General features: G+C 53.9%; 118 protein-coding genes and 1 tRNA gene (1 of these 119 cut by a window edge). 40 read left to right on the forward strand and 79 right to left on the reverse strand.

The genetic code is table 11. The features are described 5' to 3' along the window. A protein-coding gene (gene queG / locus CIK78_RS13110) for a tRNA epoxyqueuosine(34) reductase QueG (RefSeq protein WP_096280885.1) crosses the window boundary here: on the forward strand, positions 1–568 show its 3' portion. The gene continues 554 nt to the left of window position 1, outside the view; 568 of the gene's 1,122 nt are visible here — the last part of the coding sequence; its start codon lies beyond the left edge, outside the window; its stop codon occupies positions 566–568. A 3-nt stretch (positions 569–571) separates the two neighbouring features. Here the strand turns inward: queG and orn are convergent, their stop codons facing one another. Beyond that, positions 572–1,165, reverse strand: coding sequence for an oligoribonuclease (gene orn / locus CIK78_RS13115; protein ID WP_096280888.1), 594 nt, complete (start codon positions 1,163–1,165; stop codon positions 572–574). A 167-nt stretch (positions 1,166–1,332) separates the two neighbouring features. Between orn and rsgA the strand changes: the two genes are divergently transcribed. The 3 genes from rsgA to asd are packed head-to-tail and all read left to right on the forward strand — an operon-like array spanning position 1,333 to position 4,072. Beyond that, positions 1,333–2,352, forward strand: a complete 1,020-nt coding sequence (gene rsgA, locus CIK78_RS13120; protein WP_096280891.1) for a small ribosomal subunit biogenesis GTPase RsgA — start codon at positions 1,333–1,335, stop codon at positions 2,350–2,352. Between the two features lie 18 nt (positions 2,353–2,370). Continuing rightward, positions 2,371–3,213 carry a sulfurtransferase gene (locus tag CIK78_RS13125; RefSeq protein WP_096280894.1) on the forward strand — a complete coding sequence of 281 codons (843 nt, stop codon included), beginning with the start codon at positions 2,371–2,373 and terminating at the stop codon, positions 3,211–3,213. A gap of 10 nt (positions 3,214–3,223) precedes the next feature. After that, the gene (asd, locus tag CIK78_RS13130) at positions 3,224–4,072 is read left to right on the forward strand and encodes an archaetidylserine decarboxylase (RefSeq protein ID WP_096280897.1); all 849 of its coding nucleotides are present in this window, start codon (positions 3,224–3,226) and stop codon (positions 4,070–4,072) included. Positions 4,073–4,081: 9 nt separating this feature from the next. Here asd and CIK78_RS13135 read toward each other — a convergent pair whose 3' ends face one another. Next, positions 4,082–4,750, reverse strand: a complete 669-nt coding sequence (locus CIK78_RS13135) for a TetR/AcrR family transcriptional regulator (RefSeq protein WP_096280900.1) — start codon at positions 4,748–4,750, stop codon at positions 4,082–4,084. 214 nt (positions 4,751–4,964) lie between these two features. Between CIK78_RS13135 and CIK78_RS13140 the strand changes: the two genes are divergently transcribed. Continuing rightward, complete coding sequence (locus CIK78_RS13140; RefSeq protein ID WP_096280903.1) at positions 4,965–6,104, forward strand: HlyD family secretion protein; 1,140 nt, start codon at positions 4,965–4,967, stop codon at positions 6,102–6,104. Between the two features lie 38 nt (positions 6,105–6,142). Then, positions 6,143–7,651, forward strand: coding sequence for a DHA2 family efflux MFS transporter permease subunit (locus tag CIK78_RS13145; protein WP_225734265.1), 1,509 nt, complete (start codon positions 6,143–6,145; stop codon positions 7,649–7,651). A gap of 13 nt (positions 7,652–7,664) precedes the next feature. Here CIK78_RS13145 and epmA read toward each other — a convergent pair whose 3' ends face one another. Both epmA and efp read right to left on the reverse strand, forming a co-directional pair. Then, the gene (epmA, locus tag CIK78_RS13150) at positions 7,665–8,645 is read right to left on the reverse strand and encodes an EF-P lysine aminoacylase EpmA (protein WP_096280908.1); all 981 of its coding nucleotides are present in this window, start codon (positions 8,643–8,645) and stop codon (positions 7,665–7,667) included. Between the two features lie 80 nt (positions 8,646–8,725). Next, on the reverse strand, positions 8,726–9,292 hold the full coding sequence (gene efp, locus CIK78_RS13155; protein WP_096280910.1) for an elongation factor P: 567 nt from the start codon (positions 9,290–9,292) through the stop codon (positions 8,726–8,728). 99 nt (positions 9,293–9,391) lie between these two features. Between efp and epmB the strand changes: the two genes are divergently transcribed. Beyond that, positions 9,392–10,402, forward strand: a complete 1,011-nt coding sequence (gene epmB / locus CIK78_RS13160; RefSeq protein ID WP_225734264.1) for an EF-P beta-lysylation protein EpmB — start codon at positions 9,392–9,394, stop codon at positions 10,400–10,402. Between the two features lie 171 nt (positions 10,403–10,573). Here the strand turns inward: epmB and CIK78_RS18090 are convergent, their stop codons facing one another. Beyond that, positions 10,574–11,053, reverse strand: coding sequence for a hypothetical protein (locus CIK78_RS18090; protein WP_225734263.1), 480 nt, complete (start codon positions 11,051–11,053; stop codon positions 10,574–10,576). Between the two features lie 24 nt (positions 11,054–11,077). Then, on the reverse strand, positions 11,078–11,725 hold the full coding sequence (locus CIK78_RS18095) for a hypothetical protein (protein WP_225734262.1): 648 nt from the start codon (positions 11,723–11,725) through the stop codon (positions 11,078–11,080). A gap of 314 nt (positions 11,726–12,039) precedes the next feature. Here CIK78_RS18095 and CIK78_RS13175 point away from each other — a divergent pair, with 314 nt between their 5' ends. Both CIK78_RS13175 and CIK78_RS13180 read left to right on the forward strand, forming a co-directional pair. Beyond that, positions 12,040–12,405, forward strand: coding sequence for a hypothetical protein (locus CIK78_RS13175; protein ID WP_096280915.1), 366 nt, complete (start codon positions 12,040–12,042; stop codon positions 12,403–12,405). 10 nt (positions 12,406–12,415) lie between these two features. After that, entirely contained in the window at positions 12,416–14,449 is a 2,034-nt protein-coding gene (locus CIK78_RS13180; RefSeq protein ID WP_096280918.1) for a pyrroloquinoline quinone-dependent dehydrogenase, read from the forward strand. A 100-nt stretch (positions 14,450–14,549) separates the two neighbouring features. On the opposite strand, the gene CIK78_RS13185 is transcribed toward CIK78_RS13180, so the two are convergent. Beyond that, positions 14,550–15,422 (reverse strand): ion transporter, encoded by an 873-nt coding sequence (locus CIK78_RS13185; protein WP_096280921.1) that lies wholly within the window; start codon positions 15,420–15,422, stop codon positions 14,550–14,552. Positions 15,423–15,595: 173 nt separating this feature from the next. Here CIK78_RS13185 and CIK78_RS13190 point away from each other — a divergent pair, with 173 nt between their 5' ends. Genes CIK78_RS13190 through CIK78_RS13215 form a run of 6 tightly spaced genes read left to right on the forward strand, consistent with a single transcriptional unit; the run spans position 15,596 to position 21,469 of the window. After that, positions 15,596–18,436, forward strand: a complete 2,841-nt coding sequence (locus CIK78_RS13190; protein WP_096280923.1) for a monovalent cation/H+ antiporter subunit A — start codon at positions 15,596–15,598, stop codon at positions 18,434–18,436. Further along, positions 18,436–18,768, forward strand: a complete 333-nt coding sequence (locus tag CIK78_RS13195; RefSeq protein ID WP_096280926.1) for a Na+/H+ antiporter subunit C — start codon at positions 18,436–18,438, stop codon at positions 18,766–18,768. Before CIK78_RS13190 ends, CIK78_RS13195 begins: the two co-directional genes overlap by 1 nt. Next, positions 18,765–20,288 (forward strand): monovalent cation/H+ antiporter subunit D, encoded by a 1,524-nt coding sequence (locus tag CIK78_RS13200; RefSeq protein WP_096280928.1) that lies wholly within the window; start codon positions 18,765–18,767, stop codon positions 20,286–20,288. The genes CIK78_RS13195 and CIK78_RS13200 overlap by 4 nt, the downstream gene beginning before the upstream one ends. Further along, positions 20,285–20,782, forward strand: a complete 498-nt coding sequence (locus tag CIK78_RS13205) for a Na+/H+ antiporter subunit E (protein ID WP_096280930.1) — start codon at positions 20,285–20,287, stop codon at positions 20,780–20,782. Before CIK78_RS13200 ends, CIK78_RS13205 begins: the two co-directional genes overlap by 4 nt. Then, positions 20,776–21,045, forward strand: a complete 270-nt coding sequence (locus CIK78_RS13210) for a K+/H+ antiporter subunit F (RefSeq protein WP_096280932.1) — start codon at positions 20,776–20,778, stop codon at positions 21,043–21,045. The genes CIK78_RS13205 and CIK78_RS13210 overlap by 7 nt, the downstream gene beginning before the upstream one ends. A gap of 37 nt (positions 21,046–21,082) precedes the next feature. Further along, positions 21,083–21,469: a Na+/H+ antiporter subunit G gene (locus tag CIK78_RS13215; RefSeq protein ID WP_096280935.1), complete on the forward strand. Its 387-nt coding sequence runs from the start codon at positions 21,083–21,085 to the stop codon at positions 21,467–21,469. Between the two features lie 68 nt (positions 21,470–21,537). Here the strand turns inward: CIK78_RS13215 and serB are convergent, their stop codons facing one another. The 4 genes from serB to pgi form a co-directional block, all read right to left on the reverse strand. Beyond that, entirely contained in the window at positions 21,538–22,467 is a 930-nt protein-coding gene (serB, locus tag CIK78_RS13220) for a phosphoserine phosphatase SerB (protein ID WP_096280937.1), read from the reverse strand. Between the two features lie 3 nt (positions 22,468–22,470). After that, on the reverse strand, positions 22,471–24,723 hold the full coding sequence (gene parC, locus CIK78_RS13225) for a DNA topoisomerase IV subunit A (protein ID WP_096280939.1): 2,253 nt from the start codon (positions 24,721–24,723) through the stop codon (positions 22,471–22,473). Between the two features lie 6 nt (positions 24,724–24,729). Continuing rightward, on the reverse strand, positions 24,730–26,625 hold the full coding sequence (gene parE / locus CIK78_RS13230; protein ID WP_096280941.1) for a DNA topoisomerase IV subunit B: 1,896 nt from the start codon (positions 26,623–26,625) through the stop codon (positions 24,730–24,732). 138 nt (positions 26,626–26,763) lie between these two features. Next, positions 26,764–28,446, reverse strand: coding sequence for a glucose-6-phosphate isomerase (gene pgi, locus CIK78_RS13235; protein ID WP_096280943.1), 1,683 nt, complete (start codon positions 28,444–28,446; stop codon positions 26,764–26,766). 98 nt (positions 28,447–28,544) lie between these two features. Between pgi and cmoA the strand changes: the two genes are divergently transcribed. Both cmoA and cmoB read left to right on the forward strand, forming a co-directional pair. Then, positions 28,545–29,288, forward strand: a complete 744-nt coding sequence (gene cmoA / locus CIK78_RS13240; protein WP_096280945.1) for a carboxy-S-adenosyl-L-methionine synthase CmoA — start codon at positions 28,545–28,547, stop codon at positions 29,286–29,288. A gap of 1 nt (position 29,289) precedes the next feature. Beyond that, positions 29,290–30,297, forward strand: coding sequence for a tRNA 5-methoxyuridine(34)/uridine 5-oxyacetic acid(34) synthase CmoB (cmoB, locus tag CIK78_RS13245; RefSeq protein WP_096280947.1), 1,008 nt, complete (start codon positions 29,290–29,292; stop codon positions 30,295–30,297). A gap of 58 nt (positions 30,298–30,355) precedes the next feature. On the opposite strand, the gene CIK78_RS13250 is transcribed toward cmoB, so the two are convergent. Both CIK78_RS13250 and CIK78_RS13255 read right to left on the reverse strand, forming a co-directional pair. Next, complete coding sequence (locus CIK78_RS13250) at positions 30,356–31,030, reverse strand: zinc metallopeptidase (protein WP_096280949.1); 675 nt, start codon at positions 31,028–31,030, stop codon at positions 30,356–30,358. Positions 31,031–31,075: 45 nt separating this feature from the next. Beyond that, positions 31,076–32,200: a phosphatase domain-containing protein gene (locus tag CIK78_RS13255; protein WP_176483440.1), complete on the reverse strand. Its 1,125-nt coding sequence runs from the start codon at positions 32,198–32,200 to the stop codon at positions 31,076–31,078. 258 nt (positions 32,201–32,458) lie between these two features. Between CIK78_RS13255 and CIK78_RS13260 the strand changes: the two genes are divergently transcribed. From CIK78_RS13260 to CIK78_RS13270, 3 genes are all read left to right on the forward strand, one after another. After that, on the forward strand, positions 32,459–33,163 hold the full coding sequence (locus tag CIK78_RS13260) for an ABC transporter permease (RefSeq protein WP_096280951.1): 705 nt from the start codon (positions 32,459–32,461) through the stop codon (positions 33,161–33,163). Then, a complete protein-coding gene (locus CIK78_RS13265) occupies positions 33,160–33,906 on the forward strand; it encodes an ATP-binding cassette domain-containing protein (RefSeq protein WP_096280953.1) in 747 nt (248 codons plus the stop codon). The genes CIK78_RS13260 and CIK78_RS13265 overlap by 4 nt, the downstream gene beginning before the upstream one ends. Positions 33,907–34,007: 101 nt before the next feature. After that, the gene (locus tag CIK78_RS13270) at positions 34,008–34,817 is read left to right on the forward strand and encodes a substrate-binding domain-containing protein (RefSeq protein WP_096280955.1); all 810 of its coding nucleotides are present in this window, start codon (positions 34,008–34,010) and stop codon (positions 34,815–34,817) included. A gap of 107 nt (positions 34,818–34,924) precedes the next feature. Here the strand turns inward: CIK78_RS13270 and cysN are convergent, their stop codons facing one another. The 6 genes from cysN to CIK78_RS13300 all read right to left on the reverse strand — a co-directional run bounded on the left by cysN (position 34,925) and on the right by CIK78_RS13300 (position 40,215). Continuing rightward, positions 34,925–36,367, reverse strand: a complete 1,443-nt coding sequence (gene cysN / locus CIK78_RS13275; RefSeq protein WP_096280957.1) for a sulfate adenylyltransferase subunit CysN — start codon at positions 36,365–36,367, stop codon at positions 34,925–34,927. Between the two features lie 13 nt (positions 36,368–36,380). Further along, positions 36,381–37,343 (reverse strand): sulfate adenylyltransferase subunit CysD, encoded by a 963-nt coding sequence (gene cysD, locus CIK78_RS13280; protein WP_096282383.1) that lies wholly within the window; start codon positions 37,341–37,343, stop codon positions 36,381–36,383. Positions 37,344–37,549: 206 nt separating this feature from the next. Further along, entirely contained in the window at positions 37,550–38,299 is a 750-nt protein-coding gene (locus CIK78_RS13285; protein ID WP_096280959.1) for a metallophosphoesterase, read from the reverse strand. Then, positions 38,299–38,745: a DUF1249 domain-containing protein gene (locus CIK78_RS13290; RefSeq protein WP_096280962.1), complete on the reverse strand. Its 447-nt coding sequence runs from the start codon at positions 38,743–38,745 to the stop codon at positions 38,299–38,301. The genes CIK78_RS13285 and CIK78_RS13290 overlap by 1 nt, the downstream gene beginning before the upstream one ends. 39 nt (positions 38,746–38,784) lie before the next feature. Continuing rightward, positions 38,785–39,483, reverse strand: coding sequence for an NUDIX domain-containing protein (locus CIK78_RS13295; protein WP_096280964.1), 699 nt, complete (start codon positions 39,481–39,483; stop codon positions 38,785–38,787). Positions 39,484–39,555: 72 nt separating this feature from the next. Then, positions 39,556–40,215, reverse strand: a complete 660-nt coding sequence (locus tag CIK78_RS13300) for a TRAP transporter TatT component family protein (RefSeq protein WP_096280966.1) — start codon at positions 40,213–40,215, stop codon at positions 39,556–39,558. 160 nt (positions 40,216–40,375) lie between these two features. Between CIK78_RS13300 and greB the strand changes: the two genes are divergently transcribed. Beyond that, positions 40,376–40,906, forward strand: a complete 531-nt coding sequence (gene greB / locus CIK78_RS13305; RefSeq protein WP_096280968.1) for a transcription elongation factor GreB — start codon at positions 40,376–40,378, stop codon at positions 40,904–40,906. A 17-nt stretch (positions 40,907–40,923) separates the two neighbouring features. Here the strand turns inward: greB and CIK78_RS13310 are convergent, their stop codons facing one another. The 9 genes from CIK78_RS13310 to CIK78_RS13350 all read right to left on the reverse strand — a co-directional run bounded on the left by CIK78_RS13310 (position 40,924) and on the right by CIK78_RS13350 (position 50,370). Beyond that, positions 40,924–41,655 (reverse strand): SIMPL domain-containing protein, encoded by a 732-nt coding sequence (locus CIK78_RS13310; RefSeq protein ID WP_096280970.1) that lies wholly within the window; start codon positions 41,653–41,655, stop codon positions 40,924–40,926. A 169-nt stretch (positions 41,656–41,824) separates the two neighbouring features. Further along, on the reverse strand, positions 41,825–43,108 hold the full coding sequence (locus CIK78_RS13315) for a TRAP transporter large permease (protein WP_096280972.1): 1,284 nt from the start codon (positions 43,106–43,108) through the stop codon (positions 41,825–41,827). A gap of 12 nt (positions 43,109–43,120) precedes the next feature. Next, positions 43,121–43,594 carry a TRAP transporter small permease gene (locus CIK78_RS13320; RefSeq protein ID WP_096280974.1) on the reverse strand — a complete coding sequence of 158 codons (474 nt, stop codon included), beginning with the start codon at positions 43,592–43,594 and terminating at the stop codon, positions 43,121–43,123. Between the two features lie 58 nt (positions 43,595–43,652). Next, positions 43,653–44,639, reverse strand: coding sequence for a C4-dicarboxylate TRAP transporter substrate-binding protein (locus CIK78_RS13325; protein WP_096280977.1), 987 nt, complete (start codon positions 44,637–44,639; stop codon positions 43,653–43,655). Positions 44,640–44,714: 75 nt separating this feature from the next. Continuing rightward, positions 44,715–45,827: a mannitol dehydrogenase gene (locus tag CIK78_RS13330; RefSeq protein WP_096280979.1), complete on the reverse strand. Its 1,113-nt coding sequence runs from the start codon at positions 45,825–45,827 to the stop codon at positions 44,715–44,717. Further along, complete coding sequence (locus CIK78_RS13335) at positions 45,824–47,461, reverse strand: altronate dehydratase family protein (protein WP_096280981.1); 1,638 nt, start codon at positions 47,459–47,461, stop codon at positions 45,824–45,826. The genes CIK78_RS13330 and CIK78_RS13335 overlap by 4 nt, the downstream gene beginning before the upstream one ends. After that, positions 47,458–48,495: a zinc-binding alcohol dehydrogenase family protein gene (locus CIK78_RS13340; protein WP_096280984.1), complete on the reverse strand. Its 1,038-nt coding sequence runs from the start codon at positions 48,493–48,495 to the stop codon at positions 47,458–47,460. The genes CIK78_RS13335 and CIK78_RS13340 overlap by 4 nt, the downstream gene beginning before the upstream one ends. A 269-nt stretch (positions 48,496–48,764) precedes the next feature. Further along, positions 48,765–49,607, reverse strand: coding sequence for a fumarylacetoacetate hydrolase family protein (locus CIK78_RS13345; protein ID WP_096280986.1), 843 nt, complete (start codon positions 49,605–49,607; stop codon positions 48,765–48,767). Positions 49,608–49,629: 22 nt separating this feature from the next. Next, positions 49,630–50,370, reverse strand: a complete 741-nt coding sequence (locus tag CIK78_RS13350) for an SDR family oxidoreductase (protein WP_096280988.1) — start codon at positions 50,368–50,370, stop codon at positions 49,630–49,632. Between the two features lie 260 nt (positions 50,371–50,630). On the opposite strand from CIK78_RS13350, the gene CIK78_RS13355 reads away from it, so the two are divergent. Continuing rightward, the gene (locus CIK78_RS13355) at positions 50,631–51,386 is read left to right on the forward strand and encodes a FadR/GntR family transcriptional regulator (RefSeq protein WP_096280990.1); all 756 of its coding nucleotides are present in this window, start codon (positions 50,631–50,633) and stop codon (positions 51,384–51,386) included. A gap of 23 nt (positions 51,387–51,409) precedes the next feature. Here the strand turns inward: CIK78_RS13355 and CIK78_RS13360 are convergent, their stop codons facing one another. Both CIK78_RS13360 and CIK78_RS13365 read right to left on the reverse strand, forming a co-directional pair. Then, on the reverse strand, positions 51,410–52,429 hold the full coding sequence (locus tag CIK78_RS13360) for a methyltransferase (protein WP_096280992.1): 1,020 nt from the start codon (positions 52,427–52,429) through the stop codon (positions 51,410–51,412). Continuing rightward, positions 52,426–53,265, reverse strand: coding sequence for a methyltransferase domain-containing protein (locus CIK78_RS13365; protein ID WP_096280994.1), 840 nt, complete (start codon positions 53,263–53,265; stop codon positions 52,426–52,428). The genes CIK78_RS13360 and CIK78_RS13365 overlap by 4 nt, the downstream gene beginning before the upstream one ends. Before the next feature lie 135 nt (positions 53,266–53,400). Between CIK78_RS13365 and CIK78_RS13370 the strand changes: the two genes are divergently transcribed. The 5 genes from CIK78_RS13370 (at position 53,401) to kduD (ending at position 57,989) form a co-directional block, all read left to right on the forward strand. Next, the gene (locus CIK78_RS13370; protein WP_096280996.1) at positions 53,401–54,429 is read left to right on the forward strand and encodes a LacI family DNA-binding transcriptional regulator; all 1,029 of its coding nucleotides are present in this window, start codon (positions 53,401–53,403) and stop codon (positions 54,427–54,429) included. 104 nt (positions 54,430–54,533) lie between these two features. After that, positions 54,534–55,517 (forward strand): sugar kinase, encoded by a 984-nt coding sequence (locus CIK78_RS13375; RefSeq protein ID WP_096280998.1) that lies wholly within the window; start codon positions 54,534–54,536, stop codon positions 55,515–55,517. Positions 55,518–55,546: 29 nt separating this feature from the next. Further along, entirely contained in the window at positions 55,547–56,521 is a 975-nt protein-coding gene (locus CIK78_RS13380; RefSeq protein WP_096281001.1) for a D-glycerate dehydrogenase, read from the forward strand. Continuing rightward, on the forward strand, positions 56,518–57,207 hold the full coding sequence (locus CIK78_RS13385; RefSeq protein ID WP_096282384.1) for an HAD-IA family hydrolase: 690 nt from the start codon (positions 56,518–56,520) through the stop codon (positions 57,205–57,207). Before CIK78_RS13380 ends, CIK78_RS13385 begins: the two co-directional genes overlap by 4 nt. A 29-nt stretch (positions 57,208–57,236) precedes the next feature. Further along, the gene (gene kduD / locus CIK78_RS13390; protein WP_096281003.1) at positions 57,237–57,989 is read left to right on the forward strand and encodes a 2-dehydro-3-deoxy-D-gluconate 5-dehydrogenase KduD; all 753 of its coding nucleotides are present in this window, start codon (positions 57,237–57,239) and stop codon (positions 57,987–57,989) included. Here the strand turns inward: kduD and CIK78_RS13395 are convergent. Beyond that, positions 57,986–59,194: an amino acid deaminase gene (locus CIK78_RS13395; RefSeq protein WP_096281005.1), complete on the reverse strand. Its 1,209-nt coding sequence runs from the start codon at positions 59,192–59,194 to the stop codon at positions 57,986–57,988. The two genes, kduD and CIK78_RS13395, sit on opposite strands and share 4 nt — an antisense overlap. 137 nt (positions 59,195–59,331) lie before the next feature. Here CIK78_RS13395 and CIK78_RS13400 point away from each other — a divergent pair, with 137 nt between their 5' ends. From CIK78_RS13400 to CIK78_RS13415, 4 genes are all read left to right on the forward strand, one after another. Beyond that, positions 59,332–60,195: a MurR/RpiR family transcriptional regulator gene (locus CIK78_RS13400; protein ID WP_096282385.1), complete on the forward strand. Its 864-nt coding sequence runs from the start codon at positions 59,332–59,334 to the stop codon at positions 60,193–60,195. A gap of 1 nt (position 60,196) precedes the next feature. Beyond that, complete coding sequence (locus tag CIK78_RS13405) at positions 60,197–61,684, forward strand: D-aminoacylase (protein ID WP_096281007.1); 1,488 nt, start codon at positions 60,197–60,199, stop codon at positions 61,682–61,684. Further along, the gene (locus tag CIK78_RS13410; RefSeq protein ID WP_096281009.1) at positions 61,681–62,073 is read left to right on the forward strand and encodes a RidA family protein; all 393 of its coding nucleotides are present in this window, start codon (positions 61,681–61,683) and stop codon (positions 62,071–62,073) included. Before CIK78_RS13405 ends, CIK78_RS13410 begins: the two co-directional genes overlap by 4 nt. Before the next feature lie 143 nt (positions 62,074–62,216). Beyond that, positions 62,217–63,713: a sodium:solute symporter family protein gene (locus CIK78_RS13415; protein WP_096281011.1), complete on the forward strand. Its 1,497-nt coding sequence runs from the start codon at positions 62,217–62,219 to the stop codon at positions 63,711–63,713. A 71-nt stretch (positions 63,714–63,784) separates the two neighbouring features. Here the strand turns inward: CIK78_RS13415 and uxuA are convergent, their stop codons facing one another. The 12 genes from uxuA to CIK78_RS13475 all read right to left on the reverse strand — a co-directional run bounded on the left by uxuA (position 63,785) and on the right by CIK78_RS13475 (position 76,917). Then, a complete protein-coding gene (uxuA, locus tag CIK78_RS13420) occupies positions 63,785–64,963 on the reverse strand; it encodes a mannonate dehydratase (RefSeq protein WP_096281013.1) in 1,179 nt (392 codons plus the stop codon). 10 nt (positions 64,964–64,973) lie between these two features. Beyond that, on the reverse strand, positions 64,974–66,446 hold the full coding sequence (locus CIK78_RS13425; RefSeq protein ID WP_096281015.1) for a mannitol dehydrogenase family protein: 1,473 nt from the start codon (positions 66,444–66,446) through the stop codon (positions 64,974–64,976). 2 nt (positions 66,447–66,448) lie between these two features. After that, entirely contained in the window at positions 66,449–67,732 is a 1,284-nt protein-coding gene (locus CIK78_RS13430) for a TRAP transporter large permease (RefSeq protein WP_096281017.1), read from the reverse strand. Positions 67,733–67,734: 2 nt separating this feature from the next. Next, positions 67,735–68,451, reverse strand: coding sequence for a TRAP transporter small permease (locus CIK78_RS13435; RefSeq protein ID WP_255249102.1), 717 nt, complete (start codon positions 68,449–68,451; stop codon positions 67,735–67,737). Beyond that, on the reverse strand, positions 68,420–69,388 hold the full coding sequence (locus tag CIK78_RS13440; protein ID WP_096281019.1) for a TRAP transporter substrate-binding protein: 969 nt from the start codon (positions 69,386–69,388) through the stop codon (positions 68,420–68,422). The genes CIK78_RS13435 and CIK78_RS13440 overlap by 32 nt, the downstream gene beginning before the upstream one ends. 70 nt (positions 69,389–69,458) lie before the next feature. Next, complete coding sequence (locus tag CIK78_RS13445) at positions 69,459–70,481, reverse strand: Zn-dependent oxidoreductase (RefSeq protein ID WP_096281021.1); 1,023 nt, start codon at positions 70,479–70,481, stop codon at positions 69,459–69,461. A 46-nt stretch (positions 70,482–70,527) separates the two neighbouring features. Further along, complete coding sequence (gene manD, locus CIK78_RS13450) at positions 70,528–71,739, reverse strand: D-mannonate dehydratase ManD (protein WP_096281023.1); 1,212 nt, start codon at positions 71,737–71,739, stop codon at positions 70,528–70,530. 51 nt (positions 71,740–71,790) lie between these two features. Next, complete coding sequence (gene uxaC / locus CIK78_RS13455; protein ID WP_096281025.1) at positions 71,791–73,209, reverse strand: glucuronate isomerase; 1,419 nt, start codon at positions 73,207–73,209, stop codon at positions 71,791–71,793. Positions 73,210–73,248: 39 nt separating this feature from the next. Further along, positions 73,249–74,538, reverse strand: a complete 1,290-nt coding sequence (locus CIK78_RS13460) for a TRAP transporter large permease (RefSeq protein ID WP_096281027.1) — start codon at positions 74,536–74,538, stop codon at positions 73,249–73,251. Next, positions 74,535–75,029, reverse strand: coding sequence for a TRAP transporter small permease (locus CIK78_RS13465; RefSeq protein WP_096281029.1), 495 nt, complete (start codon positions 75,027–75,029; stop codon positions 74,535–74,537). The genes CIK78_RS13460 and CIK78_RS13465 overlap by 4 nt, the downstream gene beginning before the upstream one ends. Before the next feature lie 92 nt (positions 75,030–75,121). Continuing rightward, on the reverse strand, positions 75,122–76,081 hold the full coding sequence (locus CIK78_RS13470) for a C4-dicarboxylate TRAP transporter substrate-binding protein (protein ID WP_096281031.1): 960 nt from the start codon (positions 76,079–76,081) through the stop codon (positions 75,122–75,124). A gap of 104 nt (positions 76,082–76,185) precedes the next feature. Beyond that, entirely contained in the window at positions 76,186–76,917 is a 732-nt protein-coding gene (locus CIK78_RS13475; RefSeq protein WP_096281034.1) for a GntR family transcriptional regulator, read from the reverse strand. A gap of 249 nt (positions 76,918–77,166) precedes the next feature. Between CIK78_RS13475 and CIK78_RS13480 the strand changes: the two genes are divergently transcribed. Genes CIK78_RS13480 through CIK78_RS13495 form a run of 4 tightly spaced genes read left to right on the forward strand, consistent with a single transcriptional unit; the run spans position 77,167 to position 80,316 of the window. Continuing rightward, positions 77,167–78,060 carry a 3-keto-5-aminohexanoate cleavage protein gene (locus CIK78_RS13480; RefSeq protein WP_096281036.1) on the forward strand — a complete coding sequence of 298 codons (894 nt, stop codon included), beginning with the start codon at positions 77,167–77,169 and terminating at the stop codon, positions 78,058–78,060. After that, positions 78,057–79,010 carry an L-carnitine dehydrogenase gene (locus tag CIK78_RS13485; protein ID WP_096281038.1) on the forward strand — a complete coding sequence of 318 codons (954 nt, stop codon included), beginning with the start codon at positions 78,057–78,059 and terminating at the stop codon, positions 79,008–79,010. Before CIK78_RS13480 ends, CIK78_RS13485 begins: the two co-directional genes overlap by 4 nt. Next, positions 79,010–79,465, forward strand: a complete 456-nt coding sequence (locus CIK78_RS13490; protein ID WP_096281040.1) for a thioesterase family protein — start codon at positions 79,010–79,012, stop codon at positions 79,463–79,465. Before CIK78_RS13485 ends, CIK78_RS13490 begins: the two co-directional genes overlap by 1 nt. A gap of 29 nt (positions 79,466–79,494) precedes the next feature. Then, on the forward strand, positions 79,495–80,316 hold the full coding sequence (locus CIK78_RS13495) for an alpha/beta hydrolase fold domain-containing protein (protein WP_096281042.1): 822 nt from the start codon (positions 79,495–79,497) through the stop codon (positions 80,314–80,316). Positions 80,317–80,343: 27 nt separating this feature from the next. Here the strand turns inward: CIK78_RS13495 and CIK78_RS13500 are convergent, their stop codons facing one another. Together CIK78_RS13500 and CIK78_RS13505 are read right to left on the reverse strand one after the other, a co-directional pair. Then, a complete protein-coding gene (locus CIK78_RS13500) occupies positions 80,344–81,282 on the reverse strand; it encodes an ABC transporter substrate-binding protein (RefSeq protein ID WP_096281044.1) in 939 nt (312 codons plus the stop codon). 151 nt (positions 81,283–81,433) lie between these two features. Next, entirely contained in the window at positions 81,434–82,396 is a 963-nt protein-coding gene (locus CIK78_RS13505) for a GlxA family transcriptional regulator (protein ID WP_096281046.1), read from the reverse strand. Between the two features lie 145 nt (positions 82,397–82,541). Here CIK78_RS13505 and CIK78_RS13510 point away from each other — a divergent pair, with 145 nt between their 5' ends. Beyond that, on the forward strand, positions 82,542–82,859 hold the full coding sequence (locus CIK78_RS13510; RefSeq protein ID WP_096281048.1) for a hypothetical protein: 318 nt from the start codon (positions 82,542–82,544) through the stop codon (positions 82,857–82,859). Positions 82,860–82,936: 77 nt separating this feature from the next. Here the strand turns inward: CIK78_RS13510 and CIK78_RS13515 are convergent, their stop codons facing one another. Next, positions 82,937–83,236, reverse strand: a complete 300-nt coding sequence (locus tag CIK78_RS13515) for a DUF333 domain-containing protein (protein WP_225734260.1) — start codon at positions 83,234–83,236, stop codon at positions 82,937–82,939. Between the two features lie 239 nt (positions 83,237–83,475). On the opposite strand from CIK78_RS13515, the gene CIK78_RS13520 reads away from it, so the two are divergent. Beyond that, positions 83,476–83,964, forward strand: coding sequence for a pyridoxamine 5'-phosphate oxidase family protein (locus CIK78_RS13520; RefSeq protein ID WP_096281050.1), 489 nt, complete (start codon positions 83,476–83,478; stop codon positions 83,962–83,964). 111 nt (positions 83,965–84,075) lie between these two features. Here the strand turns inward: CIK78_RS13520 and CIK78_RS13525 are convergent, their stop codons facing one another. Beyond that, entirely contained in the window at positions 84,076–84,549 is a 474-nt protein-coding gene (locus CIK78_RS13525; RefSeq protein ID WP_096281052.1) for a CreA family protein, read from the reverse strand. A 1,436-nt stretch (positions 84,550–85,985) separates the two neighbouring features. On the opposite strand from CIK78_RS13525, the gene CIK78_RS17800 reads away from it, so the two are divergent. Further along, a complete protein-coding gene (locus CIK78_RS17800; RefSeq protein ID WP_141393038.1) occupies positions 85,986–86,174 on the forward strand; it encodes a helix-turn-helix domain-containing protein in 189 nt (62 codons plus the stop codon). Between the two features lie 544 nt (positions 86,175–86,718). Here CIK78_RS17800 and CIK78_RS13535 read toward each other — a convergent pair. From CIK78_RS13535 to CIK78_RS13545, 3 genes are read right to left on the reverse strand one after another with little or no spacing between them, the layout of a single operon-like run. After that, complete coding sequence (locus CIK78_RS13535; RefSeq protein ID WP_096281056.1) at positions 86,719–89,673, reverse strand: tape measure protein; 2,955 nt, start codon at positions 89,671–89,673, stop codon at positions 86,719–86,721. After that, positions 89,670–89,948 (reverse strand): hypothetical protein, encoded by a 279-nt coding sequence (locus CIK78_RS13540; protein WP_096281058.1) that lies wholly within the window; start codon positions 89,946–89,948, stop codon positions 89,670–89,672. The genes CIK78_RS13535 and CIK78_RS13540 overlap by 4 nt, the downstream gene beginning before the upstream one ends. Beyond that, the gene (locus CIK78_RS13545; RefSeq protein WP_141393039.1) at positions 89,945–90,124 is read right to left on the reverse strand and encodes a hypothetical protein; all 180 of its coding nucleotides are present in this window, start codon (positions 90,122–90,124) and stop codon (positions 89,945–89,947) included. The genes CIK78_RS13540 and CIK78_RS13545 overlap by 4 nt, the downstream gene beginning before the upstream one ends. A gap of 103 nt (positions 90,125–90,227) precedes the next feature. Between CIK78_RS13545 and CIK78_RS13550 the strand changes: the two genes are divergently transcribed. After that, positions 90,228–90,629 carry a hypothetical protein gene (locus CIK78_RS13550; RefSeq protein ID WP_096281062.1) on the forward strand — a complete coding sequence of 134 codons (402 nt, stop codon included), beginning with the start codon at positions 90,228–90,230 and terminating at the stop codon, positions 90,627–90,629. Positions 90,630–90,699: 70 nt separating this feature from the next. Here CIK78_RS13550 and CIK78_RS13555 read toward each other — a convergent pair whose 3' ends face one another. Next, complete coding sequence (locus CIK78_RS13555) at positions 90,700–91,071, reverse strand: hypothetical protein (RefSeq protein WP_096281064.1); 372 nt, start codon at positions 91,069–91,071, stop codon at positions 90,700–90,702. 149 nt (positions 91,072–91,220) lie between these two features. Here CIK78_RS13555 and CIK78_RS13560 point away from each other — a divergent pair, with 149 nt between their 5' ends. After that, positions 91,221–91,430, forward strand: a complete 210-nt coding sequence (locus CIK78_RS13560; RefSeq protein WP_096281066.1) for a helix-turn-helix domain-containing protein — start codon at positions 91,221–91,223, stop codon at positions 91,428–91,430. Positions 91,431–92,699: 1,269 nt separating this feature from the next. Here the strand turns inward: CIK78_RS13560 and CIK78_RS13565 are convergent. The 28 genes from CIK78_RS13565 to CIK78_RS13700 form a co-directional block, all read right to left on the reverse strand. Then, positions 92,700–94,310 carry an IS66 family transposase gene (locus tag CIK78_RS13565; protein ID WP_096276661.1) on the reverse strand — a complete coding sequence of 537 codons (1,611 nt, stop codon included), beginning with the start codon at positions 94,308–94,310 and terminating at the stop codon, positions 92,700–92,702. 45 nt (positions 94,311–94,355) lie between these two features. Beyond that, entirely contained in the window at positions 94,356–94,712 is a 357-nt protein-coding gene (gene tnpB / locus CIK78_RS13570; protein ID WP_096276659.1) for an IS66 family insertion sequence element accessory protein TnpB, read from the reverse strand. Next, positions 94,709–94,921: a hypothetical protein gene (locus CIK78_RS13575; protein ID WP_096276657.1), complete on the reverse strand. Its 213-nt coding sequence runs from the start codon at positions 94,919–94,921 to the stop codon at positions 94,709–94,711. The genes tnpB and CIK78_RS13575 overlap by 4 nt, the downstream gene beginning before the upstream one ends. 439 nt (positions 94,922–95,360) lie before the next feature. After that, positions 95,361–96,017 carry a membrane lipoprotein lipid attachment site-containing protein gene (locus CIK78_RS13580; RefSeq protein WP_096281068.1) on the reverse strand — a complete coding sequence of 219 codons (657 nt, stop codon included), beginning with the start codon at positions 96,015–96,017 and terminating at the stop codon, positions 95,361–95,363. 159 nt (positions 96,018–96,176) lie between these two features. After that, complete coding sequence (locus CIK78_RS13585) at positions 96,177–96,509, reverse strand: hypothetical protein (protein WP_096281071.1); 333 nt, start codon at positions 96,507–96,509, stop codon at positions 96,177–96,179. Between the two features lie 56 nt (positions 96,510–96,565). Next, positions 96,566–96,865: a DUF4236 domain-containing protein gene (locus CIK78_RS13590; protein WP_096281073.1), complete on the reverse strand. Its 300-nt coding sequence runs from the start codon at positions 96,863–96,865 to the stop codon at positions 96,566–96,568. Positions 96,866–97,143: 278 nt separating this feature from the next. Then, the gene (locus CIK78_RS13595) at positions 97,144–97,428 is read right to left on the reverse strand and encodes a type II toxin-antitoxin system HicA family toxin (RefSeq protein WP_096281075.1); all 285 of its coding nucleotides are present in this window, start codon (positions 97,426–97,428) and stop codon (positions 97,144–97,146) included. Positions 97,429–97,437: 9 nt separating this feature from the next. Next, the gene (locus CIK78_RS13600; protein WP_096281077.1) at positions 97,438–97,782 is read right to left on the reverse strand and encodes a hypothetical protein; all 345 of its coding nucleotides are present in this window, start codon (positions 97,780–97,782) and stop codon (positions 97,438–97,440) included. A gap of 799 nt (positions 97,783–98,581) precedes the next feature. Then, positions 98,582–98,758, reverse strand: a complete 177-nt coding sequence (locus CIK78_RS17805; RefSeq protein ID WP_141393042.1) for a ribbon-helix-helix protein, CopG family — start codon at positions 98,756–98,758, stop codon at positions 98,582–98,584. A 12-nt stretch (positions 98,759–98,770) separates the two neighbouring features. Then, positions 98,771–99,100: a hypothetical protein gene (locus CIK78_RS13610; RefSeq protein ID WP_096281082.1), complete on the reverse strand. Its 330-nt coding sequence runs from the start codon at positions 99,098–99,100 to the stop codon at positions 98,771–98,773. 10 nt (positions 99,101–99,110) lie between these two features. Further along, positions 99,111–99,581: a hypothetical protein gene (locus CIK78_RS13615; RefSeq protein ID WP_096281084.1), complete on the reverse strand. Its 471-nt coding sequence runs from the start codon at positions 99,579–99,581 to the stop codon at positions 99,111–99,113. 9 nt (positions 99,582–99,590) lie between these two features. Beyond that, a complete protein-coding gene (locus tag CIK78_RS13620) occupies positions 99,591–99,863 on the reverse strand; it encodes a hypothetical protein (RefSeq protein WP_096281086.1) in 273 nt (90 codons plus the stop codon). Next, a complete protein-coding gene (locus tag CIK78_RS13625; protein WP_141393043.1) occupies positions 99,853–100,575 on the reverse strand; it encodes a hypothetical protein in 723 nt (240 codons plus the stop codon). The genes CIK78_RS13620 and CIK78_RS13625 overlap by 11 nt, the downstream gene beginning before the upstream one ends. Next, entirely contained in the window at positions 100,572–102,590 is a 2,019-nt protein-coding gene (locus CIK78_RS13630; RefSeq protein ID WP_176483400.1) for a DUF927 domain-containing protein, read from the reverse strand. The genes CIK78_RS13625 and CIK78_RS13630 overlap by 4 nt, the downstream gene beginning before the upstream one ends. Beyond that, complete coding sequence (locus CIK78_RS13635) at positions 102,587–103,525, reverse strand: toprim domain-containing protein (RefSeq protein ID WP_096281093.1); 939 nt, start codon at positions 103,523–103,525, stop codon at positions 102,587–102,589. The genes CIK78_RS13630 and CIK78_RS13635 overlap by 4 nt, the downstream gene beginning before the upstream one ends. Further along, the gene (locus CIK78_RS13640) at positions 103,525–103,935 is read right to left on the reverse strand and encodes a hypothetical protein (protein WP_096281095.1); all 411 of its coding nucleotides are present in this window, start codon (positions 103,933–103,935) and stop codon (positions 103,525–103,527) included. The genes CIK78_RS13635 and CIK78_RS13640 overlap by 1 nt, the downstream gene beginning before the upstream one ends. After that, positions 103,932–104,189: a hypothetical protein gene (locus CIK78_RS13645; protein WP_096281097.1), complete on the reverse strand. Its 258-nt coding sequence runs from the start codon at positions 104,187–104,189 to the stop codon at positions 103,932–103,934. The genes CIK78_RS13640 and CIK78_RS13645 overlap by 4 nt, the downstream gene beginning before the upstream one ends. Beyond that, positions 104,186–104,419 (reverse strand): hypothetical protein, encoded by a 234-nt coding sequence (locus tag CIK78_RS13650; RefSeq protein ID WP_096281100.1) that lies wholly within the window; start codon positions 104,417–104,419, stop codon positions 104,186–104,188. The genes CIK78_RS13645 and CIK78_RS13650 overlap by 4 nt, the downstream gene beginning before the upstream one ends. Further along, entirely contained in the window at positions 104,416–104,601 is a 186-nt protein-coding gene (locus CIK78_RS13655) for a hypothetical protein (protein ID WP_096282388.1), read from the reverse strand. The genes CIK78_RS13650 and CIK78_RS13655 overlap by 4 nt, the downstream gene beginning before the upstream one ends. A gap of 272 nt (positions 104,602–104,873) precedes the next feature. After that, a complete protein-coding gene (locus tag CIK78_RS13660) occupies positions 104,874–105,134 on the reverse strand; it encodes a helix-turn-helix domain-containing protein (protein WP_096281102.1) in 261 nt (86 codons plus the stop codon). After that, on the reverse strand, positions 105,131–105,790 hold the full coding sequence (locus CIK78_RS13665) for a KilA-N domain-containing protein (RefSeq protein ID WP_096281104.1): 660 nt from the start codon (positions 105,788–105,790) through the stop codon (positions 105,131–105,133). The genes CIK78_RS13660 and CIK78_RS13665 overlap by 4 nt, the downstream gene beginning before the upstream one ends. Then, entirely contained in the window at positions 105,791–106,060 is a 270-nt protein-coding gene (locus CIK78_RS13670; protein WP_096281106.1) for a hypothetical protein, read from the reverse strand. A 187-nt stretch (positions 106,061–106,247) separates the two neighbouring features. Beyond that, positions 106,248–107,021 (reverse strand): hypothetical protein, encoded by a 774-nt coding sequence (locus CIK78_RS13675; RefSeq protein ID WP_096281108.1) that lies wholly within the window; start codon positions 107,019–107,021, stop codon positions 106,248–106,250. Next, positions 107,002–107,304 carry a hypothetical protein gene (locus CIK78_RS13680; protein ID WP_096281110.1) on the reverse strand — a complete coding sequence of 101 codons (303 nt, stop codon included), beginning with the start codon at positions 107,302–107,304 and terminating at the stop codon, positions 107,002–107,004. The genes CIK78_RS13675 and CIK78_RS13680 overlap by 20 nt, the downstream gene beginning before the upstream one ends. Positions 107,305–107,640: 336 nt before the next feature. Beyond that, the gene (locus CIK78_RS13685; RefSeq protein ID WP_096281112.1) at positions 107,641–108,876 is read right to left on the reverse strand and encodes a tyrosine-type recombinase/integrase; all 1,236 of its coding nucleotides are present in this window, start codon (positions 108,874–108,876) and stop codon (positions 107,641–107,643) included. Positions 108,877–109,049: 173 nt separating this feature from the next. Then, positions 109,050–109,126 (reverse strand) — tRNA-Arg (locus tag CIK78_RS13690). Between the two features lie 65 nt (positions 109,127–109,191). Continuing rightward, positions 109,192–110,139 (reverse strand): AEC family transporter, encoded by a 948-nt coding sequence (locus CIK78_RS13695; protein ID WP_096281114.1) that lies wholly within the window; start codon positions 110,137–110,139, stop codon positions 109,192–109,194. A 159-nt stretch (positions 110,140–110,298) separates the two neighbouring features. Then, positions 110,299–112,194: a diguanylate cyclase gene (locus CIK78_RS13700; protein WP_096282389.1), complete on the reverse strand. Its 1,896-nt coding sequence runs from the start codon at positions 112,192–112,194 to the stop codon at positions 110,299–110,301. Between the last annotated feature and the right edge of the window lie 378 nt (positions 112,195–112,572).

Here is a 112,572-nt window from a genome sequence, read left to right on the forward strand (position 1 = left end):
TCTTGGCGAACTGTATACCGATCTACCGCTGCCTATTGATACCCCCTTTGAGCATGAGCACTGCGGCAGTTGCAGCACCTGCCGTACCGCCTGCCCCACCGGCGCCATCGTTGACGACAAAGTGGTCGACTCGCGCAAGTGCATTTCATATCTCACTATTGAGCTGCATGACGCGATTCCAGTGGAGTTTCGCCGCGCCATGGGCAACCGGATTTATGGCTGTGACGACTGCCAGCTAGTCTGCCCATTTACCCGCTTCACTCGCATTACCCAAGAAGATGACTTTGCACCGCGCCATGATTTAGACCGCGCAACGCTGATCAGCCTGTTCGCCTGGGGCGAAGCGGAGTTCCTGGACAAAACCGCGGGCAGTCCCATCCGGCGCATTGGCTACGAACGCTGGCTGCGTAATGTCGCTATTGGCTTAGGCAACGCGCCCTGGAGTGGCGCCGTTGAGACAGCATTATGGGCGCGGCGTGGCTTTCCCAGTGCGCTCGTGCGCGAGCACGTTGCCTGGGCACTGGAGGAGCAGCGCCTCAAACGTGGCGAGCTTATTGCCACCGCCTGATGGCTACTCTTTTTCGTTGCGGCGCTGATCAACGCGTAAGAAAGTCGTGCGATAGTGGGCCAGCTCAGCAATAGACTCTTTAATATCGTCCATTGCCAGGTGCACGTTGCGCTTACTAAAGCCCGCCAAGGCGCCTGGATTCCAGCGTTTAGCCACTTCTTTCAACGTCGATACATCCAGATTGCGATAGTGAAAAAAGTTGAGCAGTTCAGGCATTTCGCGCTCTAAAAAACGCCGATCCTGATGGATACTATTGCCACACATCGGTGACGACCCCGCCACGGCGTACTGTTTTAAAAATGCCAAAGTTTGCTGCTCAGCGTCTGCGGTTGCCACTTGACTGGCTTTTACCCGAGCGACCAAACCCGATTCACCGTGAGTCCTCTGATTCCAATCATCCATCTGCGCTACCAGGCTGTCGGGCTGCTTTACGGCCATAACAGGGCCTTCTGCCACCACGTTCAAATCCGCATCGGTAATTAGCGTAGCCACTTCAATAATGCGCTCTTTGTTAGGATCTAAACCGGTCATTTCCAGGTCAATCCATATCAATAGGTCATCACGGGGCACGGCGGTCTCAGTCGTATCATTACTCATTGGGTTCATCCCTTTGCCAAAATAGCCGTTATCAGCGTGCAATTATGGCGTAAAGTCAGTTTAAAATCAGAATAGTGCCTTAAATCGCATTGCCAAGCAGCCCATGCAGGACAGCTTGGCTACTTGATAGGTACAATGGCCGCTATTGTACTCAGCATCAGGTGGACATGAGCAAACGCAAATTAAGTCGCCAGCAGCAGTGGCGAGTCGACAAGGTTCAGGCAGAACGCGCCCAACGTGCTGAGAAGCGCGATGTGCAAGACGCTGAAAAGCTCTCTGCTGGCGAATACGGTGCCGAACAACCGGGCCGCGTCGTTGCTCACTTTGGGCGTACCCTAGAGGTGCGCAATAGCGATAATGAACCGGTGCGCTGCCACTTACGCGCCAACCTAGACGGCCTGGTCACCGGTGACCGCGTGATCTGGCGTGCCGGACAAGAAGGCTCAGGCGTCGTGGTGGCGCGAGAAGAACGCGACAGCGTACTCAAGCGCCCCGATGCCCGAGGCCTGCTGAAACCGGTGGCGGCTAATATTGATCAACTGCTGATTGTGTTTGCCGTGGAGCCTGCGCCCCACGCTAATTTAATCGACCGCTATCTCGTCGCTGCCGAAGCTACCGGCATTGCGCCAGTGTTGGTCCTCAACAAAACGGACTTACTGCCCGAGGATGGCGGCGAACTGGGTAAACTTTTGGAGCGCTACAGCGCTTTGGGCTATCCGGTCGTGCGCACCACCACTGCCACAGACTCGGGGCTTAATGAGCTGCGCAGCCAGCTTGAGGGACGCACATCGGTATTTGTTGGTCAGAGTGGTGTGGGCAAATCATCGCTCATCGACCTGCTGCTGCCAGATGAAACCCTGCGCATTGGCGCGCTCTCGGAAGACTCCCGCAAAGGCACACATACCACCACGACAGCGCGCCTTTATACGATGAGCCGTGAAGAAGTGGCCGACGGTGATTTAATCGACTCACCGGGCATTCGCGAGTTTGGCCTGATTCACCTCAACGAGCAGGAAGTTACCGACGGCTTTATTGAGTTTCACGCCTTTATTGGCCACTGCCGCTTTCGTGACTGTCGCCACCGCGCAGAGCCCGGCTGCGCGCTACTCGAAGCCGTTGAGGCCGGCAAGATTCATCCCGCCCGTTTCGCCAGCTATCGACGCATCCTGGATAGCCTGGATGGCTAACGTTTACAGGAGTTACCCATGAGCACTGAAAGCCCATCGTCAGAAGCCAATCTTTTTTCGCTGATCGTAGAGCCCGAACAGCTTCAGGAACACTTAAACGATCCTCAACTGCTGATTATCGACGTGCCTGTTAATGGCGATAGCTATCGTCAGGGCCACGTGCCAGGGGCTGTTTTTCTCGATTTTCGCTATTTAATGCGCGGCGAAGGACCGGTACCCAACGACGTTCCCAGCGTTGAAGCACTGTCCCGCCTGTTTAGTGCCCTAGGCCTAACACGCGATACCCACGTTGTGGCTTGCGATGATGAAGGTGGTGGCTGGGCAGCACGCCTTCTTTGGACGCTAGACCTGATCGGCCATACCCGCTACTCCTATCTAAATGGCGGCATTCATGCCTGGCGCGACGCGGGGCTTGAAGAAAGCACCGAATCGAAATCGCCAACGCCCAGCGACTACCAGGCTGACATTCTTAATCCGCACGCCCTGATTACGTGTGAAGAGATCAAGTCAAAGCTGGGCGATAGGCAGTTCGCCGTATGGGATGCTCGCTCGCAAGGTGAATATGACGGCGAGCGGGGCAACAACAAGCACCTGGGTCATATACCGGGAGCGGTGAACATGGATTGGCTGCAGGCCATGGATCGCCATCGCGCTTTGCGTATTCGTGATTATGCCGAACTCATCACTGAGCTGGGCGCTCTGGGCCTAACGCCGGATATGGAAGTGGCGACCCACTGTCAAAGCCATCATCGCAGTAGCTTTACGTGGCTGGTAGGCAAAGCACTGGGCTTTAATATGCGCGGCTACGCTGGCTCTTGGGGCGAGTGGGGCAACCGCGACGACACACCGATTGAGAAGTGAACCGACGACCGTGACCGTTTCCCAAAAAGCTTTTTCGCTACTTCAATACCCGCTGCCACACCACGCGCTTTCGCGCCTGACGGGGCATTTCGCTCAATGCGACAACCCCTGGGTGAAAAATCACCTGATTAAAGCGTTCATCAAACGCTTTAATGTGGATATGAGCCAAGCCTTAGAGCCCGATCCTAGCGCGTACGCAACCTTTAACGACTTCTTCACCCGCGCCTTAAAGACAGATGCACGCCCGCTGGGCGAAGGCATACTAAGCCCGGCCGATGGCACGCTGTCGCAATACGGGCGCCTGCAGGCGGGTCAGCTAGTCCAGGCCAAGGGCCACACTTACTCGGCTCAGACGCTGCTGGGTGGCGATACCGCCCTGGCTGAAGAGTTTCTCGGCGGCAGCTTTGCCACCGTTTACCTTTCACCACGGGACTACCATCGCGTACATATGCCGGTAACCGGCACGCTGCGGGAAATGATTTATGTCCCTGGAAGGCTGTTCTCCGTGAATCAAGCGACGGCCACTTACGTGCCGGGGTTATTCGCGCGTAATGAACGCTTGGTGTGTATTTTTGACACCGAGTACGGGCCGCTCGCGATGGTTTTAGTCGGCGCGATGATTGTTGCGGCGATTGAAACCGTTTGGTCCGGGCAGGTCACGCCGCTGTCGGGCCAGCCCCAGCGCATGCAATTTGGCCAACCTATTACGTTAGCCAAAGGTGCTGAGATGGGACGCTTCAAACTCGGCTCTACGGTGGTGATGTGCTTTGCCAAGCCCGTAAGCTTTGACGAATCGGTTCAAACCACGGCGGTTCAGATGGGCCAATCCTTGGGCACTACTGAAGGCCTCAAGAAATAGCCATCGACATTAGGCCTGCGGGCGGGCAACACCACCGAGAAATATGTCCACGCAGCGCTGGGCACGGGTATTACACTTTGCCTCGTCAAGCTGCAGGTCGCGGCCTAGTAAGGCGTCGATATGCCACTCGCCAAGCAACATGCCCATGAAAATACCGGCAGCCTCACGGGGCTCTTCAAGCGCTAGGCGGCCACCTTCAACCTGATCACGCAGGTAGCAGGCGAGCGCTTGGCGTGTGTGATCAGGGCCGCGGGCCAGGAACATCTCGCCAAGTTCAGGGGCTCGCTCGGCCTCAAATGCTAGCCCTCGCACCAAACGAATCACGCCTGCATCAAATACCAGCATCAGCATGCGACGCCCCAGCTCGTAAAGCACCTGCTCGGGGGCCTGCTGATCCCGACGCCCCTCTTCTAGCACGGCCCAAGCAGTGGCGATATGCCGCTCCATCGCCGCCGTAAACAGCCCCTCTTTATTACCAAACTGCTTGTAGAGCGTTGCCAATGAGCCACCTGCACGAGCAACCACTTCATTAACACTGGCGCCCGCATAGCCCTGCTCGAGAAACACATCTCGCGCCGCGTCTAGCAAGCGTTCACGACGCGCCACCCCGCGCGACGTCAGCATCACATCGCTTTTGTTAGCATCATCGGCCGAGTCTTTCATAATTGAGAGAGGCATCCACACTCCAATATAGAGGCATGCTAAAAGAGCATTAATTATACAGACGCTGCGCTAAACAGTTATTTTTTACGCTAGTCATGTAATGTAGCATTCATTACACTATATATCCTCACAACCTTTCCCGCCTGCGTTCAGCATGTCACTTCTCGCCATTGAGCAGTCTTTTCGGGGTGATAGCGTTTCTTAGGGATGACATCGTTAAGGAGTGTCCATGTCGGAAAATGGCAAGCAAGAAGCTCATACCGGTAAAAAATCTAAGGGCAAGATACTAGCTGTCATCATCGTCTTAATCGCGCTAGGAGCGCTGATTTGGTGGGGCGTCGGCTGGTGGCAGACCGGGCGTTTCATGGCAGAAACCGACAACGCCTACGTGCGCACCGATAGTGTCGCCGTGCGTGCAGAGCTGTCAGCACGCGTCGCGCAAGTGGCTGTGCATGACAACCAAACGGTGAGCCAAGGCGATCTACTCATACGTCTGGACGATGCCAGCTATCGCGACCAGTTGGCTCAAGCGAGAGCACAACAAGCGGTGGCCGCCGCATCAATCGTTCAGTCACAGCGTCAGATAGCCTTACAGCAGGCATCTATCGACCAGGCTAATGCCCAGGTAGATGCCGCCGAAGCCGATGTCGGCCAAGCTCGCCAGCACCTTGAGCGCTCGTCTTCTCTTGCCGCCAGCAACTATGGCTCTCGCCAGCAAAGCGAGGACGATCAAACCACGCTCAGGGTTGCTGAGGCCAACCTGGCTCAGACCCGCGCCGCGGTTATCTCGGCCAGGCGTCAGCTGGAGGTGGCAGAAAGCGACGTGACCCGCGCCGAAGCCAATCTGGATGCTGCAGGCGCCGATTTTGACTATGCCCAACACCAGCTCGACAAAACGCGTATCGTCGCGCCGCGGGCGGGCATCATCGGCAACCTTCAGGTGAAGGCCGGCGCGCTGGCGCAGCCATCCCTAACGCTGCTGCAACTGGTGCCCATTGAATCAGCCTACGTAGCGGCTAATTTTAAGGAAACCCAGCTTGAGCGGATACGCGTCGGCCAGCCGGTCAATATTCATTTAGATGCCTACCCGAACATCACATATCAGGGCGTGGTCGACAGCCTATCCCCGGCCACGGGCACTGAGTTCAGTCTGTTGCCTCAGGATAATGCTACCGGCAACTTCAATAAAATCGTGCAGCGCGTGCCCGTCAAGATTCGCTTTACCGGCCCACAAGATGCATTAAATCTACTGCGTGCAGGGCTTTCGGCGGTGCCGGAAATCGATACTCGCAACCTTGAGCCAGGCAACGACACAGGGGTTGCCCACGTAAATACCCCGGGTAGCACCCAGGAACGCCGCGACTTATGAGCGAGGCTGCAGGAAGCCCGTCCACAGGCGTTAGCGACATGCCATCCTGGCGCCAGCGAGTCGGTTTTATTGCCGCGGTGTTTGGCATGTTTATGGCGATTTTGGATATTCAGATCGTCGCCAGCTCGCTAAACGAGATCCAGTCAGGTCTTTCGGCTAGTGCAGACCAGATATCCTGGGTGCAAACCTCTTATCTTATTGCAGAGATAGTGATGATTCCGCTATCGGGTATGCTGATGCGGATTCTTTCAACTCGCGTCGTCTTCACCCTTTCCTGCGCGGGCTTCACCTTGGCAAGCCTTGGCTGCGCCATGGCTACTTCAATTGAACAACTTATCGTACTGCGTGCCATTCAGGGCTTCATGGGCGGCGCGATGATTCCCATTACGCAAGCTGTCAGCTTCTCGATCTTTCCTCGCCGGGTGATGGGCAGCGTACAGGCAGTCATTGGCATGGTGGTGACCATGGCGCCTTCAATTGGCCCCACGGTGGGCGGCTACATCACTGAAGCCCAGAGCTGGCACTGGTTATTTCTAGCCAATATCATTCCGGGAATACTGGTGTGCTGGGCATCATGGAAGTTTCTAGATATCGACAAGCCTAATCACGCGTTAGCGCGCAAGCTTGATCTTATCGGCCTGGCCCTGATCGCGGTGTTTCTAGGATCACTTGAGTTCGTCCTTGAAGAGGGCCCGGGCGATGACTGGTTCGCCAGTGATCGTATCGCCATCTTCAGTGTGGTGTGCCTGCTGGCGGGCGTATGGTTTTTTACTCGCACATTGCGAAGCGATCACCCGATTGTCGACTTGCGCGCTTTCGCCAACCGCAACTTCGCGATCGGCGCGGGAATGGGCTTTATTATCGGCATTGCGCTGTATGGGCTGGTTTACATCATGCCGCTGTTCTTTGGCTACGTACGCGGCTACTCAAGCCTACAGATCGGTCAAGTCATGTTTGTCACCGGGGTAACGATGTTCCTGTGTGCACCGATCGTCGGCCAAGCCACGAATCATCTAGACCTTCGCGTGATGCTGTTTTTCGGTTTACTGCTGGTAGGCGTGGGCACCATGATGAATAGCAACCTCACCGTGGAGTCGGGGTTCTGGCAGTTCTGCTTACCGCAGATTGTGCGCGGCATGGGGCTGATCATGTGCATCATTCCGGCCTCGCGAATCGCGCTAGGCACCCTTCCACCCAGCGAAGTGGGCAACGCCAGCGGGCTCTTCAACGTGATGCGCAATTTAGGCGGCGCCATGGGGCTTGCACTGCTTGATACGGTGCGCGATATCCGCGAGGACTTTCACTGGAATCAGCTAATTCCGGCCATCGATACCGGCCGAGAGGTGGTAGTGACTGAAATCGCCAAGTATGAAGCCATGCTCAGCGGGTCGGTACCTGATGCCTACCACGCGGCCGTTGGCTTACTCGTACAGCGGGTCTCACAGCAGGCCCAGGTACTGGCCTTTAACGATATTTTTACGTGGATGGGCCTGATCTATATCACCACAGTGCCGCTGGTGTTTCTACTCAAACGCATCAAGGCATAAGACGTATCCCGCCCTAACAATGGGGTGTTGAAAATGCGAGTACGTCTTCCAAGCGCGCCTTTCCCAGCGCCAACTGAATAAGACGGTCGATGCCCAGCGCCACGCCTGCCCCCTCGGGCATGCCATGCTCAAGCGCGGCCAGCAGGTTCTCGTCAATATCCACTTCCGGCAAGCCTAAACGACGCCGCTCGGCGTTATCAGCATTAAAGCGCAGGCGCTGCTCTTCTGCATCGGTTAGCTCATCGTAGCCATTGGCCAGCTCAATACCATTAACATAAAGCTCAAAGCGAGACGCCACCCACTCGCCATCCGCATCCTGATGGCGGCGTGCCAGCGCCGCTTGGCTGGTAGGGTAATCGGTGACCACGCTAAGCTCCTGCTGGCCAAGCTGAGGCTCAATTACCATGCTCATCAATAAGTCCAAACAGGTATCACGCCCTTCATCGGCCAAGGCATGAGCAGACATTTGCCCCCGCTCTGAGGCCAACGCCCGCAGTTTTTCCAGCGACGATGTAAAGGGGTCGACCGCCAGGTGGGTATGAAACAGCTCGCGGTAACGATAATGCACAATGTCGCCAGGCGCAGCTGGCAGCAGAGCCATAACCAGCGCCGCCGTTTCTGCAATCATCTCATTGAGCGAAAACTGAGGCCGATACCACTCAAGCATGGTGAACTCGATATTATGCCGCGCACCCACTTCACCATCGCGAAAACTTCTGGCTAGTTGAAAAATCGGCCCACTGCCGGCAGCCAGCAGCCGCTTCATATGAAACTCAGGCGAAGTTTGCAGCCAGAGACGGCGCTGCCCTCGGTCAGTCCGTGCCAGAGTATTCAGTGAGACCAGATGCACATCCGTGCTGCCGCCCTGCCCTAACACCGGCGTTTCGACTTCTAGCACAGTACGCGCAGCAAAAAATGCCCGCACGCTGGCCATTAAACGCGCACGCTCGCGCAATGTTTCGATAGACGCTGTGGGGTGCCAATCAATGGCCATTACGACTCCTAGGGCAAGGCACGAAAAAAAGCCACGCTCGTTGCGTGGCCTTTAAATCATATCATCGGCAGCAAAACTGATTAAGCGCGCGAGACGTAATCGCCGCTGCGCGTATCAATTTTTAGCACTTCACCACGGTTGATAAACAGCGGTACGCGTACTACGGCACCCGAGGTAAGCGTTGCAGGCTTAGAGCCGCCCTGGGCCGTATCGCCCTTCAAGCCAGGGTCTGTTTCGACGACTTCCAGCTCAATGAAGTTGGGCGGCGTAACAGAAATAGCCTTGTCGTCCCACAACGTAATGGTATAAGGCACCTGCTCTTTAAGCCATTTTGAGGTATCGCCTAGGGCTTTCTTTTCCACGGCATACTGCTCGAAGGAGCCATCGGTCTTCATGAAGTGCCACATGTCACCGTCGGTGTAGAGATATTCCATCTCTAAATCCATGACATCGGCGCCTTCCAGCGAGTCACCGGATTTGAACGTCTTCTCACCCACACGGCCAGTCATCAGGTTACGCATTTTAACGCGGTTAAACGCCTGCCCTTTACCTGGCTTGACCAGCTCGTTCTCGACAATCGAACAAGGGTCGCCGTCGAGCATTACTTTCAAACCGGCTTTGAATTCATTGGTAGAATAGTTCGCCATATCGCCTCTCAATTACCTATTCTTAGCTACGTGGTCTGCGAAGCCGCGGCTTCACGCTTATGATCAGTGCGTCGCATGATAACCCGAAGGAGGGCTTTTTTGCAGGAGAACATCATTATTGCCGCGTCTAAGACGCCCCTGACTTGGCAACAGCAACTTTCTATGGCCATTCGCGACCCGCAGGTGCTGTGCGACCGGCTAGGATTAAGCAGCCAGTGGCTAGCAGGCGCACAGACGGGGCATGCGCTGTTTGACGTGTGCGTGCCCGATGCTTATCTCAACAGAATAGCGTATGCCGATCTAAACGATCCGCTGCTACGCCAGGTTCTGCCCGTCGATAAAGAGGCGCTTACGCCCCCAGGCTATGTGGCTGACCCGCTGGAAGAGAGCGGCCATCAACCGGCAAAAGGGTTAATCCACAAATACGCTAACCGTGTACTACTAATTGCCAGCCCGACCTGTGCGATCAACTGCCGCTACTGCTTTCGCCGTCACTTTCCCTATAGCGACAACGCCCCTTCGCGGGCGCAGTGGCAAGAAGCGCTCGACTATCTGCGAGCAGATACGTCGATCCATGAGGCGATTCTTTCCGGGGGCGACCCGCTGGCTGCCAATGACCGCCAGCTAGCATGGCTGGTTGATCAACTTGAGGGCATCCCGCACATTAAACGGCTACGCGTTCACACCCGCCTGCCGGTGGTGATACCTGACCGAGTTGATGACGCCTTATTGGCATGGCTAAGCAATACGCGGCTACAGAAAGTGATCGTCTTGCACATCAACCATGCCAACGAAATTGACCAAGCCGTGATAGATGCCTGCACGCGCTTGAAGCAAACAGGCGTGACGCTACTTAACCAGAGCGTGCTGCTGCGCGGCGTGAACGACAATGTGACGACGCTGGCCACTCTCTCCGAGCGCCTGTTTGAAGCAGGCATACTGCCTTACTACCTGCACGTATTGGACCCGGTGCAGGGCGCGGCGCATTTTGATGTGGCGGATAGTGAAGCAAAGGAACTGATCGCCGAGCTTCGTGATCACTTGCCCGGTTTTTTGATGCCACGCCTAGTGCGGGAAATCCCCGGCAAAGGGAGCAAAACGCCGCTTTAATATCGCGGCACTCATCTGCCGGATCGACTTTTAGCGCATTACTACCCACTCACAGCGGGAAGATTTTCTGAAAAACAGATCTCCATTGCCGTCGGGGCGGGCTCTGGGTGATCACCATGTCCATCACGCCTTCGATTAACATGCCTCGGGTATCGGGAGTCAGCCCATGGCCTATGAAGCTGGCGTGATGATCTCTTTGCTTTTTCGCGCACTGATATTGGTCGTGGCCACAAACCTTGAAAAGCAAAATCGCAACAGCGGCATGAGAAGCCATAAAACAGGTACCAGTATCCAGCGCCAAACAAAGCGCACCATCAGAAGAACCGGCAGCAGCACCAACAGCCAGATGACAAACTGCCCCAGCCATACTGGTAAGCTGAGCCATTTCGCCACATTGGCTCCCAGTGCGCTTACCAGCGACGGATGGCGAACCACCACATAAGCAGTGCCAGCAACCGCCGCCACTTTGGCCATACGTGGCAGGCTGGCAAAGCGCCCACCACCTGCCGCTAAACCTGAGCGTAATCCAGAGCGAGCTCCCTGTGCCTCAACACTGCTTAGACGTGCGCCTCGCGCAACACCCCCTGCCCGCAGAACCTTAACGGTGCTCGCCATCAATAAAAGGTCTACGCCCGCCCAACCCACGTCCACGGCACCAATCGCCTCATCACGACGTCATTGATTTTCCAGATTACGTAGACCGCTGGTAAAGAAATCGCTGAGCCCTGCAACGACACGCTCCCCTTGGAGCCAGTGCACATCGCCCGCGCTACCCACCACAAACTGATTGAGCAAGCCATGACCTTCAGCTTCCAGTAAGGCAATGCCCATTTGGCCTCGCCGATATGGGCTCCACACGGATACTTCGGTTACCTCGCCCTGTCGCTGCGCCTGTTCAGCATCCTCATTCCACCAGCGGCTCAACTGCTGGTAGTGCTCACCCACCCAATGCTGAGCACGCAGCGTGGCGATATCATTATCGTGATAATAGATAATTGGCAATACGGCATCGGGACCGAAACGTACCAGCACCTGCTGAAACTCAGGCAGTGCGGCATACTCAAGTAACGCAACACGGGCGATATCGCCATAACGCATGATGGCCAGCTGGGCGTTCATCCAGAGCGCCTGATCGCTTGCGTAGTGAAGAAAAACTGCGTTGAGATCGGCCGACTCTTGAGCCAGCGAAGCTTCAATGGAAGGTAGTGTGCGCTGCGCTTCAAGCCGTGCTAGTCGTGGTTCAAAGGCCTCACTGGAGGCTAGCACCGATAGCCCGCCCGCCAATACGGTCGCTATCGCAAGCATTGTCAAAAAGATACGCATACTTCGCTCTTCTTATTGGGCAGAGATTGCCATTGTAGCGCGCTCGCTCATCCACAAAGTTAACTATTAAGCAGCGTTTTTAGCATTACCTATCATTTCTGGCGACCCAAACCGAGCAATACTTTATTTTCTTTCTATACTCTGTATATACCCACCCCGCCTCGTCGGGGTTTTTAACACTTCAAAAGAAACAACCAGCATCTACGGGCAAATTAGATGCGAACAAACATAGCCCTATGATAAAGTTACCAGGCTAACTTTATTCTCAATATTTAGTTCGTGTTAGGGCATTCCCACCTGGAGACCAGAACGCCATGTCGCAACCACTCAGGGCTAAAATGGGCGCTATCGTGCTATTGATAGCTTCGCTCTTCGGGCTAGCCATCGCCCTCTATGCCTACTTCACACCGCTGACCGGGGTCACCGGCACACTCGGTGTGCTAGTCGCTAGCGCGGCTTGTTTTGCACTTGCGGTGATGGCGCTGCTTCTTATGGTGGCCACCGGGCGAGGCGCCACTATCGTATTGCGACTGCTGATCCTTATTGGACTTGCCGGCACTTTCTTCGCTGGATTTCTCCTGCACCAGTGGTGGGTCGACGCTGCCATGGTGGTCGGTCTGATTGGTCTTATTATTGATATGGCTCGTCCATCATCCCATGCCCGCCCCACCCACGCCTGAGGAGCCGTCCATGCCGATTTTTTTACCTGTTATCAATACCCGCTTCAAAGCAGTTACATCTGGGTTGGGCACAGCTACCGTTATAGCCGCTTGTCTAACGCCGCTCACGCTGCTAGCACAAGATCAGCCAGGCTCGCCAGAGACTCGCTCCCAGCCACAAGGACAGCAGGCTGACGCTGACCCGATTCCACTAGTACCCGGCGAGCCGATCTGGAATAGCTTTCACGGCCAGCTCAATGCGCAAAAGTACAGTCCGCTTGAGCAGATTAATACCGACAACGTGGGTGACCTAGAGAAGGTCTGGGAAGTGCATACCGGCGATGTTTCAGATGGGCACGGCGATCTGCCGCCGACCGTCTGGTCCGCAACGCCGGTATTCGCCAACGATACGCTCTATATCGGCACGCCGTTCTACCGCATTCTGGCGCTTGACCCGGGTACTGGCGAAGAAAAGTGGAGCTTTGACACACAGTCCACTCTCGAAGCCTTGACCCAGCCCGCCTTAAAAAATCGTGGCGTCGCTTACTGGGAAGCCGATGAGCCTGATGCTGGGGAAGCCTGCCAGAAGATCGTCTATCTAGGCACCATGGATGCGCAGCTGTTCGCAGTCGATGCCGATAGCGGCCAGCCGTGTGCCAGCTTTGCCGACAATGGCGTACTGGATGTGAACCAGTGGAATAACACCAACGCTGAGTGGCCGCTTTCGCTGCTGCAGCCGCCGACCGTGGTCGGTGATCATCTAATACTCGGCTGGGCAGGCAAAGACTGGGCGTTTGAGCAGGCGCCTCCAGGCAACGTGTTCTCGATCAACGCGCGTACCGGCGAGCGTGAGTGGACGTTTGAGGTACTGCCCGAAGAAATGCGTGAGCAAAGCGGCACAGCAAACGTCTGGACGCACATGTCAGCGGACGAAGAGCTTGGATTGGTCTATCTGCCCGTCTCCTCGCCGTCACCCAACTACTGGGGCGGCAACCGTACCGAGAGCGCCCCACTAGCGACGTCGACGACGGCACTCGATATCGAAACTGGCGAGGTAGTGTGGTCGCGCCAATGGGTACATCACGACATCTGGGATTACGATATTAACTCGGCCCCCACGCTGATGGATATTACCGTGGACGGCGAAGAGATTCCGGCTCTGATCCAAGCAACCAAAATGGGCTTCCTGTTCGTCGTAAACCGTGAAACCGGCGAAGACGTTTGGCCTATTGAGGAACGCCCGGTGCCAGGCGGCGATGGCTCGGTTGAAGGCGAGGTTTACGCCCCGACTCAACCCTTCCCAACGAAGCCCGCACCACTACTAGACCAATCAGAGAAGCCTAAGGTGTGGGCACTTGCCGACGCGGTGAGCTTTGGCCAATGTTCAGCGCTGTGGGAAGATCTTTGGTATGAAGGCATGTACACCCCGCCAACCACCCAAGGCGAAGGTGCACTCACTTACCCAGACAGCTCCGGTGGCGTTCAGTGGGGAGGCGTTGCCTTTGACCCTGAGAACCAGATTGCGGTGGTCAACACGTCTCACATCGTGCAATACGTGAAACTTTACAGCCGGGAAGATTACGATAAAGCGGATAGCGGTTCAGGCAACGAGAGTGGTTTTTCACCTCAAGCTGGCGCGCCCTATGGCATGCGTCTTGAGGTAGCCCGCAACTGGCTTGGCATGCCTTGCTGGGAACCGCCTTTCGGTGAACTTGTGGCGCTGGATATGACCACCGGCGACGTCAAATGGCGTCGGCCAGTAGGCGTATCGCAACAGTATGGCTTCTTCATGCCAGAGAGCTGGGGCTCACCTACTATTGGCGGCCCTGCGATAACGGCTGGCGGCATTATCTTCATCGGCGCATCGATGGATGCCAAGGTGCGTGCCTACTCTCTGGAAACAGGTGAAGAGCTGTGGTCTGATCAAGCACAGGCGCCGTCTGTGTCCATTCCTGCCGTCTACGAATATGAAGGCCGTCAATACGTTGCCTTTATCGCCGGCGGTAACTCCATTCTCAAGGATCAGGTCGGCGATCAAATCGCGGTCTACGCACTACCTGAGTAACGCCAGTAAAGCCTACGTTAAAGTAGCGTAGCCTGACGGGGTGGCCCTTTGCATTGCAAAGGGCCACCCCGTTTTGCTTTCAAACGGCAAAAAAATATCATCAATGGTCAGTATGGTTACTAACTGAATCCTTCTGTGGCGAGTGCCCGTCGCGCTGAGCCAGCGCTGATTCCATTCGGTCAAGCTGTGCGCGTAAATCCCGCACATCGCTACGCAGCCCCTTCATTTGGGCAGCATCACCGTCATCATTCTCTAAATCGAGTAGCGCACTCTCCTTCTGCATCACGTCCAACACAATGCCAATCATCATGTTGAGAAAAATAAAGGCATTCAGAAAGATAAACGTTAAAAAGAATATCCAGGCATAGGGATAAACTTCCATGGTGGGATAAAGCACGGCCGTCGCCCAGCTTTCAAAGGTCGCCACCTGGAACAGCGTTAGCATCGCCAGCGAAATATTGCCCCACAGCCCCTCATCAACGGTATGAAATAGAAAGCTGCCAATGGCGGCATAAATATAGAAAATGATAAACATCAGCAGAACGACATAGCCCATCCGCGGCACCGACTTCACCAGGGCATTGAGCAGCATCTGCAGTTCAGGAATCATCGACACCAATCGCAGCACTCTGAAAATACGCAGCAGCCGCGCCAACAGGACCATTTCAGAGTCATCCATAGGGATTAAACTGGCGGTCACAATCAGAAAATCAAAAACGTTCCAGCCCTTTTTGAAGAAGCTCAGAAGAGTGCGCTCAGCGGCCATCCTGATTAAAATTTCTATCAAAAAGAAGATAGTGACGGCGATATCTAAATACAGCAGCCACTGCTCAATCCGAGAGGTTTCTTCATAGGTTTTGGCCCCTATCACTAAGGCCGAAATAACGATAATGGCAATCACTACGGCTTCGAAAAGCTTGTTTGATCGCAGCTTTTCAAAACGGGCTTGCCAGGTATTAAAGGGTTCACTCATGGAACAAAAAATCTCTCATCGGTTGACCGGCACACTTTATACTAAAATTACACAGCTACTGCACAAGTGATATCCTCTTGTTCCACTTGATGTATCCTGCACCACCAGAACCCTCTCCAGGCGCTCAGGAGGTGTTCTTTTGACTTTTTTAACTTAGCCGCTGGATGACACCCATGACATTGCTTTGGATAGCCTTGTTGCCTTTGCTAGGCGTACTGGTGCCGCTACTCACCGCACGATTTGGTCGCAGTGTCTGTTCACTGACAACCGCCGTGCTACCAGCGACCGCGCTAGCAATGACGCTACTCAACGTGCCGGCGCTACAAGATGGCGAGCAGCTGCGTTTTTCAGCCACCTGGATGCCGGAACTAGCGCTAAACTTAGCGTTTCGGCTGGACGGGTTATCGCTGCTGTTTAACCTGCTGATACTGGGCATTGGGCTACTGATTATACTTTATGCCCATTACTATCTCGCAAAAGATGAGCCGTTTGGCCGATTTTACGCCTTCTTGATGCTATTTATGGCATCAATGGTGGGCATTTCAATGTCGGACAATTTGATTCTGCTCTGGTTTTTCTGGGAGTTAACCAGCCTCTCGTCATTCTTACTTATTGGTTATTGGTCACATCAATCAGATGCTCGTAAGGGCGCCCGAATGGCGCTAACGATCACTGGTGCCGGTGGGCTTGCCCTGTTGGCGGGCTTGCTACTGCTTGGCAACATGGCGGGCAGTTTCAGCATGGGCGACGTATTAGCAAGCGGCGACGCAATTCTTGCCGACCCGCGCTACCCACTGATGCTGTGCTTAGTATTACTCGGCGCGTTTACCAAATCAGCGCAGTTTCCTTTTCATTTTTGGCTGCCCCACGCAATGGCCGCTCCCACGCCGGTGTCGGCCTACCTACACTCTGCCACCATGGTTAAAGCGGGCATTTTCCTGATGGCGCGACTGCATCCTGCGATTGCCGGCAGCGAGCTATGGAGCGTGGTTGTCTCGCTGGTCGGCATTATAACGATGCTGTATGGCGCGTGGTTTGCACTGATCAAGAGCGACCTGAAAGGCATATTAGCGTTTTCCACGGTTAGCCATCTCGGCTTGATTACCGTGCTACTGGGCATTGGCAGCCCAATGGCAATTTTGGCGGCCCTTTTTCATATTCTCAATCACGCCACTTTCAAAGCCGCGCTGTTTATGAGTGCGGGCATCATTGATCACGAAGCCGGTTCCCGCGAACTTAAGCAGTTGGGTGGCCTGAGAAAAGCGATGCCTGTCACGGCGCTGCTAACCACGTTGGCGGCAGCGTCCATGGCGGGTGTCCCACTGTTAAACGGTTTCTTATCTAAAGAAATGTTCTTTACCGAGACGCTGGCAACCCCCGTGTTCGGCGGAATAAGCTGGCTATTGCCCGCGCTAGCAACGATCGGCGGCGTTCTGTCGGTAGCCTACTCGCTGCGCTTGGTCCACGCAGTCTTCTTCAAGCCCGCTCGCGAAGCACCGCCTAAGACGCCTCACGAGCCGCCTCGCCTGATGCGCCTGCCGATGGAAATACTGGTTGCCTTGTGCGTGGTGGTCGGGTTATTACCCGCAGTGATGGCCACCAACATCTTAGAACTTGCTAGCCTGGCCGTGATTGGTAGCCCTCTGGATATCCACCTGGCGATCTGGCATGGCGTCAACCTGCCGCTGATGATGAGTGTGCTCGCTTTTGTAGCCGGCATTGCGCTTTATTGGCGCTACGGCAACGTTCAACGTTTTACTCAGCAGTTTGTGGGCGTGGATGCTCGCCGCATATTTGAACGTATTCTTATTGCCATTAGCTTTCGCGCCGAACAGCTTATTACTACGCTCGACGGTAATTCCTTACAGCGCTATGTAGGCTGGCTATGGTTAGCGGCGCTATTAATGGGCGGCATAGGCCTCGTTCAAATACCCGATTTAACCGGCGCGGCGGGCAATCAACCCTTAGATGGCGTGCTGATTTTAGGCGCGGGAATGCTGATGTTCGGTGGCATAGCGACCGCTGCCACTCACCGCTATCGGCTTATTTCGCTGCTAATGCTATCGGTGGTGGGCCTGTTTGTTGCTCTCACCTTTGCCCGTTTCTCAGCGCCCGACCTTGCCCTGACACAGCTTTCGGTCGAAGTTGTGACCATGATTCTGCTGATGCTGGCGCTATTTTTCTTACCGCAGAAAACCCCTAGAGAATCCAGCCCGCTGCGTAATATTCGCGATATGTTGCTGGCGGGGTCGCTAGGGTTAGTCGTTGCTAGCCTTAACTATGCGGTCATGACCCATGATACCCAGTCAATTTCTAGCTTCTTTTTAGAAAACAGTAAGCCTGGCGGCGGTGGCTATAACGTAGTCAACGTTATATTGGTCGACTTCCGTGGCTTCGATACCCTGGGTGAAATTACCGTGCTGGCCATCGCGGGCTTAGCGATATTTAAGCTATTGAATCGCCTGCGTCTGTTTATGCCGCACAGCGACGGCGAAGGCCGTGTATGGTCCCCTGACCGTTACCCTGCGGTGCTTACCTCCATTTCAATGACGCTGCTTCCGTTGGCGCTGCTGGTCTCTGCGTTTATTTTCTTGCGCGGCCACAACCAGCCAGGCGGTGGGTTTATTGCCGGCTTAATTACCGCCGTGGCGCTTATTTTGCTGTATATGGCGCGTGGCGTGGCGTGGGCACAGGAACGTTTGGATTTCCCATTCCAACCAGTGGCGGTTATCGGGGTGGCCGTGGCCACGCTCACCGGCCTAGGCAGCTGGCTATTTGGGCATCCGTTCTTAACCTCCGCCTTCGGCTATTTTAGTCTTCCACTGATCGGCACGTTTGAGCTGGCCACCGCACTGCTGTTTGATCTGGGCGTGTACTTGGCCGTCGTCGGGGCCACGCTGATGATTCTTGCCAACCTTGGTAAAGTCACCACCGCGCATCGCCCGGTGACCGAAGCGACGGAAAAAGATATCGACGCCCCCCCAGCCTCTTCAGCTACTCAGGAGCCTCGTTAATGGAATTGCTTTACGCGATGACCACCGGTGTATTGACCGCTTCTGGTCTCTATCTCACGTTAAGAGGCCGTACCTTTCCCGTCGTGGTGGGCCTTACGCTGCTCTCTTACGCGGTAAACCTGTTTCTGTTTTCGATGGGCGGACTGACCACTGACGGCGCCGCGATTGTGTCCGAGGGCGGAAACGTTGCCGATCCTCTTCCTCAAGCGCTGGTGCTTACCGCCATCGTTATCGGCTTTGCAATGACGGCTTTTGTGGTGATCCTGGCAATGCGGGCACGCAGCGAAGTGGGCAACGACCACGTCGACGGCAATAAGGAAGACCGAGAATGATGCAGCACCTGATTGTTTTTCCTGTTGTCCTGCCACTGATTGCGGGCATCTTAATGCTCTATCAGCGCCAAGGATTAGTGCGCTATAAGCGCACGGTTAGCGTGGCGGCTACGCTGCTGTTACTACTGGTGGCAATAGGCTTAGTACGCCAAGCCGCCAGCGGCGACGTGACTTACTACGCGCTGGGCGATTGGCAGGCACCCTTTGGTATCGTGCTGGTGCTGGATCGCCTCTCTGCGTTAATGGTGCTGTTAACCGCCACCCTAGCAGTGGGTGCCGTGGTGTTTGCCTGCGCGGGTGACGACGAAAAAGGCAGTAATTTCCATGGCCTATTTCAATGGCAGCTGCTGGGGATAAATGGCGCCTTTTTAACCGGCGACCTATTCAATCTTTTCGTCTTTTTCGAAGTACTGCTGCTGGCGTCTTACGCGCTGCTGCTGCACGGCGGTGGCAAAGCGCGCATTCAAGCCAGCGTGCACTATGTGGTGCTCAACCTAGCGGGTTCTTCGCTGTTTTTAATCGCAGTGGGCATACTCTATGGCGCAACGGGCACCCTCAATATGGCCGATATGGCGATTCGGGTGGCTGACCTGCCGGTTGAGCGCGAAGGCTTAGTCACCGCTGGCGCACTGATGCTGCTAGTCGTTTTTGCTTTAAAATCCGCTATGCTGCCGCTGTATTTTTGGCTGCCCAAAGCCTATGCGTCAGCGCCGGCACCGGTCGCCGCCCTTTTCGCCATTATGACGAAGGTGGGTGTTTACGCCATCCTACGTGTCTATTCGTTAATTTTTGGTGATAGTGCGGGTGATTTGGAAGCACTGGAGCAGCCCTGGGTTTGGTGGCTGTCGCTGGCCACTATTGCAGCCGCAGGCGCTGGCGTAATGGCCGCACGCGACTTACGCCTATTGGTTGCGTATTTAGTGCTGGTATCAGTGGGTACGCTGCTGGCCGGCATCGGCATAGGCACGCCTCAAGCGATCTCGGCACTCTTGTACTACTTGATACATACGACGCTGATTACCGGCGGACTGTTTCTGTTAGCAGAAATGATCGGCCTGCAGCGTGGCAAAGCCGGTACCCGACTAGTTAAGGGCCGCCCCATGGTGCAAGGTACCGCGCTAGGGATTCTTTTTTTTGCAGGCGCGATCGCCGTAGCGGGCATGCCGCCACTGTCAGGCGCCATTGGCAAAGCTCTGATGCTCAATTCAGCAGAAGGCACTCAGCGGCTATGGCTATGGCCGCTGCTACTGGTCGCGGGGCTGTGTTCCATGGTCGCCCTGGCGCGCGCTGGGTCTACGTTGTTTTGGCGCAGCTACCGCGGCAACATTAGCGGCAGTCCGCTACCGTATCGCCAGTGGTTTGGCGTTATCTGGCTACTTAGCGCGGCTCCCCTGTTAGTGGCATTGGCTGGGCCAGTGAGTAGCTATACACAGGCCACGGCTGAGCAACTCGCTAATCCGCAGGTGCTTATCCGCACGCTACTGCCTGATCAAGCTACTGATGCAGGAGAAGCACAATGATTGCTCCACGCGCCTGGCTGCCCACGCCTGTTTTATCCCTATTACTATTGGTAGTTTGGCTGCTGTTAGTGCGCAGCTACGCCATTGGTCAGTTTGTGTTAGGCGGCTCCTTAGCCATTTTGATTCCCCTGCTGACCCACCGCTTTTGGGATGCACGCCCAAGGATCGCCAAGCCTTTCGCTCTACTGCGCTTTTTCTTTCGAGTGCTCGGCGATATAGTCATCGCCAACTTTGAAGTGGCTTACTTAATTACCAACCCTTGGCGCAAGCTTCGCCCCCATTTTATTGAATACCCGCTGATACTTGAAGAACGATTCACCATCACCCTACTGGCCAGCACTATTAGCCTGACGCCGGGCACCGTCTCGGCTAACTTACGCCTGGACGGTAAATCACTGCTGATTCACGCCTTAGACGTGGATGATGAAGAGGTGCTGATCGAGCAAATACGCGAGCGCTATGAACGCCCCCTTAAGGAGATTTACGAATGTTAAGTATTGCACTCTACATCACCTTAACCCTGGTCGTGATGGCACTACTGCTGAACCTTTATCGGCTCACCATCGGTCCTAGCCTACCTGATCGGGTATTAGCGCTGGATACCATGTACGTAAACTCAATTGCGCTCATTGTGCTCTTGGGGCTATGGCTTAACAGCAAAACGTATTTCGAGTCAGCGCTATTGATCGCCATGCTAGGGTTCATCAGTACTGTGGCAGTGTGTAAATATATTTTGCGCGGAGATATTATCGAATGATGCACATAATGGACGCCGACAACAGGGAGCAGTGGCTATGTCGATAATAGTGGAAGGGATTATTTCACTGCTGTTGATCGCGGGCGGTGTGTTCGTTTTTATCGGTTCGCTGGGCATGGCTCACCTACACGATTTTTATATGCGCCTGCACGGCCCTACCAAAGCCACCACGCTAGGTATCGGCTGCATGCTGATTGCTTCGATGCTGTATTTCTGGAGCGTGGACGGTAAGCCGGATATTCAAGAGATGCTCATTACGCTATTTTTGTTTATCACTGCCCCCGTGAGCGCCCACCTGCTGGCTAAATCCGGCCTGCACATGCGCTTAAAACATACCGATAAAACCCAGGGCAAACCGTTGGAACTGAAGATCGAAGAAGTCGGCGAAAAACCGGTGCCACATCCCGACAAGGGCCATGGTTAAAAGCAATCCCATAGCGTCTCGCACCAACGACATAAGGCGGTGCTGAAAAGCACCGTCTTATATGCATTTTAAGGCGTTAAATCCTGCTGACGATAGCCCATCACGTACAGCAACGCATCAATGCCTAGCGTTGAGATTGCCTGACGTGCCTGGGCACGCACCACGGGTTTGGCATGAAACGCGACGCCCAAGCCAGCACTAGCGAGCATTTTTAGATCGTTCGCACCATCGCCCACCGCAATGGTTTGATTCAAGGTAAAGCCTTCACGCTCCGCAATGGCGGCTAATAGCTCCGCTTTGCGCTCGGCATCGACAATAGGCTCGCGAACGTCACCGGTCACCTTACCCTTCTCAATCACCAGTTCGTTAGCATGGATTTCGTCGAAGCCTAACGTCTCCTGCAAGTAGCGAGCAAAGTAGGTAAAGCCGCCGGAGAGAATCGCCGTGCGGTAACCCAAGCGCTTTAGGTTGGCCATCAAACGTACAACGCCATCCATCAGCGGCAGTTCTTTAGCGATATCCGCCAGCACCGACTCATCCAAACCGGCTAGCTTACTCATGCGCTCGCGAAAGCTCTGCTGAAAATCTAGCTCACCACGCATGGCGCGCTCGGTAATCGCAGCGACTTCGTCTCCTACCCCGTGACGACGCGCAAGCTCGTCAATCACTTCAGCTTTGATAAGCGTGGAGTCCATGTCAAAGCAGATCAAGCGTGGTTGAACCTGGCCACGCAGATCATCCTGGATGACGACATCCACGCCTAGAGTCTCACCCAGTGCTAATGCTGCTTTACGTACCGCCTCAATATCAACGCTGTCACCGACCAGGCGGTACTCGATGCAATCAATTATGTCGCTCTGTAGCAGTGAGGCATCGGCAAGCCGCTGGGTACTTTTCTGCTCAAGGCCAAATTGTGCCACTAAGGCGTCTACCTGCGCTTGAATATCCACAGTCAAACGCGACCCTAAGGCGGTTAGAATAAAATTACCGCGTGCCATTACTTATTCCCCTGCCTCTAAACGATCTACTTTTTGGAAACCGCGCGGTAGTTTACTGCCACGCCGTCCGCGCTCACCGCGGTAATAGGCCAAGTCATCGGCTTTAAGCGTCAGTTTGCGCTTACCGGCATGCAGCATCAGTGCATCGCTGGCAGCTAATACCACAATCCCGCATACAAACTCTTCCCGGCGTGCCGCTCTAGGGCCAGGTATATCGAGCATTTTATTGCCTTTGCCTTTGGACATCTCGGGCAATTGAGCCAAGGGGAAGAGCAGTAAACGTCCTTCATTTGATACCGAAGCAACCCACAGCTCCTCACCTTCCGGCACCTCAATCGGCGCCATCACGTTACAGCCCTTGGGCAGGCTCAGTACCGCTTTACCGGCTTTGTTTTTACCGGTGAGCGTATCGAGCCTAGCGACAAAACCATAGCCGCCGTCAGTGGCCAGCACGAAACGCCGCTCGGGCGGTGCAAACATCAACCCCGCCATTTTCGCCCCAGCCGCCACATTGGCGCGCCCAGTCACCGGCTCACCCTGGCCCCGAGCACTGGGAAGATTATGCGCTGACAGCGTATAGGCACGGCCGGTATCATCCAGCAAGACCAGCGGTTGATTGGTTTTGCCCCGCGCCGCAAGCTGGAAACTATCACCCGCTTTATAGGAAAGCCCCTCGGGATCGATATCATGCCCTTTGGCTGCTCGAATCCAGCCTTTGTCTGATAACACCACGGTAATGGGATCAGCGCCCAGCAGCTCTACTTCCGAAAGCGCCCTGGATTCTTCACGCTCAACGAGCGGTGAGCGGCGCGCATCGCCGTGCTCTTTACCGGCGGCGCGAATTTCTTTTTCAATTAGCGTGGTGAGCTTAGCTTCGCTGCCCAGCAAACCCTGCAAGTACTTACGCTCTTTTTCCAGCTCATCCTGCTCGCCACGAATTTTCATCTCTTCGAGCTTGGCCAGATGACGCAGGCGCAGCTCTAAAATGGCTTCTGCTTGTCGATCAGAAAGACTAAACGTGGAAATTAGCGAAGCCTTGGGATCATCCTCCTCACGAATGATGCGGATTACTTCATCGAGATCCAGATAGGCAGTCAGCAGGCCTTCCAAGATGTGCAGGCGGTCTTCGACTTTACCTAATCGATGCTCTAAACGCCGACGTACGGTGCTGCGACGAAACTGCAGCCATTCGCCGAGCATTTCAGGCAGCGGCATCACCCGTGGCCGACCGTCCAGGCCGATCACGTTCATATTCACGCGTACGTTCTTTTCTAGATCGGTCGTGGCGAACAGGTGCGCCATCAGCGACTCAACGTCAATGCGGCTGGAGCGCGGTTCAATCACCAAGCGCGTTGGCTCTTCATGGGTCGATTCATCGCGCAGGTCGGCCACCATGGGCAGCTTTTTAGCCTGCATTTGAGCAGCAATCTGCTCAAGCACCTTGGCGCCGCTAACCTGATAAGGCACCGAGGTGATAACGATATTGGCTTCTTCACGAATATAGCGCGCACGTAGCTTCACCGAGCCACGGCCTGATTCATAGAGCTTACGCAGGTCCGCAGGCGGGGTGATAATTTCCGCGTCAGTAGGAAAATCCGGCGCGGGCACGAATTCCATTAAATCAGCGGTGGTCGCCTTTGGATTACGCAGCAGATGACAGGTCGCCTCGACAATTTCAGCTACGTTATGCGGCGGAATATCGGTGGCCATACCCACCGCGATGCCCGTACCGCCGTTTAGCAATACGTGCGGCAATTTGGCGGGCAGGACCAACGGCTCCTGCATGGTGCCATCAAAGTTGGGCGCCCAATCAACGGTGCCTTGGCCTAGCTCGCCTAACAGCACTTCGGCAAACTTGGAAAGCTTCGCTTCGGTGTAACGCATGGCGGCAAACGACTTAGGGTCATCGGGGCTGCCCCAGTTGCCCTGACCATCTACCAGCGGATAGCGATAGCTAAACGACTGTGCCATGAGCACCATGGCTTCATAGCAAGCGCTGTCGCCATGAGGGTGAAACTTACCCAGCACGTCGCCGACGGTACGCGCCGACTTTTTATACTTAGCACTAGCGTGCAGCGCCAGCTCGCGCATGGCGTAAATAATTCGCCGCTGCACGGGTTTCATGCCGTCGCCCACATTGGGCAACGCACGGTCGAGAATCACGTACATCGAATAGTCGAGGTAGGCTTTTTCGGTATAGTCGCGCAGGGACAAACGTTCGACGTCGCCCTCTGCTACTTGAATATCCATGGTCATCGGGGGTTATACCTCAATGTCTGCGAGGTTGCCGTAATCTTCCAGCCACTTTTTGCGGTCACCGGCACGCTTTTTGGCCAGCAGCATATCCATAATTTCCATGGTGCCGTCACCTTCGGTCAACGTGAGCTGAACCAGTCGACGGGTTTGCACCGCCATCGTCGTTTCACGTAGCTGTAACGGGTTCATTTCACCCAGGCCTTTAAAACGCTGCACGTTAGGCGTACCGCGCTTACTGGCCAGCTGTTTAAGAATCGCGGCTTTTTCGCTTTCATCTAGCGCGTAATGCACTTCTTTACCTAGATCGATGCGGTAAAGCGGCGGCATCGCGACATAAACGTGCCCGGCGTCTACCAGGCTTGGGAAATGACGAACAAAAAGCGCACACAGCAGCGTGGCAATGTGCAGGCCGTCGGAGTCGGCATCGGCGAGAATACAAATTTTGTGGTAGCGAAGTTTATCCAGGCCGTCGCTGCCGGGGTCAGCACCAATGGCGACCGCAATATCGTGGACTTCCTGAGAGCTGTAGATGTCATGAGTCTCGACTTCCCAGGTATTCAGAATTTTACCGCGCAGCGGCAGGATTGCCTGAGTTTCACGGTTGCGCGCCTGTTTGGCACTACCGCCGGCAGAGTCGCCTTCCACTAAAAACAGCTCGCTTTGCGCGGGGTCTTGCCCGGAACAGTCGGCCAGCTTACCGGGCAGTGCGGGGCCGGACGTGACCTTTTTACGCAGCACTTTTTTGGCTTTTTTCTGGCGATTTTGCGCTGCGCTAATCACCATTTCGGCAATCGCTTCGGCTTGATCGACGTGGTGGTTTAGCCACAGTGAGAAAGCGTCTTTGACAACGCCCGACACAAAGCCTGCAATGGTTCGCGAAGACAGCCGCTCTTTGGTTTGTCCGGCAAACTGCGGGTCGAGCATTTTCACCGAGAGCACAAACGAGGTGCGTTCCCACAAATCATCAGCGGTAAGTTTGATGCCACGAGGCAGCAGGCTGCGGTATTCGCAAAACTCGCGCAGCGCGTCCAGCAGGCCGGAACGAAACCCGTTTACGTGGGTGCCGCCTTGGGGCGTGGGTATCAAGTTCACGTAGCTTTCCAACAGCGCCTCCCCGCCTTCGGGTAGCCACTGAATTGCCCAGTCAACGCCGTGCTCATCATCATTGAAGTGGCCAACAAAAGGCTCGCGGGGCAGCACTTCATAACCGTCCGTTGCTTCTACCAAATAATCACGCAGGCCGTCAGCAAACTCCCACTCGGAGGACGTGCCATCCGGCTCTACTAGCGTAACTTTTAGCCCTGGGCAAAGCACCGCTTTGGCACGCAGCAAATGTTTCAGCCGCGTTAGGGCTAATTTGGGGCTATCGAAATAGCTTTCATCTGGCCAGAAACGCACCAGAGTGCCGCTCGCCCTCTTTGGCGCTTTGCCAATTTCATGCAGCTCTTCGACCTTCTCACCAAACTCAAAGGCCATGGCGTGGCGCGCGCCATTACGGGTCACTTCTACGTCTAATCGACGAGAGAGCGCGTTAACCACCGACACCCCAACGCCGTGCAGGCCACCCGAGAAGCGATAGCTTGTGGAGGAAAACTTACCCCCTGAGTGAAGCTTGGTAAATATCAGTTCAACGCCCGATACGCCGTGTTCTGGATGCAGGTCGATAGGCATACCTCGGCCGTTATCCTGCACTTCAATCCCGCCATCGCTTTGCAGCACAACGTTGATGATTGAGGCGTGACCTGCCAGCGCTTCGTCGACGCTATTATCAATGACTTCCTGAACAAGATGGTTGGGGCGTGAGGTGTCGGTATACATACCGGGACGCTTACGTACCGGTTCGAGCCCGGACAGGACTTCGATGGAACTCGCACCGTACTGAGAGGCATCAAACTGGGTCATGTAACGTCGATTCCTGAAAAAAGTGCTGGCAGCTGGCAAAGAAACACAGGATAGCTGAAAAGCAAAAAGCTGTATATCTAGCCATGCTTATTGGCAAAGCGTCAGAGTAGCCCTGCCGCACGGTGGCAGGGCCATTACTTATTCTTGCTCAGCGGCCCAAAACGCCTCAATCAGGCCGCGGCTAGAAGCATCCATGAGTGAAATATCACCTTGATGATCAATAATTTTTTGCGTATCCGTGGCAATTTTCTTACCTAATTCTACGCCCCACTGGTCAAAGGGGTTGATATCCCAAATCACCGCTTGAACAAATACTTTGTGCTCGTAGAGCGCGATGAGCGCCCCCAGCGTGAATGGTGTTAGCTGGTCAAGCAGCACCGTAGTCGAAGGCTGGTTGCCACGATAGCGTTTGTGCTCCGGACGTGGCCCGTCGTCTTCTAAAGCGTCATCACCCAGCATCAGCACACGCGACTGAGCAAAGCAGTTAGCCAGCGATAAACGGTGCTGGGTTTTAAGGTCACGACGGGTATCCGGGTCTTCTACTTCATCATAGCGCTTAAGCGGCGCAATGAAGTCGCATACGACGGGCTGAGTGCCCTGATGTAGCAATTGATAAAACGCATGCTGAGCATTAGGACCTAGCTGACCCCAGAGCACTGGGCAGGTGGAGTAGTTAACTGGCTGGCCTTGGCGGGTCACCGACTTACCGTTGGATTCCATTTCTAACTGTTCGAGATAGGCCGCGAAATATTCCAGCCGCCCGTCGTAGGGCAAAATAGAGTGCGCGCGAATGTCCAGAAAATTGACATTCCAGATGCCGGCCAGCCCAAGCAGTATGGGCAAGTTATCTTCCATAGGCGCTTCGGCAAAATGCCGATCCATGGCATGGGCACCGGCTAGGAGTTCGCGAAAATTATCCATCCCCACTACGAGTGCAATCGGCAGTCCAATGGTGCCCCACAGCGAATAGCGGCCGCCGACCCACTCCCAGAAGGTTAGCTGATGGTCTGGCGTAATGCCCCATTCGGTCATTTTATCCGGGCTCGCCGAAACGCCAATAAAGTGTTGGCGCACAACCATCTCAGCACTAATAGGCGTCGAACCATGCTGCGTTAACCGACCCAAGAGCCACTCACGGGCAGTATTGGCGTTAGACAGTGTGTCGATCGTCGTAAACGACTTAGAGGACAAAACAAAAATGGTCGTTTCAGGATTTAAGCGGCTTAAGCAGTCGGCAAGCTGCGAGCCATCCATCGTGGAAGCAAAGTGCACTTCTACGGGATGAATACCTTTGGGGCGAAAGTCAGCCAGAGCGTGGGTTACCATCAATGGGCCTAAGTCAGAGCCGCCCACACCTAGATTGACGACATCGCGAATCGGCTTGCCGGTCGCGCCACGCCACTGCCCGGCGTGCAAACGGCTGACCAGGCTTTCCATTTGGGCAAGGCTTTCCTGCACCGCGGCAACGATATCATCCCCTTCTACGTCCAGCGTTGCATCGGCGGGCAAGCGCAACGCCGTATGCAAAGCGGGCCGATTTTCACTGACGTTCACACGCTTGCCGCTAAGCAATGCCTCTATCGCCGAAGGCACGCCCGCTTCAGTGGCCAGCGTAAAGAGATGCTCTAGGGTATCGTCATCCCAACGCTGCTTGGAAAGATCCAGCGTTAAGCCCGCCACTTGGCGAGTGAAGCTTTCCCACCGCGAAGGCTCGGTGCCAAACAGCGTTTTCAAGTGAACGTTCTGCAGCGCTTGCGCATGATGCTTCAACGTCTGCCAAGCGGGTAACATATCGGGAGTAGCGCTTGATGCTGAGGCCATGTGATATCTCCAGTGGCGTCGATCCATGCAGCAGGGTCTGTTATAGACATATCAGGGCGGGTAAACTATGACGCCCTATCCATGATCCCGGCTTGCCCATGAGTGATGCATCTTACCGTGACGCTATCTTTTCGACACCCCTTGACCGAGTAGCGCGGTTTTCATTCGATGAAAAGGTGGTCGCGTGCTTTCCTGACATGATTCGTCGATCGGTGCCTGGCTACGGGCAAATTCTTGGCATGCTGAGTCTGATTGCCCAGCGCCATTTGCGCCATGGCGCCCACGTTTATGACTTAGGCTGCTCGCTTGGCGCTTCAGGGCTTGCCCTGGCAGGCACACTGGAACCAGACGCTTTTCGCTATACCGGGATCGACCTTTCACCCGCCATGGTAAGCCAGGCACGCCAAACCTTCCTTGTAGAGTGCTCTGATCACGCCATGCAGGTGGAAGAGGCCGATATTCGCACGCTTGAGTATGCGCCATCTGGGTTGATCATTCTCAACTTTACGCTGCAGTTTCTTCCCGCGGCTGATCGCGATGCCCTGTTAGCGAAACTTTACGCAGCGCTAGAGCCCGGCGGCGTGCTAATTCTTTCAGAAAAAACCGTGGACGCAGACGAACGCGACAACGCCTGGCGCGTTGAACGCTACCACGACTTTAAACGTGCCAATGGTTACAGCGACTTAGAAATCAGCCAGAAGCGCACCGCGCTTGAGAACGTGCTGGTGCCGGATACTCTGGATGCGCTTCACGGGCGTTTAGCAAAAGCAGGGTTTCCCCGTTCGGTAACGTGGTTTCAGTACCTGAACTTTGCTTCGCTGATCGCGTTTAAGGAGGGCTGAGGTGGATTTACCCGAGCATCATCGCGCCCTTTACCAAGCTTTTTTGGATCAAGCGGTCATAGACCCGTCGCTCACCGCCTGGCTCGCCAAACTGCCTGATCAGCTTACCCAGGGGCTTGACCGCAACCGCCACGGCGATCTTCCCGCCTGGGAAAAGGCCGTTGCCAAACTGCCCGCGCTGCCTCGCGAGCGTAACGTTGATCTCAACAGCGATACCGTCAGCGTTGAGCTCGCACTCAATGATAGCCAACAGCGCCAATGCTTTAATCTACTTAAAAAGCTCGCGCCATGGCGCAAAGGCCCTTTTCAGCTGGGCGGGATTCATATTGATACAGAGTGGCGTTCAGACTGGAAGTGGCAAAGAGTCTTACCGCATTTGGCGCCGCTAAAGTATCGCAAGGTGCTGGATGTCGGAGGGGGTAGCGGTTATCACGCGTGGCGGATGGCCGGGGCCGGCGCAGCGTTCGTACTCGTTATCGATCCATCGCCACGTTTTTATTGGCAGTTTCAGGCGGTTCGCCACTTTGTAGGCGATGCCGACGGCGGGAGAACGCAGTTTTTACCCGTCGGCATAGAAGATGTGCCCGAGAATCTAGGCTTTTTCGACACGGTATTCTCTATGGGCGTGCTCTATCATCGCCCCGCCCCGCTTGAACATCTTCAGCAGCTTAAAGCAGCCTTGACGCCTGGCGGCGAACTGGTGCTGGAAACACTGGTCGTGGAAGGCGATGAGCAAACGGTGTTTGTTCCCGGCGAGCGTTACGCCGCGATGCCAAATGTCTACTTTCTGCCTTCATCAAAAGCGCTGTGCCACTGGCTGGAGCGCTGTGGCTTTACCAACGTGCGCGTTGTTGATGAGGCAGTCACTACGCTTGACGAGCAGCGCTCAACCGAGTGGATGACTTACCAGTCGCTAGCGGATTTTCTTGACCCCAACGACCGCACTCGTACCATAGAAGGCTACCCTGCACCACGCAGGGCGGTGATTTTGGCTAATAAGCCTTTCTAGGCATGTCATTTTCAACAAGCCCTTTTTAATAAACTATTATCAAGAAAACCGGCTAATCTCAGCGTCTTAAAATCACCAGCCAGCGACCCAGATTCATCACGCTGGCAAGTGATGCCGCGACATAGGTAAAGGCGCAGGCGGTAAGCACGTGCCGCGCACCGGCCATGTCATTAGGCGGCACGTATTCCTTCAGCAGCGGCAGCGCGCGGTTAAAGCTTGCGTCAAACTCCACTGGAAGCGTCACTAGATGCACCAGCGCGGCGGTGCCGAAACTGATCACCGCCAATACAACCACGATTGCCAGCCCGCCAGGCAGCCGCGTTAATAGGAATAGAAAAGGCGCGGCCATCATTAAAATAGCGCCAAGCTTCTCAGCCTTTTGGGCGACCCCCACTAAACGGCTGCGTGCCAGCAGCGGTGAATAGCCTTGATGATGCTGAATAGCATGACCAACCTCATGGGCAGCCACTGTCACCGCCGTTAGCGATCGGCCATCATAATGATCAGGCGAAAGACGCACACAGCGCGCTTCTGGGTCGTAATGATCCCCATATTCAGTGCGTTCTACGTTAACGCCCTGAACGCCTAGTCGACGCAGCAAGTGTTCAGCAAGTTCAGCCCCCGTTCCAGGGTAGTCATCCCGGCCACGCGTATGTCGTTTGAGCACCCATTTAGCCCATACATTCGGGAGCACAAAAATAGCCAGCGCCAGCACGATTAACACAACGACCATGGCAATCACCGCAGATGCAGAGGAAGACTCAGTGCCCCAAGCTGTTTAGGTAGGATCAGGATCGTTGCGATGTTCTTCAACATCGCGCTTCACCGCCGCTAAGCCATGGGCGGAAATATCGCCCTGAGCGTAGGCATGCTCAGCGATCAGCACGCTGTCGGCAGCTAGTACCAAATCACACTCGGTACCGGCCAGCTCATCACGCAGCCGCTGAATAGCTTCTTCACGCGCAGGGTCTTTATCAACTCGCCGGATGTAGATAGCCTTAATACGATGCGGGTAGGCTTTCACGATCTCGATATAAACCTCTGGATCGTGCTGCCCACTGTCGCCGATTAAAATACACGGCATATCATTGTAAAGGGTAAGCATTCGGTCGATCAGATCACGCTTATGGTCTTCTGCACGACGCGGCCAGGGGCGGCGCCAAGAGATCCCCCACTCGCGAAGAAACAGAATAGGACCGACGGGGATACGGTTAATCTGAAAAAAGATTTCAAGCATTTCGTAAATTGCCCAAGGTCCGCGGGAGACATACAAAATGGGCCTTTCGATGCGTTCACTAGCGCCACGATGTAGCGCTTGATAAAGCGCCGCTACGCCGGGAAATGCAGTACGGCGGTGAGGTTTTTTTACAAACAGGCGATAAAGCATTTTAAGCTTTTCCGCCACGCCGGTGAACATGACGGTGTCGTCGATATCACTGATCACCAGTAAGTCCGCTTCAGGCGGTGGTACGTAGACTTCAACGTGAGTACGTACCGGCATCTCGCCCTGGCAATGGACCAGAATATCGGCACGATGCCACGATACATCAATAGGCAGGGTATGACTGATCGGCAGATGCATGTCGAAGTAGCCATCCCGATCGGTGCCAACACAGAGTTGATTTTCGCCAAGATGAATTTCAACCTGGGCATTGGCCAGACCGCGACGAAAAATCCGGCGTGCAACGTCGGCAGTATCACGCAGCATTCCATGCCGAGGGATAGCGCGGCCTAAGGCAGCCTGACGAAAGACTCGCCCCATGACAAACACTTCATTCTGCGAGCCATAACCTCGATAGGGGTGAACCACCATGCCACCACGGCCACTGTCGCCCTTAATAGGCTTGGCAATAATGTGCACTACCCTTTTTACAAAGCTTGCCCACCGGCGCATTAAGCCCATCAAGCGTGTTGACCAGCGTAAACGGGGCCATTCAATGATTGATTCATCATGCATTCCTTTTCGTGATGATAGACGGCAGCCGTCCAATATCAGTTTGGCGTATATAGTAACAGCGTCAAGCACTCCTGCTAATCGCATAACGCTGATGAATAACGATGCACAATTAATGCCCGTCGGGTGTGCAATTATGGGCTGTTCAGTACATCATGCTTAATTACACATAAGAATGATGCCTACGTTCCATGCCAACCAGCCACTATGCTAACCAGTGACAATGCCTTTAGCACTGCCCTCGCTCTCATTCTGAGCATGGACAGCGCGCTCATTTCCATCGTGATGCTGTCACTGCAGGTATCACTCATGGCGGTAGTGATCGCCAGCCTATTAGCGTTGCCCTTAGGTGCAGCTCTCGCCCTTTGGCGGTTCCCAGGGCGTAATGCCGTTATCATCGTCCTCAATGCATTAATGGGACTGCCACCCGTCGTAGCAGGGCTGTGCGTGTATCTACTGCTTTCACGCGCCGGCCCATTAGGCAGCTGGGGGCTGCTATTTACGCCCACCGCCATGGTTATCGCTCAGGTCATTTTAGTACTGCCCATCATCGCCGCACTGACCCGCCAGCAGATTGAAACGCTGCATGGCGAGTATGCCGAGCAGCTGCAATCATTAGGACTGACACGCCCACGCATGATTCCAACGCTGCTGTGGGATGCGCGCTTTGGGCTTCTAACAGTCATTCTGGCGGGCTTTGGCCGCGCCAGCGCAGAGGTAGGCGCGGTCATGATTGTAGGTGGCAATATCGATGGCGTCACTCGCGTGATGACTACCAGCATTGTCTTAGAAACCAGCAAGGGCAATCTGCCCATGGCGCTCGGCTTAGGGATTATTTTACTCATCCTGGTGACGATGATTAACGCTATCGCGCACATGATCGGCGAAACGGCCAAAAAGAGGTTGGGATGAATGCAAGCCAACCACCTCCGGTGGCGACGCTTGCATTTGACGGCGCTGCGTTCACGCATCGTGGCCATACGTTACTAAAGCCCACCACGCTTCGCCTATCGGGCTGCCAGCGTACGCTGATCATGGGCCCGAACGGTGCAGGAAAAAGCCTGCTAATGCGCCTAGCTCATGGCTTACTGCCCCCCACCAGCGGTGCTGTGGGTTGGCAAGGCACAGCCCCTACTCAGGCCATGGTATTTCAGCGCCCAGTGCTGCTACGTCGCTCAGCGCTTGATAATCTCACCTATGTCCTCGCCATTAACAAAACGTTGCGGCCAGCGCTCAACCGCACAGCAGGTCACAGTATTTCTCGCAAAGCCCAGGCCATGCAGGCACTGGATAAGTTTGGTTTAGCGCATTTAGCGCAGCGCCCTGCGCGGGTACTATCTGGCGGGGAGCAGCAACGACTAGCGCTAGCGCGGGCCTGGCTGCTGAATCCGCAGGTACTGTTTCTCGATGAGCCTACCTCCGCACTAGACCCCGCGGCCATCAAGGCCGTTGAAGATGCAGTGCTCGAGTTTCATCGCCGAGGCACACGCATTGTGATGTCCACCCATGACCTGCACCAAGCACGCCGCTTAGCCGATGACGTCGTGTTTCTGCATAACGGGCACTTGCTTGAACACACCCTCGCCAAGCAGTTTTTTTCCGCACCCGCCTCCCGCGAAGCAAGTGCGTTTATTCGCGGCGAGCTGGTCTGGTAACGCTGGCTTTGCTTCACATTAGCACTGATGAACCATAGCATTGATGAAATACAGCATGGATAAATCCTGGCAATGATGAGCAGCGCTCAAGGAGCACTACAATGAATAAGACTACCGCACTGATAACCGCTGGCGCTCTAAGCCTAACGTGGAGCGGCACGCTGCTAGCAGATGATGGCTACATTACGCTTGCCTCGACGACCTCTACTGAGAACTCGGGCCTGTTTGGCGCCATTATTCCCGCGTTTACTGAAAAAACCGGAATAGACGTACGCGTCGTGGCCGTAGGCACCGGTCAAGCATTCGAAATAGGTCGTCGTGGCGATGCCGATAGCCTGTTGGTTCACGACACGGCAGGTGAAGAGCAGTTTGTGGCCGACGGTTACGCTACGGAACGCCTGAATGTGATGTACAACGATTTCGTGATTGTGGGCCCCAGTGATGACCCCGCCGGCATTAGTGACAGCGAAACGGTTGTCGATGCCATGCAGCAAATCGCTGAAAGCGAATCTCCTTTCGCCTCGCGCGGTGACGATAGCGGAACCAACCGCGCAGAGCTACGGTTGTGGGAAGACGCTGGAATAACACCGCAAGGTGAGTGGTATCGTGAGCTGGGCAGCGGCATGGGGCCCACGCTAAACACCGCCGCGGGAATGGATGCTTACACCTTCACCGATCGCGCTACCTGGGTTGCGTTTGAAAACCCGCAGGACTTAACGCTGCTGTTTGAAGGTGACGAGGCGCTGTTCAACCAATACGGTAGCCTGCTGCTTTCAGCAGAACGTCACCCGCACTTGAAGCATGATCTCGCCGCGCAGTGGCACGAATGGCTAGTCTCTAAAGAAGGTCAGCAAGCGATTGCCGATTTCGAAGTCGATGGGCAGCAACTGTTTTTCCCTAACGCTGAGTAACCCTTTCCCGCCTAAACAAAACGGCACGCCCTCAGGGCGTGCCGTTTTGCTGTATACCACTTTTAACAGCTGCGCTTTAGGGCTACTTATTAATAGCCGCTGGCAGTTTATCGCGTTAACAGCTTACTAATATCGTTAGCTTCCCAATGGGGAAAATGCTTTCGAACCAGCGCATTGAGGTCGTGTTCAAAGGCGGCCCAATCGGTTGCATTGGCCGCAACGCTAGGTTCACCGGCGGCTCCCCTAATCATTCCAGCACCGACAGTCACGTTGGTCAGCCGATCAATGATGATAAAGCTGCCAGTACCAGGGCTGGTGCGATAATCATCAACTGGAATAGCGGCGGTCAATTCAACGTCACAACGAGCGATAGCATTGAGCCCGAGCGAGTCCGTGGCATGCTTCTCTAACGTATTCACATCGATTTGATAATCAATAGTACTGACTTGGCCGGAAAGATCGCGCGTTGCTAGCTTGAAATCGTAAAGCTTGCCGGGGGTTAATGCCTCTTCCTGCATCCAGACAATATCGGCTTTAAAGGTATTTGAGAGCGGCAGCTCGCTTTCCGCAGCCACGATCCAGTCGCCGCGTGAAATATCGATCTCATCTTCCAAGGTAACGGTAATTGCCTGGCCTGGATAAGCCGTCGCGAGATCGCCATCAAAGGTCACGATTCTTGCCACCGTGGACACTTTACCCGAAGGCAGCACTTTAATAGCTTGCCCAGAGTGCAATACGCCCGCTGCTAAGGTGCCGCAGTAGCCGCGAAAATCAAGATTTGGACGGTTCACGTACTGGACTGGCAAGCGTAGATCACTGAGGTTCTGATCACGGCTGATTTCAACGCTTTCAAGTAGCTCAATCAGCGTTTTTCCTTGGTAGTCGGCGGTGAAATACCAGGGCGTTTGCTCGCTGCGATTAACCACGTTATCGCCATTAAGCGCGGACATAGGCACAAAGCGAATGTCCGGCGCCTGAAGGTTCGTGGCAAACGCGCGGTATTCAGCCACTATTTCGTTAAAACGCTGCTCGGAAAAACCCACCAAATCCATTTTATTGACCGCAATCACCAAATGCTGGATACCCAGCAGGTCGGCAATAAAGCTATGGCGACGAGTTTGCGTCTGCACGCCGTAGCGGGCATCGATTAAAATAATCGCCAGGCTTGCCGTTGAGGCACCGGTGGCCATGTTGCGCGTGTACTGCTCGTGCCCCGGCGTATCGGCGATAATAAACTTGCGTTTATCGGTGGAGAAAAAACGGTACGCCACATCGATCGTGATGCCCTGCTCGCGCTCTGACTGCAAGCCATCCACTAACAACGCCAAATCGACGGTATCACCGGTGGTGCCATTGATTTTAGAGGCTTGGGTAATGGCAGCCAGCTGATCTTCGAAGATCATTTTCGAATCGTGTAGCAAACGCCCAATCAGGGTAGATTTTCCGTCGTCGACACTGCCGCAGGTGATGAAACGCAGCAGGTCTTTGTTTTCGTGCTCGTGCAGATACTGCTCGATATTGTCAGCGATTAAATTCGATTGATGTGACATTGGCCCTACTCCTTTAGAAATAGCCTTCGCGCTTTTTCTTCTCCATCGAACCGACTTGATCGCGGTCAATAGCACGGCCACTTCGCTCGCTCGTTCGGGTCAGCAGCATCTCTTGAATTATTTCTGGAAGCGTCGCGGCTTCGGATTCCACGGCACCGGTCAGTGGATAGCAGCCAAGCGTTCTAAACCGCACAGACTTTTCTTCCGGCACTTCACCTGGCGCCAGCGGCAGGCGATCGTCGTCAACCATCACCTGCATACCGTCGCGCTCGACCACCGGGCGCTTGGCCGAGTAGTAAAGCGGCACAATAGGGATCGACTCTAGGTAGATGTACTGCCAGATATCCAGCTCGGTCCAGTTGGAAAGCGGAAACACCCGGATTGACTCGCCTTTATTGACCTTGGCGTTATACACATTCCACAGTTCAGGGCGCTGATTTTTAGGGTCCCAGCGATGATATTTGTCGCGAAATGAGTAAACGCGCTCTTTGGCACGCGACGCCTCTTCATCCCGGCGCGCGCCGCCAAAAGCGGCATCAAACCCATGCTTGTCTAGCGCTTGCTTGAGCGCCTGAGTTTTCATGATATCGGTGTATTTGGCGCTGCCGTGATCGAACGGGTTGATATTGGCAGCCCGCCCCTCTTCATTGGTATGCACGATCAGCTCCATACCCGCCTCTGCCGCCATGCGGTTACGAAACTCGATCATCTCGCGAAATTTCCACGTGGTGTCCACGTGCATCAGCGGAAATGGCGGCGTACCGGGATAAAAAGCTTTGCGCGCTAGATGCAGCATGACCGAAGAATCTTTGCCGATCGAGTACATCATGACCGGGTTGGAAAACTCAGCCGCCACTTCGCGAATGATATGGATAGACTCAGCTTCTAATTGCTTAAGGTGGGTCAAGCGCGCGGCGTCAGGTGTAACAGAAACCTCGCGCAGCGGCGCTGAAGATACCGTCTTGGAAGACGGCATCTCTGAGGACAGTGTAGAAAATTGGGTCATGGCCCATACCTCGCAAGAACTAGCTCGTCGTACAAGCTATTAAATACAGTGTACGTTCTTAAAATGTACGTTCGAATGCAGGTAGGGTAACGCCGAGTTCATAATAACCCAAAAGAATTAATAACTATCTTTTTATATCTTTATCGCCTATCAAGATATTCATAGCCATAAAATCGCTATACCGCAACGCGCTCGACCCAGGTTTGCCACTCGATTCCTTCTAAGTCGATTACCCGATAGCCGGGGCGTGACGCTTCATCAATAGCAAAATACTCAGCCCCCGGTAAAAACTGATCGGCCATTGCTGGGCAGCCATAGACGCCTATTTCATGAACGCCTATTTCATGGCTGCTTATTTCATGGCGCTGGGCATAGGCTTGGTGTGCATGGCCAAACAGGATGATCCTAACCTGAGGATACGCGCTCAGCAGCTGCCAAAACGCTTCTCGGTCTTGCAGACCAATGGCGTCCATCCATGCGGCGCCAACGTCCACCGGCGGGTGGTGCATCACAATCATCGTCGGCCGATCATCTGATTTTAGCTGCTCGTCTAATGCCGCTAGCCGCTCGTTGCCCAGCTCCCCAAAAGGCTTGCCCTCCACGCGCGTATTAAGCAGCAGCAAACGCCATGCACCACATGCTACGTCCTCAATCAGCGGGCGCTCGGCGGTCATTAGCGCCAGCTGATCATGATTGCCGGGCAGCCAATACCAGGGGCACGGCAGAGTGTCCATGGCCTGAACCGCTAAGGCATAAGAAGCGGCGGACTCGTCTTGGCTGATATCGCCACTGAATAGCACGATATCAGGCTGCTCATCCGCCACCGCGCTTAGTACCTGCTGAAACTGCCGCCAGGGCACGCCCGCCCGAGAACGCGCATTGATATCAGCGTAAAGGTGGGCATCGGTAATTTGCACAAGGCGCATTAGGGAATCTCCGGCACGTCAATGCTGTGGCCGTGGGCAAGGCCATGGGCCAACCATTCACCTAAAAAGCGATTTAGCTGAAGCTTTTCATCCGGTTGATGCATGCGGGCATTGGGATACCGATAGCGGCCGTTGAAATGGCGCTCGCGTTGAAAATCGGTCACTTCCGCCATGCGTACATCGTGATAAAGATGCACGCGCATACGCGGGCTTTCCATGACGGTATCTAGCGGCCCGCTTTGAAAAACATCCACCATCGTGGTGTAAGGCGCCTGCTCATGAATATAAAGATGTAAGTCACCAAAATGCTGCTTATCTCCCCGCAGGGCGATATCACGTCGCTGGCCGGCCTCCATATCGCCGACCAGGCGCACCAAGCGTAAGTAGTTGGCGCTGCACTCCCCCTGGAGCGATTTTAAATCGGTGACATAGGCCGTTCTCGCCATGTTCACTCCTCGTTTTTTCGCTTTTGCATGTATTTTACGTTAGGTCGACGCCCGCTGTGACGCAGCTCGCAGCGACGCTCGTTGGCTATTTAACCAATGTAGCCCAATCAAACACATGGCGTTGTCGAGTCTTCCCAGGCCCAAGAGTTCCCAAGCATTAGCAAAGGGCACCACGTGGACACGAATATCTTCATGCTCTTCATCTAACCCATGGATGCCGCCTAATCCTTGGGTATCTACCAAACCACAAAATAATGTCACTTGCTCGTTGCAGGCACCGGGACTGGGGTAATAAGTGTGCAGCTTGGTTAGCTCCGTCACTTTACAGCCTGCCTCTTCCCACGCCTCTCGGCGGGCAACGTCTTCCAGCGACTCGCCTTTTTCCACTAAGCCGGCCACAAATTCTAACTTCCATGGCGATAAAGCATCGTCAATGGCGCCCGCACGAAACTGCTCGATTAACACCAGTGAATCGCGCTCTGGGTCGTAGAGTAGCACCCCTACCGCATCAAAGCGGCTATGCACTTCTCTGCGCATAGGCTCGCTCCAACCGCCTTCAAATAGGCGGTGACGAAGCTCTAGCCCATCGAGGCGAAAAAACCCCTGGTGCAGCGTTTCACGCTTGAACAGCTCAACGTCGTCGCTATTTAACAGCGCAACGCTAAGCGTGGTGTTCTTAAAAGGAGCGGCTGGCTGCGCGGAGCCTGGAGAAGATACGTTCTTAGAGCGGGTCGCCATGAGGCACTCCCAGTGATGATAATGACGCTATTATCAATGCTTGCCACTGGGAATGCCAATTCAGGCGATAGGTTAAAGCTCGCTTAGCATTGCCTGCGCATCACGGCGCAAGGCTTCATCAGACGCTTGTCGGCTATCGCGGGCGGTACCTTCCACCGCGCGCTGTGCATGCTCCCGCGCGGCCTGTTCATTGCCCTCTTCTTTTAGAAAAGCAGCGTAGTAATAATTAACATCAATGCCGTCTGGGCGAATCTCTAAAGCACGTTGGAACATCCGCTCGGCGGTATCGCTATTACCAAAACCGATGGGGCGCCCCGGTGCACGGTCGTATAAAGCACCTAGGGTGACATAAGCCGAGCCGTTGCTACCCTGGGGATCAATCTCAATTGCCCGTTCAAGCACATCACGAGCATCGCCCGCGGTGCCCAGTGCACCTAAACCGCCCCGTTCACGGGCATAAGACGCCAATATAATGCCCTGCCAAACCAGCACGTCGGCGTTATCGCGCTGTTGCTCCGCCAACTGCCCCGCCTCTGCCGCCAGCGCCTTCAGCGTGCTTTCCCGCTCATTCGCGGGCATGTCGGTAACGGTATGTTCCCAGCGATTCTTCAGCGAGAACAGCTCGCCTTCAAAGGCCGTGGCGGCAAGAGGTGACAGCGTAAGCGCGCTGCCAATGAGGATGGCCATTAATGAACGCTTTAAAGGTAGACGTGCAAAAGACAGAGTTCGCATACATGCTCCTAAATTATTGTTGTCCCGTGGAGACCTAACAACGGCGGGCCTCTCCAACAATGTAACGAACGTTTGAATGATTCGCCAGTCGCATGTTGCTTGGTATGCTTCCCGCAATTAACGTAAGGTAGATAGCTCGATACATAATAGGGAACCGGTAATGAAAGGCCGCAACATGACCCGCTGGCGCGATCCAGCAAAAGATCCGCGTCAAGCCCCTAAGAGCAACCTGATTACCAGCGAGGGCGCTTCACGCTTACGCGCTATTTTAGATCACCTTTCACGCGTTAAACGCCCGGAAATTTCTGCCAAAGTCGGCGAAGCTGCCGCTCAGGGCGATCGCAGTGAAAACGCTGATTACACCTACAATAAGAAAGAGCTAAATCGCGTGATTGCGCGTATTAGCTACCTGACGACACGTTTGGATGAGCTGCAAATTGTCGACCGCCTGCCCGCCGACACCAGCAAAGTATTTTTTGGTGCCTACGTGAGCCTGGAAGATGAAAAAGGTGAGCAGGTACATCTTAGAATTGTTGGCCACGATGAGATCGATACCAAAAAGCGCTGGATTAGTATCGATGCCCCCATGGCCAAAGCACTACTAGGTAAGCAGGTCGGTGAAGAAGCGAAGGTGCTTACGCCTAACGGCTATACGTTTTATACCATCACCGTCATCGATTACACCGGCTAATAGCAACGCTGTAAGGCTCAATCCTGAAGCGAGTAGTCGACCGTAGTCACAACGCGCACGCGCTTGGTTTGCGGCGTGTAGCTATCTAGATCGTCAATCGAAAAGTAGCCTTGGGTCGCTTGGCGTATCTGACCCACTTGGCTACCCGAATCTTCAGCAAACTGCTGTGCAGCGTTACGCGCATCTGCCGTTGCGGCCGCAATCATTTCTGGCTTAATGGCATCCAGGCCCGTAAACAGAAATTCCGTGCGGTATTCGTAGCTAGGTGAAAGCAGTACGCCTTCTCGCACTAACGAGGTCGCGTTAGGAATCGCTTCAATCACGCCCTCAACGTCGGGTGAGCGCAGCAGCAGCGTCGCCTCAGCACGATAGCGCTCATCGGGGCGCTGGCCTCCACCGTACTGGTTGCTGTACTGATCAGTAATGCGTGGCGGTGTCGAGCTCACATGCTCTGGGGCGAAGCCTTGAGCCTGGAGAAAATCTCGAATCGCCCCCTCGCCGCTGCTTAGCTGCTGCTCTAGATCGCTTAAACTATTGGCGCTCACCGTGTAGTTAAACGGCCACAATACCAAGTCGGCCTCGACGTCTCGCTCGGCCAACCCTCGCACGGTGACGCTACGCGACGACTGCTGCCATACCTCAGCGGCACCTTTGATGTAGCTGCCGCTCCATACTAGCCCTAACGCGAGAAGGCCGCCTAGCAAAACAGCACTGCCCAGAACCGCAGTATTTCGAACGTTTCCTGTCATAACGGCCACCTCGACTCACGTCTGTTAAATCGTCCAATGCGTATGACACATCATAGACCCGAACGGTTGTTTCGTCGGTGGTTGAATGTGGCAATTTCAAGGATAAAGGCGCAGAAGAATCTTCTGCGCCTTTATCTATTTAAACAAGCGGGGGATATAAACAGAGCGGTTAGAAAACTAACGCGGGCAGGGCAAGAGAGATCGCTGGCACAAAGGTGGTCAGTAGCAGTATGCCTACCATCACCATCCAGAATGGCATGACCGCACGTATAAAGTCCGCAACCTTGACGCCGGTGATGCTGCAGGTAGTGAACATGACGGTGCCCAAGGGCGGCGTTATGGTTCCAATCGTGGCATTAATGATAAAAATGATACCAAAGTGAACCGGATCGATGCCGAACTGAGCGGCCACAGGGGCTAATAACGGCGACAGCACAATCAATATTGCGTTGCCCTCCAGAAACATTCCCAGTACCAGCAGCAGCAAGTTGGCCAACAGCAGGAAGACAATGGCACTACCCACCTCTGAAGACAGCAGCATAGCGATTTCTTGAGGGATCTGCTCCCAGGTAAGAAAACGTGCAAAGCCCGAAGCGACAGCGATGATAAAGAGCACATTGACCGATGCCAACAGTGACTCATTGGTGGCCAGCGCAATACTCTTGACCGACATCTGCTTGTAAACAAAGACACCCACAATCAGCGCATAGAGCACCGCAATAGCGCCAGCTTCAGTTGGCGTGAAGACACCAATACGAATCCCCCCGATCACAACCAGCGGCAGCATTAAGGCGATGATACCGGCCCGCGTGACGCTAACCCATTCATGGCGCGTCACTTTGCTGCGCTCAGGCGGCTGATAGTTATTCCGACGGCATAAATAAGACACCAAGACCATTAAGCTGATGGCCATCAACACGCCGGGCACGACCCCCGCCAGAAATAACCGCCCAATCGATACGTTATTGACGTAGCCATAGACGATCAATGCAATACCCGGGGGGATAGTAGAAGTAATTAACGACGAAGCTGCCGTCACTGCACTGGAAAAAGGCTTGGGATAGCCTTTAGCGGTCATGCTAGGCACCAGCAGTTTTGAGTTCATTGCGGCATCGGCAATGTTAGAGCCAGACAGCCCGCCCATAAAGGTACTTAACAGAACGTTGGCCTGCGCCAAACCACCGTGCATACGCCGTGTAAGCAGCTCTGCTAATTTAAGCAGCCGGTCCGTAATGCCGGAATAGTTCATGAACACGCCGGCCATAATGAAAAATGGTATCGCTAATAACGATACGGATTCCAAGCCCCCTGCCAGACGTTGAATCAGCAACATCGTCGGCTGATCGGCCCCGACAATGAAGTAAAGAAACGTAGAAAAAAACAGCGCGAAGGCGACGGGCGTCCCTACAAGAAACAGTAAAAACAGTGCGCCAATAGCAATACTCACAGCCATTTGATTGAGCTCCTATGGTGTATGTCGCTGAATCAGCCGGACCACACAGTGATAAATCATCACCACCGCACTGACAGGGATGGCTACGTGAATCCAGTAATAGGGAATTTGCAGCATCGGCGTGCTGCGAAACGCTGAGAAGCTGAGCAGCTGAGTTCCCCAATACAGCATGACCAATGCACTGATCAAAATGATGCCAACGCTGAACACCTGCTCATTCCAATGCGCTAAGCGAGGTGGAAGCTTGTCGGTAACGAAGCTGATAAACACATGCTCACGGCGCCTTACCAGCGCACTAGCGCCTAAAAAGGTGGCCCAGACCAGCAGCAATTGGAGTATCTCTTCTGTCCATGCCAGCGGCGAACCAAATAGATAGCGCATAAATATGTTGCTAATAGCCACCAGGAAAAGAGCAAAAACAGCGGCGGTGGCGATAACCTCATCAAGGCGCATGACCCGATCCAGCCACGTAAAAATACGCTTCATACCAGCCTCCTCGATTAGGCTCCCCGGCACGCTGGGGAGCCATAAAATCACACGCTAATCAGCCGTTGATAATCTTGTAGACATCGTCGTAAAGACCGTCAGTCCACTGCGGAAAAGCGGAGGGAATTTGCTCGGCTGCCCGCTCACGGAAAGGAGCGGTATCTATTTCGTGAATCTCCACACCTTCGCTACGCAGTTTCTCCAGCGCCTGCTCACTATCTTCAGCAACAAGCTCAGCCAGGTATTCAGCCATTTGCTGGCCTGTATCAGTCAGAATTTGCTGCTGCTCTTCATCAAGCTGTTCCCAGAAGGCTTGGCCGGTAACGAAAGGCGCGACGGTATGCATATGCGCCGTTAAGCTCAGGTGCTTGACCACTTCATAAAATTTTCCGCCGTAAAGCACGGCAGCCGGGTTTTCGACACCGTCGACCATTCCCTGAGCCAAGGCGGGATAGACATCACCCAGCGACATAGGCGTCGGAGTTGCGCCCATGGCGCGAATCGCTTCAACATACATCTGCGAGTTCTGCACACGCACGCCTACACCGTCGAGGTCTTCCGGCGTATTAACCGGCTCACGTGTGAGCAAATGGCGAACGCCATACACCGCATTAGGGATGACAATGTGGTAACCGGATGACTGCAGCAGGGTCATTTGCTCAGCAAACCACTCGGAGTCAAAAACCTTGAGCTTAGAGTCGAAGTCTTCGCTTAAATACGGCGCATCTAAAACAGCCAGATCAGGCACCGAGTCAAGAAAATTACTGTAGGCGGTAATCGAAATAATGGCTGAGCCAAACCGCGCCTGCTCCATTACATCGGTTTCCGAGCCTAGCTGGCTTGCGGGGAACGCCTTCAGTTCCAGCTCACCGTTACTAGCCTCGTTCACCCATTCGGCCCACTGGTTGACAGCAACGTCCACCGGCTCGCCGGGCTGGTTGCCATAAGCCACGCGAATCACCGTGCTGGCATTCGCGGTGCTAACAATGCCAATACTGGTTGCGGTCGCAAGCGTAATAGCAAGAGTGAGTTTATTAAGGCGCATGTAGTACTCCACTTTTTTTGTTTAACTGCAGTAATAGTGACGGCCAAATACATCGTAAGCCGCGGTTGCCAATGCTTATCGCTCAAGGGCCTTTTCAAGCCGAGGCGTTAGAATGTTATGTTGTTTAGCCATGCTCACCACGGGTTTCAAACGACGCTCCAGCTTGTCGTGGTGATAGTTCGCGATATCTGCTAAGCGGTGATCCAGATACGGATTATCGAATCGCTCCAGCGTGCTCTGCCAGTAGCTTTCTAAGTCCATGTCGGGCAGCTCACGGGATAATGTGGGCAGCACCTCTTCTGCCATCAGCTCATTAAGCGCCGTACGCAGCCGCGGCTCCTGCATGGCTTCTCTTACGTAGGTTATTGATTCACTCAAACCCAGATAGCGCCACTGGTCTATCAGGTAACTGTGCGCCAGATTGAGAATATGCAGTTTGCGTAATTCATAAGGCTGCAGTGAGTTCACCACTTGCACGGCAGAATGTTCAAACGGCATGACTAGGCCTGGCGTTTGTTGCACGGCCCAAAGCGCGTAGGGTTCGGCAACGGCGCCGACGGGTTCAAGCGGCGCTGAAACGATACGATCTACCAGCGTATTGACCCAGCAGCACTGGGACACCAGCCATGCGTCAAAGTCGGTATCTTGATAGTCCATTCGCGCCAAGGTAGCGACAAGCTCTTTTAGCACGTCACCGTTGCGGCTAATCAACTCGCAAGGAAGCAGCGTCAGTCCCGGCCGCCCTGCCTGAAAACGCGCATAAAGCAGCTTGGTAAGTTTGCCTGGGAAACTTGAAGGCACATCCGCCAAGCTGGAATCATTGGCGACCTGATAGCCGCTATCGCCCGTATTGGACACTACCCAGCGGGCCGTATCGATAAAGTGGCGCGCTAATGACGCCCACTCTTGTGCAGCCACCATACAGCCGGCCACACTGCCAACCGAATACTGCTCATCGACAGGTAAGCCGTCGCGCAAGCCTTTAACATGTAAAGGGTAACTAGCCTGCTGCGCCAAGGCCGAGGCTTTGGCTTTGCCTTCGGGACGATCAGAGGTCTGCACTACCAGTACAGCCTCTTGGCTAACCCCTTGAGCTATGGCCTCGCCAGCAAAGGCGGCCACGTGGCCTAGCAGAAACCGGCTGGTGCCAAACTGAACGATGCTTGCTTGATGCAGCGAGAGACTCACAGCGAGACGCCCCGCTTCCAGGGAATAAAGTCCAGCTGTGAAAGCCGCACTGCTTTGGTGACATAGCGCCCCGATGCGGTGTCGATACACATCGTCAGCAGCTCATCAGCCAGTGTCGCGATATCGGTTTCACCGCGAATAATAGGGCCGGCATCAAAATCGATTACGTCGCTCATACGGCTAGCGAGTTCGCTGTTGCTGGCAATTTTCAGCACCGGCGCAACGGGGTTCCCGGTCGGCGTACCTAATCCGGTCGTAAACAGTACAAGGTTGGCGCCGGAGCCCACTAAGCCTGTTGTCGACTCCACGTCATTGCCTGGGGTGCACAGTAGATTAAGCCCCTTACGCGTCATGGGCTCGGTGTAATCAAGTACGTCAACCACCGGGCTATCGCCGCCCTTTTTGGCAGCTCCGGCTGACTTCATCGCATCGGTGATCAAGCCATCACGCACGTTGCCCGGCGAAGGGTTCATAGAGAAATCTGCGCCGACCGCATGGGCATGACGCTGATAGGCCGTCATCAGCGAGCTAAACCGCTCGGCAACGTTTGGATCACTACAGCGCGCCAGCAGCTCATGCTCGACACCGCACAGCTCAGGAAACTCACTTAAAATCCCGCTGCCACCCAGCGCCACTAAACGATCAACCACCGCGCCGACTAGCGGGTTGGCAGAAAGCCCGGAAAAACCATCCGAACCGCCGCACTCAACGCCTAGCGTGAGCTCAGAAAGCGGTGCGGGCTGCCGGGTGACTTGATTGGCTTGCTTGAGGCCATCAAAAATAGCCGTTAGCGCATCGCGAATTAACACTTCTTCACTCTCAGAGCGCTGCTGCTCGAAATAGCTAACGGTCTTGTAGCCCGCTGGATCACGTTCTGCGATGGCATTTTGTAGCATGGTGATCTGCGCTTTCTGGCAGCCCAAACTCAGCACCGTTGCCCCCGCTACGTTGGGATGGCAGATATAGCCTGCCAGCAATTGACAGAGCGCTTCGGCATCGCCGTCGGTGCCGCCACAGCCCAGCTGATGAACCAGAAAACGCACGCCATCAACGTTAGGAAACAAACGCTCTGCCGACGGTATCGCGGACGCAGCCGCACTTTCGCCATGCAATAACTGCCGTGCCATGCGCTTGTAGTCTTGAAAGGGATCATCGCCCAAGGCATCAGCAACGCACTGGCGAAGCACCTCAACATTACGGTTTTCACAAAACACCAACGGCACCACGAGCCACACGTTGGCCGTTCCAACTCGGCCATCGGGGCGGTGATAGCCGTCGAACGTGGTCGTCTCGAATGCGGTGACCGCGGGAGGCTGCCACGCAGTTTGTTGACTATTCGCAGACAAATCATCCGTCGAATGCACCAGGTTTTCGGTGGTAAGAGCGCCGCCTGCGGCAATCGGCTGAGTCACTTTACCCACCGTAACGCCATACATGACGACCAAATCACCAACCGCCATGTCACCCAGCACAAACTTATGTTTATGGCGCACGGGGCCTGGGAGAGTAACCTGGGAGCCTTGATCTTCAACCACCGTGCCTGCAGGCAGGTCGGTGAGTGCCACTCGGACATTATCCAGCGCGTGGACCCGCAGGGTGAGATGGGGCGTCTGCGTCGCAATCAGGTCACTCATGAGTGCGCCTCGTCAGTATCGATGGTGATCATGGCTTTAATGACATGATTGGCAGGGTCGCACCACTGCGGCATTTTGGCGGGCACATCCGTGAGCGGTGCACGATGCGTAATCATCGCATCGGCATTGATAGCGCCACTTTCCATGAGCGACACGACACAGGCAAAGTCCTCAGGTGTCGCATTGCGGCTGCCCATCAGCGTGAGTTCTTTCTTATGGAAATCAGGATCGTTAAATGCAATGTCGGCTTTGACGATACTGACCAACACATAACGACCGCCGTGGCCGGCAAGATCGAAACCGGCCTCCATAGCGCGAGGATTGCCGGTTGCATCGAAAACAACCTCTGCCAGCGCCCCGCCGTTCAATTGGCTGATTCGTTCAGCAACATCATCTTCCAGAGGATTCGCAACGGCATCAGCACCCAGCACATCGCGGCAAAAAGCTAATCGTGAAGTATTAGTGTCTACCATCAGCGTACGTGCGCCACGGCTTTTAGCAACCTGCAGCACGCCCATTCCGATAGGACCGGCGCCAACGACTACGGCCAGCTCATCCACCTGCAGCTGACTACGCCGTACCGCATGCGCGCCAATAGCCATACATTCCACAAGCGCAAGCTGATCAAGGCTTAACGTTTTTGAGACCACAAGGTGACTGGTCGGAACGGCTAAGTACTCGGCCATTCCGCCGTCTCGATGCACGCCAATAACCTGCATGTGCTGGCAGCAGTTGGTTTTTCCCTGCAGGCAAGCGCGGCATTCACCGCAATGTAGATAAGGAATCACGTAAACATTCTGACCGATCAAATGCTGCGATTGCTCGTCTGCGGCCTCGACCACCTCCCCCGCCAGTTCGTGGCCTAACACCCGTGGATATTCAAAATAAGGCTGGTTGCCACCGTAGGCGTGAATATCCGTACCGCAAATACCAACACGGCGAATACGCACAACCGCGTAGCCAGGGGTGCACGCTGGGCGGCTAGCCTGGCTTAATTCGAGGTGATGCGGTTTTGAACAGACGAGAACTTGCATTAGAGCATTCCTTTTCGCGTAGCACTGGTCACCAAGCACAGACCATGTGCCACACAGCCTGATAGGTACGTTAACGTTATAAGTACTTGGACTTGATAAGTACTTGGACTTGATAGGTACGTTAAATGCACAGGTACATTGATCTAGTGGTCAGGCCTTTGGCGGCGTAATATTTCACCAGCGTGTGGTCTGACAAACTCATTGACTAAAGCGTCAGCGGCATAGTAAGCCGCTGACGCCGACGTTAGATCTAACTGATGCTATTTATCCTAAGCTTGAACAACGCGCTGCTGCTGCTCACCCAGGCCATCGATGCCTAAGCGCATCTGCTGCCCGTCCCGAAGATAAATCGCTGGCTGCTGGCCCATGCCCACGCCTGGGGGTGTTCCGGTGGAAATAACGTCACCGGGCTGCAGGCTCATGAACTGGCTCAGGTAGCTAATCAGAAAAGGCACCTGATACACCATTGTGCGGGTGTTGCCGTTTTGATATCTGTGGCCATCCACCTCAAGCCACATATTCAGCTGATGAGGGTCGGCAACGTCATCGCGTGATACAAGCCAGGGGCCCAAGGGGCCAAACGTATCGCAGCCTTTACCTTTGTCCCAGGTGCCGCTTCGCTCCAGCTGATACGCACGCTCAGAGACATCGTTAACCACACAAAAACCCGCCACGTGAGACATGGCATCGGCTTCATCAATGTAGCGCCCGCCCTTACCCACAATCACGCCAAGCTCTACTTCCCAATCAGTCTTCTTAGAGCCGCGGGGAATTTCCACGTTGTCGTTAGGGCCACACACCGCACTGGTCCATTTGTTAAAAATGACCGGCTCTGGCGGCACTTCAGAACCCGTTTCCGCAGCGTGATCGGAATAGTTAAGGCCAATGCAAATAAACTTACCAATGCGGCCAACGCATGGCCCTAGGCGAGTATCCGCCGCGACTTCTGGCAATGATGAAAGATCCAGATCGCGAAGCGACTGCAGCCCTTCATCGCTGAGCACATCGCCGGCAATATCATCAACGATGGCGGAAAGGTCACGCACAGCGCCCTGGCTGTCGATAATGCCCGGCTTCTCTTGGCCCGGCTGTCCAAAACGTACGAGTTTCATATTATTATGACTCCTATAATAATCAGTTGGCCCAGCCACCATCAATTAACTGAGTGGTGCCCGTAATGAACTGCGACTCATCGCAGGCCAAAAATGTCGCTAGCGCTGCCACTTCTTCAACGCGCCCTAGCCTACCCATTGGCTGCCGCGCCTTGAACGCCTCAAGCACCTCGGCATCGCTGCGCCCTTCTTGGCGGGCCTGCTCAGCAATACGCTGCTTCAACGAAGGCGACTCAACGGTACCAGGACAAATCGCGTTACAGCGAATACCTTGGGTCATAAAGTCGGCGGCTACCGACTTGGTTAGCCCAATCACCGCCGCCTTAGAGGTACCATAGGCGCAGCGATTGGGCACACCTTTAATGCTAGATGCCAGTGACGCCATGTTGATAACGCTGCCACCACCGTTGTTCAGCATACCGGGCAGAAAAGCCTGCAGGGTATGAAACATCGAGGTGACGTTTAGGTCCATGGAGCGCTGCCACGAAGCTTCGTCGCACTCCAGAATGTTGCCACCAGGAACCATGCCTGCGCAGTTAAACAGTATGTCCAATGCTGGCAGCGAGCTAGCCAGCTCATGAATCGCTTGGCTGTCCGTTACGTCTAGGCGATACGCCTCCACGCCCGGCATATTTTCTAGGCTGCTAATATCGATATCGGTCGCGAATACGCGCGCGCCTTCGGCAACAAAACGCTCGACGCTGGCACGCCCAATACCGTTCGCAGCGGCGGTGATCAGTGCAGTTTTATTCTTGAGTCTCATGCTATGTCACACCTTTAATAGCGATGGCACGTCTCTGAAAATCGTGGGAACATACATAAGGCCAAATCATCCAGACATCCAATGGCCTGACCAATAGATCGAGTATGAGCGAGTTTCTTTCATCCTGGCAAGCCACAAAAAGACCAAATGCCGGTTTTTAGAGATGAACTTTAGTCGCTATAAACTTTTGTCTTTATAGACTTTAGTCGCCACGCCTTGTAGCCGAAAACCATCGAAAAAATGGACAGGAAGCACCACGAATGCCGATTCAAGCCATCCGCTCACAGCGCCTTTATCGTCAGATTGCTGATCAGCTTCAGCAGCTTATCAGCGAAGGAGAATTCCCTCCGGGAACATTGCTCCCTCCTGAGCGCGAGCTTGCCCTATCGCTTGGCGTTAGTCGTGCATCCGTTAGAGAAGCCTTGATTGCCCTAGAAGTAGTAGGCCAAGTGGCCGTGCGTGTTGGCTATGGCGTGGTGGTACTTGAGTCTCGCTACACGCCTATCGAACCGGTGATGCGCGCAGCCGCACGCACCGAACCCTGGGCGCTGGACCCCGAGTTCGAGAGCGAAATCGAGCTCAATTTAAATGAAGAAATTCCGCCCTTTTCCCTCCTTCAGACGCGCCGCTATCTGGAGCCAGAAATTGCCGCCTTGGCAGCCCAGAATGCATCTGAAGATGATCTAAGAGCGATGCGCTTAGCGTATAAGCGCAACGTGTCCGACAACGCCAACGGCGGGCGCAACTGCGCAGGGGATCGCCTGCTGCATATCCGCATTGCCGAAGCATCGGGCAACGCGGCCTATGCGTTGTTGATCAAGCACCTGCTTGGGCATAAATACGGCCCCATGTTCCGCAGACTCCAAGACTTGTTTATGGAAACGGACATGCCGCAACGCTCTCAGGACGACCACGAACGAATCGTCGAGGCCATTGAGGCACGTGATCCCGATGCGGCCCGCCATGCGATGGAAGTACATCTCGACCACGTGCTCAACGTTTTCTTCGCAGAATGAGCCGCCGTACTTAAGCCACCGCACTAACGCGATGGTTTGATCGCTGAATAGACTTTGAAGCGACGGTTATCCGCCAGGGTTTGAAAGTCTTGGAACGCGCGCTGCAAGTGCTCTGGGTAAGGCAAAAATCCATTGGCGACAATCACTAAACGGCCACCCGCGACGAGATGCTCTGGCGCTCCGCTGATTAAGCGCTGGCTGGGTCCATAGCTAATATCACGCTCTTTGTGAAACGGCGGATTGCTGATGATCCAGTCAAACTGCTCGCCTTCCAGCGCACTAAAAACATCACTGTGCAGCACACGCCCTGCCAGCCCATTTGCAGCCAACGTGCGCTTACAAGCTTCTATTGCAAAAGCGCTGACGTCGACAGCGGTCACATGATGGCCACGCTGCGCCAGCCAAGCGCTCACAATGCCGTCACCACAGCCCATATCGAGCACTTTAAGCGGCTTGTTTGGCAAACAGCTGTCAAGACTTTCCAGCATCAGCAGCGTGCCCTCATCCACTTTGCCATGGCCAAACACGCCGGGATGGCTCTCCAGCGTTACCCCGACGGCCTCAAAACGTTGCCAAGCGCTTTCGCTGGCCGCATTTCCACTGGCTAACTCTAACGCCGCGCTGCGAGTAACAAAAAGCGAGCAGCGCCGCGCATTATCTCGCTTATCACATGGCATCCCCAGCTCAGCCAATATCTTAGGAACCCGCTTGATGCCCCCCTGATGCTCACCCACTACCTCAATGGATGTACCGGTGGGTAGCTGCTCGCATAGCCACTTAAGCCACCAGATACCCAGCTGGTGAGCTTTGGGCCAAAATAATACGACCTCTTTGCCCAACGGCTCACCGACAGCTATTTCAAAAGGGTTGTGGGCTTGCTTGCCTTTGGCGGCCCACTCGTTCAGCACGCCTTGATTGCCACTGACCACGCCCGCTGACTGATCCACCAGCCAGCTATCCATAGGAGGGTCAATGACCCACAGCGCGGCATAATTATCCTGCTGACGTTCTAGTAACTGACACGCGGGCACTCTTGCGCTCATTCAGTGATCTCCGGTTTGCTTAATGTATAAAGTAGATAGCGGCCTAGGCGCCAATGCGGGTCTTGGCGGCAGTACTGTTTTTCCAGCGCCAGCAGCGTTTCACGCTCAACGGGCGTCGTGGGCGGCTGGCGCAAATAATCTTGGAACACACGAATGCCGGCGACGGTCTCTATTCGCAGCCCGTTCTCAGCGCTCCACTGCTCAATATCAGCGTGGGTTACGGGTGAAATGGGCGTCAATCGCTGGCGCTTGCCTTTACCTGCTAAGCGATCGCTCAAAGCCTTTTCTAGATTGCCTTTGACCGCGTTCGAAAAACGCAGCGCGTCGCGATTGAATACCATCAAACTCAGCTGCCCGCCGGACGCTAATAACGTGCTCAAGGTAGCCACTGCCGCCCGCGGATCGCCCAGCCACTCCAGCACCGCATGACAGGTAATCAGCGCCCATGGTCCGGGCGCCTGATCGGCTAATGACTGCAGCGGCGCCTGCACATAAGTAACGGCCTCTTCCGGTAGCGATTTCACGTCACGATGCCAATGCTTAGCGTAATTCAGCATCTCCTCTGAAGGCTCAGACATGGTCACCGCATGCCCTCGCTCAGCAAACCACGCCGCTTGCTGGCCCAACCCCCCGCCCACATCTAGTACCTTTTGGCCATTTAGCTGCAGCATGGTGGGTAGCAAATAGTCGAGCATGGCTAAGCGCAGCTCGCCTCGGGGCGCTTGATAAAGAGAGCGGGAAAATTTGTCGGCTAACCCGTCAAAATAGCGATCGCCAGCCTGCGTTAATTCGTAGCTACTTATGAGGTTGCTCTTCGACATATCGTTGGGGTGCATACCACGGGCGTCGCTTTAGGCATAAAGGGCACGTAGTTTACCTTCCTTAGCCGTCAAACGCTTGCTTGTAAATCGGTTGCTCCCACGCGCTAAACCTTTTATCGTGGGAACGTTCCCATTTCGCAGTTGTTCGCTATGTCTACCGCCGCTCGCCGCTCCACCCTTCTTGAAGTCGCTCGCTTAGCCGGTGCGTCTAAAACCAGCGTTTCACGTTACTTTGGCGATGAGCGCGAGCGGCTGTCTCCGCCCCTACAGGCACGTATTGCCGAAGCGGCAGAGCGTCTGGGCTATCAGCCCAACCAAATGGCACGCGGCTTAAAAGGCGGCCACTCCAAGCTAATCGGTATACTGGTAGCGGATATACGCAACCCTTTTTCGGTCGCGATTACGCACGGCGTTGAACAGGCGTGCCGCCAGCATGGCTATTCGCTGCTGATGTGTAACACCGATAATGACCCCGAGCAGGAACGTCAGCACCTAGCGCTGCTAGGCGCTTATCAGGTGGCAGGCTTGGTTGTTAATGCCGCCGGTAGTCCCGAGCGCCAGCTGCATCAATTTATCAGCCAGGGAACACCCGTTGTCTTGCTCGACCGTGAAGTAAATCACGTCGATACAGAGGTGGTGGGCCTCAACAACCAGCGAGCCATTGCGCTAGCGCTCGATCATCTTACCGCTCAAGGCTACCAAGCCGTGCTGTATGTCAGCGAAGCGCCTGAGCGGTCGAGTAGCCGACAGCAGCGACTAACCCACTTTAACCACGACGCCACACAACGCGAATTGGCTCATGCCACGCTGCTGCTACCAGCCGATGGCGATAGCGATGGAGATACCACCGCGCTTGAGACGCTTCGCCGCTTTCTCAGCGAGCACAGTTCGCTGAGCTGCGCAGTTCTATGCGCTAACGGCAACGTAACGTTAGACGTCGCACGGCTGTTTCAAAAACTCGGGCTACACCTGGGCGAGGTAGGCCTAATGGGCATCGATGAGCTCGACTGGTGTGCACTCGTCGCCCCCGGCATCACAACACTAGCTCAGCCCACCGATACAATCGGCAAAACTGCGGTGCACTGTTTAATGCACCGCATTACGCCTACCAAAGTGGCCATGCCCAAGCAGCTCAGCTTTCCACCCACATTGATGGCACGCGGCTCTACACAGCGCTAATATTTTTGCAGTACAAATCAATCACTGCTATCACGAATTAATCATTGCGGTCACAAATGGTATCGTTCCCATATCGGGATACTCACAACATTACGAGATGACTTATGCATCCTTCATTTTCAAATCACCCGGAAATTCTCACCTTTGGCGAGGCCATGACCATGTTTGTGGCGCAGTCGCCGGGCAAGCTTTCGGAAATAGAACATTTTCAGCGCCGCATTGCAGGAGCGGACACTAATGTCGCGATCGGCTTGGCGCGATTAGGGTTTCATGTTGGCTGGTTGAGCCGAGTGGGCAGTGACAGTTTTGGCGACTTTATTCGCCAAACGCTAGAGCATGAAGGGCTCGACTGCCGCTATCTGCATAACGATATCGAACACCCTACGGGGCTGCTGTTCAAAGAGCGTGCGCTGGATGGTGCCGACCCGCGCGTTGAGTATTTTCGTCGCGGCAGCGCCGCCAGCCACCTAACCCCGCAAGACGCTAGCAATGTCGATTTCGCGGCGCTTCGCCATGTGCACGCGACCGGCATTCCCCCGGCGCTGTCTGCCAGCGCCCGCGAGCTCTCCTATCACATGCTCAAAGAGGCACGCGCGGGCGGTGCCAGCATCTCCTTTGATCCCAATTTACGCCCCAGCCTGTGGGCCAGTGAATCTGACATGCGCGAGACGCTCAATGCCCTTGCCGCCTTGTCTGACTGGGTATTGCCAGGGCTTTCAGAAGGCCAGCTACTTACCGGCCAGAAGACGCCCTATGACGTAGCAGGTTACTATCTTGATCAAGGCGCTAGCGCCGTCATTATCAAGCTGGGGCCGGAAGGCAGCTATTATCGCGGCCATTTAGACGGTCAAGAAGAGAGCTTTACTGTAGACGGTTGCCAAGTAGACGAGGTTGTGGATACCGTAGGTGCCGGCGATGGCTTCGCAGTGGGTGTTGTCAGCGCCTTGTTAGACGGCCGCTCGGCACGCCAAGCGGTCATGCGCGGCAATCTGATCGGCGCCCAAGCGATTCAGGTCATTGGCGATATGGAAGGCCTGCCTGATCGCGAGCGGCTAAGCATGCTTGAAGCCGGCCAGCCGACGGCTTAACTCGACACAATTTTAATAAGGAAGTATCAGTGAAAAAACGCTTAGTGGTTCAAGGACGTCTTAACGATGCTCAGCTAGCAGAGCTTAGCGGCTTGTTTGAGGTAGACGTACTGCCTAAATCAGCCAAGCTTGATGCCCCAGAGAGTCGCGCATTATTAGCCAAGGCCCATGGCATTGTGGGTTCCGGCCTGCCAATTACGGCACAGATTTTGGATGCCGCGCCCAATCTTGCCGCCATCGCGACCATCTCTGTTGGCTATGACAGCATCCCCGTTGATGAACTCACTAAGCGCGGCATCATGCTGTGTAATACGCCTGACGTACTCACCGAGACCACTGCTGATACGGGCTTTACGCTTATTATGGCCACCGCACGGCGCGTGGTTGAATTAGCCCAGTGGGTCAAAGATGGCCAGTGGCAGGCCGGCGTTGGCCCTGAACAGTTCGGTAGCGATGTGCACGGCAAAACGCTAGGCATGGTCGGCTTTGGACGCATTGGCCAAGCCGTCGCTCGGCGCGGTGCCTTGGGGTTTGGCATGAAGGTGCTTTACGCTAAAGCCTCTGCCAAGCCTGAATTAGACCGCGAACTGGGCGCCCAGCACCGCGAACTCAGCGAGCTGCTGGCTGAATCCGATTTTGTCTGCGTGACGGTTCCTCTTACCGCTGAAACCGAACATCTGATCGGCGCCCAAGAGTTTGCACTGATGAAGCCATCGGGCATCTTCATCAATATCGCCCGCGGCAAAGTGGTCGATGAAAATGCGCTGATCCAGGCACTCGAAAACGGCGTGATTAAAGCAGCCGGCCTGGATGTGTTTGAGCAAGAACCGCTGCCAGCTTCATCACCGCTAACCACGATGGCGAATGTCGTGGCCTTGCCTCATATTGGCTCTGCCACTCATGAAACGCGCGATGCGATGGCCCAACGTGCGGTGGATAATATCCGCCTGGCGCTGCAGGGCGAGCGGCCCATTAGCCTGGTCAACGAAGAAACATGGCGATGAGCAGCGCGACGCCAGCAGCGGCGCCTTTCTGCCTGCTTTTTGACTGCGACGGCACGCTGGTTGATAGCGAGGTGCTGCTCGCCGACGTCATGGGGACCATTCTTCCCGAATTCGGTTTGCCGTTTTCCGCCCCGCAGTACATGGAGGAATTTCGGGGGGTGCGTTTTAAGACCATCGTTCAAACGCTGGAAAGCCGCTTTCAAGCGCTCACTGACAGCGAGTTTTCGGCGCTTGAAGTTGGCATGCGTGCACGTATGGAGACACGTATGCGCTCAGAGCTTGAAGCTATTCCCGGCATGCCCGCCGCGCTGGAACAGCTAGGAGCCCACCCTAAAGCGGTGGTTTCCAATGGCCCTGAACCCAAAATTCGCTGTGCGCTAGAAAGCACCGAGCTAGGTCATTATTTTGGCGACCGTCTATTCAGCGCCTATACACTTAATGTGTGGAAGCCCGACCCTGAGCTGTATCGCCAAGCGGCCACTGCCATGGGCTACGCCCCCCAGGCGTGCATCGTGATTGATGACGCGGCCGTGGGCGTAGAAGCGGGGCTGAAAGCAGGTATGCATGTAGTGCATCTCAATCACTTTCCAGAAGAAGAGCACACGCCTGAAGGCGCGCTGGGCATTCATCATGCCAGTGAATTGCCCGCTGCTATCGCGCGCTTATCTCTTAAAGCAACGGTCTAGTGTTTCTGGGTGATATATAGGGGGAGTCAATGCAGCTATTTTCACTACAAGGCCGAGTAGCCATGGTCACCGGCTGCAATAAAGGCTTAGGCCAAGGTATTGCCTTGGCATTAGCCGAGGCAGGGGCAGACATCGTTGGCGTCAGCCGCCAACCTGCTGACGACACGCGCCAGCAGGTCGAGGCCTTAGGCAAGCGGTTTTACAGCGTTGAAGCAGAGTTAGGCCATCACTCGCCGACTGAAATCGTTAATCAAGCCATCGCTCACGCTGGCAAGCTGGATATTCTGATTAACAATGCGGGCATGATCCGCCGAGCTCCGGCTCTTGAGTTCTCTGAAGACGACTGGGACTCGGTAATAGACGTTAACTTAAAGGCCGCGTTCTTTCTGGCCCAGCAGCTTGCCAAACACTGCATTGAACGTAAGGCACCGGGAAAAATCGTCAATATTGCCTCATTGCTCTCGTTCCAAGGCGGCATCCGCGTCGCCTCTTACACCGCCAGTAAAAGCGGTATCCTAGGCCTGACGCGCTTGATGGCCAATGAATGGGCTGCGCAGGATATCAATGTAAACGCCATCGCGCCTGGCTATATGGCAACGGACAATACCCAAGCGCTGCGCGATGATCCTCAGCGTCATGATGAAATCCTGGCCCGCATACCAGCGGGCCGCTGGGGCAGTCCCGAGGACTTAGCGGGCGCCGTGATCTTTTTATGCTCTGACGCTGCTCGCTACGTGCATGGTCAAACCTTAGCCGTTGACGGTGGTTGGCTCGCTCGCTAAAAGCAGGTAGCCAAGCGCTCCTTGACGTTGAGGTCGGCGTCTATCAGCAGCAGCTGGCGCCATTTATCGAACGTTAAGCAAGGATGGGAGGCGCCAAAAGCGAGGATATCCCCCACTTTAATATCCGCCCCTCCTTCGGGAAGCTTTATAAAGGTGTGCTGATCCATGATGTTCGTCACCTCCCAGCCGGCCACTGACAAAAGCTGCGCTGGGTCACCGCCTTCCCGATAGCGGCGTAAGACTACCGGTAACGGGTCATAGCCAATATCGCGTTTTCCTAGCGCAACGATGGCAAGCCCCGGCTCAGGAAGCGACTGTACCTGGGCAAAAACCTCCAGCGCCGGCTCAAGTCCTTGATGCAAATCAGGGCGGCGCTCTAGCACCGCAGACTGCGCTTCACGGTACAGCCCGTGATCGTGTACGACGTAACAACCGGGGCGCAGTACGGGGGTAAACTTCTCCTGAAGCAGGGATGTTTGAAAGGCTTCAGCAATAACGTCGTACCAGGCAGAACCCGACGCCGTCACAATGGGGTTGGGCTCTGAAAAGCGCTGTTCAGCCTCAAGCTCTAGAGCAACATCCACTAAATACTTGGCATAGGCACGAATGCCCGCCTCTGGATTATCACCGTGAACAACGCCTTCATAGCCTTCTAAACCCGCTAATGACAGAGCCGGCTCACCGGCGATGGCTTCCGCCAGCGAGAGAATTTCCTGCTGATTGCGGCAACCACAGCGCCCCCCCGCTACGCCCACTTCAATGAGAACCGATAACGTCAAGCCACGTTCGGCAAAGAAGCGCCCTAATTCGCGCACGTTGTCATGATTATCAACCACACAGTAAAACGTAGCCCCCTGCCCGATCAGGCCCGCGACAATCGCCATATTCGCCTGCCCAACTAACTGGTTGGCCATTAATAATCGCGTGGCGCCGTGAGTGAAAGCGGCACGACACTGTGGCGCGGTCGCCAGGGTTATGCCCCACGCCCCCGCCTGAAGCTGGCGACGAAACAGTGCTGGCGTCATGGTGGTCTTGCCGTGGGGCGCTAAGCGAGCACCGTGGGCCTCTGCAAACCGTTGCATCCAAGCCAGGTTATGGTTAAGCGGCCCTTCATGCACTACGGCGGCGGGCAGGCTGACACCGGACAAAAGATTGGGACCCAGTTCCACGCTGCCTTTTTCCATTGCTAACGTCACTACTTCCATGCGCCCATCTCCTCGCTCTTTGCCTGCGCCTCATCATCATGAATGACAAAGCGGCAATGTTAGATACTTTCACACTCATTGACTTCAAGTTAGAAACTAACATACTTTTAAGGCAAGGCAACCTTCAGGAGTCCACGGTGAGCCAAGAAATAGATATTTTATCCCGTATTACGACTGACGTTAGCGCGCTTCGCGATGCGGAAAAAAAAGTGGCTGAGCTTATCTTCGCCGATATCGATTTTGTCACCGAAGCAAGTATCGGTGAGATTGCCCAGCGCGCCGGGGTTAGCGATGCAAGTGTGACTCGCTTTGCACGCGCCGTCGGCTGCACCAACGTACGCGACTTAAAAACACGCTTAAATCGAGCGTTGGCAGCAGGCCGACGCTTTATTCAAGAAGCGACCCCTGACGATAGCTCAAGCGTGGTGTATGACATTGCTATGCAGACGCTGGCGTTTAACCGAGATCTTCTCGCTCAGGCGGATATACCCGGAGCCGTTGAGCAGCTGGATAAAGCGCGACAGATCCTCGTTTTTGGCGCGGGAGGTGGCTCTAGCATTCTCTCGCAGGAGCTTCAGTTTCGCCTAGTGCGCCTTGGCTATGCAGTGTGCGCCTATCCTCAAGCGCTGTTGCCTCGCATGGTGGCATCGACGCTTGAGCCGGATGACGTGGTGGTCGTGCTGTCCGCCACCGGCTACACCCCTGAAATGGTGGAGTCTGCGCAAATTGCCAAGCAGTACGGCGCCACCGTTATCGCTATTACGGCGATGAACTCGCCACTCGCCAACACTGCCGACATTGTGCTGCCGGTGACCTCGCGTGAAACCGACTTTATCTATCATCCTTCGGCATCACGCTACGCCATGCTTGCCGTCATCGATGTCTTGGCACTTGAGCTTGCTATGCGCCATCGCGAGCGCTCGCGCACTAAGCTGCGCCGGCTCAAGCTGAGCCTAGATGACCATCGCGGTGGTGATAATCGCCAGCCATTAGGAGACTAAAATGGTCTATGACCTGCTAATTCGTAATGCCAATGTGCTCGATGGCTCTGGCGCCCCACATTTTCGTGCTGATGTTGCTATTCAAGGCGAACGCATCTGCGCCATCGGCAATATGCCCGATGCAACGGCCACCACCATTATTGATGCGCAAGAGCGCTACCTGGCGCCGGGTTTTATCGACGTTCATACCCACGACGATACGAATGTCGTGCGTACTCCAACAATGCTGCCAAAACTAACCCAGGGAATAACCACCGTGGTCGTGGGTAACTGCGGCATTAGTGCCAGCCCCGTCACACTAACCCATGACGTTCCCGACCCGATGAACCTATTGGGCGATTTAGAAGACTTCCGCTATTCAAGCTTTGCAGCCTATGCCAACGCGGTAGACGCCGCGATGCCCAGTATTAACGTGGCGGCATTAGTGGGACACACCAGTTTGCGTAGCCAGGTCATGGATAGTTTCTCGCGACCAGCCAGCGAAGACGAGATCCATTCGATGGCTTCACGTCTGCGTCAAGCGCTTGGTGAGGGCGCGCTTGGGCTAAGTTCAGGACTTGCTTATCGTAATGCGATCCACGCGCCGAGCGCAGAGATGGCCCCGCTAGTAGCGGTCGTCGGGGAATCGGGTGGCGTTTACACCACTCACCTTCGCGATGAGTTTGCCGGCTTACTGGATGCGATGGACGAGGCCTTTAGCACTGCTCGCAATGGCAAAGTTCCACTAGTGATCTCACATCTAAAATGCGCCGGCGCAGGCAACTGGGGCGGTGCTGGGAAAGCACTTAATAAACTTGAAATCGCCGCACAGCATCAACATGTTCACTGTGACTGCTACCCCTACACGGCGGGTTCTTCTACTCTCGACCTGGGCCAAGTGACCGATGAAATTGAGATTACGATTACCTGGTCACACCCCCACCCAGAACAGGCGCGGCGCCCGCTGAAAGACATCGCTGCCGAGTGGAACTTGTCATTACTGGACGCTGCAAAGCAGCTGCAGCCTGCAGGGGCGGTTTACCACAACATGAGTGAGGCGGATATGCAGCAAGTGCTCGCGCATCCGCTCTCCATGGTGGGCTCCGATGGCCTGCCCAACGACCCGCACCCGCATCCACGGCTATGGGGCGCCTTCCCGCGCGTTCTTGCCCATTACAGCCGTGATTTAAACCTAATGCCACTGGCAGAAGCGGTGCGCAAGATGACCAGTCTTTCAGCGGCCAACTTTGGCTTAACGGATCGCGGCACTGTGCGCATCGGCGCCTACGCCGATCTCACTCTCTTTGATCTCGACGCATTAGAAGATACCGCCAATTACGAAACCCCCATCGCGGCGGCCAAAGGCATCGATATGGTCGTGGTCAATGGCAGGGTCGCCTATTACCAGGGCGCTATTACCGACCAGCGCCACGGGCGAATGTTACGCCGCACTGAGCGTATTCCTCAAAACAATTTCATCGTTCAACCCAACCAGGAGCAAACACCATGAGCATTACTCGATACGGCACTGAAGGCGGCGTAGGCACCGGCGGACAAAAGCTACCCTTTGCACGCGCCGTAGAAGCAGGCGGCTGGCTATATGTATCAGGCCAAACGCCGATGACCGACGGTGAAGTCGTTGAAGGCAGCATCGTTGAGCAGACCCGCCTCGCGTTCGATAACTGCATCGCCATCATGCAAGAAGCCGGATATGGCGTCGAAGATGTCGTTCATGTCACCACCGTGCTAACGGATGCACGCTATTTTAGCTCTTTCAATAAAGTCTTTAAGGAGATATTTGGCGATAACCCGCCGGCGCGCATCTGTAGCGTTCAGGACTTAGTGGTGGACTGCAAAGTGGAAGTAGACGTGAAATGTTACCGCGCTGACCGCGCCTAAACGCCATAAAGAAAACGCCGCACCCCGGCAAGGGTGCGGCGCCAGATTACCGCGTGATTAGGATAAAAAGCCTCGCGATAGTCGCTTCCATTGCCTACTGACGGCCGCGGCAACGGCCGGATAAACAACGATAAGAGGTTACCATGAACAGTCAAATATTCCTCACCACCTTTGTGCTCTACATTGTCGCGATGGTGGTATTTGGATGGTGGGTTTCAAGACACAAACGCGGCAGTGGCGACGACTTTTTACTTGGCGGGCGCAGCGTTCCTCTCTTTCTGACGGTGGGCACGACGGTGGCCACTATGGTGGGTACCGGTTCCAGTATGGGTGCCGTCGGTTTCGGCTACGCCAATGGATGGGCCGGTGCGCTATACGGGCTCGGCGGCGCTGTGGGAATCCTATTGCTAGCCGTTTGTTTTGCGCCGGTTCGTAAGTTTCGGTTTATGACCATGAGTGAAGAATTGGCCTACTACGTTGGCGCTAACCGTCTAGTACGCAACGTCGTTGCCCTGCTGATCTATATCGCCTGCATCGGCTGGCTGGGCGCGCATATTCTGGGGGGCGGTCTGTATCTTTCCTGGATGGCAGGGATTGATCTAACCACTGCCCGCATTCTCGTCGCCTTAGGCTTCGGCATTTATTGCGTTGTGGGAGGATATTTTGCGGTTATCTGGACCGACACCATTCAAGCCGTTGTGCTCTTCGCGGGCTTCATTTTAATGGCGGTGCTTGCCTTGGTCGAAGTCGGCGGTTTCTCAGGGTTAACGGCAGGCATGGAGGTCAGTGCCACAAGCTTTCTAGGCATTGATAAAATAGGCGCACTCCCCGCCCTTTCGTTAGCGGCCGTTATTGCTATTGGCGTGTTGGCAACACCGTCTTTCCGCCAGCGTATTTATTCTGGCGAGTCAGTGAAGTCAGTCCGTCGCTCGTTCTTGATTACCGGGGTGCTCTACCTAGGCTTTTCTATCATCCCCGCAATCATTGGCATGGCCACTCACGCCCTTAATCCTGGGCTTGATAATAGTAACTACGCGTTCCCCTTTCTGGCGACTGAAATCATGCCACTCGGGCTAGGGTTATTGTTATTAGTCGCCGGCCTTTCTGCGACCATGTCGAGTGCAAGCTCAGACGCCCTTGCCGGTGTTTCCACGCTGATTCGTGATTTATATGTGCTCGTAGCGGGACGCACACCTTCAGCACGCAACGTCGTGCGTTTTTCACGTATTGCGCTCGTCGCCACTATTGGCCTGGCGCTACTCTTCGCGCTTGCCTCAGACAATGTGATCACCTACATCACCCGCATGATCTCAACGATACTGTCAGGCCTGTTTGTGACAGCCATGCTGGGTCGTTTTTGGCCACGCTATAACTGGCAAGGCGCGATCGCTACGCTAATTTTCGCTTCAGCAACATCACTAATCATTATTGCTAACAGCGAATGGACGGCTTTCTGGGGTAATCCGAGCATTCCCGCAGTGCTAGCCGCCTTGGCCGCTGGGGTGATCGTTACTCTCATCACACCCGCCTCACGCGTCACTTCAGAGCAGGCGCTGGCGATTCTAGACCAGGAGCGCCAACGTATGGAGCAAGTGCCTGAGCCAACCTTGACGAATACGGAAACATCCGCGAATAGTTAGCGGCTAACCGAGTAAAAAAGCCCCGCTGGTGACAAACATCAGCGGGGCTTTTTGCATTGCGCGTTAAGCGACTAACTTAGGGCTAACTGCCGCACGGCAAGCTCTACACCGCGAAGCTCGGCCAGGCCACGCATGCGCCCGTAAAGCGGGTAACCGGGTGCCGTATTACGCTGCTGATCATCCAGAATGTGATGGCCGTGATCGGGACGGAGCGGCAAACGCCCGCCACCCTCTTTTTCACGGCGGCACTCCTCTTCCACCAGCGCCTTTATGACGCCGACCATATCCACGTCACCATTGAGATGCGGCGCCTCGTGAAACGAGCGGGCATCTTCTTCGCGCTGCGTGGCGCGCAGGTGGATAAAGTGAATATGCGGGGCAAAGTGACGCGTCATGGCAATCAAATCATTGTCTTCACGAACGCCGTAAGAACCCGTACACAGCGTCAAACCATTGGCCGGGCTTGGCACGCAATCAACGATCCACTGGGCATCGTCACGGGTTGAGACAACCCGAGGTAGCCCCAGCAGCGGCCGAGGAGGATCATCCGGATGAATCGCCATACGAATGCCCACTTCTTCAGCCACAGGGATAATGGCCTGCAGAAAATAGCCTAGATTATCCCGCAGTCGCGTCGCATCAATCTCAGTGTACTCGGCCAGCACGCCTCGAAACTGCTCCAGCGTATAGTGCTCTTCAGCACCGGGCAGCCCTGAAACCAATGTATTGACGAGCTTGTCGCGTCCACCGCTATCCAATCCTTCAAGATAGCGGCTCGCCTGAGCCTTATCTTCATCGCTGTACTCTTGTTCGGCACCTGGGCGCTGAAGCAGATACAGATCAAACGCCGCAAAGGCCACTTGATCAAAGCGCAACGCCAGCGCACCATCCGGCAATGCATAGGTAAGGTCCGTACGCGTCCAGTCGAGCACCGGCATAAAGTTGTAGCAAACGGTATCGATTCCGCAGGCCGCCAGGTTGCGCAGCGTTTGGCAATACGTTGCTATCAGCGCATCGCGCTCGGGCAGGCCTTTTTTGATAGCTTCATTTACCGGCACGCTTTCAACCACCGACCAGCGCAGCCCGGCGGCTTCAATCATAGCCTTGCGCGCTTGAATGGCCGCTACCGGCCACACCTGATCATTGGGTATCTCATGCAATGCCGTGACAATGCCGGTCGCACCTGTTTGGCGTACTTCCTCAAGCCGGATTGCATCATTAGGGCCAAACCAGCGCCACGTATGCTCCATTACTTTCTCCCTATTGTTCGCTGTTTAGCGCGGCTAGCGCCCCGTTCAGCCCGCCTTGTTTCAGCACGCGATACGCTGACACTACCGCGTCAACAAATGGCTGATTCGCGGCAAGCTGTGCAGGCACTATTTCATCGATTGCCAAAAACGCGCCAACCAGCGCATCCGGATGATCACCGTGAATGTGATGCAGCTCAGCAAAAAGTATAGCCATCGGGTCATCGACAGAATATGCCTGCCCGTTTAAATCATAGCCCGCGGTATAGTGGATCCATGCCGCCACCCCCAGCGCCACACACGGCGAAGCCTGCCCCGCATTAGCGCGAGTCAAGGCACCGGTTAACCAGCGCTGAGGCAGCTTTTGACTGGCATCCATAGCAATTTGCTGTAGGCGATGACGCAGGCTGTCATTAGTAAATCGCGCCAGCAGCGAATCCGCATAGACGACAAGGTCAGCCCCTTCCGGCATATCGAGCGTAGGGGCTGCCTCTTCGAGCATATAGCGACGCAACAGCGCACGCAGCGCTGGATGGCCTACGCCCTCAACCACCGTTTCGATACCCGCTAATGCGCCAAGGTAAGCCAGCAGTGAGTGGCTGCCGTTCAACATGCGCAGCTTCATGGTTTCAAACGGCGCGACGTCACGCACCATCTCAACCCCTTCGGTTTCCCAGCGGGGTCGGCCTGAGGGGAAGTTATCCTCTACGACCCACTGCGAAAATGCCTCGCCCACGACGGCGTTAGGGTCGTTAACATCTAATGCCGCAAGGCGCTCGAAATCCGCGTCGGTCATGGCGGGCACAATACGGTCAACCATGCTGCTGGGGAACGCGACTCGCTGATCAATCCAGCGAGCCAGCTCAGCGCTACGCTGTTCGGCAAGCCGCAAAACGGCCATTCGCGTACGCTGGCCGTTATGGGGCATGTTGTCACAAGAAAGCACTGTGAACGGCTCAGTGCCCGCGCTATAGCGTCGTGCTAACGCTTCTACCAACAGCCCTGGCGCCGTGCGGGGCTGCTGAGGCGAGGCAATGTCGCCCGCCACCATCGGGTCATCAATGCGCAGCTCGCCGGTAGCCGGATTAAGGAAGTAGCCTTTTTCCGTAACGGTTAACGTCACAATACGGGTCGTCGGCGCGGCTAGCCGAGTAAGCAGCGCTTCTCGATCACGCCCCCAGCTACCGGCGGCATCACAGCCAGAAAATAGCGTTTCTTCGATAACTCCGATTTCGCGTAGCGTTAGCGTTTGTGCATCGGCATATTCAGCCACATGGTAGCGATAATCGGCCCCGCGCAAGCTATCAACTAATGCAATACTTGAGCGTAAGTTTGCGCTGCATACGCCCCACTCACCGTCGCCGCTACGCCGTCGATAGCGCTCAAGGTAAACCGCCTGATGCGCACGATGAAAGGCACCTAAACCTAAATGCACAATCCCAATCTGGCCCGTTTTAGGCATCGCGTCTATGCGCTGTGTCGCCATTGTTAATTACTCCCCATCAATAGATTAGGCAGCCAAAGCGAAATGGCAGGCACGTAGGTCACGAGGAACAGCACAGCTAAATTGCACAGCAGAAACGGTACGATCGCTCTGGCGACCGTTAGCATCGGCAGCTTGCCAATCCCGGCGACGACAAATAGGCAGACGCCCACCGGCGGCGTTGTCAGTCCTATCATCAGGTTCATAACGGCGATCACCGCAAAGTGCACCGGATCGACGCCAACGCCCGTCGCCACGCCGACCAGCGCGGGGAACAGAATAATCAGTGCTGCAATGGTTTCCATAAAGGCACCCACAAACAGCAAAATTAAATTCAAAATCAAAAGTACAATCAGTGGATTATCGCTGATGGATAGAATCAGGCTCGCAATCATCTGAGGAATTTGCTCGCTGGTCAGTATCCAGCCAAACAAGTTTGCCAACCCCACCATTAGCAGCAGCGCCGACGAGGTTAAAACGGTGTCGGCTAAGATCGAGGGAAGCTTTCTCCACGTCAGTCCTTTATAAACGTACATCCCGACTACCAGCGCATAAAGGCAGGCGACAATCGATGCTTCGGTCGGCGTGAAAAAACCGCCGATAATGCCGTAAAGAATAATCACGGTCATCAAGAGTGCCCAGAACGCCGTTTTGGCTTCTTTAAGCAGCTGCATTACCGGTACGCGCTTCTCTTTTGGATAGCCGCGACGCACGGCCAGAACGTAAACCGTGATCATCATGGCAAGCCCCATCAGCAGGCCTGGAATGGCACCTGCGAGGAACATGCGGCCCACTGAAATGCCACTCAGAGAGCCCGCAATAATCATTGGCACGCTGGGGGGAATAATCGGCCCTACGGTAGACGATGCAGCGGTGACCGCCGCCGCAAACGGCTTGTCATAGCCTGAGCGCGCCATGCCCGGAATCATTACCGCGCCAATGCTCGCTGAGTCCGCGACAGCCGTGCCGGAAATACCGCCAAAAATCATTGAGCCGCCTACGTTGGCAAGCCCCAAGCCACCACGGATATGGCCTAGTAACGCATTCGCAAAACGCACAATATGCTCAGTGATATTGCCTACATTCATCAAATTGCCTGCCAGCACAAAGCCGGGAATACACAGCAATACAAAGGTGTCGATGCCCGCATACATACGTTGCGGCACAATCGTTAACGAAATACCTTCCAACAGTAGATAAGACAATGACGCGATGCCGAGCGCAAACGCGATGGGCATTCCCACTACCAGTAAGACTAAAAAGACGCTAAAGAGGATAATAACTTCCATGCTTACAACTCCTGATCAAGCGAGGCAGAGGAGCGACACATTGCGATAATTCCTTCAAGGCATCCTAGCAAGCTGTAAACCAGGAGCAGCGCAAAGGTGACTACCGTTGAGAAAAAAATATACAGCATAGGTACACGCAGCGTTGGCGAGGTTTGCCATACGCCGTTTTGTGCGTACTGCCAAGCGTACGGCAGCACCAGGAAAGCAAATAAACCCACCATTAGGTAAATCAGTGCCTGAAACCCAGCCTTGGCGCGTGGGCCCAGCATGTGATGAAAAAGCTCAACGCTGATGTTTCGGTTCTGACGCAGTACAACGCCTGCCGACAAAGCCACCATATAAATAAACAAATAGCGCGAGAGTTCTTCAGTCCAGGCAATGGAAAACGGTAGAAACAGCCGTGAACAAACTTGCAGCAGTACCGTGGCAGCAATGGCAATTAATGCCATGACCGACAGGGTCAGAAAACAGGTATCCACCCAGCCAATCATGCGCCCAATGGGGCCTTGGATCTTTGGCACCGACGACATCGAATCCAGACTGTCTAACGCTTCCTGTTCAAGCGCTTTTTGATCCGAGCTCATAAACGTATCCTCATGGGCAAGCTGTTCTTGCAGATGGCCGATGGGCTGGCACGAAACCAGCCCACCCGCATTACCAATTACTACAAATTTATTACCAACGGCCTTACAGGTCTTGGATAGCGTCGAAAAGCTCACGCTGCTCTTCGTTTAACGCCTTAAGTACCGCTGGGCGCGCTTTTTCGGCGAACGCATCAAGATCGACTTCCACAAATTCCATACCGCGTTCCTGCAGGGCTTGCTCCAGACGAGCCTGGTCTTCGATGAACAGCTCAGATTCATACGTCTGCATGGTTTGCGCCGCATCGCGCACTACCTGCTGAAGCTCGTCAGGCATGTCTTCAAGCTGATTACGCCCTATTACGACGTAGATCCAGCTGCGCACGTGCCCGGTCATGTTGACGTAGTCCTGCACCTCATTGAAGCTGGCACTTTCAATCAAACTAAGCGGATTTTCCTGGCCTTCCAGCGTGTTTTGCTGAAGTGCGGTAAATACTTCGCTAAACGCCATGGGGGTAGGACGAGCGCCCATTGCCTGCCAGGTATCAACAAACAGCGGCACGTTAGGCACACGTAGGCGCAGGCCATCCAGATCATCAGGCGTGCGAATAGGACGGTTGGACGTAAGCTCACGCGGGCCGCGCTCAAACCACGCCAGCGGAACCAGGTTTGTCCGCTCAGTGATCTGCTCTTCAATCTGAGCGCCTACATCGCCGTTAATGGCGGCCTGCATATGCTCAGAGTCCCTGAAGGCATAAGGAACGGCCATCATGGCGGCCTTGGGCGCCCAGTTTTGCAGGCTCTCGCCGGTAATCGTCATATCCGCTGTTCCCAGCTGGATACTGTTAATCACGTCCAGTTCACTCCCCAGCTGTTCACTAGGATAAAGACGAACTTCAATACGACCGTCGGAATTGGCCTCAACCTCTTCCTTAAACTTCTCCGCCGCCTGGTGCCAAATATTTTGCTCGTTGGCTAAGTGACCAAAACGCAGCGTGTAGTCTGCCGCTAATGCCGCTTGGCTACTCAGCAGCACCGTTCCCAGTACCGCCGTTGTTAATAGCTGTTTAATCATTTTCTACTCCTGCACATTTGCATTGTTTATTGTTAGTCGAGCGTGGTTGAACGTGAGTTGGCATGCGCCGCTAGGTGCTAATTTGAATAAGTACCTTTCGAGCTTCTTCAGGACGGTGGTCAAGCATGTCGATGGCGCTAGGCATGTCGCTAAGCGGTAGTCGATGGCTGACCAGCGCCAGTGGATCGAGCTGGCCACTGGCCATTAGCCCAAGCACTTCTGGAAACTTACGGTTATTAAGACGCGACCCCACGAGGGTCAGCTCTTTCTTAATAACCTCTAGCTGCACAAGGTCGCTGGGCTGAACGCTAAAGCCGAGCAGACCAATACGCCCGGCAGCTGATGCTAGGCGCAGCATTTGAGGTAAAAGCGCAGGAACACAGGCCGCATCGGCAATCAGCGGTACGCCCTCGCCTTGCGTCAAGGCGAGCACTTCTTGTTCAACATCATGCTCGCGGCTATTAAACACGTGCGTGGCACCCAGTTCTTTAGCCGCTGCCAAGCGCTCGTTAATCACGTCCGTGACGATGACGTCTTTAATGCCCTTCGCTAAGGCCATTTGTAGAATCGTCATACCAATAACGCCCGCCCCAAGAATCATCAGGCAATCGCCAGGATGCGGCTGCATGCGATCAAGCACGTTGGCCGCGATGGTGTAAGGCTCAACCAAAGCAGCGGCATCGAGCCCGATGTGATCCGGCAGGCGGTGCACGTTAGCCGCGGGAACGGCCACCAACTCTTCAAAACCGCCGTCACGATGCACACCTATGACTTCCAGCGAGCTGCACACGTTAGGGCGGCCAATTCTGCAGGGATAACACTCACCGCAGCTGATTACGGGATCAACGCATACGCGATCACCAATAGCCACACCCTCGACGTTGTCGCCTAGGGATTCGACGACGCCAGCAAACTCATGGCCGGTAATACGTGGAAAGCGAACGAAGGCATTATCGCCATGGATGATGTGCATGTCAGAGCCGCAGATACCGGCAAACGCCACTCGCACCAAGACTTCTCCCGCGTTCGCCGTGGGCGTATCAATATCGACAACCTGATAATCGTGCGGCGCCTTAACTTGAAATGCTTTCATTGACAGAACCTCCTTACCCGTTCTTTAAGTTACCTATGCCACGAATTTACCAATGCCATAGAGTGCCGTCTTCTAACCGGTTAACCGGCAAGCTCGCGCGCTTATAGGGGTATTGTTTGGCTAACTGTTCGTCAATATCGACGCCATGCCCAGGGGTCTCGCCAACGATGAAATGGCCATCGACAAATTCGTAGTCATAAGAAAAAACCGTGCCCACTATCGCTTCATGGGGCATATGTTCCTGGATACCAAAATTAGGAACCCATGTATCAAAATGGATCGCGGCACCTAAGCACACCGGTGACAAGTCTGTGGCGCCATGAAAACCGGTGCGCACATGGTAAAGCGAGGCTAAATCAGCAATTCTTCGCACATGGGTTATCCCGCCACCATGGCTAAGCGGCGTGCGGACATAGTCAATCAATTGCGCTTCCAGTAGCTCACGATAGTCGTGTATCGAGTTAAACACTTCCCCCACCGCTAACGGTGTGGTTGAGTGCTGCCGAATTAGCCGAAAGCTCTCCTGGTTCTCAGCGGGCACACAATCTTCCAACCAAAATAGATGGTAAGGCTCAACTTCTTTCGCCAACCTTGCCGCTTCAATGGGCGTCAAACGGTGATGCACATCGTGCAAGATATGAAGATCTTCTCCGAACTGCTCGCGTACGGCTGCAAACAGTTTAGGCACATGATTTAGGTACTTTTCAGTGCTCCATACATTCTCGCTGGGCAATTCCGAATCAGCGGGTTCGTAACGCTCCCCTGCCTTTTTGGTGACGCCGTAGGTGGTGGGAATGCCTGGTACCCCCGTCTGTACCCGTACCGCCCGGTAGCCAAGTTTTACATGCTTATCGACTTCGTTGAGACAAGCGTCAATATCTTTACCGGTACAGTGGGCATAGGTCATCACTCGCTCACGGCTTTTGCCACCCAGCAACTGATACAGCGGCATGCCTGCCGCTTTGGCTTTAATATCCCATAGCGCTAAATCGACTGCTGCAATGGCCGACATGGTGACCGGCCCCCGCCGCCAGTAAGCACCGCGGTAAAGAAAGTGCCAGATATCTTCAATGCGGCTGGCATCGCGGCCAATCAGGGTCGGTAGCACATGCTCTTCCAGGTAGGCGACCACTGCCAGCTCACGGCCATTTAAGGTGGCATCGCCTATTCCATACACGCCTGACTCAGTAACAATTTTTAGCGTGACGAAGTTGCGGCCTGGAGACGTTACAATTAAATATGCATCACTAATGATCATGATAAATCCATCACAAGGAGTAAGGAGTAAAGAGTCAGAAACAAAAAGAACTTAACGCTCAAACAAATAGCGCTGCACATTGTGGTAACAAACCGCACGAACCATCTCACCCACGCGATCTATATCATTGGGTAACTCACCGCGGGATATTTGAGCGCCCAACATTTGGCAAAAAATACGTCGGAAGTAGTCGTGGCGTGAAAACGAGAGCAGGCTACGCGAATCCGTCAGCATGCCCACAAAGTGACGCAGCAGGCCAAACTGCATTTGAGTCGTCAGCTGGCGCTCCATCCCATCACGCTGGTCGTTAAACCACCAAGCGGCGCCAAACTGCACCTTGCCGGGGATACCATCGCCTTGAAAGGAGCCGGCTAGCCCAGCGAGCATTTCGTTATCGCGGGGGTTGAGGTTATAAAGCACGGTGCGGGGCAGTTGGCGCTCGCTATCAAGCCCATCCAACAGCGCTGCCAAGGGTTCTGCATACGTGATATCGCCAATCGCATCGAAACCACTGTTAGCGCCTATTTCACGTCGACCACGCCGGCTTAAATCGCGCAAAGCGCCAATATGCAGCTGCATTACCCAGCCTCGACGGGCGTACTCTTTACCAAGCCATAGCAGTACCGCGGTGGTAAAGCCGTGGGCCTCGTCGTGGCTCAGCTCTTTTCCTCGCATTCTGCTATCGAGTATCCGATCCAGCTCCTGGGCCGAAGGAGGCACAACAAACACAGGCTTCTCCAGGCTATGATCCGAAAGGCAGCAACCCAGGCTGGAGAAATGCTCAAGGCGCTGGAACAGGGCCGCCAGCAAGTCATCGAAGCGCTTTATCGTGACGCCACTGGCGACTTCGAGCGTGGCAAGGTAGTCGACAAAGGTTGGCTGCTCTATTTTGAGTACCGTATCGGCTCGAAAGGTCGGCAACATAGTCGGCCCAGTGCTCGCTTGTGCATGGCGTTGGTGGGTTTTCAAGCTGTCGACGGGATCATCGGTGGTACAAATAGTACTCACGTTAAAGCGTTCTAAAATACCCTGTGCACTCAGCTGTGGGGTTGCTAATCGCTGTTGAGAAAGATGCCAAACTTCCTCAGCTGTCTGGGGTGAAAGCAGCAGATTGTCGATTTCCAACGGCTTCTGCAGCTCAAGATGCGTCCAGTGATAGAGCGGGTTTCCAAGACAGTCGGGGACTGTTTCCGCCCAGGCTTGAAAGCGTTCGCGGTCACCGACATCGCCGGTAATTCGCTGTTCAGCAATACCTGCGCAGCGCATGGCACGCCATTTATAATGATCCCCTTTGAGCCATAGCTGGGTTAAATTATCGAACTGAATATTATTGGCAATTTCGATAGGATCTAGGTGTGAGTGATAATCGCAAATAGGCATAACAGCGGCGTGTTCATGGTAAAGCCGTCGGGCTGCTTCATTTTCCAATAAGAAGTCTTTACCCATAAACTCAACATTATCATTAAACATTATTTTTTCTCCTTTATTATGTAAGTGTCACAGGCAGTTTTAACCCAGCAGTAAATTGGGTAAAAACAACACAACACTGGGGAAAAATATAATGCCCAGCACTACCGCAAACACCGCTAAAGCAAAGGGCAACAGCTCACGACTGTAGTCATAAAAAGAGCAACGTAAGATGCCACACACCGTATACATGGAAATACCCACGGGAGGTGTCATGCCTCCAAAGGTAACCAGCGTCATCATTAGTAGCCCAAAATGCACAGGATCAACACCTGCGGCTTTAATAACAGGCACTAAAATAGGTGTTAACAACATTACAACAACCGTAGCTTCTAATAACATGCCTAGAAAAATAAGTAGCACAGCCAAGGTAAGTAGTAACGTTATTTGACTAGAGAATACGCCTAGCGTTAGCTCAGCGATTGTTTGTGGCACTCTTTCAAATGAGACAACATAGCCGATGATGCCGGAAAACATAATAATCAGCATAATCATACCAATATCTCTAACGCTGGCACGCATAGCGTTAAGGATTTCTTTAAACCCCATTTCCCGATGTATAACGCAGCCGATCAATAGTGCATAAGCCACTGCGAACGCGCCCGCCTCTGAAGGTGTAAACAGGCCATAGCGAATACCTACTAATAACCATACCGGGAAAAGAATTGCCCAAATACTGCTACGCAGGGCCTTTAAAACCTCGCGACCAGTGGGAAGGTTCTCCCTTACTGGAAGGTACCCCCGCCGCTTGGACATGATGTAAGTAGTCACCATCAGCGCCACCATTAGCAGGAAGCCCGGCACAAGTCCTGCAATAAACAAACGGCCAATGGAAACTTCACCCAGGTAGCCATACAGAATCAATCCAATACTAGGCGGTATGGTCGCGGTAATTAACCCTCCTACAGAGAGCACAGCACCTGTAAAGCCGGGCGAATATCCACCTTTAATCATACTTTTACCTAGCACACGAGATTGCATAGCGGCATCCGCCACGGCTGAACCCGACACACCGCCCATCAAGGTGCTCAACACGATACTAGCCTGGGCTAAACCACCGCTCATCCATCCCGCCAGCAAGGTAGAAAGATGAACCAAGCGGGGGGTAATACCACTGGCGTTCATCAGGTGGCCAATGAAGATAAATAGCGGGACGGCTAGCAGAGGAAATGATTGCGTTGATGAGACTATTCGCTGCACCGCGATACTCGTAGGTAAAAAGGTGTCCGGCAGGAGAAAGTAAGAAAAACCAGCAATACCAATGGCAAAAGCAACGGGCATGCCAATGGCCATGAGAAGCAAGCCGAAACTCAGCAGTAAAACAGCTGTCATAGCGCTTCCTCCACAATCTCATCATCGTCAGTAACCAAACTACCGATGATTCCGTTTGCGACAACACGACGTATGAGAGTTAGCAACATTAATGAAGCACCGACAGGCAACGCTAGCGTGATATAACCGTAGCTCAGTCCAGCTACCCCCATAGGCCGCTGCCAATTTGAGGAGGCTAAAGCAAAGCCATACCATATGAGAAGAGCGAGAAAGAGCGCCATCATCGCAAGGCAAAGGCTCGTGACTATCCATTGCAGTTTGGCTGGCATTCGCACCACAAATGCATCGATTCGCACCTGCCCACCCCTCCGCAACGTAATATCGGCGCCTAATACCGCGGTCCAGATAAATAGAAATTGAGCCAACTCAGCCCCCCCGGCAAAGGGTTGCCCAATGGCTCTAGCCGTTGCACTTACTAACATGGAAAGAGACGTACCACCGAGTAGCGTAATGGCTAGCCACTCCTCACCTTTATCGTACCAATACCACATACAGCATTCCTCGCCCCACGGGGCATGCGGATTGTTAAAAACTAGCGAAAAGGAAGTACCCCCACCTTAAAACAGATGGGAGTTGGTGCTGATTACTCCTCAGTAAGCAGTTGATCACGGTATTGGTCATAACCTAGCGTCTGATAGACGTTACCAACGCGCTCGCGAAAAACGTCGAGATCAACTTCATTAAAGGTTACGCCTGCGGCTTCCATTCGCTCGCGGACGCCTTCTTGCTCATCGGCCGTCGCCTGACTCGCTATTTCTCCGGCTTTTAATAATTCCTCATCAAGAATGATGCGTAACTCTTCAGGCAAGGACTGATACCATTGCTCAGAGGTGGCAATACCTGTCATTAAGTGAATATGATTCGTCAATGCTATATGGGTAATTACCTCGTGAAGATTTTGCCCTTCAGCACCTGTAAGCTGCGCCTCTGCACCATCGATGGAGCCTAGCTGTAGAGCAGAGTAAACCTCCGACCATGGCAATGGGGTAGCAGTAGCACCCATGGCTTCAATGGTGTTAACCCATACAGGCGAGTTAATGGTGCGCACACGCACTCCCCGTAAGTCATCGGGTGTATTAACTTCATTCTGGGTCAGCATCTGCCGAGTGCCCTGAAACCAGTTATAATTAAGCAGTCGCAAACCACTTGAGTCAGCCAAGCTCTCCACCCAATCTAGATAAAGTGGTGAGCTCGTAATTTGATGATAATCACGATAGTCTTCAACTAAGTAAGGGGCGCTTAAAATCCCCAATTCTGGTTGGTACTCCGATAAGCGCCCAGCATCAATAAGGATCGCAATATTGGCACCACTACGAATTTGCTCTACCACATCTTCATCTGAGCCAAGCTGACTATTAGGAAAAAGCTGAATCGTTAGCTCTCCTTCAGAACGCTCCTCAATTACTTGCTGAGCATCCACTATTGCCTGAGCGATAGGATCTTGCGGGTTTAGCGCTATTGAAATATTCAGCTGGTAAGCGGCGTGTGCTGAATTACTAACGACTAGCAGTGCAATAGCGGGAAGTAATTTTTTAAGCTTCATCTTCTGCTCCTAAGGGTCTTCATTTATTGTTGGTGTTTCACTAATTTATTAATACAGCTAGCTGTGTTTAATAAATTCGAATTAGTAATTTTTAATTATTCATTTTAAATGGCCAGAGCTGGAGTAACCAACTCTAACTCTTCAAACATCTCAGGAAAACGATGCTCCAGCTCAGGTAGCGAGTTAAGTATTTCATGCTGATGAATACTCATAGCCTTCGCTGCCGCGTTGGTATCTGCATCAGCTATTGCATCGACAATAGCCTGATGCTGATCAGCCAATTTAGCGATGGGTGTAGAGTCAGGAATACTCAAATAGCGGACCCTGTCTAGCTGTGCCTTCACGTCTTCGATCACCTTCCAGGCCATGACTTGGCCTGTCGAAAATGCCAACGTGCGATGGAACATCTCATCAAGAAGGAAAAAACGGTCATGATCTTTGCGTTCTATACAGCTGCGCTGACGGACGATGAGTTCGTTAAGCTCCATTAAAACACTGGATGAAAGGGTGCATTTGGCGGCCTTTAAAGCAATGGCTACCTCCAGAGACTCTCGAACAAAGCGCGCTTCTAACACCGCTCGCTGCGATATCTTAACCACGTAGGTGCCGCGCTGAGGCTTCACTTCCACCAAGCCAGCCTCAGACAGCCTTATAAAGGCTTCCCGCACTGGCTGGCGGCTGACAGAGAACGTGTCAGCGATTTCTTTTTCCGACAGCGCTTGGCCAGGGGCCAGCACCATTTGAATGATCGACTGCCTTAATACTTGAAATAGCCGCTGGCGAACTGAATCGCTGTCACGGGTTTCCTGCCATAGCGTTTGTAATGTCGTCTGCATAAACCTGAATCCGGATATGAAAGCTTGCCGGCCGTGGCGGCACCTTCTGACATGACTAGTATGGTAGTATGGATGAGATAGAGAAAGCCCCCACCGCTTATACTTTAGTCGCTCGACACTAGCGTAGCGCGCTGTCTTTTTCTGACCAAGCTGCACGTTATGTATATTGAACGGCGCTTTACGACAACTTTTTTGCTGCTCACGACGACACACTAGTAGGCGAACAAACTGCTTATTAGAGAGCACGCTATGAATCGCAATGTCATCCTTACCTGTGCCGTCACTGGCGCAGGTGATACCACCGCTAAAAATCCCAATGTTCCCATTACGCCCAAGGCCATCGCAGCCTCTTGTATTGAGGCTGCCCATGCTGGGGCCAGCATCGCGCACATCCACGTTCGCGATTTGGAAACCGGCGGCATTAGCCACTCTACAGAGCAGTTTCGTGAAGTGATGGAGCGCGTACGCGAGGCCGATGTGGATATCGTCATGAACATCACAGCGGGCGGTGGCGGTGACTGGATACCGGATGTGCAAGACCCCTCTCGCGGCGGCCCGGGCACTGATATTCAAACACCGGCAGAACGCCATGCACCGGTGGGCGAGCTACTTCCTGAGCTTTGTACCCTAGACTGCGGCAGCCTCAACTTTGGCGACATGGTGTACGTAAACCCTGCCGATTGGCTGCGTGAACATGCTCGTCTCGTTCAAGCCGCTGGCGTTAAGCCGGAACTAGAATGCTTTGACCTAGGCCACGTCTGGTTTGCCCGCCAGCTTCAGCAAGAAGGCTTGATCGACGGCGATCCGCTTTACCAGCTCTGCTTGGGCATTCCTTGGGGCGCCGAAGCGGACACCGAAACCATGTTAACGATGCGCAACAAACTTCCGGAAAACGCTAACTGGGCAGCTTTTGGTATAGGCCGCCATCAAATGCCGATGGTTGCTCAAGCGGTGCTGCTGGGTGGCCACGCACGGGTTGGCTTGGAAGATAACCTGTTTTTGGAAAAAGGCGTGCTGGCCAATAACGGCCAACTGGTCGAGAAAGCCGCGACCATCATTGAGAATCTTGGCGCTCGGGTGATGACGCCTGCTGAAACCCGCGCCCATCTTAAATTACGTGACCCTGCCGGAGGTGGCCTATGAATCGCTTAGCCATTATCGGTACCGGCGTGATTGGCAACGGCTGGATTGCCCGCGCCCTCGCACAGGGTTGGAATGTGGTTGCCTTTGATCCTGATCCGAACGCGCCAGCGCGCACCCAAGCGTTTATTGACAACGCTTGGCCCTCGCTAACACAGCTTGGCCTGGCACCCAACGCCAGCCCGGAGCGACTGACGTTTGCAGCGACGATTGAAGAGGCAGTTAACGGCGCGGACCTGATTCAGGAAAACGTTCCTGAGCGACTAGAGCTTAAGCAAGAAATTCTGGCCGCCATTGACGCCGCCGCAGCAGCCGACGTCATTATTGGCTCGTCCACCTCTGGCTTCAAACCTACCGACCTGCAGCAAAACTGCCAGCAAGCGCCGGGGCGTGTCATCGTCGCCCACCCCTTCAACCCGGTATATTTATTGCCGCTGGTTGAGCTTGTCGGGGGCGAAGCCACACAGCCCGCGCAGATTGCTAGCGCCCAAGCGCTTTATCAGTCGCTCGCCATGCGACCACTGGTGGTTCGTCGTGAAATTGAGGGCCACATCGCCGACCGTTTAATGGAAGCGCTGTGGCGCGAAGCCTTACACTTAGTCAACGATGGTGTGGCCACCACTGAAGAAATCGATGCCGCCGTGGTTTATGGCTGTGGTCTGCGCTGGCCGCTGATGGGCACGTTCCTCACTTTCCACTTAGCCGGTGGCGAGCCTGGCATGCGCCATATGCTGGAACAATTCGGCCCCGCGCTAAAACTCCCCTGGACCAAACTGGAGGCCCCAGAACTCACCGATGAGCTAATCGACAAAGTGGTCGAGGGCTGTGAGCACCAAGCCGCCGGGCGCTCAGTAGCCACGCTGGACCGGCGTCGGGATGACTTTTTAGTCGAACTGTTGGAGGTAGTGCAAAAATACTGGCCGGAAGCCGAAGGGCTAAAGGGACGCATTTAATGATCATCCATGAAACCCACGTCGCACCCGAGTGGGTCGACTACAACGGGCACATGAACGACGCGGAGTACGCCCGCGTCTTTTCCCAAGCCTGTGAATCGTTGATTGACCACATAGGTTTAGATGAAGCGGGCCGTGAGCACTATGGCTATACGATTTATACCCTGGAAACCCACCTGTGTTATCGCCGCGAAGCACAGCAAGGCCAACCGCTCAATATTGACCTAACGTTGCTTGATAGCGATGCAAAACGCCTGCACGTGTTTTTCGCCATGTTCGACGATGAAGGCAACCTATTAGCGACCAGCGAACAAATGCTGATGGGCATGGCACAGGACTCTGGGCGACCAAGCCCGTTTCCCGAAGCAGTCGCACATCTTGTAGCAGCACTGCCACGAGCAAGCAGCGATGCCTGGCCGGAACTTGCTGGCCGCACTATTGGCATTCGACGCTAAGGGTTACGACGCTAATAGGGACAGGAAAGATGAACATAGAGGCCTTTATTCAGCACTTTAGCGCAGGACTGGCGGCGATGGATGAGCTGCCCTTGCCACAAGCGCGCAGCGCCTACGATAAGCTTTGCCGCACGTTCGCCCCACCTGACCCGCTGGGAATGAGAATTGAAAATACCGTTTTGAGCGGCGTTAGCGTGCGCCGCTTTATTCCCCAGCAGCTAGCACCGGGCTGTGTGCTGTTTATCCATGGCGGCGGATTTACCATCGGCTCAGTGGAGAGCCACCACGGCCCCGCCGCAAGCCTAGCTCAAGCGCTAGGGCGTGAAGTGGTCAGCGTCAACTATCGGCTGGCGCCAGAGGTAGATTACGCGGCTATGTTGGCAGACTGCCAAACGATACTAATGGCCGTTCAACCTATTGCGTTAGTGGGTGACAGCGCTGGCGGGAGGTTAGCTATCGACCTTGCACGTTCACTTATCGAGGCGCCGCCGTTAGGGTTGATTTACCCGCCGGTTGGCGAACTGTTGCTGGAATATCTCGGTGAAGATGCACCGCTGCTGTCACGTAGTGACGTACTCGGCATTCGAAAATACTGCCCAGAAATCAATGCACATCAGTTTGATCGACGCCCTCCTAGCACGTGCATTGAAGTATTGACGGTAGCGCACGACCCGCTAACGCTGCCAATGGAAGCTGCCGTTACTGGCTGGTGTAAAGCGGGGGCTTCAGTTGGCTATCGATGTGCACCGCAAATGGTGCACGCCGCTCTTCACGCCCAATCCCAACTGCCCGCCATGGGCGCGGCATGGCAGGACTTTTGCCTTAAACTAAAACAGCGCCTTAATGAATAAGGCGCTGTTTTAAGAACAACCGATACGTTAAGAGCCGAACTGCGCACGCACCTGATCAATAGCGGGTTCGCCATCGCGGGTTTTAACGCCGTCTAGCCATTGGGCTACAGTGTCTAAGTTATTACTAATCCACTCCTGCGCGACATCATCCGCCGCACGCTCTTCATAGCTATACTCGTGCACCCAGTCATTTTGGTCTTCAATATCGATCACGTATTGTGACAAAAAGCGGTGAACCTCGGGGGCTTCCTCAGCTAGGCTGGCAGGTGTGACCGTCCACACGGTGCTTTCAATGGAGGCTACGCCTGCATCATCACTATCGGCTAAATACGCCAAATCAAAGCTCACGTTCATCCAGTGAGGCTCCCAGCCGACAAACGTCACCCACTCTTCATCGGCTATTTTTTGTTCAGCTTGGGCCAGCATGGCCGAGGTTGAGCTTTCACTCAGCTGCCAATCCCCCAGGCCTACAATGTCGTTATCAATGGCGTTAAGGATCGCCTCGTTAATACCGGTGCCCGCTTCAATGCCTTGGATTTCTCCACCGAATTGATCACGATGTTCGGCCAACTCAGCCACGGTGGTCACCCCTGCATCATAAACATACTGCGGCACGACGAGCCCGGAATTGGCGCCTTTGATATTGGAAACCACTTTTTCTACTTTTCCGTCAGCCACCAGAGGCTCGATCATGTCAGTCTGGACGGGATACCAGCCGCCTAAGTAAATATCCAGATCGTTACGCGATAAGCCGCCCAGAATAATGCTCACGGCTAAATCTTGCTGGCGCGTTTTATACCCCATTGTCTCAAGTAGTTGAGCAGCCACTTCCGATTTCACGGTAACGCCAGGCCACGGCGGCACGCCAAAACGCAGTTCATCAAGCTCCGCCATCGCTGGGGCGGCAGCGAACGCAGAAAGTAAAAAACCCGCTGTAAGTGACAACGACTTGGTAGTGTAAGACATGAGGCTAAACCTTTTATTAACTGGATTATGTTATTAACTGGATTAAACCAGTATGCGCCGCTACCTGCAGGTCACTAAGCATGAAGCGACACTTACCAACCACAAGGCGCCACTTCTTATTTAAAGGGCTTTTCTACAACGGGGTTGAAAATCACCGGTAGCGAACGGCTCTTGGTGAGTAGCCGTAATGGGCACGAAACGTGCGCGCAAAGCTTGATGACGAACTAAACCCACAGGCCAGCCCCACCGCCAGCACTGCTAAATCGGTCTCGACCAGCAGCCGCTTGGCGCGTTTAACGCGTAGCTGCAAGTACCACTGGCGAGGCGTCATGCTTAGCTCTTGCTCAAACAAGCGCTGCAACTGGCGAACCGACACCTCAACGCGGCTTGCCACTTCTTCCAGGCTGAGCGGCTCTTCAATGTTCTGCTCCATTAGCGCAACCGCTTCTACCACGTGCCGGTTATGAGTGCTTAGCCGCTTTACCAACGCCGTGCGCTGCTGGTCGCTGCGCGTTCTAATACGGTCATGAATAAGCTGCTCAGAGACATCAATCGCCAGCTTCACTCCATGGCGGCGCGCAATCATTTCTAGCGCCATATCCATGGCTGCCGCCCCACCCGCGCAGGAAAAACGCCGTTCGCCTAGTTCGTACAGTTCGTCAGTTGTCTCGATACCCGGGAAGCGTTCGCGAAACGCAGGCAGGCTCTCCCAGTGCAGCGCCACCCGTTCATGCGTTAGCAACCCGGTGGACGCGAGCAAGAATGCCCCAGTATCAATACCGCCTAAACAGCAGCCCGCCTGGTCTAACTGATGCAGCCATGCCATTAAGGGCCGAGTAAGATGGGCTTCTGGCGTGAAACCGCTGCACACTGCCAGTGAGGGCAAATGGTGCACCTGGCCAGTTGATTGATCCGCCATTAGCGTCATGCCGTTCGACGCCGTTACCGGCCCACCGTCAGCGCTAATCAGCGTCCAATCAAACAGTGGGCGATCAGAAATACGATTCGCAATCCGTAACGGCTCAACCGCTGCGAAGAAGGCCATCATGGAAAACTGCGGTAACAATAAAAACCCCACCATTTCAGGTAAAGGGCCTTGGTAATCAAGACGCATAGCATTGCCTAGAATTGAAACGTTTTATAGAAAAGCGGCTCTACCATAGCGTGTTCGGCTCTTAAGATCGGTAATCCATCGAAAATAATGGCGTCGTATATTCAATATCGGCTAACCAAAACAGTGCCGCATAGAGGACGTAACCATGAACATTACACATTTAGAGCACGTCATTATTGCGTTGATGATTCAGTGCGCCTTGCTGTGGCTAGTCTCGGCGAAGATGGGAGGCACTATCGCCATTGCGCTGCTACTGGGAAGAGAGATTGCACAGCACGAATATCGGTTGGGTATTCAACGCGGCTGGGAATGGGGTGAAACATTACCGGTTGGCATGTTCGAGGGCGTTTGGCGCGGCTGGACTCTCGACTCAGCGTTCGACGTACTGCTACCAGCAGCAGCCTGTGCCGTACTAGCCACTGCCATTAGCGTTTGGCGTAGAAAAAGCAGCGCGCTCAAATAGCCATGTTTATGGCTTCTGAACTCTGGCTCCTGACCTGTGAGTTTAAACACGCTTAAACTGGCAGCACCGAACACTGATCAGTCATTCTCCATCCGCTCGTTACGATAGAGCTGCCCCTGATTTTCTACTCGCCCATCGGGTAAGCGGCAGTATCTTCCGGTGCCCAGGCTGGTTTCTTGAACCTCCGTCTCACCGCCAATACTTTCGCAGTATTGAGCTGCGCGCTGGGTCATATAGTTTTGCGTGTTATCACCCCCACCCTCGCTTGCACAACCTGCCAGCAACAGCAAAGCGCTCATTAAAAAAACCTGACGGCCCTCACGCATCAGCCTTTTAACGTTACACCCTGCCTCTACCGGCGTTGAAATCATCCGCATGGCGGCCTCCTTATATGTTTCGAACACTCATTCATTACCTTAGCGCCGCACGCTATCAATGGCTATCTTATTGATGCCACCATTTGCTGTTATCAAAAATGGTAGCTAAGCTGTAATCAGCCTCGCAGATGTATAGCTCTTGTAGATAGACATGAGCTGTACCGGCGGGCAGTACCCTGATCATAAGGCCAAGATCGAATTCAGACGGCCAATATCGAATTCATAAGGAGAGTGAAGCTATGTCCAGCCCTGAACATAAGCAAAAGATCTGGAAGATGATCAAAGATATCAAAGTTGGCATGCTGGTGACGTTAGACAACGACACCCCGCGCGCCCGGCCAATGCACTTAGTGCAAGCAGAGTATGGCGGCACCCTGTGGTTTTTTACTCGGCGCAGCGCCGAAAAGGTGTTTGAAGCCAAACGAGATCATGATGTATGCCTCAGTTTTTCTGATCAAGAAGATGGCGTGTACGTTTCGCTTTCCGGAAAAGCTAACCTTACCAATGATCGAGACCTAATCGAGAAATACTGGAACTCTTTCATTGCAGCCTGGTTTCCTGAAGGCAAAGACGACCCGGATGTTGCGCTGCTGGAAATTAAAGTAGAGATGGGCGAGCACTGGAAATCAAAAGAGAGCAAAGCCTTCCAGCTTTACGAAATTGCGAAAGCTAACCTGAAAAAAGACGCCACGCCGAACCTCGGTGAAAACGAAAAGTTCGGCGGTTAACGTCATACCCAAGCGCCCTACTACGGGGCGCTTATTCCGCTACGCCGTTACATCTACATTCTTATATCGCATAGCCGACCTGAATCGCGTCAAGGCCAGAAGCGTTGACTATCAATCACCGTAATGAACGGCCGTAATAGCATTTTTAGGCGACCCATCCACTAGCCGAGTACTGTAGGTAAGATAAACAAAGGTTTGCGTTTCGGTGTCGTGCATACGCACAACGCGCAGATTTTTGAACAATGCTGAGCGGCGCTGGGTAAAAATCACCTCTTGCTCCTCCACATCAGCCGGGGTAAACACTATCTCTCCCGTTTGCCGGCATACCACGCTGGCCTCACTTGCCTCTTCAGCCAACCCTACCGCCCCGGAAATGCCGCCGACCTGCGAATAGGAAATATAGCAGGAAATACCCTGCACCTTCGGGTCATCAAAACGCTCTACTTCAATGGTGTTATTGGGCCCGAGCATACGGAACTCGGTACGCACGCTGCCAATATGAGCATCCTGCGCCAACAGCACAGGCGGCAGTAGCGCAAACATCATGGCAAGTGTGTTTAGAGCAATGCGTTTAGAGAAAAACATGGGGAGTGTCCTTTCCGTAAGTAGCGGAGTAAGCGTTAGACGCAGAGCATGGCTAACGCCTACCATTTAAACGGCAGCCGCTGAAAATCACAAAGCAAAACGAAGACGCAAAAGAAGAAAACGACTGTGGTGGGGATATGGCGTCCCTAGAAACACCACAGTGCTGTGTCTATCCATCGCAAGCACAGCCACTTGGCTGATGGCAGGTATAGCTGCGACTGATGCAGGAGTTGCCGCACGCTTTACCCTTCCGGCAAACTTTACAGCAACCGCCTTGGGCTAAGGCCAGCTCTGTGGGCAGAGTATCAAAAACCAGACCGCACTCTGCGCTCTCCTCACTCACTTGCAGCTCAGCTTGGGTTATCCATGTTTCTGAATCGACCGCTGGCCGCTCAGCACTCACCGCCCCGGCGAAGCACAGCGCCAGTACTAATATTATTGCTCGGATAGTCACCTGCGTTCCCTTCGTTTATTTTTTTGGCAGCGGAGTATAAGCGGGAACGGATTAAATAGGGATTTCTTAATACCCAGGCTGACGCTGATCAGCCATTTAAGCTTCGAACTGAGGAGGGATTCCAATCTGGATGCGGCCTAAAGACCATAACGGCGGGGATTAAAAAAGTGGCAGTGAAGACTAAAACAAGTGATATGGCGTCCCTGGCAGGATCATAACCTGACTCCTAAGATCATGATAAATATAACTATCACTAATTATAAAAATCTCTCGCATACCTTGCCGCATACCATTTGTAATTTGGTAGGCCCATTTCTACTACCCTGCCATTGGAAAGCCATCTACCTTTTCATAGCGGTATTTTTTGCAGGGGGATATACAATGCAACACCAATACGTAAGCACCAGCCAGCTAAGCGAACGCTACGGCCGTTCATCACGAACCATTTACCGCTGGCAAAGAACCATAGGGTTCCCGAAACCTCTTATTCCTGGAGGCAATGGTTCAGAAGCGCGCTGGCGAGAGAGCGATATTAAATCATGGGAAGACAAACGGATGTGTGATGAATAGTTGAATCACAGTCGGTTTCAACCAAGCGCTTTAGAACGGTCTGCTAGAAGAATCGCAGAAATAGCTCTGTAGGTTTCATCGCGTTCAACACTATGGCCTGATGCAGGAACGAATATGGCAAACCTTATTACTGCCAAGGAGCTGGCTAAAAGGCTATCAGTAAGCCAGCGCAAAGCTTACTCACTGAAGAGAGTTGTTGGCTATGTCCAAATCGAGGGTAATATCCGTTTCGAAGTAGAAGCTGTTGAGGCATATATTGCAAGTTGTAAAAGGAGCCCACTACCAGACCCCCACAGCAAGTGGGAAGCACGAGTAGGGACTTCATCAGGCTCAACATCCCGTAAGCATGTCACTGCAGCGGATATCAAAGCGCTCCTAGACCAAAAGAGGAAAGAAAAGCAGGAGTCGATGCATGCAAGAACGGTTCGTGACGACCAGTGAACTATGCGAGCGCTACGGACGCCACCGGAACACGCTGCAGCGCTGGCAAACAACGAAGGGCTTTCCCAAGCCGGTTATCCAAGGTGGCCACGGCGCTGAATCCCGGTGGCGCGAAAGTGACCTTAAGGCATGGGAGGATAAGCAGGTATTTGGAAGCTAGCCCCAAGCATCTCTTTAAGATTGCAGGCACCGAATATAGCTGTGTCGATTATAACGAGGCTTCCGATCTTAGCATTTACTAGCATCTCATGGGGTTTAAGGGTCATTCCATGGCATACGCCTAAATCCCTACTTTTCCCTACCTTGTGCCCTTCCCTGTTATCATCACGCGCATGTGGCTTCCCTGTTGCGACAGAGTATCTTTAAGAGACTCTGTTGGCACTAGTGGTGCCCTAATGTTTCAGGGCATCTATTCAACGAGCGCAATTTTGCGTCCATTGCCATTATCCGATTATCGGGTATCGTCGGGAACGACGATTTGGCGCTCTCGATGTAGGAGCCCTTGAAACCAAGGGCTCGTTCCTCAGTCCTATGATAGTGCGCACCACTGTTAATCTCCTTAAATTCAAGGAGAGTACTACGAAACTTTCGTAATACCCGGGATTAGGGGGATTACTCTGAATAACCTCCTCGAATTGCAGGTATTAAAAAAGCCCTAGCTTTCGCCAGGGCTTGATTCTGTTATCTACCTGTATGCAGGCACGCTAGTGCGGTAGGTTTGATAGGCCATACTTATACTTTAGCGCCTTGTGCACTTTGCCGTCAGTCAGCAGGCTATTCACCCATATATCGATGTACTGCGTGCCGTTTTGATCACTGCGCTGCTGAACCTGGCCAGCTCGGCTAGCATCTTCATGCATGTGGATCTCTAATTTTGATGCTTCCGGCTGGCTTTGCTGTGGCGCATCCTGTCGGCGGTAACGCTCCAAGCGGTCAGTAACTGGTATTGGTGAGCGGCTGACATAGCCGCCATCTGCGTATCCAGATAAACCCTTACGCATCGCTTCAACTACACCTACGCCACCGGCGCGGGCAACGTCGCTCTTGCTCCATACCACTTCATCAGCGTGGACTAGGCCCGCTATGTCGTGCTTAGCTCCCGGGCCAGTCCAGCCGCCTTCGGCAAATCCGGCAAAGCTGCCGCTACTTGAGGCGCCATAGCTACTGGAAAACAATCCGCCAAGTTGACCTCCAGCAGCAGACACCGCATAAGCAGCGGTCATTCCCGCAATCGCTGGGGCCGCGTTAGCACCAAATGATGCAAGTGATGCGGCAGCGGCGGCAGGTGCGTAGGCTGCCGCAATGGCGCTACCTGTTGCGGTCGCTGAGCCAATAGCCGCTGCTTCTGAGGCTTTGCCCATCGTCATCTGAACCGCCTGATAAGCCAGCCATTGCCCCGCCATCTGTCCCAGCGAATTAATCATCGACCGGGCAATCCCGTCGGAGAGGTTATAAAACGCCTCTCCGAAGCTCTGGCTATCAAAGATCATGGCTTCGAAAGCGTTACCAAACCCTCGCTGGAAATTCTCAGCTGTGTTGGCAGCGAGCTGATCGAAATCGGTGAGCGCGGTTTCAGCCGACTGGAGCCACTTGGTCCAGTAGTCGTCCTGTCCCTGGCTGGCCAGTGGGTTAGTAGGCGCACCCAGACCACCACGAACCCCAATCTCAGCCCCAAAGCCACCACCGCCACCGTACACAGCGCTAGCTGTCTGCGTGCTTAGCTGGGCCTGCTCTAGCTGGTTAAGCGCTTCTAGGTAACGCATGACGCCCATCTCGCCTTTGGCCCATGCGAGCGTTAAAAGCTCTTGATCGTCGCGATAACTGCGCTGGGCGGCTTCAAGCGGAAACAGGCGGTCGGTTAGGGATTGGAGGCTGGAGGCGAACTGTTCGGCCTCGCGCCTGGCATCTTCCATCGCCTTTTTGGATGATCCAGATACATCTTGGATAATGCCGCCCAGTCCAAGCATGCCAGCGCCTAATCCATCTGCAGCCTTGGTGCCTTCGCTAAACCCTTCGGCCACCAAGCCAAACTCACCGCGTGCCATGCGAGCTTCAAAGGCAGCATCTGAAATATTGTTACGCAATACGCCTAAGCGATCAGACAAGCCCCCAGCCATGTTGCCTAGGTAATCGGTGTTTAGATTTTCTTGGCTAATCTGGCCTACTTGCTCAATAGCTTCCTTAAAAGGAGCTGTGAAATTGTCCGAAAGCTGATCGCGAAGTTGGTTAAAGGAACTAAAGGATCTGTCACCAGACAGGATGTTCAACAGATCCATCATAAAAGCTCTGCTAAGACCCAGCGTATCTCTAAACGCATTAGAGAAGGCATCTCGAGTAGCGCCAGCAACAAGGCCGACAGAGCTGCCAAACGTGTCCATATAAGCAATCATGCCATTGGCAGAATCCCGCGCATCGCTTATTAGGTCACTATACATAGCCGACCACACGGCGCCTGCTAGCGTCGCACTGCTGGTCATTAACTGGCTGGCGCGACCGAGCGCACTTTCGGTATCGCTAAGCATGCCGCCGGCTGCATCACTTACCGTTCGCTGAGTACCTACCCACACGCCCTGCGTCCAGTCCGCAACGCTCGCCTGCGTATCGCCAAACTCCATAGTGGCGTTACGGGCTCCATAGTAAGCGCCAGCTAAGGCGGTTACGCCGGCAGCTGCTAGAACGATAGGGTTACGACGTATCACCTTAAGAAAAGCGCTCTGTGCCGTAGTAACGGCCCAGGTAGCGGTAGCCAAGCCGTACTTTGCGCCCGTTAAGGCAATAACCGCTCCAGTAGCACCACGAAGCGCCCAATCAAGCGAAACCATTTGATCCGTAATAGGGCCAACGTTGTCCCGCACTGCATCGGCCGCATTCACCATCATCCCGGCGATACCTTCACTGGTACCGAAAGCCTGATCGATAGAACCCACCAGCTCTAACGCGCTATTGCCAATCAACGTAAAGCCATCGGCCAGCGTTGCAGGCATAGCGTCGGCCTCTTTACGCAGTACCTCCATCTGGCTCGTTAGTGCCGCGATTACTCGCTCAGTGGTTAGCGTCCCTGATCCACCCATTTCACGGAGCTCAGAGGTAGCCACACCCAAACCATCAGCCAATGCCTGAGTGAGTCGATCACCACGCATCAAAACGGTGTTCAGCGCATCGCCTCTTAGCTCACCCAGAGAGAAGGACCGGGATAAAGCATCCATAACAATGGCAGCGTCTTGCCCGCGCATGGAGCTAATTACCATTGAGTTGTTCAGAGCATCCGACAGATCAAGCTGGCGCTCAGTGGATACGCCAAGCTCTCGCATCGTGTTGGCATTGGCCAGGAAGGTTTCAGCAGTCGCGTTCAAGCTGCTATAGGTTGAGCGTGCAGTCTGCGACAAGCGCTGCAGGGTATCCGTCGCAGTGGCAGTGCTGCCTGTAGCGTTGGCTACACGGCTATTCAGATCGCTCCATGTGTCTGCATAGGTGCTGATTTGCCTGATTGAGAAGGCGCCAGCCAACAAGCCAATGACTCGGTTAACGCGGCCCATAGCGGCAGCAGTGGCCTCCCCGCGTCCTTCGACTTGCGAAAGCTTACTCTCCAAAGCTCTCAGGCTTTTCTCGGCCTTACTGCTATCGATAATGATTTCAAGGCGTGAGCTGCTTGTTTTCATGATCGGCCACCTTTCAGCCTACTGACAGGACCATTACGCTTGAGATCGCGCTCCAGGTGGAGGCGTTCGCCTTCGCTCAGCTCCTTCTTCGGGCAAAGCTTATCAACTAGTTCGCGCCGATCTGCGTGAGTCATGCCCCCCATTTTCACCTGCAGGTTAGCCAACGCCCTGATCATAGAGGCTGTTGCTTCACGCATCTCATCAAAGTCTGCGCTGCCGGTGGACTGCATCCACTCAAGCTGGATCACCATCGCATTAGTGTCAGCTCCAATCATGCCTGTGCCTCCTGGCGCCCTTGGCTGGCGCTTAACATATGGTCCAGCTCGATCAGCTTTGCGGCGGCGGTTACGTCACCGTTATCTACAGCCTTGCGCAGCGTTAGCCAGCATTGATCGATAACGCCTTTTCCTGGGCGCCGGTTAAGCCCCCTCTTTCCTCTTACTCTGCTCATTTGCATTTACTCGCAATTAAATTTCACATAACCACTCATATACGCAATATAATAGCTCATATACTGGCTTTATATCAGGGTGTATTAATCACAGGAGAGACTTATGGCGTTTCGCATTGATCGGTATGAAAGCGAGAAATTCACAGCAGGAAAGTGGGTAGGCATTGAGGAAAATAGCCATCTGAAGGTGGCCTATAAGGGGAACCACGAATACCTTGACCACCTTATGGCGGTAGAAAAGAAGTATCAGCGTAAATATGGGAATGTGCTGACAGCCGACCAAAGCTTAACGCTCCATTGCGAAGCCATAGCGCTGGGGCTGCTTAAAGACTGGGATAACGTCGGAGTGAATGGCGAGACGACTGCCTATACGCCTGAACTGGGAACGCTGGCACTCAAACAAAACCCAATGCTCATGGAGTTTGTGCTGGCGCAGGCCAATAACCTTGGGCGCTTTGATCGTGATACTCCAGACAGCAAAAGCGCGGCTGCTGAGCAAGAATAGCTGTTGCGTTTTGTTGCATTACAACGATGGGCCCGCCATAGCTGGCGGGCTCTTAATTAGATGGAAGCAGTTATCTGATTGGCTTTCCGTCCAAGCCAATACCTACCAAGTCGTAAATCTCCACCACCACCTCTTGTTGGCCAGCCTGCTCCACTCCCAGCGGCGCCATAATGTATTCAAGGTCTCTTGTTTCGCCTGGCTCAACCCCTCCAGGTATATCTAAACCTCCGCTCTCGTCAGCCCACGGCACCGACCTGCCAGGAGTTTTAAATACCGAGCGATACTCGAGCCTAGCAACGGGGAGGTCTGATTCATTTTCTACAGTCATATTATACGTACTGTTAAAAGCATCGCCGTGGAACTCGGTATCGATGACTTTGATTTCAGCCCAAGCGCCAGCCGCCATAAGGCTGGCCAGTGCACCCGCAATCAAACCTTTCATAATCGCCTCCCAGGGCATCCATAAGCCGTTTCTTGATCTTAGCAGGTGTTAGCCTAGCGTTAACTCTAATGCCACCCATAGCCGCCTGGCACACCTTAATAATTAATGCGCGACTTACTATTTCCGATAATTCAAAAACGAGGCCAGCCATGCAGGATAAGATTCTGAACATAGGAGAAGCAGCCAAGATGCTAGGCGTTGATCGAACCACGCTCTGGCGGATGCACGCTAAGTACAAGATGATTGCGCCGCCGGCACGTTTCAGTATCGGCCGTACTGGCTACTTACAGTCTTACCTTGAGCAGTGGATTCAGGATCGAATGAAAGAAGCCATTGAAGAGCTTAACCAATCAAAGTGATGGTACAGAGATAGCATCGCCAACGGGCGCAGCTTTTCTCCGATTACTGTTTGAGACACTTAGGCAGAGTGTGAACCTCAGAGCAGCGCCTAACCCGCGCCTGTTGATTTTGACCGGGAACAGCGGGAACAGCGGGAACAATGTTGATTGATATGATGTTTTCTGTTCCCACTACCTATTATTCACCGGGAACAGGCGGGAACAAACTGGTGGTCGCAGCTTCGCGTCTATCAGGTTTCGAGATTTTAAACCGCACAACCTCTTTTGAGATAGAACTAGCAGGCGCTTTCATACGCTCTTGAACCACAGCCTAAACCTGAGCATTCCTGAGCAAACGCGCTGCGTGAAGACAGTGCGTGAAAAGCTGCGTGATATGCTTTCCATACGCAAGGCTCAAATTGGACATAATGTGTCTTATCTGCAATTTGAATATGGCTTCAAATACTCGCCTTGAGTTGGCTCATAATGACGAATGCGAACTTTTGCTGCGAACCACGATGCGAGCTTACCACCAGTGCGCACTTCTGACTGCGCACCTATCGTGCGTACCAACTGCGTACCGATTCATACCAATCGCTCGTACCGTCATTCGTACTTTCATCTGGTCACCATCTCAAAGTGGTTACCTTTGCTGGTTACTAGACTGGTTACCACTGTCGGCTGTTCACCTTTCATGTTAACCGAGGTGTTAACTAGCTATGTGGTGGATACTGCCATGGATACCAGCAAGTGGATACTGGCGATCTGCTGGAAACCAAAGTGGAAACCAGCACTGGTGCAGCCGAGAATACCTGGTTAGCGTCGATGCTGTTCCGTAAACTTAGCCGAACCTATTGGGTGCATTAGGACATCTATCCTAGGTCTCCACCCCAACAAACCCTAACAGGCGGCCATGACTTTATTACCTCAATGCCCGGGTTGAATACCGCCAAAATGTCGCGGTTATGTGTAGCGCCAGCTGTTGCGTTCTGTTGCCTTTGTTGTTGCGCTGCTTGGGTGCCGAGCCTAGAACCTAGCTGGCTTGAAAACGTTGATAAAAAATTAAAGGACCGCCCTTGAGGCGGCGATTGATAGGCTGAAATAACTGTTTCCATGCCAACATTTGTCAACATATAGTGCGCCAGTTAGTGAGTCAAAAACTGTGGCGTGTGGACAGGCATATCCAGCCGTTTCTTTTCGCTACCAGCAATTATTTTTTTGGAGCAGTCGTTAGCTTCTGCAGCAACTCATCCGTAAGCGCGCCACTAACCACATCTAGCTAAGCATTTCTCAGGTAGGTAAGGTTTCTTTCCAGTGCCAGGGCAACAGTGCACTGAGATCGTCTTCGTTCAGCGTCGGCAGCGTTTCGAAGACGTGCTGCAGGTAGCCGTAAGGCGACAGGCCGTTGGCTTTGGCCGTTTCGATCAGGCTGTAGATTGCCGCGCTTGCTTGCGCTCCGCTTGGCGTGTGGCTGAACAGCCAGTTCTTACGGCCAACCACGAAGGGACGGATGGCGTTTTCGGCCGGATTGTTATCCAGCGGGATGCACCCGTCGTCAAGGAAGCGGGTCAGGCGTGGCCACTGGCCATCCAGATAGTGCAGGGCTTTCCCTAGCGTGCTTTTGGGTAGCACCTGCGCCTGGGACTTGTCGAGCCAGGTGCGCAGTTGAGTGATCAGTGGGCGGCTCTTTTGATCGCGTAACGCCTGGCGTGCTGCAGGTGCCAGCGCTCTGGCCTGTTTTTCAACGCCATAGAGCTTGCTGATCTGGTTCAGCGCCCATCCGGCCTTGCCGGTTTTATTTTTCGGCTGCGCTTTCTGAGCCTCGATGAACTTGCGGCGAGCATGCGCCCAACATCCAGCATGGGTGATGTCATTACGCCGCACGACCTCGGCATAGCCTTCATAACCATCGGTGAGCAGGCAGCCACTGTAATCGCCCAACAAGCGTAGGGGCACACGCCCGGCACGACTGGGGTCATAGTCGAACAACACGACCTGTTGACCCGGCGGACCACCGCGCTGCACCCACATGTACGAGGTGGCGCTGGCCTTGCGGCCTTCTTCCTGATTAACCTGCAGGGTGGTCTCATCCATGTGGATCAGCGGGGCGTTTAGCAGTTGCTTACGCAGCGTCTCGATCAGCGGCAAGAGGCGCTCACCGGTCTGCACCATCCAGCGTGCCAGTGTATTTCGAGGCAGATGGGCACCGTGGCGGGTAAAGATCTGGCTCTGCCGGTAAAGCGGCAAGGCATCCTGGTACTTCGCGGTAGCGACATAGGCCAGTAAGGTGGCACTGGCATTGCTCTTGGGCAGCAGCTTGGCCGGTGCCGGGGCGGTCTTGACGTTTCCTTCGCAGATTGGGCAGGCGTATTTACGCCTCACATGACGGATCACTTCTACCCGTGCGGGCACAACATGAAGTTCTTCACTGACCTCTTCACCGATGACCTTAAGCTCGGTGCCGTCTTCGGCACAACAACGCTCGGTAGCGTCCAGCGTATGCACCACCTCGACACGAGGCAGTTCAGGCGGCAAGGCGACGCGTCCGCCGCGGGTACGCTTGTTGGCCGAAGGTGCGACATTATCAGGCGGCGTTGCAGAAGCGTCGCCATCGGCGACGTCAGCGGGCGCCTCATCTGCGGCACCTTCGTCGTCATCGACGATGAGTTCGGCCTCATTAATCAGCAGATCGCCCTGCTTGATGCCGTACTTTTCCGTGGAAGGGCCAAACTGGCGTTCTAATGCCAGGCGGAACTGCTCATAAAGTGACTGTTTGGTGGCTTCCCACTGCGCCTCTTTTTTCTCCATCAGGCGATGAAGTTGCGCAATCTCTTGCTGCTGCGCTTTGACCTGGCGCTGCAGTTGGGAGATGTCCTGGGCGGGGGGCGTGGTGCTTTTCATGCCTTGAAGTGTATCAAAAAACCATTAAAAAGCGGAGCAAAAAAATCAGCCAACACACTTAAAATTCAATGCTTTATGAGGCTGCATGGCCTTCAGGTCATAGCCGTCTAGCAGCCAGTTCAGTTCCTGGCCACTTAAGGTCACGGCGTCACCGTCCAGGTGCGTTGGCCACTTGAATCGCTCACGCTCCAGGCGCTTATACCAGACGACAAAGCCGTTACGCTCCCAGAACAGTAGTTTGATTTTATCCCGCTGGCGATTGCCAAAGACAAACAACGCCTTATCAAACGGGTTCAGCTCCATGGCCTCCTGAACCAACAAGGCCAGCCCGTCGATCTGTTTGCGCATGTCCACCGATTCGCGACAAAGGTATACGGTCAGGTGAGTGCTCGGACGGATCATGGCGCCACCGCCACTTTTACAAAGCGGGCAGGACGATGACGGGGTGGCACCGGTAAGCCGCGAACGTTCAAACGTTTTTCCCAGAGCAGTAGATCGGCTAAGGTAAGTTCTTGTTGCGAGGCGTATTCGCTGAGGGGAATCTCGCGCACCGAGGCGTGATACAGATGCCCGAGCCAAAACGCCTGCATGGAGTTGAGTTCTTGGATCATGAGGATCTCCTGGATGAAGAAACCTCAGTGTGGTCAGCAAAACTCCGCTTGAGAAGATGTGGTTAGTGGCGCGTTTACACTCATCCAAACTATTAGATGCTTGGCTTGGATCTCTGGCGTGCTTCTTGCCGCGAGGATTGCCTTGTACGTGGTGACGCGCAGTTTTTCCTCTGCTCTGCGCATCAGGCGCGGCGTGACTGGTTTCCTCAAAGGCTGCAGCATCCAGTTCACCAAGCCTTAAAATACTTCCCATGGTTACCCGTCGGCCTTTCCCCTCTCCAGTGGCGTTCAGCCTTCCCTCGCGCACCATGGTGCGTACTGTCCAGTGAGAAACGCTCAGCATTTCGGCGGCTTCGCGGTATGTGACCAGTGCTTTCATGCTGCCCATCTCCTGGATAAAAGCCCACCCCCTTCGGGCGGGCCAAAATATAAATTTTGATTAATCCGGAAAATTTCGAATGAGCCTATAAGTAATACCACTGTTTCCAGCTTCAATTACTTCTAAAGAGGCTCCTTTGTAACTTATTTCATTAGAAGTGCTTAAGTCATATTCCACTTCGTTGTTGAAAGCAGGCCTCGCAAGACTAGAACTAAACTCTCTATAACCGATATTAATCCTATCCCCTACACGGCCGTTATATATCAGCGTCTGCTGGAAGCTATCTTCTTGCTCAGACAGCCTTTTTGACTTTTCATAGTCGCCCGCATAGCACGCACTAGTTCCTAAAGTGGTTATTACACATATTTCGGCCCCGTCTTTCTTAGCAACTGCTAGCGCTTGAATTGGGTCGGCAAAAGCTCCTCGCACTACCCCAGTAGGCTCATAAAAATCATTCTCGCTATCGTGTCCAATCTGCCGATAGGTCATATTAGGAATATCATATAGAGCGCCATCAATCATTCGATTTACTCTGAGAACACCGACCTCGACGATCGATCCCTTTTCAGCCATATGTTCCCCAACACCTACCGTCATGACCTCCCCAACCTCGGGGTAGCTCACTCGATTAACTAGCTGCTCGCCTCCATTGTAAGAGACAGTTGTACAGCCGGTTAAAGCAACCATGCTCAGCAAAACAAGAAAAATTCTTTTCATTCCAAATCCCTAGTTTATTATTAAGCTCTTTATTAGAGCTGCTTTGATTTTAAAACCAATTTAGTGGCCTCTATAGCTAGCTAGGAGAGAGTCACCTTACCGATTCCATAGAAACGCAGACAGCCGCTCTGCGCCAGCCACAAACCTTATTCCATGTAGTTAATACTGGCATAAGGTTGGGTTACTTGCCGTAGCGCTACTTTGCATAAGGCGTGGCTCTGTATTCCCACTACAACCATAACGCTGCCAAGCGATATTGCAGGCATTGCCAGCGTCATCCATGGCTGCGTATAGCCCATCCATATGCTGGGCTCCATCGCGCACGGATCGGCCATACTTGGCATCCGCCTTACGCTCAGTATCGATACGTACTTGCAGGCCCGGGCACATGCCGGCTGCCTGTAGCGCATAGCCAAAGTGGTACGAAAGGTCTTCTTGCGCGCTTGCCGTGGTTGCGCATAGCGCCAGTGCCGCCGCGATAATTAGTCTCATCTTTCCACCTTTATTGATAACCAGAGTAAATGCTTTATGTAAGCACCTCGCTGCCACTACCAGCCAAATAGCCAGACCAGTAGAAAGAAAAAGACCACCCCGACGACTGCAGCCACAACCCACTCAGTACCCGAGTACTGCTTAGGCTGCTGTGGTGCGCGCTGCCGTCTTGGTTTGCCGATGCGATCAGAGTAAGACAGCCCAGTGCCTGGGGCGCTGACTCTCGCTCGCGTCCCTTTGGAGCCGATGTTGTAGCCACCGTATTTGCTGCCAAGGCTCACGCTTGAGCTTTTCTTGCCAATATTAAGGCGCACGCCAGGCGCGATCTTTACTGACTTTCGAAATTTCAGTCCCATCACCACGTCCCCTTCGGTTATTTTTGTTAAGCGCCTTTTTAGTGCTCTCTAATCGATCTTAGCTTTAAAAAGGAGGACGAGGCTAGCTTGACCACAATGCTCTCGACAATTATCGCCAGAGTAAGAGCGAGGCGGTGCTTGATTTATTAAAAAAGCCCCGGCGGTTGGCTCGAGGCTTTTGTTCGCTTGGACGTGGTGGCCCAGACTCTACGCTGTTGGCGCATTGGCGATTCTTCGAAAGATTTGGTGACCCTATTGCTGTATTCGGCTTCCCGAGTCTAGGCAAACTCAGGATCGTACTTCTTGCGCAGCACTTCACAATGACTGATGTGCTCAAGGCACTTTAGAAACTCTTTCTTTGAGAGGCCTGCTTGATTGATCATGCTTTTCAGCAGGCTTTTGGTGAAAGGCGCGTGGTGACCATCAACAGAGACCATCCGTCGCTTATGGTTGAACAGTAAATGCTCCCACTGCTCATGCGAACCGGATGTGCGCTTATGCTTGAATCCTAACTCTTTAAGGACAGCAACAAACTCTCTTTCTGTGACAGGCCTTTCGCGCATTCCGCACCCTTACTGTGTCGCCAAAGGTGACTGAAAGCTTTCGCGCCAAGTGTTGCCCATGTTCTTAACGCCTGAACGCACCTTGTGCATCAGATAGAAGCGGGCGTAGGTAAGGCGTACAGAAAGAGGAGATTTCCTTTGCAGCATCTGTTTGGCTGTCAGCATATCGCCTTCACGGACTAGCTCGACCACATACTGAAGATGATCTTTGATCATCACGTCGAGCTTCTCGCGCGCCTCTTTCATCGAATCTGCTTGAGCGGCCAAGCTCAAATCGATGCAATGCGCGACAAAAAGCTCTTCTTCGCGATGAATGAAGCACCGTACCTTAAATACAGGACCATGCTGTGACATATTGGTATTCCTCGACATTCGCTATGCGCTTGCGGCAGTTCTTTTGCTTTATTCGCCGCAATTAGGGTGGCGCGCTGCGTATTTATACGTTTCAGAATAGGTTGTGTAAAGCCTGTTTACAACTTATGCACCGTGAACGTTACTCCGTTGGCGAAATGCTTTGCATAAACTCGTTGGAATGCTTGTCGTTTCAACGTAAGAATTAATTGTGCTCCGCGTCTACTTTCGCCACGCGCGTTACTGGTCCGAAAATCATCAGACTTAAAGCCCACTGCTCACGTAGTGACGTCAGAAAAACCTGCGTTGCCCAGCCAGAAATCACGCCTCAATGTGAGGTTTTTACAACCTCTCATGGGGTTTAAGCCAGTCTACCTAACTCGGGCCCTTCTTAGCTGGCTGTTAATGATCTCCTCCAGCCTTCTGTTATGGGCGTATTCGTCAGGATCTTCTGGCGCTACCGGCTCGGCTTTCCTTGCTCGTGGCCCAGACTTGGGGCCAGTGGACATACCACCATGTAGCTTGCACCGCCCGCTATCCCAAAGGTCACGACGCTTACAGGGGGTGCCTGCCCGCGTTTTAGCCCCGCAGCGTAGGTATTGAAAGGCCGGGTCGATGGGTGGCCGTTTACCTTCTCTTTGCGCCTTGCTCCACGCCTTGTAGCGCCTTCTTAGCTCTGCCTGATCGTCCATCGCGTCACCTATAAAAAAGGAGGCCTCTTTTAGGGCCCCCGAAATCATCAAAGCCCCTTTTTAGGGGTGTCGTAATCATCAAGGTTCTTTTTTATGGGCTACAGAAATCATCATTGTTGGCACCGCGCCAGCTCTCGCTCAATAGCCTGGCGCACAAACTCAGCACGGTTACGGTGCTGGTGGTGCTGGCGCCCTTCCATCAACTCATCAATCTGCTTCACCGTCTTCTGCTCTACGCTAACGATTAGCCGTACCGGCTGTTTGAATAGGCGAGGATTCTTGCTCATGACGGTTCTCTCCTATTGGCTATTTTGGCGACGGTGGGCAATATCCTCTAGGTGGGTTCTCAATATCTGCCCCGGGCCAAACAGGCGGGCAGAGTTCAGCAGCCTATATTTAAAGTCCTCTTCACTAGCGCGCATTTCCATCAGTAAATCACCACTAATAGGCCCTTCATGTTGAGCCGCGGCGAGAATACGACCAATCATTGTTCCCGCTTCATCGCAGGCCCGCCTAATTACCTGCATTGATGTTTCATGGTTTAAGCCATCCAGGTAATGGTCGACCACAACCCTGGTCAGATCGCTACAAAGCTGCTCCATATCGATGTTTTCATCTTGCACATTCATAGCAGTCTCCTCAGTGCAAAGTGTGGATCGGCTTGGTTTGAAGCCGATTATCCACGCCCTTCTCTTTAGCCAGCGCCAGCAGCTCCTCCTCAGTCGATCCTAGCGCCTTTGCTAGCTGATCCAGCCGATAGACCGCGTTACCGTCGTCATCCACTGCCGTTGCCTTGAGGTCGGGAAAGAACGTCTCCATGCCTTCCTGCAGCGTTTCTAGGATCGGGCCTCGCAAGAACATCGGATGCTGCTCGTCATAAGCGCGAGATATCATCTCCTCCGCATCATCGCGCTCTACGCCACCAAAGAACGCTTGTCGCGCTTTCTGCTCCACACTCGCCAGTAGCAGTATCACAGAGTGCCGCATGGGCTGGCGCAGGTGCTTAGGCTTAACACTGGCTTTATACGCTGCCCACACTTGCCCCTGTGTCAGATGATCCAGACCAGTCCCGCTTTCAGCAGCTTGTTTAATCGTATCGTGGTTAATCATGGTGCTCTCCTAAGCCGCCGGCGGCATGGTGTCAGTATCAATCAGCGCGTTTACTATCCCCTGCAGACGAGCCAAGCGAATGCGTACAAGCCCTGCCAGGGTTCCGGCAGGGAGTGAGTCGCTTATCGCTTCTAGGGTGGCAGCACAAGCCAACAATGCATTGTCGTCAGGCCATGACTGCAGCGTGTCCCGCACAGCCTCGGCACTATGGCTGGCGCTTTGATCTATAGAACGCAAGCTAGAGGCTAGGCGTGCAGCTTCTTGAATGGCGTTATCCAACATGACGGCCTCCTGTTAGCTCTTGATTGGCAGCACGGCGGCCAGCGTTATCTCGTTTGTGACTCGCAGGCTCATGCTCAGCAGCCTGTTGCCATGTGGTGATATACCGCTGGGCGATTAGTAGGGCTTGTTGAGGTGTTCGGCTACTTGCCGCCTTGCTAATCAGGCGTTCATCCTCAGGCAGTACGGCGCAATGCTCACGGACAAGCCGCAACCAGCGTGGCGCATGCTCAATGATCGGCGCACTTACAGACGCTTCTGAGGCTGGCGCATTGGGCAGGTCAGGCCATACGGCTTTAGCGGCTGACAGTGCCTTGGAATCGCTCAGCAGGCGACGACATTGCTTAAGGGCTGTGTAGGTATCTGGCGATACTTCAAAGGCGTCATCCAGCACCACCGCGAGCTCAGCAGACGCTTGCCGAGTTAGAGTTGCCATCACTCCACGCACCTCGGCTTCAATAGACTCCAAAGGCCTATCGACCGCGTACAGGCTGCCAATGATGGCGTTAATATCGCGGGTAGTAGCCAGCGATAGAGCCTCTTGCACAGCCACCCGCTTTACTGCCTCACTCGAATTGGCGCGGGAACAGCGGGAACCGTGGGAACACGCTTGTTCTTCAAGACTTTTTTCTGTTCCCACTGGTGATGGGGCTGTGGGAACAGTGGGAACACCTGCTGCTAAACGCCGTTGCCGTAAAAGATCGCGATAACTCATTGGTCACCTTCCTTCGGCAAGACAGCATAAAGGCGTTGAAGTCCGTTAAGCGTGCGCTTGTTTACCGCGAATCTTCCCGACTCCTTTTCATAGAGCCAGCCAGCCTTATCCAGCACGCTGGCAATCATCTTGGGGTCATACCCGCTTGCCGCTTCCTCCAGTGCCGCCCGATGGAAGTAAAAGACACGCCCCTCTGCCATGTCTGCCCAGTAGCCAGCGCGATCTCTGACGCCGGGCTTGTTCTCACCACTTTGAGCGCCCATCTCGCTAAAACGGCTATCACCGTGGCGCTGAATGAAGTTTGCGATACCTTCCATGATGGCTTGGTCTTCCGGCGGCAGACTCCCCCTTTCGGACTGCCATAGCTGGAAGCACGTACCAATAGCCTCGATAGACGAGCCGGGTGACCAGCCGGTTAATCCGGCATCTGTTGCCAGCTCACCGGCCATCGCAAGCAATCCAAAAGCACCGGCTGCACGACTGGAAACGCCATCTTGTGCGACTGTGAATACGGGATCTTCCATGGTGTCGCGGTAGAGAGCTGGTAAATCAGACTGCTTTATCAAGTGCTGAATAAAAGCACCTCCAGCATGTCCATAATGCTCTGCTGTTGCCGTCTTAATAGCGTTCGCAAAATCACTAGGTGTCATGCCCTGGATATCATCGAACGCACCATAGCGACGACTTGTGGCGGGTATGTCTAACAAACGAGCGTCTTGCCCCGCCTTGGCCTTCTTGCCTGCTTCACTCATGTGTGAGGCAAGGCTGCGCTCGCCACTGGATAGCAACATCAAGCGCCAGCGCTGAGCCTCACGAATACCCCCTGTTCTCGCTGCGCGCTGCTTGCCTACACCATTAGCCACCAGATAAACCATATTGCCCGCTTCATACGGGCTCGCCTGACTTATCTCATCCAATATCATGCAGGTATCGTTCTGAGATGCGGCTAAGGCTTCGATGCCATTTCCAGTACCAGACCATTGGCGCATGAATTGAGGGCTGCCCCAGACGCTACTAGCCATTTGCAAACACGTGGTTTTGCCCTTACTGGAGCCTCCCCGCAAGTTGAAGCCTAACCCTCCGGATGGCTGCTGTTTGGCTGGCCATATCAAAGGGCCAGCCAAAGCAATACAGATACCCAGCATCAGGATTGGGTTGCTCACCGCACGCCCAGCAACCTGCTGGCGCCACCCATCAAGAGTGCCGCGAACATCAAAGTAGCTGGATCGTGAAGAGTCGGCGCTAAAGCAGTAGTCCTGATTACCGATAGTGCGCTCAGGCAGAACAAAAGCACGCGAGTTGTCATGCCAGCCGGTCGTAGTAGCCGCTACCAGCCGAGCTTCTGGCCGACTTTCCATTATGTAGTCAGCAAGACGGTGGCGCTGTTTGATAACGTGCGTGTGTCCCATATCCAGTAATTCACGGCGCAGCTCTGATCCGCCTTCATTGAGTAAGCGCATTGGCAATACTCGGCGGCACCATTTACTCTCGCTATTCATAAAGCGAACCTGTCGCCCGAAGTTACCGCCATGTTCGTCACGGCTAATGGCTATCACCTCAATGGGGCCAGAAATATACACATCCTCATTGGTGGAACCATTCTGACTGGTGCGTATACCATGCCACCACAGTCCCGGAGGAAGCCGCTTGTCACCGATATAGAACCAATTCGCATGACTTGTGAAACCGGGCCGCTTTAGGCTGCTGTCTAGCGGTTCATTCTCCCCGGGCGACACCTCTTTACCCAAAGAAGCCACGCCATCAAGTGCCGATATCGCCTCAGCACTTACTAACTCCCGTTCGCTCTGCTCATTAGCGTCTGTTCCCACTGTTCCCGCGCTGTTCCCACTACCGGGAACAGCGGCATTATTATCCAAGTTACTGTTTTTCGGCTTTTTAAAGCTATCTGTTCCCGCTGTTCCCGCTGTTCCCACTGCTTTTGTAGTCAGGCAGCTTTGATCCTCCTCTATTGGGGCATCAAAAAGGCTCAGATTATCGTCAGACTTCCAGCTCATACGGCCCCCTTGCGGCATAGGGCCACGTCGGCAAAGTCGGTGCATGACGTGCAGCGATCACAAAAGGCAGGCGTGAGTAACTTTCCCCCAATGGCCAGCGCCGCTATCCGCGCTTTAGTCATACCGGGATTGCCATCAGTAAAGCGGTCATCATCCGCTGCAATCGTGATCGTCACGTCTTCGGGTAAGCGCTGGCGCAAGCGGCGGGCGACCGGCTCAAGGTTGGCGGCATTGCGAGCAACCACCACCGGGCAGCCAGTAGACGCGTAGAGTGCAGCACCTGTTGCCCATCCTTCGGATACCAGTACTCGATGAGCGCCAGCAATGCGCCCAATCAGGCTAGCCGCACCTTTTACCCGACCACCCGGCATAGGGCGCTTGGCACCATCGGGAAAGATGCGCTCCAGATTAATCAGCCTGCCCTCGACATACAGCGGTACCAGCAGGGCATTACCTCGCTGACGTAGGCCGTATGGCCGTAGCTGCTTTTTAACCAAATAGGGGTGGCTGGTGTCTGCTGGCTTGGCGCACGCCCACCATTGGCGGGCCTGCTTTGCCGTCTCAGCCTGTTTAGCGATACGCTCGGCTTCCCATTGGTCGCGCTGGCGCTGCGCCTCAAGGCGGGCTTTCTGACGCTTTTCGGTGCGCGTTATATCGTCGTCAGCATCATCGACCAGCATCACAAGACACTGAGAGTCGCGCCAGTCACCCACGACCGCTGCAGTATCTCCTAGCAGACCGATATAGCCGCTCTGACTATTGGCTCCATCAGGGATGAACCGACGCCACTTGCCTTTGCCTGAAAAGCGGGACGCGCCATAGAAATCACTGGCGACCTGTTCAGCGGCAACCTCTATGCTAAGGTGGCTAGGCATCTCGACAATGCTGCTGTACTCCGCCTGGCTTCCGATGGGCGTTTTATTTTGATAGGCCATCACTCATGGCCCCCTGCCTTATCAGCTACCTTGATCGTGCCTACCATAAGGCCATCACGTCCCATTCGAATATCAGCATCTTCGGTAGTGACTTTTAGATCACGCGGCCCTTTCTCTAGCGCTTGCGCCGCATCTTTGAGCAGGTGCGCTAGGTCGTAGGCATCATCGGCACATAACGACAGCACAACACGCTTTGAAGCCTGAGTGACCGGATGCGAAGAAAAGCGCATCGCTTCCAATAGCGCGTTAGAGGCTTCCGATATGTGGTGACAGGCATGGGCATAGTGAGCAACGGCTTCAGCAGCGACACCATCTGCATCAAGCTCATGGGCTAGGTCGTCTACTTTGTCGCCAATAGCGATAAGCGCGGTTACTTGGTCTGAGGTCAGGTGTGCTTGGCGGGTATTCATGCACCACCCCCTTTTGGCTCGCTGGTGCGGTAAGCATGTACAGTTAGCTGCTCAAGGGCGTCTATGTGATGCTGAGTGCCAAACAGAACAGCAGCCAATACGTGAGGAGCTATCACATTGCCGTCGTCGTCTGACGCATCGGTAAGCGCCATTTCAACGAGCATAACGGTGTGGCGTAGCGCGTGGAGGTGGTGGTTGATTTCGTCATCAAGCACACCGTTAGGAGCATCGAGTGATACCTGGAAGGAGCTCATTGCTTACCCTCCTGTTCCAGCTTCTCATCAAGCTGTCCAAGCTCTCGATAACAGCTCTCGGCCACTATATCGATGGCCTCTACCAGCGATCCGTAGTGATAGTCACTGTAGATAGGCGCTTCACCTTCGTTGCCATTACGCATCCTATCGATGTTGATCATGTTGGCGAGGGTGGCCATTAAACCGATACGACTTTCAAGGGCATCGATGTTGTGTTTTGCAGCGCTCATGAGCACACCTCCAGACCACTAACAGCGGCTTCAAGGTGGCGGGCTTTCTCAATATGGTGGTTGTAACGCTTCAGGCGGGTGCTAGCGCTGGTATCAGCAAACAAGGCAGCTTTAGCCATTGCTCGATGGGCAGCAGCACGTTTAGAGGGATTGGGGGTAAGGAATAGGCGTAGTTTTGCCATGGGTATAACTCCGTTTGATATGGAGTCGTCCCCGGATGCCGCCAAGCATCGAATGGGGGCGACTGTACGCAAGTTGGCGGACCGGCTCAAACGTAAACCGGCATGCCCGAAGGCATCTCGCGCACAGCCGCCATAACGCATAGCGGGCACAAAAAAAGCGCCGACTATGAGAGGGGCGCTGATGCGCCGTTTGAGTCTCGACCCGCCAAGATCGACTGACGATTTTGCGCCAGCAAGATCAGCATAGCCGTTAGTCATCAGAGTGGTCAACATCAAACACCACCCTTAGTACTATTGGTACCAGTTGGCAGGTAGTAGAGCGCTACACGGCTATGCTTGCGCCCCCACGGATCGATCACATCTTGCAGGTGGGTTCGTATGTCGTGGCCCTTCTCTCGCAGCTCACAGATACGCGCGCCTGGGCGAAGAATGTTTTCTTCTTGCAATAGCTCAAGAGTAGTAACCGGCCCACGCTTTAAGCGGGCCAGAATGCGTATGCGCTGGCTGGCGGAGTCAGTGGAGTTGATAGTCATGCAGCACCGCCTTGCAGCTTGGAAAGTAGCTGCTCCTGCGCGTAGCGTGTCAGCTCTTGCTTACGCTGCTGGTAGTCCAGGCCTCGGCCTAATAGGAAGGTGTCGCGCTGTTCGATCAGCGCCAGCAGGCGAAGCTCGGCAGGGCTTAGGCTGTCACGATCTACGCCCTTGGCCTGGCCAAAGACGGCGATATTGATCAACCGGGCTTCATTGATGAAGTGATGGCGGGCGGCAGGCTTGCCTTGGGCTTCCCGGGTTAGTTGGAGTGCGTCACACATGCCGCGGTATCCGATAGCGGCTGAGTCGCGTAGCAGTTGCCAATCTTCAGCGCCGCCATGGATTAAGCGATCAATCTGCTCATCACACCAGATTTCAAAGTCAACTGACAGCCATCGGGCGAACGGTACGGCTAGCTTCGGGTGCAGCCAAGTACCACCGCCGCGATCCATTCGCGCACGACTTGTTTCTACATATGTGATTTTCCCATATCTACGTTCAAGGCCAAGCAGGTAAGCCTTGGTCTCGGGTAGTCGCAGCCACTGCGCGGGCTCTTTACCAAAGCGTTTTGCTGCCTCAGTAGCATTGATCCAGCCAGCAGAGTTAAAGCTATAAGCTTGGCCTTCGTATTGCAGAGGGATGACATTGGAAGCAGACATTTAAGCCACCTCCCCATCATTACGAGAATCAGCAATCAGGCGGGCGGAATACTCGTAGATTTCAGCCAGAACGAACCTTAGCGGCGCGTTCTTGCTGGCGCCCTGCTGAATAGGTTTAGGGAAGCGAGAGTCTTCTTTGCGGGCACGGTCAAAGGATGTGGAGGGCATGCCCAGAATGGCACATGCTTGTCGTTTATCGATCTGGACAAACTTGGGGTCGAAGTTATCGAGCGGGATTTTACCAGCAGCTTTATCACGGTTAGTTTGCATCGTAGCGTCTCCTGAATAAGCCTTGTGGTGGCTTGGACGACTACGATGGTGGCTTATGAAATAACCCTCAGGGCAACACCATTAGGGCTTAGGGCAAGCACCCTTAGGGTGGCAAAACAACCCTCAGGGTAGGCGGAAAACCGCATGATTGCTGGCTTTTTACTCTGAGGGTAAAAGTTGAGCTCCCCTACCTTTTGCGATCGACTGGGCAGGCCACAGCTTCGATAGCCTTAGCTTTAAACTCCGAAAGTTCAGGATATTGTGCTCTTAACTCGGCAATAATTACGTCAGCTTTGGGACGGATGCCGTCCAAGTCGGGCCAATGCTTATGTTGTACCTCGATTGCCTTAGCCATCAGATGGTCGGGATGTAATGGGACCGATTTTTTTAGTTCTTCTACCATGGAGCGCAGCTCTGCAACTTCTTTCCGAAGATCATCCAACTCCTGCTTAAGGCCATCCTGATTTTGATGATCAGCGGTTTGGGTGAAGCACTCCGTTTCTGCCGTTTGCTCATTGTCTGTCAGCGCTGGCTGCATGAATTGTGAAAGCGGCCACTCATACCCCGCACGCTGGCACCATGCAATAACTGATTGGTGCTCTAAAAGCCACGTTTGCGGCTCATCATCGATATGCCATTGGGTATTCTTAGTCGCAATATCACCCATCAACACAGAATCATTGATAGCACTAAGGTAGAGCTTTTCTTTAGAACCAATAGGAAATGTCTTCGGATAATAGTCAGGCGGCTCTTTACCTTCCAAGATCCAAGCCATTTCATACGTTCGTAAGCCACTTTTAGCGGCATATATACGCATCCACTGAGGCGCAGCCTGAGCAACATGTTCTGAACTAGCATTTTGTTCCAACCCTTTAAGCGGGAAACCAGAACTTGCCAGTAAAGCGGCCACCTCTCTGCGATCAAATAAGAAATGCCGGTAATCAGAATGGAATGACTGCATCCAGTTCCTCCTTTGTATCTCCCTTGCTCTGGATAAGAGCTTTTAGGATATCATCGGGATAGGAACTTTTTTTTGGTCCCAATCGTTCCCTAGAATACAAACTCAGTGGATATGATCGATTGAGATTATACGGGTCTGAAACGGTCTTTTTACCGATCGCTTCAGCTAGGACTAGCAGAGCGTCGCTGTCGCTACACGCATATTCTCTAGCAATCATCGTTACCAAGTCTTCAATCGTGATATAGCCCTGATACCGCTTGGCTATCACATTCTCTAATGCCATGCGCACCCCTACGCACTCCAACAATAGGAGGCTGGCTCACACGGTGGAGTTCTCCGCGCTTTCAGGCCGTCGCCCTAGCCAGCCAAACAAGAGGCACATTACCTGTATGCCTTTGTCACCGCTGCCTCCACTGATAAATCAATACCGGTGACAGAAATAAACCTTGATAATCAATCGTGTCACCGCCGTCATCACTGTCACCGCTCTAAATCAACGTGTGCGACATGTGATGTAGCGCCAGCCATAACAATACTGGCTATTTATCCACTATATATATTTAGCACTTTGCTCGCCTCGCTGCCACCCCATAGCCTATCTACGTTCAACCATCTGGTATCATCCACGCGCTTTAAAGCCTACTACCTTGCTGGCGCCATCAATCATTCCATACACCTCGTCTGCCCATGCCTGCATCATTAAGCGACGCGGCTCCAGATAGATGGCTTTGTTGTAGGTGCTGCGAATATTGCCTGTGACATGAGCTAGCTGCGCCTCAATGTGATCAGCGTTATATCCACGCTCATTCAATGCAGTTGAAAGGATATGACGAAAACCATGACCGGTCTGGCGACCTGCATAGCCAATATGTTCAAGCGCCTTGCCCACAGCCATATTGCTCATGGGCTTACGCGGATCGTTGCGATTGGGGAAAACTAGGTTGAACGAACCACTATGCTGGCGCTGCTCCCTGAGCAATACGACACTTTGGGGCGCCAGAGGCATCAGGATGGCACGCCGCTTCTTAGTGCGCTCCGCAGGTAGATCCCACAACCCATTATCAAGATCGAACTCTGACCATGCTGCCTGCCTCAACTCGCCAGGACGACATCCGTTCAGCGCCAGCAACAGCATTGTAATTCTGACTTGAGGGCTGCGCGGATACTGATTAATAGCACGCATCAGCGCCGGCACATCCTGCTGAGCGACGTGGGCGTAGTTGCTGCCCTTCCCTGCCTCAATAAACCGCTCGACGCCACGCACAGGGTTGGAAGGAACCCGGCCAGCAAAAGCGGCCATATCAAATGCCTCGGCAAGAGCGCGCCTAATCTTGGCACTAGTAGCGTGAATGCCCAGCGCTTCCAGCTTTCGAAAGTACTCAAGGATGTATGCGGGCTGTATGCGAGACAAAGGTTCATTCCCCATGGCGGGGATCAAGTGGCGCTGAATAGAGAGCCACACCTTGCGCAAAGAGTTGGCGTCAACACTCTTAGCTTTCATTTCGTGCCATTCGTCCATCAAGGCGGCCACCGTCTCACGGCTAGCAGTTTGAGCTTGCTGCTCCTGAGCCTTCTTGTGCTGGCGCGGCGTCGTACCTTTGGCTATCAGCGCTTTGGTATCGGTAGCACGCTGCCGGGCCTCTTTGGGCTTCACTTCGGGATAACTGCCTAGCCCCAGCCAACTGTACTTGCCATCGGGCTTACGATATCGAAGCTCCCAACTTTTGGTGGCATCCGTTCTGACATATAGATACAGCCCAGCGCCATCACTGACGCGATATGCCTTATCTTCTGGCTCCAGGGCAGCCACTACCCTTTCTGCAAGTGGCTTAGTGCGTATCTCGGAACGCTTCATGCTCGCCTCGATGTATGCGAAGGAAGTTATTACCTGTCAGCATACACTCTCGCATACACAAAAGCATGGTTTTAGGAGGGTTGACGTGGGATAGCTATGGGCAAGCAATCAGGGCGAAAGCAGCATGAATACTGGCATTCCGGCGTTATCTGGGGGTGCTACGAGAAGTGATATGGCGTCCCTGGCAGGAGTCGAACCTGCGACCTGCCGCTTAGGAGGCGGCTGCTCTATCCTACTGAGCTACAGGGACTTAAGCTTTCTAAAATAAGCGGGCGGCAGTATAACGCGTCAGCCTAGGCAGGGCCACCGAGGAGGCTAAATCCACCCCAGCAAGCGTAAGGCAAAAACGCCGACCGTCACGGTGACGCTCGCCATGAGTGTGGTGATCGCGATGATATTGGCCGCTAATGCCACATTACCCCCAATCGCTTTGACCATTACAAAGCTTGCCGCAGCGGTTGGGCTGGCAAAGAACAGGAACAATAAACCTAGTTGCTCGCCCGAAAAACCCACCATCCACGCCGCTACGGTGGAGAGCACCGGCATTGTCACCATCTTCATCAAGCTTGAGCCTAGGGCCACCTGGCTACCGGTACGCATACTCGACACTGAGAGTGTTGCACCGATACAAATCAATGCCAGCGGCAGTGTTAAAGACGCAAAGTAATCGCCTGAGGTAATTAGCCAACTGGGTAACGGGATCGCAAATACGGTGAAAGGCAGTGCCGCAAACACGGAAATAATCAGCGGGTTGGTGGCTATGTGTTTTAACAGGCTGCGCCAGTCCGTTGACTGACCCGGTTGATAGAACGCCAGGACAACAACCGAAAACGCGTTGTACATCACAATCACCACGCCTAGCAGCAAGCTACCCGCTGAAATGCCATAGTTACCGTACATGCCCGCTGCCAGTGCCAGCCCCACCACGCCGCAATTGCCGCGAAATGCCCCCTGCACATAAATGCCGCGCTCTTGACGTGGCACGCGGTAATGCGCCCACAGCCAGCTGAGTAGAAACTGGCCCAGGGTGGCGGCAGCAAAGAACATCATGAGCGATACGTCAAGCGCAACGCCCAAGTCCGCCTTGATCAAGCTAATAAAAATTAGCGTCGGGAGCGTTGCTTTAAAAACCAGCGCAGAGGCCGTCGAGACAAAGGCACTATCGATCCACTTCAACCGTTTTAGCATTAAGCCAACAAATACCATCGCAAAGACAGGCAGCGTGACATCAAGCGTGCGGGCAAACAGTTCAAGTAGGTTCACAACGGTGTCTCGGTCAGAGTAATAACAAGTTAAGCACCTGCTTATACTCTCCTGCCATGCGTGATTTGTCACTGACGAATATCCTAATTCTTGGCGTCTAGCTACTCATTTCAGCCTGAAGCTATTTTTAACTGAGGCTCTTTTGAAGCACTACACGCGCTACATCATCTCATCATGGTCGCAAGCCATATTCACAACGACCCCGTCACGGCCTTGATCTTTAGCTTTATAACTGCCGGCATCAGCGCGCACCAAAGAATCGCGTAAGCTAGTATCGTTCTCATCAAAGGTGGTAACACCAATACTTAACGTAACGCTGTACTCCTTACCCTCATGAGTCACCGATATTTCGCCTACCTCCTTGCGCAAAGATTCAGCTATCCTTTGCGCCTGAACTAAAGTACAGCTAGGCAGCAATACACCAAACTCATCCCCGCCCTGACGGGCAACATGATCACTACGACGCACCTCCCAGGCCACAACCTGTGCAATGCGCCGCAACATCTCGTCACCAAGAGCGTGCCCACCCTCATCATTGATGGGTTTAAAATGATCTAAATCAAATAATAAAAGAGCTGAAGGAGTGCTAGTTTTTTGAAAATCAGCAAAGGCCTCCTCAAGGCGACGCTCAAAACCACGACGATTCAACAACCCCGTTAACGGATCGTGTTCCGCCTCCCAGCGCTGAATAGCTTCTTGCTCCCGGCGCTCGGTAATATCTTTGACAACACCTACTAAACCTAATTTATGGCCATCTTGAGAAAGCGTGACTACTCGCGCATGCAAGTCCAACCAAAGCAACTCATCATCGCTGCGCAAGAATCGCAGCTGACGAACAAAATCACTGCTGGTGTGTAGACTATGCCGCCACATATCTCGTGCTCCAACACGATCATCTATGTGGATTTGGGCCAGCAACGCCTCCATGGATAGGTCTGCGGAAATTCCCAGCATATCCAGCAGCGAAGGGTTCATGTAAGTAATATAGCCATCAATATTAGTGACGAACATTCCTTGCGGAGCCGCATTGAGCACAGAATCTAAGAAAGCTTGGCGCTCTTGTAAATGTTCGACGAGTAGTTGGCGCTCGCTTTCGACCCGATTAAAGGTGGTAGCAACCTGCTGCAGCTCTTCCCTCGTCGTCGCTAAAGCAACCTGCTCCCGCTGACCTACCCCCACCTCTCCAATTTGGATCTCTAAATGCTTCAACGGCGTTAAAACGCGCGCGAGCACCCACCACATTAACGGCATCATTAATATAGCGAGCATAAACCACGCCCACCACAGCCGATAAATAAATTCTGAAAGCGGAAGCTGAGCCTGATCAACGGGCAAATAGAGCCCCACTATCCAGCTGGCCGGCCATACTTGGGCGTATGATTGCAGCGCCATTTGACCGTCTCGCAGCACTCCAGCGCTATCGCCCTCCCACCCATCCAATGCCAAGTCCAACCAAGGGTTAAATGAAGCACTGGGTACCAAAGCATTAATCAGCGATTTATTTGGGTGATATAAAACTTTGCCCGAAGCCGTAGCGACGCCCGCATAGCCTTTCTCGCCCAACCGAACCTTTGATAGACGGTCAAACAAGCCGCCAGAGTTAAGGCTCACAATACCGCCAATCAAACCGGTGAACTCGCCCTCTGCATTGAGACGTGGAACGCTTACCAGCACCATCTGTATGCCGCTCGCACGTCCTATAAAGGGTTCGCTGACGTAAGGCTGACGAGTACCACGCAGCATCCTAAAATACTCACGCTCTTCACTTTCGAGCCCAATGCGTCCGCTAACGGCGGGCCAGTCAGCGACTATTCGTCCACTTGAATCCGCCACTATCACCCCCTCAAACCATGCGATTAGGGCGTCGTTTACTCGCAGCTGGGCGTTTAACCATTGCGTATTGTCATTATTGCCAATGATAGTGTCTAAACGTTTAAGCGCCTGAAAGCGCGACTCTATTTGCTGGGTAACTTCATCGGCTAATAATGTTGCTTCGTAGCGCAGATGAACCATATTGGTCTCCTGCACCATGGCTTTGCCTGCTTGCCAAGCCATGCCAAGTACTAACGTCACGACTAAAATCCAGGTAAAAGCCAGACCCAGCAGAAGCCGACCTTTTAAGGAGTGGAAGCTAATAAATCGCTTGAATTTTAAACGTTGCGCTAATGGCACCGGATTACCTTGCTATAGATCAAATTCATTCGCCGCAACCAAAGCCTCAGTATTATTAATTATATTCACATCATGAGGTTATCAAAAAAGAGCACTGGGCGCGCGTTAAAACATCCATGCTATACGGACATCAGCCGCTATTTAAAAATCGCGCTCAGCATCAAATTTCAGGTTTTAGTCGGCAGCATTCACAATCAGCATTGCTGAATTGATACCTACCGCTATTTCACGTATGTTCGCCCGCCTACTCTTTTGTCATCT

The sequence above is a fragment of the Halomonas sp. JB37 genome (assembly GCF_002332255.1).
GTDB classification, from domain to species: Bacteria; Pseudomonadota; Gammaproteobacteria; order Pseudomonadales; family Halomonadaceae; genus Vreelandella; species Vreelandella casei.

What these genes read in the sequence shown, in the direction of transcription:
- CIK78_RS13320 (WP_096280974.1), bottom strand. Translation starts at nt 43,594, where the DNA reads ATGAAGCGTATTTTTACGTGGCTGGATCGGGTCATGCGCCTTGATGAG.
- CIK78_RS13495 (WP_096281042.1), top strand. Translation starts at nt 79,495, where the DNA reads ATGAACATAGAGGCCTTTATTCAGCACTTTAGCGCAGGACTGGCGGCG.
- CIK78_RS13260 (WP_096280951.1), top strand. Translation starts at nt 32,459, where the DNA reads ATGCTAACCAGTGACAATGCCTTTAGCACTGCCCTCGCTCTCATTCTG.
- serB (WP_096280937.1), bottom strand. Translation starts at nt 22,467, where the DNA reads ATGGCACGCGGTAATTTTATTCTAACCGCCTTAGGGTCGCGTTTGACT.
- cmoA (WP_096280945.1), top strand. Translation starts at nt 28,545, where the DNA reads ATGAGTGATGCATCTTACCGTGACGCTATCTTTTCGACACCCCTTGAC.
- efp (WP_096280910.1), bottom strand. Translation starts at nt 9,292, where the DNA reads ATGGCGAACTATTCTACCAATGAATTCAAAGCCGGTTTGAAAGTAATG.
- CIK78_RS13585 (WP_096281071.1), bottom strand. Translation starts at nt 96,509, where the DNA reads ATGAGACTAATTATCGCGGCGGCACTGGCGCTATGCGCAACCACGGCA.
- CIK78_RS13290 (WP_096280962.1), bottom strand. Translation starts at nt 38,745, where the DNA reads ATGGCGAGAACGGCCTATGTCACCGATTTAAAATCGCTCCAGGGGGAG.
- epmA (WP_096280908.1), bottom strand. Translation starts at nt 8,645, where the DNA reads ATGGCCATTGATTGGCACCCCACAGCGTCTATCGAAACATTGCGCGAG.
- parC (WP_096280939.1), bottom strand. Translation starts at nt 24,723, where the DNA reads ATGACCATGGATATTCAAGTAGCAGAGGGCGACGTCGAACGTTTGTCC.
- CIK78_RS13595 (WP_096281075.1), bottom strand. Translation starts at nt 97,428, where the DNA reads ATGCGCGAAAGGCCTGTCACAGAAAGAGAGTTTGTTGCTGTCCTTAAA.
- CIK78_RS13370 (WP_096280996.1), top strand. Translation starts at nt 53,401, where the DNA reads ATGTCTACCGCCGCTCGCCGCTCCACCCTTCTTGAAGTCGCTCGCTTA.
- CIK78_RS13515 (WP_225734260.1), bottom strand. Translation starts at nt 83,236, where the DNA reads ATGCGGATGATTTCAACGCCGGTAGAGGCAGGGTGTAACGTTAAAAGG.
- CIK78_RS17805 (WP_141393042.1), bottom strand. Translation starts at nt 98,758, where the DNA reads ATGAGCAAGAATCCTCGCCTATTCAAACAGCCGGTACGGCTAATCGTT.
- CIK78_RS13285 (WP_096280959.1), bottom strand. Translation starts at nt 38,299, where the DNA reads ATGCGCCTTGTGCAAATTACCGATGCCCACCTTTACGCTGATATCAAT.
- CIK78_RS13550 (WP_096281062.1), top strand. Translation starts at nt 90,228, where the DNA reads ATGGCGTTTCGCATTGATCGGTATGAAAGCGAGAAATTCACAGCAGGA.
- CIK78_RS13175 (WP_096280915.1), top strand. Translation starts at nt 12,040, where the DNA reads ATGTCGCAACCACTCAGGGCTAAAATGGGCGCTATCGTGCTATTGATA.
- CIK78_RS13365 (WP_096280994.1), bottom strand. Translation starts at nt 53,265, where the DNA reads ATGCACCCCAACGATATGTCGAAGAGCAACCTCATAAGTAGCTACGAA.
- CIK78_RS13440 (WP_096281019.1), bottom strand. Translation starts at nt 69,388, where the DNA reads ATGATTAAACAGCTATTAACAACGGCGGTACTGGGAACGGTGCTGCTG.
- CIK78_RS13565 (WP_096276661.1), bottom strand. Translation starts at nt 94,310, where the DNA reads ATGAAAAGCACCACGCCCCCCGCCCAGGACATCTCCCAACTGCAGCGC.
- CIK78_RS13625 (WP_141393043.1), bottom strand. Translation starts at nt 100,575, where the DNA reads ATGAGTTATCGCGATCTTTTACGGCAACGGCGTTTAGCAGCAGGTGTT.
- CIK78_RS13185 (WP_096280921.1), bottom strand. Translation starts at nt 15,422, where the DNA reads ATGAGTGAACCCTTTAATACCTGGCAAGCCCGTTTTGAAAAGCTGCGA.
- CIK78_RS13635 (WP_096281093.1), bottom strand. Translation starts at nt 103,525, where the DNA reads ATGGCCTATCAAAATAAAACGCCCATCGGAAGCCAGGCGGAGTACAGC.
- CIK78_RS13445 (WP_096281021.1), bottom strand. Translation starts at nt 70,481, where the DNA reads ATGAAAGCATTTCAAGTTAAGGCGCCGCACGATTATCAGGTTGTCGAT.
- CIK78_RS13465 (WP_096281029.1), bottom strand. Translation starts at nt 75,029, where the DNA reads ATGTGGTATTGGTACGATAAAGGTGAGGAGTGGCTAGCCATTACGCTA.
- CIK78_RS13555 (WP_096281064.1), bottom strand. Translation starts at nt 91,071, where the DNA reads ATGAAAGGTTTGATTGCGGGTGCACTGGCCAGCCTTATGGCGGCTGGC.
- CIK78_RS13430 (WP_096281017.1), bottom strand. Translation starts at nt 67,732, where the DNA reads ATGGAAGTTATTATCCTCTTTAGCGTCTTTTTAGTCTTACTGGTAGTG.
- CIK78_RS13270 (WP_096280955.1), top strand. Translation starts at nt 34,008, where the DNA reads ATGAATAAGACTACCGCACTGATAACCGCTGGCGCTCTAAGCCTAACG.
- cysN (WP_096280957.1), bottom strand. Translation starts at nt 36,367, where the DNA reads ATGTCACATCAATCGAATTTAATCGCTGACAATATCGAGCAGTATCTG.
- pgi (WP_096280943.1), bottom strand. Translation starts at nt 28,446, where the DNA reads ATGGCCTCAGCATCAAGCGCTACTCCCGATATGTTACCCGCTTGGCAG.
- CIK78_RS13630 (WP_176483400.1), bottom strand. Translation starts at nt 102,590, where the DNA reads ATGAGCTGGAAGTCTGACGATAATCTGAGCCTTTTTGATGCCCCAATA.
- CIK78_RS13490 (WP_096281040.1), top strand. Translation starts at nt 79,010, where the DNA reads ATGATCATCCATGAAACCCACGTCGCACCCGAGTGGGTCGACTACAAC.
- CIK78_RS13205 (WP_096280930.1), top strand. Translation starts at nt 20,285, where the DNA reads ATGATTGCTCCACGCGCCTGGCTGCCCACGCCTGTTTTATCCCTATTA.
- CIK78_RS13410 (WP_096281009.1), top strand. Translation starts at nt 61,681, where the DNA reads ATGAGCATTACTCGATACGGCACTGAAGGCGGCGTAGGCACCGGCGGA.
- CIK78_RS13660 (WP_096281102.1), bottom strand. Translation starts at nt 105,134, where the DNA reads ATGACTATCAACTCCACTGACTCCGCCAGCCAGCGCATACGCATTCTG.
- CIK78_RS13405 (WP_096281007.1), top strand. Translation starts at nt 60,197, where the DNA reads ATGGTCTATGACCTGCTAATTCGTAATGCCAATGTGCTCGATGGCTCT.
- CIK78_RS13680 (WP_096281110.1), bottom strand. Translation starts at nt 107,304, where the DNA reads ATGGCATTAGAGAATGTGATAGCCAAGCGGTATCAGGGCTATATCACG.
- manD (WP_096281023.1), bottom strand. Translation starts at nt 71,739, where the DNA reads ATGATCATTAGTGATGCATATTTAATTGTAACGTCTCCAGGCCGCAAC.
- CIK78_RS13510 (WP_096281048.1), top strand. Translation starts at nt 82,542, where the DNA reads ATGAACATTACACATTTAGAGCACGTCATTATTGCGTTGATGATTCAG.
- CIK78_RS13215 (WP_096280935.1), top strand. Translation starts at nt 21,083, where the DNA reads ATGTCGATAATAGTGGAAGGGATTATTTCACTGCTGTTGATCGCGGGC.
- CIK78_RS13425 (WP_096281015.1), bottom strand. Translation starts at nt 66,446, where the DNA reads ATGGCGACACAGCGCATAGACGCGATGCCTAAAACGGGCCAGATTGGG.
- CIK78_RS13590 (WP_096281073.1), bottom strand. Translation starts at nt 96,865, where the DNA reads ATGGGACTGAAATTTCGAAAGTCAGTAAAGATCGCGCCTGGCGTGCGC.
- CIK78_RS13540 (WP_096281058.1), bottom strand. Translation starts at nt 89,948, where the DNA reads ATGATTGGAGCTGACACTAATGCGATGGTGATCCAGCTTGAGTGGATG.
- CIK78_RS13650 (WP_096281100.1), bottom strand. Translation starts at nt 104,419, where the DNA reads ATGAGCGCTGCAAAACACAACATCGATGCCCTTGAAAGTCGTATCGGT.
- CIK78_RS13190 (WP_096280923.1), top strand. Translation starts at nt 15,596, where the DNA reads ATGACATTGCTTTGGATAGCCTTGTTGCCTTTGCTAGGCGTACTGGTG.
- orn (WP_096280888.1), bottom strand. Translation starts at nt 1,165, where the DNA reads ATGAGTAATGATACGACTGAGACCGCCGTGCCCCGTGATGACCTATTG.
- greB (WP_096280968.1), top strand. Translation starts at nt 40,376, where the DNA reads ATGAAAGGCCGCAACATGACCCGCTGGCGCGATCCAGCAAAAGATCCG.
- CIK78_RS13345 (WP_096280986.1), bottom strand. Translation starts at nt 49,607, where the DNA reads ATGAAACTCGTACGTTTTGGACAGCCGGGCCAAGAGAAGCCGGGCATT.
- CIK78_RS13470 (WP_096281031.1), bottom strand. Translation starts at nt 76,081, where the DNA reads ATGAAGCTTAAAAAATTACTTCCCGCTATTGCACTGCTAGTCGTTAGT.
- CIK78_RS13350 (WP_096280988.1), bottom strand. Translation starts at nt 50,370, where the DNA reads ATGAGACTCAAGAATAAAACTGCACTGATCACCGCCGCTGCGAACGGT.
- CIK78_RS13140 (WP_096280903.1), top strand. Translation starts at nt 4,965, where the DNA reads ATGTCGGAAAATGGCAAGCAAGAAGCTCATACCGGTAAAAAATCTAAG.
- CIK78_RS13210 (WP_096280932.1), top strand. Translation starts at nt 20,776, where the DNA reads ATGTTAAGTATTGCACTCTACATCACCTTAACCCTGGTCGTGATGGCA.
- CIK78_RS13415 (WP_096281011.1), top strand. Translation starts at nt 62,217, where the DNA reads ATGAACAGTCAAATATTCCTCACCACCTTTGTGCTCTACATTGTCGCG.
- CIK78_RS13485 (WP_096281038.1), top strand. Translation starts at nt 78,057, where the DNA reads ATGAATCGCTTAGCCATTATCGGTACCGGCGTGATTGGCAACGGCTGG.
- CIK78_RS13460 (WP_096281027.1), bottom strand. Translation starts at nt 74,538, where the DNA reads ATGACAGCTGTTTTACTGCTGAGTTTCGGCTTGCTTCTCATGGCCATT.
- CIK78_RS13520 (WP_096281050.1), top strand. Translation starts at nt 83,476, where the DNA reads ATGTCCAGCCCTGAACATAAGCAAAAGATCTGGAAGATGATCAAAGAT.
- CIK78_RS13180 (WP_096280918.1), top strand. Translation starts at nt 12,416, where the DNA reads ATGCCGATTTTTTTACCTGTTATCAATACCCGCTTCAAAGCAGTTACA.
- uxaC (WP_096281025.1), bottom strand. Translation starts at nt 73,209, where the DNA reads ATGTTTAATGATAATGTTGAGTTTATGGGTAAAGACTTCTTATTGGAA.
- CIK78_RS13480 (WP_096281036.1), top strand. Translation starts at nt 77,167, where the DNA reads ATGAATCGCAATGTCATCCTTACCTGTGCCGTCACTGGCGCAGGTGAT.
- CIK78_RS13395 (WP_096281005.1), bottom strand. Translation starts at nt 59,194, where the DNA reads ATGGAAGTAGTGACGTTAGCAATGGAAAAAGGCAGCGTGGAACTGGGT.
- CIK78_RS13325 (WP_096280977.1), bottom strand. Translation starts at nt 44,639, where the DNA reads ATGCGCCTTAATAAACTCACTCTTGCTATTACGCTTGCGACCGCAACC.
- CIK78_RS13675 (WP_096281108.1), bottom strand. Translation starts at nt 107,021, where the DNA reads ATGCAGTCATTCCATTCTGATTACCGGCATTTCTTATTTGATCGCAGA.
- CIK78_RS13665 (WP_096281104.1), bottom strand. Translation starts at nt 105,790, where the DNA reads ATGTCTGCTTCCAATGTCATCCCTCTGCAATACGAAGGCCAAGCTTAT.
- CIK78_RS13125 (WP_096280894.1), top strand. Translation starts at nt 2,371, where the DNA reads ATGAGCACTGAAAGCCCATCGTCAGAAGCCAATCTTTTTTCGCTGATC.
- CIK78_RS13505 (WP_096281046.1), bottom strand. Translation starts at nt 82,396, where the DNA reads ATGCGTCTTGATTACCAAGGCCCTTTACCTGAAATGGTGGGGTTTTTA.
- CIK78_RS13315 (WP_096280972.1), bottom strand. Translation starts at nt 43,108, where the DNA reads ATGGCTGTGAGTATTGCTATTGGCGCACTGTTTTTACTGTTTCTTGTA.
- CIK78_RS13600 (WP_096281077.1), bottom strand. Translation starts at nt 97,782, where the DNA reads ATGTCACAGCATGGTCCTGTATTTAAGGTACGGTGCTTCATTCATCGC.
- CIK78_RS13560 (WP_096281066.1), top strand. Translation starts at nt 91,221, where the DNA reads ATGCAGGATAAGATTCTGAACATAGGAGAAGCAGCCAAGATGCTAGGC.
- CIK78_RS18095 (WP_225734262.1), bottom strand. Translation starts at nt 11,725, where the DNA reads ATGCGTATCTTTTTGACAATGCTTGCGATAGCGACCGTATTGGCGGGC.
- CIK78_RS13500 (WP_096281044.1), bottom strand. Translation starts at nt 81,282, where the DNA reads ATGTCTTACACTACCAAGTCGTTGTCACTTACAGCGGGTTTTTTACTT.
- CIK78_RS13385 (WP_096282384.1), top strand. Translation starts at nt 56,518, where the DNA reads ATGAGCAGCGCGACGCCAGCAGCGGCGCCTTTCTGCCTGCTTTTTGAC.
- kduD (WP_096281003.1), top strand. Translation starts at nt 57,237, where the DNA reads ATGCAGCTATTTTCACTACAAGGCCGAGTAGCCATGGTCACCGGCTGC.
- CIK78_RS13295 (WP_096280964.1), bottom strand. Translation starts at nt 39,483, where the DNA reads ATGGCGACCCGCTCTAAGAACGTATCTTCTCCAGGCTCCGCGCAGCCA.
- CIK78_RS13375 (WP_096280998.1), top strand. Translation starts at nt 54,534, where the DNA reads ATGCATCCTTCATTTTCAAATCACCCGGAAATTCTCACCTTTGGCGAG.
- CIK78_RS13525 (WP_096281052.1), bottom strand. Translation starts at nt 84,549, where the DNA reads ATGTTTTTCTCTAAACGCATTGCTCTAAACACACTTGCCATGATGTTT.
- CIK78_RS13340 (WP_096280984.1), bottom strand. Translation starts at nt 48,495, where the DNA reads ATGCAAGTTCTCGTCTGTTCAAAACCGCATCACCTCGAATTAAGCCAG.
- CIK78_RS13265 (WP_096280953.1), top strand. Translation starts at nt 33,160, where the DNA reads ATGAATGCAAGCCAACCACCTCCGGTGGCGACGCTTGCATTTGACGGC.
- CIK78_RS13355 (WP_096280990.1), top strand. Translation starts at nt 50,631, where the DNA reads ATGCCGATTCAAGCCATCCGCTCACAGCGCCTTTATCGTCAGATTGCT.
- uxuA (WP_096281013.1), bottom strand. Translation starts at nt 64,963, where the DNA reads ATGGAGCATACGTGGCGCTGGTTTGGCCCTAATGATGCAATCCGGCTT.
- CIK78_RS13670 (WP_096281106.1), bottom strand. Translation starts at nt 106,060, where the DNA reads ATGCAAACTAACCGTGATAAAGCTGCTGGTAAAATCCCGCTCGATAAC.
- CIK78_RS13195 (WP_096280926.1), top strand. Translation starts at nt 18,436, where the DNA reads ATGGAATTGCTTTACGCGATGACCACCGGTGTATTGACCGCTTCTGGT.
- CIK78_RS13300 (WP_096280966.1), bottom strand. Translation starts at nt 40,215, where the DNA reads ATGCGAACTCTGTCTTTTGCACGTCTACCTTTAAAGCGTTCATTAATG.
- rsgA (WP_096280891.1), top strand. Translation starts at nt 1,333, where the DNA reads ATGAGCAAACGCAAATTAAGTCGCCAGCAGCAGTGGCGAGTCGACAAG.
- CIK78_RS13655 (WP_096282388.1), bottom strand. Translation starts at nt 104,601, where the DNA reads ATGGCAAAACTACGCCTATTCCTTACCCCCAATCCCTCTAAACGTGCT.
- CIK78_RS13535 (WP_096281056.1), bottom strand. Translation starts at nt 89,673, where the DNA reads ATGAAAACAAGCAGCTCACGCCTTGAAATCATTATCGATAGCAGTAAG.
- parE (WP_096280941.1), bottom strand. Translation starts at nt 26,625, where the DNA reads ATGACCCAGTTTGATGCCTCTCAGTACGGTGCGAGTTCCATCGAAGTC.
- CIK78_RS13200 (WP_096280928.1), top strand. Translation starts at nt 18,765, where the DNA reads ATGATGCAGCACCTGATTGTTTTTCCTGTTGTCCTGCCACTGATTGCG.
- CIK78_RS13575 (WP_096276657.1), bottom strand. Translation starts at nt 94,921, where the DNA reads ATGATCCAAGAACTCAACTCCATGCAGGCGTTTTGGCTCGGGCATCTG.
- CIK78_RS13685 (WP_096281112.1), bottom strand. Translation starts at nt 108,876, where the DNA reads ATGAAGCGTTCCGAGATACGCACTAAGCCACTTGCAGAAAGGGTAGTG.
- CIK78_RS17800 (WP_141393038.1), top strand. Translation starts at nt 85,986, where the DNA reads ATGCAAGAACGGTTCGTGACGACCAGTGAACTATGCGAGCGCTACGGA.
- CIK78_RS13255 (WP_176483440.1), bottom strand. Translation starts at nt 32,200, where the DNA reads ATGGGCTTAATGCGCCGGTGGGCAAGCTTTGTAAAAAGGGTAGTGCAC.
- CIK78_RS13335 (WP_096280981.1), bottom strand. Translation starts at nt 47,461, where the DNA reads ATGAGTGACCTGATTGCGACGCAGACGCCCCATCTCACCCTGCGGGTC.
- CIK78_RS13615 (WP_096281084.1), bottom strand. Translation starts at nt 99,581, where the DNA reads ATGATTAACCACGATACGATTAAACAAGCTGCTGAAAGCGGGACTGGT.
- CIK78_RS13645 (WP_096281097.1), bottom strand. Translation starts at nt 104,189, where the DNA reads ATGAGCTCCTTCCAGGTATCACTCGATGCTCCTAACGGTGTGCTTGAT.
- CIK78_RS13135 (WP_096280900.1), bottom strand. Translation starts at nt 4,750, where the DNA reads ATGCCTCTCTCAATTATGAAAGACTCGGCCGATGATGCTAACAAAAGC.
- CIK78_RS13610 (WP_096281082.1), bottom strand. Translation starts at nt 99,100, where the DNA reads ATGAATGTGCAAGATGAAAACATCGATATGGAGCAGCTTTGTAGCGAT.
- cysD (WP_096282383.1), bottom strand. Translation starts at nt 37,343, where the DNA reads ATGCCGTCTTCCAAGACGGTATCTTCAGCGCCGCTGCGCGAGGTTTCT.
- CIK78_RS13310 (WP_096280970.1), bottom strand. Translation starts at nt 41,655, where the DNA reads ATGACAGGAAACGTTCGAAATACTGCGGTTCTGGGCAGTGCTGTTTTG.
- tnpB (WP_096276659.1), bottom strand. Translation starts at nt 94,712, where the DNA reads ATGATCCGTCCGAGCACTCACCTGACCGTATACCTTTGTCGCGAATCG.
- CIK78_RS13475 (WP_096281034.1), bottom strand. Translation starts at nt 76,917, where the DNA reads ATGCAGACGACATTACAAACGCTATGGCAGGAAACCCGTGACAGCGAT.
- CIK78_RS13360 (WP_096280992.1), bottom strand. Translation starts at nt 52,429, where the DNA reads ATGAGCGCAAGAGTGCCCGCGTGTCAGTTACTAGAACGTCAGCAGGAT.
- CIK78_RS13620 (WP_096281086.1), bottom strand. Translation starts at nt 99,863, where the DNA reads ATGTTGGATAACGCCATTCAAGAAGCTGCACGCCTAGCCTCTAGCTTG.
- CIK78_RS13545 (WP_141393039.1), bottom strand. Translation starts at nt 90,124, where the DNA reads ATGAGCAGAGTAAGAGGAAAGAGGGGGCTTAACCGGCGCCCAGGAAAA.
- CIK78_RS13700 (WP_096282389.1), bottom strand. Translation starts at nt 112,194, where the DNA reads ATGGCTTGGCAAGCAGGCAAAGCCATGGTGCAGGAGACCAATATGGTT.
- CIK78_RS13580 (WP_096281068.1), bottom strand. Translation starts at nt 96,017, where the DNA reads ATGAAAAGAATTTTTCTTGTTTTGCTGAGCATGGTTGCTTTAACCGGC.
- CIK78_RS13145 (WP_225734265.1), top strand. Translation starts at nt 6,143, where the DNA reads ATGCCATCCTGGCGCCAGCGAGTCGGTTTTATTGCCGCGGTGTTTGGC.
- CIK78_RS13250 (WP_096280949.1), bottom strand. Translation starts at nt 31,030, where the DNA reads ATGGTCGTTGTGTTAATCGTGCTGGCGCTGGCTATTTTTGTGCTCCCG.
- CIK78_RS13640 (WP_096281095.1), bottom strand. Translation starts at nt 103,935, where the DNA reads ATGAATACCCGCCAAGCACACCTGACCTCAGACCAAGTAACCGCGCTT.